Annotated in this window: 115 protein-coding genes, 3 pseudogenes and 1 riboswitch (2 of these 119 cut by a window edge); of the genes and pseudogenes, 57 read left to right on the forward strand and 61 right to left on the reverse strand. The window is 74.0% G+C overall.

The features are described from left to right. On the reverse strand, window positions 1-53 hold the beginning of the coding sequence (locus tag QK442_RS15425) for an SRPBCC family protein (RefSeq protein ID WP_349239654.1). Its footprint begins 535 nt before the window's first position; 53 of the gene's 588 nt are visible here — the first part of the coding sequence; its start codon is at window positions 51-53; its stop codon lies off the left edge, out of view. Beyond that, entirely contained in the window at window positions 50-1441 is a 1392-nt protein-coding gene (locus QK442_RS15430) for an ROK family transcriptional regulator (RefSeq protein ID WP_349239655.1), read from the reverse strand. Before QK442_RS15430 ends, QK442_RS15425 begins: the two co-directional genes overlap by 4 nt. Before the next feature lie 172 nt (window positions 1442-1613). On the opposite strand from QK442_RS15430, the gene QK442_RS15435 reads away from it, so the two are divergent. Beyond that, complete coding sequence (locus QK442_RS15435) at window positions 1614-1916, forward strand: hypothetical protein (protein WP_282694499.1); 303 nt, start codon at window positions 1614-1616, stop codon at window positions 1914-1916. 96 nt (window positions 1917-2012) lie between these two features. On the opposite strand, the gene katG (QK442_RS15440) is transcribed toward QK442_RS15435, so the two are convergent. Both katG (QK442_RS15440) and QK442_RS15445 read right to left on the reverse strand, forming a co-directional pair. Next, window positions 2013-4202, reverse strand: coding sequence for a catalase/peroxidase HPI (gene katG, locus QK442_RS15440; protein WP_282694500.1), 2190 nt, complete (start codon window positions 4200-4202; stop codon window positions 2013-2015). 244 nt (window positions 4203-4446) lie between these two features. Beyond that, on the reverse strand, window positions 4447-5547 hold the full coding sequence (locus tag QK442_RS15445; protein ID WP_282694501.1) for an amidinotransferase: 1101 nt from the start codon (window positions 5545-5547) through the stop codon (window positions 4447-4449). A gap of 234 nt (window positions 5548-5781) precedes the next feature. On the opposite strand from QK442_RS15445, the gene QK442_RS15450 reads away from it, so the two are divergent. The 3 genes from QK442_RS15450 to QK442_RS15460 all read left to right on the forward strand — a co-directional run bounded on the left by QK442_RS15450 (window position 5782) and on the right by QK442_RS15460 (window position 8987). Beyond that, on the forward strand, window positions 5782-6597 hold the full coding sequence (locus QK442_RS15450; protein WP_282694502.1) for an alpha/beta hydrolase: 816 nt from the start codon (window positions 5782-5784) through the stop codon (window positions 6595-6597). Between the two features lie 97 nt (window positions 6598-6694). Further along, window positions 6695-8527, forward strand: a complete 1833-nt coding sequence (locus tag QK442_RS15455; RefSeq protein ID WP_282694503.1) for an ABC transporter ATP-binding protein — start codon at window positions 6695-6697, stop codon at window positions 8525-8527. A gap of 187 nt (window positions 8528-8714) precedes the next feature. After that, on the forward strand, window positions 8715-8987 hold the full coding sequence (locus QK442_RS15460; RefSeq protein WP_282694504.1) for a hypothetical protein: 273 nt from the start codon (window positions 8715-8717) through the stop codon (window positions 8985-8987). Between the two features lie 72 nt (window positions 8988-9059). On the opposite strand, the gene QK442_RS15465 is transcribed toward QK442_RS15460, so the two are convergent. Beyond that, complete coding sequence (locus tag QK442_RS15465) at window positions 9060-10244, reverse strand: alcohol dehydrogenase catalytic domain-containing protein (RefSeq protein WP_282694505.1); 1185 nt, start codon at window positions 10242-10244, stop codon at window positions 9060-9062. A gap of 225 nt (window positions 10245-10469) precedes the next feature. On the opposite strand from QK442_RS15465, the gene QK442_RS15470 reads away from it, so the two are divergent. From QK442_RS15470 to QK442_RS15495, 6 genes are all read left to right on the forward strand, one after another. Continuing rightward, window positions 10470-10631 carry a hypothetical protein gene (locus QK442_RS15470; RefSeq protein WP_282694506.1) on the forward strand — a complete coding sequence of 54 codons (162 nt, stop codon included), beginning with the start codon at window positions 10470-10472 and terminating at the stop codon, window positions 10629-10631. 70 nt (window positions 10632-10701) lie between these two features. Then, on the forward strand, window positions 10702-11667 hold the full coding sequence (locus QK442_RS15475) for a TIGR03557 family F420-dependent LLM class oxidoreductase (RefSeq protein ID WP_282694507.1): 966 nt from the start codon (window positions 10702-10704) through the stop codon (window positions 11665-11667). A gap of 32 nt (window positions 11668-11699) precedes the next feature. Further along, a complete protein-coding gene (locus QK442_RS15480; RefSeq protein WP_282694508.1) occupies window positions 11700-12842 on the forward strand; it encodes a glutamate--cysteine ligase in 1143 nt (380 codons plus the stop codon). Window positions 12843-12888: 46 nt separating this feature from the next. After that, window positions 12889-13533, forward strand: a complete 645-nt coding sequence (locus QK442_RS15485; protein WP_282694509.1) for an NAD(P)H-dependent oxidoreductase — start codon at window positions 12889-12891, stop codon at window positions 13531-13533. A gap of 94 nt (window positions 13534-13627) precedes the next feature. Further along, entirely contained in the window at window positions 13628-14236 is a 609-nt protein-coding gene (locus tag QK442_RS15490; protein WP_282694625.1) for a TOPRIM nucleotidyl transferase/hydrolase domain-containing protein, read from the forward strand. Between the two features lie 208 nt (window positions 14237-14444). Continuing rightward, entirely contained in the window at window positions 14445-14909 is a 465-nt protein-coding gene (locus QK442_RS15495; protein ID WP_282694510.1) for a hypothetical protein, read from the forward strand. A gap of 34 nt (window positions 14910-14943) precedes the next feature. Here the strand turns inward: QK442_RS15495 and QK442_RS15500 are convergent, their stop codons facing one another. The 3 genes from QK442_RS15500 to QK442_RS15510 form a co-directional block, all read right to left on the reverse strand. Beyond that, the gene (locus QK442_RS15500; RefSeq protein ID WP_282694511.1) at window positions 14944-16137 is read right to left on the reverse strand and encodes a nitric oxide synthase oxygenase; all 1194 of its coding nucleotides are present in this window, start codon (window positions 16135-16137) and stop codon (window positions 14944-14946) included. Between the two features lie 138 nt (window positions 16138-16275). Further along, a complete protein-coding gene (locus tag QK442_RS15505) occupies window positions 16276-16674 on the reverse strand; it encodes a hypothetical protein (RefSeq protein WP_282694512.1) in 399 nt (132 codons plus the stop codon). Window positions 16675-16720: 46 nt separating this feature from the next. Then, window positions 16721-18523: a SpoIIE family protein phosphatase gene (locus QK442_RS15510; RefSeq protein ID WP_282694513.1), complete on the reverse strand. Its 1803-nt coding sequence runs from the start codon at window positions 18521-18523 to the stop codon at window positions 16721-16723. 243 nt (window positions 18524-18766) lie between these two features. Here QK442_RS15510 and QK442_RS15515 point away from each other — a divergent pair, with 243 nt between their 5' ends. Further along, entirely contained in the window at window positions 18767-19588 is an 822-nt protein-coding gene (locus QK442_RS15515) for a polysaccharide deacetylase family protein (RefSeq protein WP_282694514.1), read from the forward strand. Window positions 19589-19604: 16 nt separating this feature from the next. Here the strand turns inward: QK442_RS15515 and QK442_RS15520 are convergent, their stop codons facing one another. The 5 genes from QK442_RS15520 to QK442_RS15540 are packed head-to-tail and all read right to left on the reverse strand — an operon-like array spanning window position 19605 to window position 23403. After that, window positions 19605-20516 carry an adenosine kinase gene (locus QK442_RS15520; RefSeq protein ID WP_282694515.1) on the reverse strand — a complete coding sequence of 304 codons (912 nt, stop codon included), beginning with the start codon at window positions 20514-20516 and terminating at the stop codon, window positions 19605-19607. Continuing rightward, the gene (locus QK442_RS15525) at window positions 20513-21118 is read right to left on the reverse strand and encodes an ATP/GTP-binding protein (RefSeq protein ID WP_282694516.1); all 606 of its coding nucleotides are present in this window, start codon (window positions 21116-21118) and stop codon (window positions 20513-20515) included. The genes QK442_RS15520 and QK442_RS15525 overlap by 4 nt, the downstream gene beginning before the upstream one ends. Then, the gene (locus tag QK442_RS15530) at window positions 21099-21455 is read right to left on the reverse strand and encodes a DUF742 domain-containing protein (protein WP_282694517.1); all 357 of its coding nucleotides are present in this window, start codon (window positions 21453-21455) and stop codon (window positions 21099-21101) included. Before QK442_RS15530 ends, QK442_RS15525 begins: the two co-directional genes overlap by 20 nt. Next, the gene (locus QK442_RS15535; RefSeq protein WP_282694518.1) at window positions 21452-21853 is read right to left on the reverse strand and encodes a roadblock/LC7 domain-containing protein; all 402 of its coding nucleotides are present in this window, start codon (window positions 21851-21853) and stop codon (window positions 21452-21454) included. The genes QK442_RS15530 and QK442_RS15535 overlap by 4 nt, the downstream gene beginning before the upstream one ends. Then, window positions 21850-23403, reverse strand: a complete 1554-nt coding sequence (locus QK442_RS15540) for an ATP-binding protein (protein ID WP_282694519.1) — start codon at window positions 23401-23403, stop codon at window positions 21850-21852. Before QK442_RS15540 ends, QK442_RS15535 begins: the two co-directional genes overlap by 4 nt. 391 nt (window positions 23404-23794) lie before the next feature. Here QK442_RS15540 and QK442_RS15545 point away from each other — a divergent pair, with 391 nt between their 5' ends. Next, a complete protein-coding gene (locus tag QK442_RS15545) occupies window positions 23795-24538 on the forward strand; it encodes a class I SAM-dependent methyltransferase (protein WP_282694520.1) in 744 nt (247 codons plus the stop codon). 40 nt (window positions 24539-24578) lie between these two features. Here QK442_RS15545 and QK442_RS15550 read toward each other — a convergent pair whose 3' ends face one another. Next, a complete protein-coding gene (locus QK442_RS15550; protein ID WP_282694521.1) occupies window positions 24579-25082 on the reverse strand; it encodes an HD domain-containing protein in 504 nt (167 codons plus the stop codon). After that, window positions 25079-25408, reverse strand: a pseudogene (locus QK442_RS15555) (flavoprotein); the annotation flags it as partial. The pseudogene QK442_RS15555 and the gene QK442_RS15550, both read right to left, overlap by 4 nt. Window positions 25409-25586: 178 nt before the next feature. On the opposite strand from QK442_RS15555, the gene QK442_RS15560 reads away from it, so the two are divergent. The 4 genes from QK442_RS15560 (at window position 25587) to QK442_RS15575 (ending at window position 28093) form a co-directional block, all read left to right on the forward strand. Further along, the gene (locus QK442_RS15560) at window positions 25587-25949 is read left to right on the forward strand and encodes a metalloregulator ArsR/SmtB family transcription factor (RefSeq protein WP_282694522.1); all 363 of its coding nucleotides are present in this window, start codon (window positions 25587-25589) and stop codon (window positions 25947-25949) included. A gap of 66 nt (window positions 25950-26015) precedes the next feature. After that, window positions 26016-26426, forward strand: a complete 411-nt coding sequence (locus tag QK442_RS15565) for a four-helix bundle copper-binding protein (RefSeq protein WP_282694523.1) — start codon at window positions 26016-26018, stop codon at window positions 26424-26426. A 29-nt stretch (window positions 26427-26455) separates the two neighbouring features. Beyond that, on the forward strand, window positions 26456-26647 hold the full coding sequence (locus tag QK442_RS15570) for a hypothetical protein (RefSeq protein ID WP_282694524.1): 192 nt from the start codon (window positions 26456-26458) through the stop codon (window positions 26645-26647). A gap of 309 nt (window positions 26648-26956) precedes the next feature. Further along, the gene (locus QK442_RS15575; RefSeq protein ID WP_282694525.1) at window positions 26957-28093 is read left to right on the forward strand and encodes a hypothetical protein; all 1137 of its coding nucleotides are present in this window, start codon (window positions 26957-26959) and stop codon (window positions 28091-28093) included. A gap of 5 nt (window positions 28094-28098) precedes the next feature. Here QK442_RS15575 and QK442_RS15580 read toward each other — a convergent pair whose 3' ends face one another. The 7 genes from QK442_RS15580 to QK442_RS15610 form a co-directional block, all read right to left on the reverse strand. Further along, window positions 28099-29562, reverse strand: a complete 1464-nt coding sequence (locus QK442_RS15580) for a cytochrome P450 (RefSeq protein WP_282694526.1) — start codon at window positions 29560-29562, stop codon at window positions 28099-28101. Next, window positions 29559-30179 carry an ATP/GTP-binding protein gene (locus QK442_RS15585; protein WP_282694527.1) on the reverse strand — a complete coding sequence of 207 codons (621 nt, stop codon included), beginning with the start codon at window positions 30177-30179 and terminating at the stop codon, window positions 29559-29561. The genes QK442_RS15580 and QK442_RS15585 overlap by 4 nt, the downstream gene beginning before the upstream one ends. Continuing rightward, window positions 30160-30516: a DUF742 domain-containing protein gene (locus QK442_RS15590; RefSeq protein ID WP_282694528.1), complete on the reverse strand. Its 357-nt coding sequence runs from the start codon at window positions 30514-30516 to the stop codon at window positions 30160-30162. Before QK442_RS15590 ends, QK442_RS15585 begins: the two co-directional genes overlap by 20 nt. Then, a complete protein-coding gene (locus QK442_RS15595) occupies window positions 30513-30920 on the reverse strand; it encodes a roadblock/LC7 domain-containing protein (protein ID WP_282694529.1) in 408 nt (135 codons plus the stop codon). Before QK442_RS15595 ends, QK442_RS15590 begins: the two co-directional genes overlap by 4 nt. 1 nt (window position 30921) lies before the next feature. Further along, window positions 30922-32424, reverse strand: coding sequence for an ATP-binding protein (locus QK442_RS15600; protein WP_282694530.1), 1503 nt, complete (start codon window positions 32422-32424; stop codon window positions 30922-30924). 450 nt (window positions 32425-32874) lie between these two features. Then, entirely contained in the window at window positions 32875-34191 is a 1317-nt protein-coding gene (locus tag QK442_RS15605; RefSeq protein WP_282694531.1) for an SWF or SNF family helicase, read from the reverse strand. Continuing rightward, on the reverse strand, window positions 34188-37181 hold the full coding sequence (locus QK442_RS15610; RefSeq protein ID WP_282694532.1) for a DEAD/DEAH box helicase: 2994 nt from the start codon (window positions 37179-37181) through the stop codon (window positions 34188-34190). Before QK442_RS15610 ends, QK442_RS15605 begins: the two co-directional genes overlap by 4 nt. 290 nt (window positions 37182-37471) lie before the next feature. Here QK442_RS15610 and QK442_RS15615 point away from each other — a divergent pair, with 290 nt between their 5' ends. Further along, a complete protein-coding gene (locus QK442_RS15615; protein ID WP_282694533.1) occupies window positions 37472-38572 on the forward strand; it encodes an acyl-CoA desaturase in 1101 nt (366 codons plus the stop codon). A gap of 48 nt (window positions 38573-38620) precedes the next feature. Beyond that, a complete protein-coding gene (locus QK442_RS15620; protein WP_282694534.1) occupies window positions 38621-39166 on the forward strand; it encodes an MOSC domain-containing protein in 546 nt (181 codons plus the stop codon). Window positions 39167-39194: 28 nt separating this feature from the next. Here the strand turns inward: QK442_RS15620 and QK442_RS15625 are convergent, their stop codons facing one another. The 3 genes from QK442_RS15625 to QK442_RS15635 form a co-directional block, all read right to left on the reverse strand. Then, complete coding sequence (locus QK442_RS15625; protein ID WP_282694535.1) at window positions 39195-40016, reverse strand: hypothetical protein; 822 nt, start codon at window positions 40014-40016, stop codon at window positions 39195-39197. A gap of 90 nt (window positions 40017-40106) precedes the next feature. Next, window positions 40107-40400: a hypothetical protein gene (locus QK442_RS15630; protein WP_282694536.1), complete on the reverse strand. Its 294-nt coding sequence runs from the start codon at window positions 40398-40400 to the stop codon at window positions 40107-40109. A gap of 165 nt (window positions 40401-40565) precedes the next feature. Continuing rightward, window positions 40566-41174 (reverse strand): methyltransferase domain-containing protein, encoded by a 609-nt coding sequence (locus QK442_RS15635; RefSeq protein WP_282694537.1) that lies wholly within the window; start codon window positions 41172-41174, stop codon window positions 40566-40568. A 151-nt stretch (window positions 41175-41325) separates the two neighbouring features. On the opposite strand from QK442_RS15635, the gene QK442_RS15640 reads away from it, so the two are divergent. The 12 genes from QK442_RS15640 (at window position 41326) to QK442_RS15695 (ending at window position 52982) form a co-directional block, all read left to right on the forward strand. Beyond that, window positions 41326-42162, forward strand: coding sequence for an MHYT domain-containing protein (locus QK442_RS15640; protein ID WP_282694538.1), 837 nt, complete (start codon window positions 41326-41328; stop codon window positions 42160-42162). Window positions 42163-42244: 82 nt separating this feature from the next. Beyond that, window positions 42245-45172, forward strand: coding sequence for a nitrate- and nitrite sensing domain-containing protein (locus QK442_RS15645; RefSeq protein ID WP_282694539.1), 2928 nt, complete (start codon window positions 42245-42247; stop codon window positions 45170-45172). After that, window positions 45169-45603 (forward strand): roadblock/LC7 domain-containing protein, encoded by a 435-nt coding sequence (locus QK442_RS15650; protein ID WP_282694540.1) that lies wholly within the window; start codon window positions 45169-45171, stop codon window positions 45601-45603. The genes QK442_RS15645 and QK442_RS15650 overlap by 4 nt, the downstream gene beginning before the upstream one ends. Window positions 45604-45621: 18 nt before the next feature. Next, window positions 45622-46047 carry a DUF742 domain-containing protein gene (locus QK442_RS15655; RefSeq protein ID WP_282694626.1) on the forward strand — a complete coding sequence of 142 codons (426 nt, stop codon included), beginning with the start codon at window positions 45622-45624 and terminating at the stop codon, window positions 46045-46047. After that, window positions 46028-46627 carry an ATP/GTP-binding protein gene (locus tag QK442_RS15660; RefSeq protein WP_282694541.1) on the forward strand — a complete coding sequence of 200 codons (600 nt, stop codon included), beginning with the start codon at window positions 46028-46030 and terminating at the stop codon, window positions 46625-46627. The genes QK442_RS15655 and QK442_RS15660 overlap by 20 nt, the downstream gene beginning before the upstream one ends. A gap of 155 nt (window positions 46628-46782) precedes the next feature. Next, the gene (locus QK442_RS15665) at window positions 46783-47187 is read left to right on the forward strand and encodes a roadblock/LC7 domain-containing protein (RefSeq protein WP_282694542.1); all 405 of its coding nucleotides are present in this window, start codon (window positions 46783-46785) and stop codon (window positions 47185-47187) included. A gap of 147 nt (window positions 47188-47334) precedes the next feature. Beyond that, window positions 47335-48390 (forward strand): DUF6397 family protein, encoded by a 1056-nt coding sequence (locus QK442_RS15670; RefSeq protein ID WP_282694543.1) that lies wholly within the window; start codon window positions 47335-47337, stop codon window positions 48388-48390. A gap of 47 nt (window positions 48391-48437) precedes the next feature. Then, the gene (locus tag QK442_RS15675) at window positions 48438-49985 is read left to right on the forward strand and encodes an ATP-dependent DNA ligase (RefSeq protein ID WP_282694544.1); all 1548 of its coding nucleotides are present in this window, start codon (window positions 48438-48440) and stop codon (window positions 49983-49985) included. 86 nt (window positions 49986-50071) lie between these two features. Then, a complete protein-coding gene (locus QK442_RS15680) occupies window positions 50072-50446 on the forward strand; it encodes a hypothetical protein (protein WP_282694545.1) in 375 nt (124 codons plus the stop codon). Between the two features lie 237 nt (window positions 50447-50683). Then, window positions 50684-51481, forward strand: a complete 798-nt coding sequence (locus QK442_RS15685) for a polysaccharide deacetylase family protein (protein ID WP_282694546.1) — start codon at window positions 50684-50686, stop codon at window positions 51479-51481. 419 nt (window positions 51482-51900) lie between these two features. Continuing rightward, window positions 51901-52614 carry a hypothetical protein gene (locus QK442_RS15690; RefSeq protein ID WP_282694547.1) on the forward strand — a complete coding sequence of 238 codons (714 nt, stop codon included), beginning with the start codon at window positions 51901-51903 and terminating at the stop codon, window positions 52612-52614. Continuing rightward, window positions 52611-52982, forward strand: coding sequence for a peptidase inhibitor family I36 protein (locus QK442_RS15695; protein WP_282694548.1), 372 nt, complete (start codon window positions 52611-52613; stop codon window positions 52980-52982). The genes QK442_RS15690 and QK442_RS15695 overlap by 4 nt, the downstream gene beginning before the upstream one ends. A 54-nt stretch (window positions 52983-53036) precedes the next feature. Here QK442_RS15695 and QK442_RS15700 read toward each other — a convergent pair whose 3' ends face one another. The 5 genes from QK442_RS15700 to QK442_RS15720 form a co-directional block, all read right to left on the reverse strand. Then, a complete protein-coding gene (locus tag QK442_RS15700; RefSeq protein WP_282694549.1) occupies window positions 53037-54224 on the reverse strand; it encodes a globin domain-containing protein in 1188 nt (395 codons plus the stop codon). A gap of 108 nt (window positions 54225-54332) precedes the next feature. After that, on the reverse strand, window positions 54333-54776 hold the full coding sequence (locus QK442_RS15705) for an Rrf2 family transcriptional regulator (protein WP_282694550.1): 444 nt from the start codon (window positions 54774-54776) through the stop codon (window positions 54333-54335). Between the two features lie 96 nt (window positions 54777-54872). Beyond that, window positions 54873-55280 (reverse strand): SHOCT domain-containing protein, encoded by a 408-nt coding sequence (locus QK442_RS15710; RefSeq protein WP_282694551.1) that lies wholly within the window; start codon window positions 55278-55280, stop codon window positions 54873-54875. 204 nt (window positions 55281-55484) lie between these two features. Further along, window positions 55485-55943: a peroxiredoxin gene (locus QK442_RS15715; protein ID WP_282694552.1), complete on the reverse strand. Its 459-nt coding sequence runs from the start codon at window positions 55941-55943 to the stop codon at window positions 55485-55487. A 34-nt stretch (window positions 55944-55977) separates the two neighbouring features. Continuing rightward, the gene (locus tag QK442_RS15720) at window positions 55978-56577 is read right to left on the reverse strand and encodes a PadR family transcriptional regulator (protein WP_282694553.1); all 600 of its coding nucleotides are present in this window, start codon (window positions 56575-56577) and stop codon (window positions 55978-55980) included. A gap of 174 nt (window positions 56578-56751) precedes the next feature. On the opposite strand from QK442_RS15720, the gene QK442_RS15725 reads away from it, so the two are divergent. Beyond that, window positions 56752-57237, forward strand: coding sequence for an SRPBCC family protein (locus QK442_RS15725; RefSeq protein WP_282694554.1), 486 nt, complete (start codon window positions 56752-56754; stop codon window positions 57235-57237). A gap of 170 nt (window positions 57238-57407) precedes the next feature. Beyond that, window positions 57408-58805 carry an Ig-like domain-containing protein gene (locus tag QK442_RS15730; protein WP_282694555.1) on the forward strand — a complete coding sequence of 466 codons (1398 nt, stop codon included), beginning with the start codon at window positions 57408-57410 and terminating at the stop codon, window positions 58803-58805. 30 nt (window positions 58806-58835) lie between these two features. On the opposite strand, the gene QK442_RS15735 is transcribed toward QK442_RS15730, so the two are convergent. The 3 genes from QK442_RS15735 to QK442_RS15745 all read right to left on the reverse strand — a co-directional run bounded on the left by QK442_RS15735 (window position 58836) and on the right by QK442_RS15745 (window position 61227). After that, a complete protein-coding gene (locus tag QK442_RS15735; RefSeq protein ID WP_282694556.1) occupies window positions 58836-59156 on the reverse strand; it encodes a cupin in 321 nt (106 codons plus the stop codon). 65 nt (window positions 59157-59221) lie between these two features. Beyond that, on the reverse strand, window positions 59222-60517 hold the full coding sequence (locus tag QK442_RS15740) for an amidohydrolase (RefSeq protein ID WP_282694557.1): 1296 nt from the start codon (window positions 60515-60517) through the stop codon (window positions 59222-59224). Between the two features lie 125 nt (window positions 60518-60642). Beyond that, a complete protein-coding gene (locus tag QK442_RS15745) occupies window positions 60643-61227 on the reverse strand; it encodes a TMEM165/GDT1 family protein (protein WP_282694558.1) in 585 nt (194 codons plus the stop codon). A gap of 351 nt (window positions 61228-61578) precedes the next feature. On the opposite strand from QK442_RS15745, the gene QK442_RS15750 reads away from it, so the two are divergent. Then, entirely contained in the window at window positions 61579-62715 is a 1137-nt protein-coding gene (locus tag QK442_RS15750) for a PP2C family protein-serine/threonine phosphatase (RefSeq protein ID WP_282694559.1), read from the forward strand. A 197-nt stretch (window positions 62716-62912) separates the two neighbouring features. Beyond that, a complete protein-coding gene (locus QK442_RS15755; protein ID WP_282694560.1) occupies window positions 62913-64793 on the forward strand; it encodes a CocE/NonD family hydrolase in 1881 nt (626 codons plus the stop codon). A gap of 29 nt (window positions 64794-64822) precedes the next feature. Here QK442_RS15755 and QK442_RS15760 read toward each other — a convergent pair whose 3' ends face one another. Then, a complete protein-coding gene (locus QK442_RS15760; protein ID WP_282694561.1) occupies window positions 64823-65410 on the reverse strand; it encodes a nucleosidase in 588 nt (195 codons plus the stop codon). 211 nt (window positions 65411-65621) lie between these two features. On the opposite strand from QK442_RS15760, the gene QK442_RS15765 reads away from it, so the two are divergent. Further along, on the forward strand, window positions 65622-65987 hold the full coding sequence (locus QK442_RS15765) for a luciferase family protein (protein ID WP_282694562.1): 366 nt from the start codon (window positions 65622-65624) through the stop codon (window positions 65985-65987). Between the two features lie 22 nt (window positions 65988-66009). Here QK442_RS15765 and QK442_RS15770 read toward each other — a convergent pair whose 3' ends face one another. Beyond that, complete coding sequence (locus QK442_RS15770; RefSeq protein ID WP_282694563.1) at window positions 66010-66528, reverse strand: PaaI family thioesterase; 519 nt, start codon at window positions 66526-66528, stop codon at window positions 66010-66012. Between the two features lie 114 nt (window positions 66529-66642). On the opposite strand from QK442_RS15770, the gene QK442_RS15775 reads away from it, so the two are divergent. From QK442_RS15775 to QK442_RS15785, 3 genes are all read left to right on the forward strand, one after another. Next, window positions 66643-67113: a helix-turn-helix domain-containing protein gene (locus tag QK442_RS15775; RefSeq protein ID WP_282694564.1), complete on the forward strand. Its 471-nt coding sequence runs from the start codon at window positions 66643-66645 to the stop codon at window positions 67111-67113. Between the two features lie 65 nt (window positions 67114-67178). After that, complete coding sequence (locus QK442_RS15780) at window positions 67179-68042, forward strand: YhjD/YihY/BrkB family envelope integrity protein (protein ID WP_282694565.1); 864 nt, start codon at window positions 67179-67181, stop codon at window positions 68040-68042. A 126-nt stretch (window positions 68043-68168) separates the two neighbouring features. Then, on the forward strand, window positions 68169-68672 hold the full coding sequence (locus tag QK442_RS15785) for an NUDIX hydrolase (protein WP_282694566.1): 504 nt from the start codon (window positions 68169-68171) through the stop codon (window positions 68670-68672). A 43-nt stretch (window positions 68673-68715) separates the two neighbouring features. On the opposite strand, the gene QK442_RS15790 is transcribed toward QK442_RS15785, so the two are convergent. Further along, on the reverse strand, window positions 68716-69240 hold the full coding sequence (locus tag QK442_RS15790; protein ID WP_282694567.1) for a hypothetical protein: 525 nt from the start codon (window positions 69238-69240) through the stop codon (window positions 68716-68718). Between the two features lie 189 nt (window positions 69241-69429). On the opposite strand from QK442_RS15790, the gene QK442_RS15795 reads away from it, so the two are divergent. Further along, window positions 69430-69648, forward strand: a complete 219-nt coding sequence (locus QK442_RS15795) for a hypothetical protein (protein ID WP_282694568.1) — start codon at window positions 69430-69432, stop codon at window positions 69646-69648. Window positions 69649-69770: 122 nt separating this feature from the next. Next, window positions 69771-70268 (forward strand): peptidylprolyl isomerase, encoded by a 498-nt coding sequence (locus tag QK442_RS15800; RefSeq protein WP_282694569.1) that lies wholly within the window; start codon window positions 69771-69773, stop codon window positions 70266-70268. Between the two features lie 87 nt (window positions 70269-70355). Here QK442_RS15800 and QK442_RS15805 read toward each other — a convergent pair whose 3' ends face one another. Both QK442_RS15805 and QK442_RS15810 read right to left on the reverse strand, forming a co-directional pair. Further along, window positions 70356-70607, reverse strand: coding sequence for a type B 50S ribosomal protein L31 (locus tag QK442_RS15805; protein ID WP_282694570.1), 252 nt, complete (start codon window positions 70605-70607; stop codon window positions 70356-70358). A gap of 129 nt (window positions 70608-70736) precedes the next feature. After that, window positions 70737-73319 carry a SpoIIE family protein phosphatase gene (locus tag QK442_RS15810; RefSeq protein ID WP_282694571.1) on the reverse strand — a complete coding sequence of 861 codons (2583 nt, stop codon included), beginning with the start codon at window positions 73317-73319 and terminating at the stop codon, window positions 70737-70739. Between the two features lie 126 nt (window positions 73320-73445). Between QK442_RS15810 and QK442_RS15815 the strand changes: the two genes are divergently transcribed. Further along, window positions 73446-74210 (forward strand): alpha/beta hydrolase, encoded by a 765-nt coding sequence (locus QK442_RS15815; RefSeq protein WP_282694572.1) that lies wholly within the window; start codon window positions 73446-73448, stop codon window positions 74208-74210. 129 nt (window positions 74211-74339) lie between these two features. After that, complete coding sequence (locus tag QK442_RS15820; protein WP_282694573.1) at window positions 74340-75641, forward strand: phosphoribosyltransferase family protein; 1302 nt, start codon at window positions 74340-74342, stop codon at window positions 75639-75641. Here the strand turns inward: QK442_RS15820 and QK442_RS15825 are convergent. Continuing rightward, window positions 75635-76528, reverse strand: a complete 894-nt coding sequence (locus QK442_RS15825; RefSeq protein WP_282694574.1) for a LysM peptidoglycan-binding domain-containing protein — start codon at window positions 76526-76528, stop codon at window positions 75635-75637. The two genes, QK442_RS15820 and QK442_RS15825, sit on opposite strands and share 7 nt — an antisense overlap. Before the next feature lie 4 nt (window positions 76529-76532). Next, a riboswitch (cyclic di-AMP (ydaO/yuaA leader) is annotated at window positions 76533-76720 on the reverse strand. 346 nt (window positions 76721-77066) lie between these two features. On the opposite strand from QK442_RS15825, the gene QK442_RS15830 reads away from it, so the two are divergent. Continuing rightward, a complete protein-coding gene (locus tag QK442_RS15830) occupies window positions 77067-77669 on the forward strand; it encodes a hypothetical protein (protein WP_282694575.1) in 603 nt (200 codons plus the stop codon). Between the two features lie 33 nt (window positions 77670-77702). On the opposite strand, the gene QK442_RS15835 is transcribed toward QK442_RS15830, so the two are convergent. The 5 genes from QK442_RS15835 to katG (QK442_RS15855) all read right to left on the reverse strand — a co-directional run bounded on the left by QK442_RS15835 (window position 77703) and on the right by katG (QK442_RS15855) (window position 82824). Then, complete coding sequence (locus QK442_RS15835) at window positions 77703-77960, reverse strand: phospholipase domain-containing protein (RefSeq protein WP_282694627.1); 258 nt, start codon at window positions 77958-77960, stop codon at window positions 77703-77705. A 351-nt stretch (window positions 77961-78311) separates the two neighbouring features. Continuing rightward, window positions 78312-78506, reverse strand: a complete 195-nt coding sequence (locus tag QK442_RS15840) for a hypothetical protein (protein WP_282694576.1) — start codon at window positions 78504-78506, stop codon at window positions 78312-78314. A gap of 29 nt (window positions 78507-78535) precedes the next feature. After that, window positions 78536-79591: a glycosyltransferase family 2 protein gene (locus QK442_RS15845; protein WP_282694577.1), complete on the reverse strand. Its 1056-nt coding sequence runs from the start codon at window positions 79589-79591 to the stop codon at window positions 78536-78538. 124 nt (window positions 79592-79715) lie between these two features. Continuing rightward, on the reverse strand, window positions 79716-80426 hold the full coding sequence (locus QK442_RS15850) for a response regulator transcription factor (RefSeq protein WP_282694578.1): 711 nt from the start codon (window positions 80424-80426) through the stop codon (window positions 79716-79718). Window positions 80427-80598: 172 nt separating this feature from the next. Next, entirely contained in the window at window positions 80599-82824 is a 2226-nt protein-coding gene (gene katG / locus QK442_RS15855; protein WP_282694579.1) for a catalase/peroxidase HPI, read from the reverse strand. 268 nt (window positions 82825-83092) lie between these two features. Here katG (QK442_RS15855) and QK442_RS15860 point away from each other — a divergent pair, with 268 nt between their 5' ends. The 4 genes from QK442_RS15860 to QK442_RS15875 all read left to right on the forward strand — a co-directional run bounded on the left by QK442_RS15860 (window position 83093) and on the right by QK442_RS15875 (window position 86482). Further along, window positions 83093-83506, forward strand: coding sequence for a Fur family transcriptional regulator (locus tag QK442_RS15860; protein WP_282694580.1), 414 nt, complete (start codon window positions 83093-83095; stop codon window positions 83504-83506). Window positions 83507-83661: 155 nt separating this feature from the next. Further along, the gene (locus QK442_RS15865; protein ID WP_282694581.1) at window positions 83662-84618 is read left to right on the forward strand and encodes a helix-turn-helix domain-containing protein; all 957 of its coding nucleotides are present in this window, start codon (window positions 83662-83664) and stop codon (window positions 84616-84618) included. A 125-nt stretch (window positions 84619-84743) separates the two neighbouring features. Beyond that, window positions 84744-85739 carry a type I glyceraldehyde-3-phosphate dehydrogenase gene (gap, locus tag QK442_RS15870; protein ID WP_282694582.1) on the forward strand — a complete coding sequence of 332 codons (996 nt, stop codon included), beginning with the start codon at window positions 84744-84746 and terminating at the stop codon, window positions 85737-85739. Between the two features lie 86 nt (window positions 85740-85825). Continuing rightward, the gene (locus QK442_RS15875) at window positions 85826-86482 is read left to right on the forward strand and encodes a hypothetical protein (RefSeq protein WP_282694583.1); all 657 of its coding nucleotides are present in this window, start codon (window positions 85826-85828) and stop codon (window positions 86480-86482) included. Between the two features lie 86 nt (window positions 86483-86568). Here QK442_RS15875 and argG read toward each other — a convergent pair whose 3' ends face one another. Together argG and QK442_RS15885 are read right to left on the reverse strand one after the other, a co-directional pair. Further along, the gene (gene argG / locus QK442_RS15880; protein WP_282694584.1) at window positions 86569-88017 is read right to left on the reverse strand and encodes an argininosuccinate synthase; all 1449 of its coding nucleotides are present in this window, start codon (window positions 88015-88017) and stop codon (window positions 86569-86571) included. Window positions 88018-88076: 59 nt separating this feature from the next. Then, complete coding sequence (locus QK442_RS15885) at window positions 88077-89084, reverse strand: endonuclease/exonuclease/phosphatase family protein (RefSeq protein WP_282694585.1); 1008 nt, start codon at window positions 89082-89084, stop codon at window positions 88077-88079. A 170-nt stretch (window positions 89085-89254) separates the two neighbouring features. On the opposite strand from QK442_RS15885, the gene QK442_RS15890 reads away from it, so the two are divergent. Beyond that, window positions 89255-90022 carry an NPP1 family protein gene (locus QK442_RS15890; protein WP_282694586.1) on the forward strand — a complete coding sequence of 256 codons (768 nt, stop codon included), beginning with the start codon at window positions 89255-89257 and terminating at the stop codon, window positions 90020-90022. Between the two features lie 155 nt (window positions 90023-90177). Beyond that, window positions 90178-90348, forward strand: coding sequence for a hypothetical protein (locus QK442_RS15895; RefSeq protein ID WP_282694587.1), 171 nt, complete (start codon window positions 90178-90180; stop codon window positions 90346-90348). Between the two features lie 27 nt (window positions 90349-90375). On the opposite strand, the gene QK442_RS15900 is transcribed toward QK442_RS15895, so the two are convergent. Continuing rightward, on the reverse strand, window positions 90376-90945 hold the full coding sequence (locus QK442_RS15900; protein ID WP_282694588.1) for a hypothetical protein: 570 nt from the start codon (window positions 90943-90945) through the stop codon (window positions 90376-90378). Between the two features lie 155 nt (window positions 90946-91100). Next, window positions 91101-91445, reverse strand: a pseudogene (locus QK442_RS15905) (PadR family transcriptional regulator); the annotation flags it as partial. Window positions 91446-91558: 113 nt separating this feature from the next. Here QK442_RS15905 and QK442_RS15910 point away from each other — a divergent pair. Together QK442_RS15910 and thpR are read left to right on the forward strand one after the other, a co-directional pair. Next, window positions 91559-92617 (forward strand): hypothetical protein, encoded by a 1059-nt coding sequence (locus tag QK442_RS15910; RefSeq protein ID WP_282694589.1) that lies wholly within the window; start codon window positions 91559-91561, stop codon window positions 92615-92617. Between the two features lie 98 nt (window positions 92618-92715). Next, on the forward strand, window positions 92716-93297 hold the full coding sequence (gene thpR / locus QK442_RS15915; protein WP_282694590.1) for an RNA 2',3'-cyclic phosphodiesterase: 582 nt from the start codon (window positions 92716-92718) through the stop codon (window positions 93295-93297). Between the two features lie 38 nt (window positions 93298-93335). Here the strand turns inward: thpR and QK442_RS15920 are convergent, their stop codons facing one another. The 3 genes and pseudogenes from QK442_RS15920 to QK442_RS36350 form a co-directional block, all read right to left on the reverse strand. Then, the gene (locus QK442_RS15920; protein WP_282694591.1) at window positions 93336-94196 is read right to left on the reverse strand and encodes a maleylpyruvate isomerase family mycothiol-dependent enzyme; all 861 of its coding nucleotides are present in this window, start codon (window positions 94194-94196) and stop codon (window positions 93336-93338) included. 105 nt (window positions 94197-94301) lie between these two features. Further along, window positions 94302-94703: a hypothetical protein gene (locus QK442_RS15925; RefSeq protein ID WP_282694629.1), complete on the reverse strand. Its 402-nt coding sequence runs from the start codon at window positions 94701-94703 to the stop codon at window positions 94302-94304. Window positions 94704-94781: 78 nt separating this feature from the next. Beyond that, a pseudogene (locus QK442_RS36350) lies at window positions 94782-94906 on the reverse strand (hypothetical protein); the annotation flags it as partial. 39 nt (window positions 94907-94945) lie between these two features. Between QK442_RS36350 and QK442_RS15930 the strand changes: the two are divergent. Together QK442_RS15930 and QK442_RS15935 are read left to right on the forward strand one after the other, a co-directional pair. Continuing rightward, window positions 94946-95125, forward strand: a complete 180-nt coding sequence (locus QK442_RS15930) for a hypothetical protein (RefSeq protein WP_282694592.1) — start codon at window positions 94946-94948, stop codon at window positions 95123-95125. Between the two features lie 65 nt (window positions 95126-95190). Beyond that, window positions 95191-95859, forward strand: a complete 669-nt coding sequence (locus tag QK442_RS15935; protein ID WP_282694593.1) for an aspartate/glutamate racemase family protein — start codon at window positions 95191-95193, stop codon at window positions 95857-95859. 33 nt (window positions 95860-95892) lie between these two features. Here the strand turns inward: QK442_RS15935 and QK442_RS15940 are convergent, their stop codons facing one another. Beyond that, the gene (locus QK442_RS15940) at window positions 95893-96294 is read right to left on the reverse strand and encodes a nuclear transport factor 2 family protein (RefSeq protein ID WP_282694594.1); all 402 of its coding nucleotides are present in this window, start codon (window positions 96292-96294) and stop codon (window positions 95893-95895) included. A gap of 193 nt (window positions 96295-96487) precedes the next feature. Between QK442_RS15940 and QK442_RS15945 the strand changes: the two genes are divergently transcribed. Next, the gene (locus QK442_RS15945) at window positions 96488-96802 is read left to right on the forward strand and encodes an SH3 domain-containing protein (protein WP_282694595.1); all 315 of its coding nucleotides are present in this window, start codon (window positions 96488-96490) and stop codon (window positions 96800-96802) included. A 12-nt stretch (window positions 96803-96814) separates the two neighbouring features. Here QK442_RS15945 and QK442_RS15950 read toward each other — a convergent pair whose 3' ends face one another. From QK442_RS15950 to QK442_RS15985, 8 genes are all read right to left on the reverse strand, one after another. Continuing rightward, complete coding sequence (locus QK442_RS15950; protein ID WP_282694596.1) at window positions 96815-97489, reverse strand: hypothetical protein; 675 nt, start codon at window positions 97487-97489, stop codon at window positions 96815-96817. Window positions 97490-97551: 62 nt separating this feature from the next. Then, window positions 97552-98526, reverse strand: a complete 975-nt coding sequence (locus QK442_RS15955; protein ID WP_282694597.1) for a Gfo/Idh/MocA family oxidoreductase — start codon at window positions 98524-98526, stop codon at window positions 97552-97554. A gap of 1 nt (window position 98527) precedes the next feature. Further along, window positions 98528-99832, reverse strand: coding sequence for a protocatechuate 4,5-dioxygenase subunit alpha (ligA, locus tag QK442_RS15960; RefSeq protein ID WP_282694598.1), 1305 nt, complete (start codon window positions 99830-99832; stop codon window positions 98528-98530). A 36-nt stretch (window positions 99833-99868) separates the two neighbouring features. Next, window positions 99869-100786 carry an amidohydrolase family protein gene (locus QK442_RS15965; protein ID WP_282694599.1) on the reverse strand — a complete coding sequence of 306 codons (918 nt, stop codon included), beginning with the start codon at window positions 100784-100786 and terminating at the stop codon, window positions 99869-99871. Window positions 100787-100788: 2 nt separating this feature from the next. Beyond that, window positions 100789-101478, reverse strand: a complete 690-nt coding sequence (gene ligK, locus QK442_RS15970; RefSeq protein ID WP_282694600.1) for a 4-carboxy-4-hydroxy-2-oxoadipate aldolase/oxaloacetate decarboxylase — start codon at window positions 101476-101478, stop codon at window positions 100789-100791. A gap of 25 nt (window positions 101479-101503) precedes the next feature. After that, window positions 101504-102529, reverse strand: coding sequence for an amidohydrolase family protein (locus tag QK442_RS15975; RefSeq protein WP_282694601.1), 1026 nt, complete (start codon window positions 102527-102529; stop codon window positions 101504-101506). Window positions 102530-102554: 25 nt separating this feature from the next. Further along, window positions 102555-103769: a 4-hydroxybenzoate 3-monooxygenase gene (locus QK442_RS15980; protein ID WP_282694602.1), complete on the reverse strand. Its 1215-nt coding sequence runs from the start codon at window positions 103767-103769 to the stop codon at window positions 102555-102557. Window positions 103770-103882: 113 nt separating this feature from the next. Then, the gene (locus tag QK442_RS15985) at window positions 103883-104650 is read right to left on the reverse strand and encodes an IclR family transcriptional regulator (RefSeq protein WP_282694603.1); all 768 of its coding nucleotides are present in this window, start codon (window positions 104648-104650) and stop codon (window positions 103883-103885) included. Between the two features lie 85 nt (window positions 104651-104735). Here QK442_RS15985 and QK442_RS15990 point away from each other — a divergent pair, with 85 nt between their 5' ends. The 3 genes from QK442_RS15990 (at window position 104736) to QK442_RS16000 (ending at window position 108231) form a co-directional block, all read left to right on the forward strand. Further along, entirely contained in the window at window positions 104736-105443 is a 708-nt protein-coding gene (locus QK442_RS15990; protein ID WP_282694604.1) for a substrate-binding domain-containing protein, read from the forward strand. Between the two features lie 123 nt (window positions 105444-105566). Then, window positions 105567-107669, forward strand: a complete 2103-nt coding sequence (locus QK442_RS15995) for a helix-turn-helix domain-containing protein (RefSeq protein ID WP_282694605.1) — start codon at window positions 105567-105569, stop codon at window positions 107667-107669. A gap of 10 nt (window positions 107670-107679) precedes the next feature. Then, window positions 107680-108231 (forward strand): XRE family transcriptional regulator, encoded by a 552-nt coding sequence (locus QK442_RS16000; protein ID WP_282694628.1) that lies wholly within the window; start codon window positions 107680-107682, stop codon window positions 108229-108231. A 78-nt stretch (window positions 108232-108309) separates the two neighbouring features. Here QK442_RS16000 and QK442_RS16005 read toward each other — a convergent pair whose 3' ends face one another. Beyond that, a protein-coding gene (locus tag QK442_RS16005) for a beta-glucanase (RefSeq protein WP_282694606.1) crosses the window boundary here: on the reverse strand, window positions 108310-108576 show its end. 423 nt of this gene lie beyond the right edge of the window; the window shows 267 of its 690 coding nt (coding positions 424-690); its start codon lies beyond the right edge, outside the window; its stop codon occupies window positions 108310-108312.

A 108576-nucleotide genomic window follows, 5' to 3' on the forward strand; every position in this document is an offset into this window, starting at 1 on the left:
ACCTGCCGCAGCGGCGCGTTGACCCGGATCGTGTCGTGCACCACCGTCGTCACCTCCTCGGGCGGCCGGACGGGACCGGTTCCACACCTCGCGAGTGCCCCGTGCGGCCCGGACCACTCACGGGAGCGCCGATCCGCGACGGGGACGGCGGCTCACCGGCCACGGGGTCGTTCCCCCGCCGCTGAAGGCGCCTCAGAGCGGCCGGGCGACCGGCGGCGGTCCGCCGAAGAGCTCCTCGCGGGCGGCCCTCAGCGCGGGGTCGAGTCCGCCGGCCGGCACCGGGTTCCCCGTCACCGCCGACAGCCGGATCCGGGCCCGCGAGTGGGCGAGGACCCGCAGCTCGCGCTCGACCACCGCCCGCAGCGGCTCGCCGCCCGCCGCGCAGAGCCGCCCCGCAAGGACGACGAGGCCGGGGTCGACGACGGTGACGATGGACGCCGGACCGGTGGCGAGCCGTGCCGCCACCAGGGAGAGCCCCGCCCGCGCGGCCTCGGCCCGTCCCGTACCGCTTCCGGACCGGCCGTCCCGCCGGCTGCCCCGCCCCCGCCCCGCCCCCGCCCCGTACGGCCCCGGCGACCGCCTCCGCGAAGTCGGCGCCCGGCACCCCGTGCGCGCGCAGCACCTCCCGTACGGCGTCCCCGCCCGCGAGCTCCTGACAGCCGTGCCGGCCGTAGGGGTCGCCGGCCTCGCGGGCGGTCGGCGCGCCGGGCAGGGGCAGGTAGCCCACCTCGCCCGCACCGCCGAAGTACCCCCGGTGCAGGCGCCCGCCGATGACGAGGGCGGCGCCGAGGCCCTCGTCCGCCCGCAGCAGGACGAAGTCCGGGCGGTCGGGCGCCTGTGCCCGCTCGGCGACGGCCGCGAGGCTCACGTCGTTCTCGATCCGGACGGGGAGGCCGAGGGCCGCGCCGAGGGTCCGCTCCACGCCGGGGAAGAGCCAGGCCGCCATGGACTCCTCGCCGGCGTACGCGAGACGGCCGGTCGTCGGGTCCACCGCGCCCTGCACACCGATGACGACCCGCATCGGCGGCCGCGGGGTCGGGACCCGGCCGAGGGCCGTGCGCAGCGCCTCCACCAGCGCCTCCCGGCTCGGCTCCGCCGGCACCGGGGCCTCCGCTTCGCCGAGCACCGCGCCGGTGATGTCCGCGGCCCGCACCGCGATCCACTCGGGCGTCACGTCGACGGCGGCGACGAAACCCGCCGCGGGGTTGACCCGGTACGTCTCCGGGACGCGGCCGGGCAGCCCCGTCCGCAGTCCGTTCCCGACCACGAGCCCGGCCTCTTCGAGCCGGGCGAGCACCTGGGAGGCGGTGGGTTTCGAGAGCCCCGTGAGCCTGCTGATCTCGGGGCGGGTGAGCGGGCCCTGACGGAGCAGCAGATGGGGGGGCGGCACGGTCGTCGACCGCCCGCACGAGTCCCGGTGTCCGCGGACGAGCTCGGTCACATGCCCTCCGCCGGCGGGTCGGCCTCGGTTCGAACGAACGCCCGGCCTCCAGCGCGGTGCAGGGGGCGCGGAGGGGGCCGGCGGACCCGCCTCCGCCGGGGAGCCGTGGCCCGTTCGGAGGACACCGTGGGGCCGGCGCGTGTCCCCGGGCGGAACGTTCCGTTGAGAGGGCGTGACCTCATCTCGACGCATCTCCTCGGTCCTCGCCGTCGCCGCCGCGTTCTCCTGCCTCGGCGGTGCCGCCGCCACGCAGGCCGCCGCCGCCCCCACGGGCCCGCTCGGCCCGCCGATCAGCCCGATCGCCGAACTGGACGCCCTCGCCACCACCGGCATGCCGGAGAACGCCCGTGCCGCGTACCCCGGCTTCGGCGAGCAGCTCGGCGGACTGAGCAGGGTCAACGAACTCCACCAGCTCCACCAGCTCACCGACCTGGCCGCGCCGGTCGCGGGGGTCCTCCCCGAGATCTCCACCTGAGGCCCCGCCACCGCACAGACGCATGCGTACGACTCCGGCGCCCGGACGGTCGCAGCACGACCGTCCGGGCACCGGCACGTGTCCGGACCGCCGGGATCAGCGCAGGTCGAAGCGGTCCAGGTGCATCACCTTCGACCAGGCGGCCACGAAGTCACGGACGAACTTCGCGCCCGCGTCCCTCGCGCCGTACACCTCCGACAGGGCCCGCAGCTGGGAGTGGGAGCCGAAGACCAGGTCCACGGCGGTGCCCGTCCACTTCAGCTCACCGGTGGCCCGGTCCCGGCCCTCGTAGACGTTCTCGTCCTGCTCCGAGACCTTCCACTCCGTGCCCATGTCGAGCAGGTTGACGAAGAAGTCGTTGGTCAGGCTGCCCGGCCGGTCGGTGAGGACGCCGTGGCGCGCCCCGCCGTGGCCGGTGTCCAGCGCCCGCATGCCGCCGACCAGCACCGTCATCTCCGGCGCCGTCAGCGTCAGCAGGCTGGCCCGGTCGAGCAGCAGCGTCTCCGGCGACAGCTTCTCGCCCGCCCGCAGGTAGTTGCGGAAGCCGTCGGCGCGCGGTTCGAGGACCGCGAAGGACTCCACGTCCGTCTGCTCCTGCGTGGCGTCCGTCCGCCCCGGCGCGAAGGGCACCGTCACGGGGTGTCCCGCGTCCTTCGCGGCCTGCTCGACGGCCGCGCAGCCGCCCAGCACGATCAGGTCGGCCAGCGAGATCCGGATGCCGTCGCTCCGCCCCGCGGCGAACTCCTCCCGGATGCCGTCCAGGGTGCGGATCGCCTCGGCCACCTCCGGCAGGTCGTTGACCTCCCAGTCCTTCTGCGGGGCGAGCCGGATCCGCGCCCCGTTGGCGCCGCCGCGCTTGTCCGTGCCGCGGAAGCTCGCCGCCGACGCCCAGGCCGTGGTGACCAGCTGGGGCACGCTCAGGCCCGAGGCCAGGATCCGCTCCTTGAGAGCGGCGACGTCCCCGTCCGACACCAGGTCGTGGTCGACCGGCGGCACCGGGTCCTGCCACAGCTGCGGCTCCGGCACCCACGGACCGAGGTAGCGCGAGACCGGGCCCATGTCACGGTGGAGCAGCTTGTACCAGGCCTTGGCGAACGCCTCCGCCAGTGCCTCCGGGTTCTCGTGGAAGCGGCGGGAGATCGGCCCGTACACCGGGTCGAGCCGCAGCGCCAGGTCGGTCGTCAGCATCATCGGCGCGTGCCGCTTCGACGGGTCGTGCGCGTCCGGCACCGCGTCTCCGGCGGCCGGGTCGGTGGGCTTCCACTGGTGGGCGCCGGCCGGGCTGGTGGTCAGCTCCCACTCGTACCGGTAGAGGTTGTCGAGGAAGCCGTTGTCCCACGTGATCGGGTTGTTGGTCCAGGCGCCCTCCAGACCGCTGGTGAGGGCGTCGCCGCCGACCCCGGTGCCGGACGTGTTCCGCCAGCCGATGCCCTGCTGCTCGATCGGCGCCGCCTCCGGCTCCGGGCCGATGTACTGCGGGTCCACGGCGCCGTGACACTTGCCGAAGGTGTGGCCGCCGACGATGAGCGCGACCGTCTCCTCGTCGTTCATCGCCATCCGGCCGAAGGTCTCGCGGATGTCGCGGGCGGCGGCCAGCGGGTCCGGGTTCCCGTTCGGGCCCTCCGGGTTGACGTAGATCAGCCCCATCTGGACCGCGCCGAGCGGGTTCGAGAGCTCCCGGTCACCGCTGTAGCGCTCGTCGCCGAGCCAGGTGTCCTCCGGGCCCCAGAAGATCTCCTCCGGCTCCCAGATGTCCTCGCGGCCGAATCCGAAACCGAAGGTCCTGAACCCCATGGATTCCATCGCGCAATTGCCGGCGAAAACCAGAAGATCGGCCCAGGAGATCTTCTGCCCGTACTTCTGCTTCACCGGCCACAGGAGCCGGCGCGCCTTGTCCAGGCTCGCGTTGTCCGGCCAGCTGTTCAGCGGCGCGAATCGCTGCGCGCCGCTTCCGCCGCCGCCCCGGCCGTCGGCGATGCGGTACGTGCCCGCCGCGTGCCAGCTCATCCGGATGAAAAGCGGACCGTAGTGTCCGTAGTCCGCCGGCCACCATTCCTGCGAATCCGTCATCAGGGCGATGACGTCCCGCTTCAGCTCCTCGACGTCGAGGGAGGCGAACTCCTTCGCGTAGTCGAAGTCCTTGTCGAGGGGATCGGCCTGCGGATCGTTCTGATGGAGTACGGAGAGGTCCATCTGGTTCGGCCACCAGTCCCGATTGGTCCGGGGCCGGGTGTCCTTGGGGCTGGGGGAGGAAATTGCCGGGTTCTCGCTCTCGCTGCCGGTCACGTACGGCCTTCTTCCTGTGTGCTCGCTCTTTCCCGCCGCCGGCCGGGATTCTCACGGCGGCGCGTCCGTATGGTCGCGCACCGGACTCCCCGCGGCCACGCGAACACGCAGGGCACGGACGCCCGGAAGGAATCGGCCGGGAAACAGCCCTCGGGTCCGGGAACCACCCTCGCTCCGGGAATCACCCCGTGGCCTGGGAATCACCGTTCGGCCCGGAGAACGACCTCGGGCTCGGGGCCCGCCCTCAGGAAGGACCGGCCGCCGCGGAACCCCGCCGCCGGACGTCGAGCGTGGCGCAGTGGAAGGAGCCGCCGAACGGCGCGTAATGCGTGAGATCGCAGGGCACCGGCTCGAAACCCCAGCGTTCCAGGGCGCGCAGCGTCCGCGTGTGGTGGCGTTCCGCGATCACCCTTTTCTCGTCGAGCATCAGCACGTTCATGTTCAGCCATTTGCCGCACATCGAGGTGATCCGGAGAAGACGGCTCGGCAGGGGGTCCGGCTCGGGCGCCGTCAGGATCTCCCAGGAGTCGAGGACCGGCGGCAGCCGGTCGGGATCCACGTACTCCGGGTTGATCAGGGCGCGGCCCGGCGCGAGCGGCAGGAAGGTCGTGTCGATGTGCATCGGCGTCCGGCAGCGGCTCTCGATCTCGTGGATCCGGTACTCCGGTCCCAGATGGCGGCGCAGCCACTCGATGCCCATGCGGTTGGTGACGTTGCTGCGCGTCACGAACAGGTCCCGGCCCGCCCGGACGAAGTCGGCCGCGTCGAAGACCGGCTCGAACTCCGTCACCAGGTGCCGTACCGGCTCGCCGGGCGCGGGTATCCGGAACGACGGGTCGTAGAGCGCGTCCGTCAGCTGCGGCCGGGGCGCGGCCGTCCAGCGTGCCCCGCGCCGGAAGTACTCCTTGAGCAGGGTGCGGTACGCGTGCGTCTCGAAGTACCGGCAGGGCCACGCCATGGGTGCCTCGATGATCTCGTCGCCGACGACGAGCATGCCGTCCCGGGGGCAGGCGCTGCAGAAGCCGCGCGAGGACCAGGCGGGGGTGGCGAACCGCCGTCGGTGGGGCACCGGGTCCGGCCGCCGGACCGTCACCCCGAGGGACTCCAGGAGGGCGACGAAACCCTCGATCTCCTCCTCGGCCTTCCCGGCGAGCGCCCGGGGGTAGCGGAACCCGGCGGCGGCCCCCTGGAGCCGGGCCGCCCACGGGGGGATGTTGCACCGGACCGTCGGGTGACGGGAGGGGATCGTGGCGCCGTCGACGCGGCCCACCACGACCTCCTCCAGCGGATCCCACTCCGTGTGCGACCAGACCGGCGGGCCCTCCGCCCCGTCCGGGGAGACCATCGGTGGTCCGGGCTCGGGCCGGGGAAGTCCGGGCGAATGGATCCGGAACGCCGTCACAGTCGCCTCCCGGTGGTCGGAGGCACGGCACCGGGCGCCGTGCGTAGAGCGCGGCTTCCCCGGACAGGCCCCCCGTATGCCTGCCCGCCCCCGGCAGTGCCGGGGGCGGCGGCCGTCCCGTGTTGAGGGCCCCAGGAGTCCTTCCTACGCTGAGGCGAGAGAGGCAGGAGGGCTCCGATGGCCGCCGTCACCGTGCACCGCGCCGTCCTCGGCGACGGCCGCCCGACGCTCCCGTACGCGGCGGCCGGCCGGCCCGGGGACGGCCTCCCGCTCGTCCTCGTCCACGGCTACGTCGACTCCTGGTGGATCTTCGAGCCCCTGCTGCGCGCCCTGCCGGCCGCGCTGCGCGCCTACGCGCCGACCCAGCGGGGCCACGGCGACGCCGACAAGCCCGAGGAGGGCTACCTGCCCGAGGACTTCGCCGACGACCTCGTCGCCTTCCTCGACCACCTCGGCATCGAGCGGGCCGTCCTCGTCGGCGGGTCGAGCGGCGGCGTACAGGCACGGATCGTGGCCGGCCGGCGGCCCGACCGGGTCGCCGGGCTCGTCCTGCTCGGCGTCCCCGCCCTGCTTGCCGACAAGCCCGGCGTCACCGGCTTCCAGGAGACCCTCCGCACCCTGGACGACCCCGTCGACCGGGAATTCGCCGCCGAGTTCGCCCGCGGGCTCGCCACGGACCGGGTGGCCCCCGGCTTCCTGGAGACCGTCATCGACGAGAACGCCAAGGCCCCCGCCCGCGTCTGGCGCGAGACCCTGCGCGGACTCCTGGAGACCGACCTCGCGGCCACCCTCACCGGGATCCTCGTCCCCACCCTCGTCGTCTGGGGCGACCAGGACCCCCTCCTCACCCGTTCGGACCAACAGCTCATCCTCGACGCGATCCCCGACTCCCGGCTCCTCGTCCACGAGGGCGCCGGACACCTCGTGTACGGGGAGGACCCGGACCGGGTCGCGCGCGAACTCGCCGCCTTCGCCGGGGCGCTGCGCGGCTGACCGCACCCGCTCCCGGCCGGAAAACCCTTGGACCGTCCCCGTCGCGCCGCGCCACACTTCGTCACTCAACGTGTCGGCACTGCGACGGAAGGTCGTGATGGGAACCTCAGAACAACCCGACGGCGGGCCGGGCGGCAGCTCGGTCCGCCTCGCGCTCCGCCACTACGGGGCGGAGCTGGTACGGCTCCGACGGCTGGCCGCGCCCGCCCTGCTGCTGCCCGCCCTCGGCAACATCGGCCTCCACTACCTCGCCCCCCTGGTGGTCGCCAAGCTCGTCGGCCGGGTGGCCGACGGCAGGGCCCTCACCCTCTCCTCGGCCCTGCCCTACGCCCTCGGCTTCGCCGGCGTGCTGCTGCTCGGCGAGGCGCTGTGGCGGGTCGGCCTCCACTGCCTCAACCGGGTCGACGCCCGCGGCATCGAGCACCTCTACGTCCTCGGCATGGACGAACTCCTCGCCAAGGACGCGACCTTCTTCCACGACAACTTCGCCGGCTCCCTCACCAAGCGGGTCATCAGCTTCGCCTCCCGGTTCGAGGACTTCGTCGACACCCTCGCCTTCCAGATCATGGGCAGACTCGTCCCGCTGCTGTTCGCCTCGGTCGTCCTCTGGCGGTACGACCCGCTGCTCGTCGTCGGCCTCCTGGTGATGATCGCGCTCACCGCCGTGTGCGTGGTGCCGCTGATCCGCCGCCGGCAGGCCATCGTCGCCGAACGCGAGGAGGCGATCGCCCGGGTGTCGGGGCACGTCGCCGACGTGCTGATGAACATGGACACCGTCCGCTCCTTCGCCGCCGAGGAGCGGGAGGCCGCCGAACACCGCGCCCGCGTCGCCGAGTCGCGCCGGATCAGCCTGCGCTCCTGGGACTACGGGAACCTGCGCATCGACACCCTCGTCGCGCCGCTCTCCATCCTCACCAACGTGCTCGGACTCGTGCTCGCCCTGATGCTCGGCGCCGGGGAGGTGGGCGTCGAGGCCATCATCGTGGCCTTCACCTACTACGCCAACGCCACCCGGATCATGTTCGAGTTCAACCAGATCTACCGGCGGCTCGAGAGCTCCATGACGGAGGCGGCCCAGTTCACCCGGCTCCTCCTCGACCCGCCGACCGTCGTGGACCCGCTCGCCCCCGAACCCCCGAAGGACCGGTCCGGCGCGGTCCGCTTCGAAGGGGTGCACTTCGCCCACCGGGGCGCGAAGCCGCTCTTCGAGGACCTCGACCTGGACGTGCCCGCCGGTACCAAGGTGGGTTTCGTCGGCCGCTCCGGCGGCGGCAAGACCACCCTCACCCGGCTGCTGCTGCGGATGACCGACGTCGACGGCGGACGGATCCTGATCGATGGTCAGGACATCAGCCGCATGCGCCAGTCCGAGCTGCGCGGCCTCATCGCCTCCGTACCGCAGGACCCGGCCATGTTCCACCGCACCCTGCGGGAGAACATCGCCTTCGCCCGGCCCGGGGCCACCGACGCCGAGATCCGCCGGGCCGCCGAGGCCGCCCACGTCACCGAGTTCGCCGACGCCCTGCCCGAGGGCTTCGACACCCTCGTCGGGGAGCGCGGTGTGAAGCTCTCCGGCGGGCAGCGGCAGCGGGTCGCGCTCGCCCGGGCGATCCTGCGCGACGCGCCGGTCCTCCTCCTCGACGAGGCGACCAGCGCCCTCGACTCCGAGAGCGAACTCCTCGTCCAGGACGCGCTGTGGCGGCTCATGGAGGGCAGGACCGCGCTCGTCGTCGCCCACCGGCTCTCCACCGTCGCCGGCATGGACCGGCTCGTCGTCCTCGACCGCGGCCGGATCGTCGAACAGGGCAGCCACCACGAACTGCTCGCCGCGGACGGCGCGTACGCCAAGCTGTGGCGGCACCAGTCGGGCGGCTTCCTCGATGACGCCCCCGCCGCCGCGACCGGACCGGAACCCACCCTCTCCCACTGACCGGTACACCACCTCCGACCAGCGGTTTCATCTCTTCTCCAGGCCCCGGGACCGCGCACCGTGCGGGTGCGGACACGGTACGCGTCTGCCAGCCTGGTGCTTGCGTGCCCGGCACAACGCCTTGACGGAAACCGTCCGTGCCACCGCCTCCGGGCGGTGGCACGGCGTACGACGGAAGGAGGCGGTCATGCTCATCGGCCACGCCTTCGAGGAGGGCGTCCTGCACCTGTCGCTCCCCGGCGACCTCGATCTCACCACGCGGTCCGCGGCCGATCTGGAGGCCCAGGCCCTGGCCCAGACCCACCGTCCCCGGCTCGTCCGGGTCCAGCTCTCCACCGCCGACCCCTCGCCCGCGTCCCTGAGCGTCCTCTCCCGCGTCCGCCGCTTCTGCGAGAACGTCCGGATCCCCCTCACCGTCGTCGGCCCCGTGAAGGTCGCCGCGGCACCTCCACAGGAATAGGCCCACCCCGCCGCCCACCGGCACCGCCGTTCACCCGTTCGGGTGAGGGTGTTGCCCGGTGGGCGGCGGCCCTCACGGCCGGAACAGAACCTTCACCGCGTCGTCGCTCTTCGACTGGAACATCTCGTACGCGGCCGGCGCCCCGTCCAGCGGCAGCCGGTGCGTCGCGAAGCCGTCCACACCCAGCGGGTCGGCATCGGTGAGCAGCGGACGCAGCTCCTCCACCCAGCGCAGCACGTTCGCCTGCCCCATGCGCAGCGTGAGCTGCTTGTCGAACATGACGAGCAGCGGCATCGGATCGGCCCCGCCCCCGTACACGCCGGCCAGCGACACCGTGCCGCCCCGCCGCACCAGCTCGACCGCCAGGTGGAGAGCCGACAGACGGTCCACGCCGTAGCGGCGCATCAGCCGCCGGGCCAGCGCGTCCGGCAGCCGCGCCACGAGGCCGTGCAACGTCTTCGCCACCGGCGCGCCGTGCGCCTCCATCCCGACCGCGTCCACGACCGCGTCGGGGCCCCGCCCGTCCGTCAGCTCCCGCACCCGCTCCACCAGCTCCTCGCCGTCCGCCGAGGGATCCAGGACGTGGACGCCGCGGGCGGCCGCCCGGGCCCGCCGGGCCGCCACCGGATCGATGCCGACGACCGTCTCCGCCCCGCGCAGCAGGGCGATCCGGGCGGCCATGTCCCCGATGGGGCCGAGCCCGAGCACGGCGAGCGAACCGCCGCGCGGCACCTCGGCGTACGCGACCGCCTGCCACGCCGTCGGCAGCACGTCCGACAGATAGACGAAGCGGTCGTCCGGCGGCCCTTCGGGCACCGGGATCGGCAGGGTGTCGCCGAACGGCACCCGGAGGAACTCCGCCTGCGCGCCCGGCACCTGCCCGTACAGCTTGGTGTAGCCGAACAGCGCCGCCCCGCTGCCGTACGCGTGGACCTGGGTCGTCTCGCACTGCGAGTGCAGCCCCGACAGACACATCGGGCACCGCCCGCAGGAGAGGTTGAACGGCACCACGACCCGGTCGCCCGTTTTCACCCTCCGCACCTCGGAGCCGGTCTCCTCCACCACCCCCATCGGCTCGTGCCCCAGGATGTCGCCCGGCTCCATGAACGGGCCGAGGACCTCGTACAGATGCAGGTCGGATCCGCACAGGCCGCTCGTGGTGATCCGCACGATCACGTCCGTGGGCTCCTGGAGCACCGGATCGGGCACCGTCTCCACCGTGACCTTCCGCCGGCCCTGCCAGGTGACGGCCTTCATCCCGGCCACCTCCTCCTCCGGCGTCGTGCACCGGTCGCCGTCGTGGGCCCGTCCGGTGGGACGCGGGGGGCTGGCCCCGCGGCTACCCGGTACGGACGGCCCCACACCTCCCGCACCCGGCCCAGGCCGTCCGCGGGAGCCGGGGGAGTCGCCGAGGGCACGGCGGGTAGGGGCGTACGAGACACACCGGCCCCCAGCGGGCCCGACACGAACGAGGAGCTGAGCGTGATGGACACGCCGCTCGACCATCCGACCACCGACGAGCGCCCCCACCACGACGCCACGCTGCGCACCTGCCGGCCGGCCCTGACCGGTCCGGACCCCGGGCTGCCCGACGACCTCGACACCACCGACCCGGAGCGGAACATCGTCCGGGGCGACGACTGACCCCGTGCCGGCCCGCCGTCGGCCACGCCCCCGCCGTTTACGAGGGGGCGCCCCCGGCAAGGCGCCGCGCATGACACATTTCGGCTACACGATGATGACCGAGCAGGCGGGCCCCCGTGAGCTGGTCGACCACGTGGTCGAGGCCGAACGCGTCGGCTTCGACTTCTCCGTGATCTCCGACCACTCCTTCCCCTGGCTCGACTCCCAAGGACACTCCCCGTACGCGTGGAGCGTGCTCGGCGCGGCCGCCCAGGCCACCCGCAGCATCCCGCTGATGACGTACGTGACCTGCCCGAGCTTCCGGTACCACCCGGCAGTGGTGGCGCAGAAGGCGGCGACGCTCCAGCTCCTCTCCGAGGGCCGCTTCCGGCTGGGCCTCGGCTCCGGCGAGAACCTCAACGAGCACATCACCGGGGGCGGCTGGCCCACCGCCCGCGTCCGCCTGGAACGCCTGGAGGAGGCCGTCGACATCATCCGCGCCCTCTTCACCGGGGAGTACGTCGACCACCACGGGCGCCACTTCGACGTGACCGCAGCCCGTCTCTGGGACCTGCCCGACCAGCCGCCGCCCATCGGGATCGCCGCCTCCGGCCCCCGCTCCTCGGCGCTCGCCGGCCGCCGCGCCGACCTCCTCGTCGCCGTCGAACCGAGCCGGGACCTGACCGAGGGCTTCGACCGGCACGGCGGTACCGGCAAGCCCAGGATCGGACAGCTCGCCCTCTGCTACGACCCCGACAGCGACGCCGCCGTGGCCCGCGCGCACGAGCAGTTCCGCTGGGCGCTCGGCGGCTGGCGGGTCAACCCGGAACTGCCGCTGCCGAAGAGCTTCGCCCAGGCCGCCGCGCACCTGGAGCCCGAGGACGTCGCCGAGGCGATCCCCTGCGGCGACGACCCCGGCGCGGTGGTGAAGGCCGCCGACGCCTACCGGAAGGCCGGGTTCACGGACCTCGCGCTCGTCCAGATCGGCGGCGCCCACCAGGGACCCTTCCTCGAATGGGCCCGGACCACCCTGCTGCCCGCCCTGCGGGCCGCCTGACCGCCGACCGCCGAGCCCGGACGGAGCCGACCGTGGACACCGCGAGCAGGGCCGGGGCCGGGGGCCGTGCGCCGCGCACGGTCGGAGTCGAGGAGGAACTGCTGCTGGTGAGCGAGCGGACGGGCGAGCCGCTCGCGCTCTCCTCGGCCGTCCTCGCCGCCGCCGCGGCCGAACCCGACCGCGGCGGGGAGAAGGTCTTCGAGAAGGAACTCCACCAGGAGATGCTGGAGTTCGCCACCAGCCCGCAGCACGCCATGGACGCCGTGCGCGCGGAGCTCGTCCGGTGGCGGAGCGAGGCCGCCCGGCACGCGCGCGGGGCCGGCGCGCTCGTCGCGGCGCTCGCCACCTCCCCGGTGCCCGTGCGGCCCTCGCGCAACCTCGGGGTCCGGTACCGCTGGATGGCCGAGCAGTTCGCCCTCACCACCGAGGAACAGCTCACCTGCGGCTGCCACGTCCACGTCGCGGTCGACTCCGACGAGGAGGGCGTCGGCGTCCTCGACCGCATCCGCCCCTGGCTCGCCCCGCTGAACGCCGTCAGCGGCAACTCGCCGTTCTGGCAGGGCCGGGACAGCGGCTACAGCAGCTACCGCAGCCGGGTGTGGAACCGCTGGCCGTCCGCCGGCCCTTACGAGCCCTTCGGCAGCGCGGCCGCCTACCACGCGCGCGTGCGCGACATGATCGCCACGGGCGTCCTGCGCGACCCCGGCATGGTCTACTTCGACGCCCGGATCTCCCACTCCAACCCCACCGTGGAGATCCGCGTCGCCGACGTCTGCCTGGAGGCGGACACCACCGTCCTCGTCGCCGCCCTCGCCCGCGGCCTGGTGGAGACCGCCGCCCGGGCCTGGCGGGACGGCGCACCCGTCCCCGGCGCCCCCTCCGCCCTGCTGCGGCTCGCCTCCTGGCGCGCCGCCAGGTCCGGGCTCGGGGGACCCCTCCTCGACCCCCGCACCCTGCGGGAGGTCCCCGCCGACGTGGCCCTCGGGGCGCTGGTCGACCACACGGAGGCGGCGCTGCGGGACGCCGGCGACCTCGACCTGGTCCACCGCGGCCTGGCGGAGCTGCTCGCCTCCGGCGGCGGCGCCGCCCGCCAGCGCGCCCTGTACGAGGCGGAGGGGGGCGACCTGGGCGGGGTCGTCCGCGCCTGCGTCCGGATCACGGCCGGAGCGGGCTGACCCCGGGAGACCGGAACCGCGAGACCCGAACGGAGAGGCGTACGAGATGAACGACACCGACCGCCGGACGGACCCGGACGGCGACGCGCCGCTGCGCGCCCTGGCCCTCGTCTGCACCCTCAGCCCCTCGCCCGCGCGCTCCAGCTCCCAGCTGCTCGCCGAGCGGACCATGGCCGCGCTCGCCGAGCACGGCGTCACCGGCCGGACCCTCCGCGTCGTCGACCACGACGTGCGCCCCGGCGTGGAGACCGACATGGGCGAAGGCGACGCCTGGCCCGGGATCCGGGAGGCGATGCTCGACGCCGACGTCCTCGTCCTCGCCACCCCCATCTGGCTCGGCCACCCGTCGAGCATCGCCCAGCGGGTCCTGGAACGCCTGGACGCCGAACTTGCCGAGTCGGACGACGAGGGCCGCATGCTCACCTACGGCAAGGTGGCCGTCGTCTGCGTCGTCGGCAACGAGGACGGCGCCCACAAGGTGAGCGCCGACCTCTTCCAGGGCCTGGACGACGTCGGCTTCACCCTGCCCGCGAACGCCGTCACCTACTGGGTCGGCGAGGCCATGCAGCGCACCGACTACCAGGACCTGGACGAGCCGCCCGAGGCCACCGAGAGCACCACGAGGACCCTCGCCCGCAACGCGGCCCACCTCGCCCGCCTCCTGAAGGGCGCCCCGTACCCGCCGGGATAGCGGCCCGCCCCGAAAACCGCTACCGCCGGTGCTGGAGAACGCCCAGACTCCTGCCATGACCGACAGGGACACCGACGACAGGGGCGTCACCGGCATGGACGCCTTCCGGACCGAGGCCGCCGAGTGGGCGGCCGGCGGCACCGGCGACCGCGCGCGCGAGCTCGCCGCCCGCCTGCCCGTCCGGACCGTGGTGCTCCTCGAAGGACGCAGCGACGTGGCCGCGGTCGAGGCGCTGGCCGCCCGCCGGGGCCGCGACCTGGCCGCCGAAGGCGTCTGCGTCCTGTCCATGAACGGCGCCACCAACGCCGCCCGCCACGCCCGCCTCCTCGGCCCGCCCGGTCTCGGCCTGCGCCTCACCGGCCTCTGCGACGACGCCGAACGCGCCCACTACGCCCGGGGCCTGGCAGCGGCGGGGGCCGACCCGGACGCGTTCTTCGTCTGCGTCGCCGACCTGGAGGACGAGCTGATCCGCGCCCTCGGCGTGGACCGGGTCGGCGCACTGGTCGACGCCGAGGGCGAGGGGCGCGCCCTGCGCACCTTCCTGAACCAGCCCGCCCAGCGGGGCCGGGACCCCCGGCTGCGGCTGCGCCGCTTCCTCGGCACCACCTCGGGACGGAAGATCCGGTACGGACGTGTCCTCGTGGAGGGCCTGGACCTCGCCCGCGTCCCCGCCCCGCTCGACGGCCTGCTCGCCTCCCTTTGAGCGAGGGCCCGGCGGACGCGCCGGGGGCGGACGCGTCGAGGCCCCGACTTCGGGGTAAACAGAGACCGAACGCCTCCTCTCCCGAACGGACTTGTGCGCGTTGAGCATGCCACCCGGATCCCGTGTACCAGGCAGGACCTGGACGATTCGTCTCACCGGCCACCACGACCACTCGGCGCGGGTCAGCTGCACCACCGCGGGCTGCCGCATGCCCGAGCGTTCCAAGGACGTGCGCGCGCTGCGCGCCTTCGCCGCCGAGCACGTGCGGGCACACGCCCGCCTCGCGACCCCCCGTCCGAACGCCGCGTGCGCCTGCGGAGGAGCGGGCTGCCGCCACCACCGGGCCCGGGCCCTCTGCTCCGGCCGCACCCTGCTCGTCCTCATCCACAACCCGGCCGTCGGCGAGGTCTGGACGCTCGCCGAGATCTGCGAGGCGTGCGCCCCACTGATCACCCACGCCCGGGTCGTGGCGCGCGCGGCGAGCCCCGCCAGGACCCCGAGACCGGAGCGGGTGCCCGAACCGCGCACCGCGGCCCCGGCCGAGGGATCGGCGGTGCCGGTGCTGTTCTCCTCGCCGGAGGCCGCCGGCGGCGCCACCGACGCCGGTGGTCCCCGCCAGGGCCGCCGCTCCCGCCGGGGCGGGCGGGGGAACCGTACGGGCGGCCGGTACTGACCTCCACGGCCCGGCCCGGTCCGCAGGACGCGCCCTACCCCTGCCGGGGGACGAACGCCGGGCGCAGGGCCGGGTCGATCGGGTCGTAGTAGCGGTGGAAGACCGGCGTCGCCGCGCCCGACATCGGCGGCACGATCCAGCTCCAGTCGGCCGGTGTCGGCCGCCCGTGCCGCCGCTCGCGCGCGATGTGCTTCAGGAACCGCTCGGACTCGGTGTGGTGGTCCGCCATCGTCACCCCCACCTCCTGGAAGGAGTGCAGGACCGCCACGTTCAGCTCCACCAGGGCCCGGTCCCGCCACAGCGTCCGCTCCGACGAGCGGTCCAGGCCCAGCCTCTCCGCCACCAGCGGCAGCAGGTCGTACCGGTCGGCGTCGGCGAGGTTCCGGGCGCCTATCTCCGTGCCCATGTACCAGCCGTTGAACGGCGCCGCCGGATACCGCACCCCGCCGATCTCCAGGACCATGTCGCTGATCGCCGGCACCGCGTACCAGCGCAGCCCCAGCTCCGCGAACCAGGCGTGCTCGGGATGGCGCAGCGGCACCTCCCGCACGGCGCCGTCGGGCAGCTCGTACCACTCCGGGCGGGCGTCGGGCCGCTCCCGCACCATCAGCGGCAGCACCTGGAAGGGCTCCTCCTCCCGCTTCCAGCCCAGCTCGCGGGCGAGGGCCGTGACCGCCGCCGCGCGCGGATCGCCCACCCAGCGGCCGGAGGGGGAGCGGTGCCCCGCGTACCGGACCAGCTGGTCGTTGACGATCCGGGGCGCCGGACGGCCCGGCCGGTCCGGGGCGAAGACGGTGAGGACCGGCCGGATCCGCCCGCCGTTCTCCGCCGCCCGCAGGTGCTCGGCACAGGCCGCGGCGATCCCGTCGGCGGACGACACCCCGCGCAGGTCCCGCACGACGAGACTGCTCCAGTAGAGGCGCCCGATGCAGCGGGCCGCGTTGCGCCAGGCGACCCGGGCGCCGAAGGCCAGCTCCTCGGGCGTGTGCTCGTAGGTGCCGGTACGGGCGATCTCGGCCCGCACCCGGCGGACCCGGCCCTCCACGTCCCCGGCACCCGGGCACTCGTCGTGGAACTGCCGGACGAACTCCTCCGCCTCCCGCCGGTCCACCCGGTCGGGCGCACGGACGGCGGACGGCACCGGGGCGGGTACGGCGGCTGGGGCCGAGTAGGGGCAAGCGCCGCCGACGGGTGCGGACGCGCGGCGACGGATCAGACTGAAGACCAAGGTGTTTCCTCCCTGGCCCATGACTACCGTACGGAATCGTCCGGCTGTGGAGAGTGTTCGAACTTCGCCAAGGCGGGCGGTCCGTCCTGATAGGGTGCCCGGCCGCCACCGCCTCTCGCCGGACGGCGGCCTCCCGTCTCAGAGAGCGGTCAGGACGTCCTCGCGCACCCGCTCCAGGACGAGCCCGCCGTCGAGGCGGACGCGGGCGGTGACCACGGGCCGCCGGTCCCGGTACGCCCGCCACGCCGGCTCCAGCTCGCGCACCTGCTCCTCCAGGCGCTCCCGGCTCGCGGGCGGCATCTGGGCGCCGAACGACTCCAGGAGCGAGGCGAGGCGCTCGTACTCCGCCGCCTCCGGGTCCGGCCGGGGCTCCTCCGGCGCGTCGACCCGCTCCACGACCCCCTCCGTGCCCTCGGCAAGCAGCAGCGCCCCGGCCACCGCCTCCGGCTCATCGGCCGGGTCGCCGGCCACCGTGACCGTCCCGGCCACCCTCAGATCGGCCGCGAGACGTACCCGCAGACCCCGTGTGAGCGTCATCCGGCCTTCTTAGCACGGGGTGGGAAGGCGCCCGGCGGCCGGTGGCTCAGGAGGGCAGGTTCTGCTCGGCCCAGACGACCTTGCCGCCGGAGGTGCGGCAGGAGCCCCAGCGGCGGCAGAGCATGTTGACGAGCTGGAGACCGCGGCCCCCCTCGTCGCTGAGGTCGGCGTGCTGGATCTGCGGGAGGTCGGGGCCGGTGTCCGAGACCTCGACGACCAGCCGCTCGCCGCGCAGCAGCCGCAGCTCGCCCGGTCCGTTGCCGTACCGCAGGGCGTTGCCGACCAGCTCGGAGACGACCAGTTCGCACATGTCGGCGAGGTCCTCCAGGCCCCAGTCGGCGAGCTGACGGGTGACCAGCCGCCGCGCCTCGGACGCGGCCCGGCCGCCGCCGGACAGCGGCCACACCCGCAGATCGGTCCCCGGCCCCGGCGGGACGGCCCGCGCGGTCAGCACCACCGCCTCGTCGAAGCGGCCCGGCCCGGCCGGGGCCGCCGCGATCAGCCCGCCGTCCTCCAGGGCTTCCGGCGGCAGGGCGAGCGCCGCGGACCGCAGCCGCCCCAGCTGCTCCTCCAGGTCGGCGCCGCGCGCCTTCACCAGGCCGTCGGTGTACAGCACGAGCCCGCCGCCCTCGGGGACGGTCACCGTCACCGGGTCGTACGGGATCACCCCGGCGCCCAGCGGCGCCCCCGCCGGCAGCGCGACGAACTCGGCCCCGCCCCGCCCGTCGAGCAGGAGCGGCGGCAGATGACCGGCACCCGCCAGGGTGACGCGGGAGTCCGCGGGGTCGTGGACCGCGCAGAGGAAGGTGGCGACCTGGTCGTCCTCCAGGTCGCGGGTGGCCAGGTCGAGCCGGGCGAGCACCCGCTCGGGCGCCATGTCGAGGGTCATCAGGGTGCGGGCGACGGCCCGGAGCCGCCCCATGGTGGCGGCGGCGGGCAGCCCGTGGCCCATGACGTCGCCCGCCATCAGGGCCGTACGACCCCCGGGCAGGGACATGACGTCGTACCAGTCGCCGCCCACCGCGTGGCGGGCCGCCGAGGGCGTGTACTCGGCGTGCACCCGAAGGCCGGGGGTGACCGGGGTGGCGCGGGGCAGCAGACTGCGCTGGAGGGAGACGACGTGCTCGCGCTCCCGCCCGTACAGCCGGGCGTTGTCGATGAAGACGGCGGCGCGGGAGGCCAGCTGCTCGGCCAGGGCCAGGTCGGTGGGGGAGAAGGACGGGCTGCCGGGGCCGCGGACGAAGTCGGCGCTGCCGAGCAGCAGCCCGCGGGCGATCAGCGGCACCGCGAGGTAGCTGTGCACCCCCAGGGCGCGCATCTTCGCCGCGCCGCTCGCGGTGGGGGCGACGCGCTCGAAGTCGCCCTCGCGCATCCGGGCGACCATGACCGGCTTGCCCTGCCGCAGGCAGTACCGGTGGAGCAGGGTCTCGCGCCGCTTCTGGTCGCGCACGTAGGTCTCGCCGACCGGTACCGCTTCCAGGTCGGTCATGGTCTCGACGGCGGAGAGCGCGACCGCCCGCATCGGCGGGACGCCCCGGCCGGTCCAGCGGGAGCCCTCCTCGCCGCGCAGGACGCTCTCCAGGATGTCGACGGCGGCCCCGTCGGCGAAGTCCGGCACGGTGAACTCGGCCAGCTCCCGGGCGGTGCGCTCCAGGTCCAGAGTGGTGCCGATACGGGTGCTCGCGGCGTTGAGCCAGGCGAGCCGCTCCTCGGTGCCGGGCCCGTCGAACGGAACCCCGTCGTCCTCGCGGCGGCGCCGTGCGCGGACCGCTGCGGACCGGTACACCGTCGAGGCCCGCACAGGGGAGACCCTGCCGGTCAGGCGCCTCCCGACGCTGCCGCCGCTCACTCTTCCGGCCTCCAGGGGGAAACTCGACCAGGTGTGGTGCACAGTCTGCACCGGAAGCCCGTCCGGCGCACCATCCGAACGGCAGCGGAATCGCAGCCGAACGGTAGCTCTGTCACATCCGCCGAACGGGTGAAACCTGTTCGGCGGATGTTTCGTCCTCTCCCCCGGGAATTTTCTGGGAATCCCCCGGGAACGCGCCGGAAGGCGCGGGGTCGCATCGGGAACGCGAGGATCGGAGGGCGCATGCGCCGGATGGGCAAGTACACCGCGCACGTGGCCGTGTTGGCGTCGGCGGTCGGCATCAGCCTGGCCGCATGGGGAGCGACGGCGCTGGTGGGCGGGGAGGAAGAGCCCACCCCGTCGGGGGCCGGAGGCGCGGGCGCACCGCGGATACCCGCCCAGCGGCCCGCCGAACCGAACCGGCCCGCGAAGCCGACGGTACGGATCCCGGAAGGGATCGCGCACGCTGCCGAGGAGGGCGGACGGGCCGTCAACATCACCATCGACGACGGTCCGGACCCGCGCTGGACACCGCAGGTCCTTGACATCCTGAAGGAGAACGACGCCAAGGCCGTCTTCTGCATGATCGGCCCTCAGGCGAAGCAGCACGCCGACCTGGTGAAGCGGGTGGTGGCCGAGGGCCACCGGCTGTGCGACCACACCATGACCCACGACACGACGATGGACCGCAAGCCCGTCGCGTACCAGAAGCAGCAGATCCTTGACGGGAAGAAGCTCATCGAGGAGGCCGCGGGCGGGGCGGAGGTGCAGTACTACCGCGCCCCCGGCGGGGCGTTCACCCCGGACAGCCGGAGGATGGCGGCGGCCGCCGGGATGCGGCCGCTGGGCTGGAACGTGGACACCAAGGACTTCGAGCGACCCGGCACCGCGGCCATCGTGGCGACCGTGAAGAACGAGCTGCCCAACGGTCCGACGATCCTCTTCCACGACGGCGGCGGCGACCGCTCGCAGACCGTGACGGCCCTCAAGGAGGTGCTGCCGTGGCTGAAGGGACAGGGCCGCACCTTCGGCTTCCCGGTCCGCACCGCCCCGGACACTCCCTGAGGCCCCGCCGCCCGGCTCACCCACCGTGCGCGGCGGCCTCGGCCAGCAGAGCGGCCCGGTCGACGGCGGCGCTGCCGGTGGCGGGCACCGTACAGGCGTGGGCGCCGGCGATCGCGCCGTACAGGGCGCACCGCTCGAAGGGCTCGCCCGTGAGCCGGCCGAAGAGGAAGCCCGCGGCATAGGCGTCGCCCGCGCCGTTGGAGTCGACGACCGGACCGGGCGGAGCGACGGCCGGGACGTGGACCGGCGCGGCGGCGTCGCGGGTGAGGAGGTACGAACCCCCGGCCCCGGCGGTGGCGACGACCGCCCCGGCCCGGCCGCGCTCCAGGATCCGCCGCATGGCGGCCTCCGGGTCCGGCAGGGCGGCGGCGGAGACGAAGACGAGGTCGGCGCCGTACGCGAACTCCTCGTGGTAGGGGTTCTCGCCGTCCCAGTCGTGCAGATCGGTGGAGACGGTGACCCCGGCCTCGTGGAGCAGCGGGAGCGCGTGGGCGCACGGATGGGTGATCGCGACGTGCGCGTGCCGGCAGGCCGCGGCCAGCTCGCGGACGGTGTCCTCGGGCAGCCGGTCGGCCTCGTGGGAGCGGGTGGCGTCGTAGAGGGAGAGGCGCCGGCCGTCCGGGGCGACGAGGTTCACCGCGCGCTTGGTGCCGGCGGGCAGCGGCACCTCGGTGAAGCCGATGGCGTGGTCGCGGTGGAAGGCGCGGACGAGCTCCCCGGACGGGTCGTCGCCGATCATGTCGATGTGGTGGGTGCGCAGCCCCAGGGAGCTGAGTCCGAGGGCGACGAAGTCACCGGTCTGACCGGCGCGGGTCTCGATGCCGGGCCGGATCATGCGGCTGTCGGCGTACGGGAGCGGGAGCTCGGGGACGTACACGATCGTGTCCACCCCCGACCCTCCCAGGACGAGGACGTCGTACGGCTTCACCGGGCGGGTTCCGGGACGGCCGCGACGACGCGCTGGAGGTGCTCGACGAGCGCGATGAGGACCTGCTTGCTGGACTCCCGCGACCGGGCGTCGCAGAAGACCAGCGGCACCTCGTCCGCGAGGTCGAGGGCCTCGCGGACCTCGGCCGCCGTGTGCGCGGGCCCGCCGAAGTCGTTGCAGGCGACGACGAACGGGGTGCCGTGCTGCTCCAGCCGGTCGACGGCGTACCAGGAGTCCGCGATCCGGCGGGTGTCGACGAGGACGACCGCCCCGAGCGTCCCGGAGAAGAGCCGGTCCCACAGGAACCAGAACCGCTCCTGGCCGGGCGCGCCGAACAGGTACAGCACGTTGTGCGCGTCGAGCGAGATCCGGCCGAAGTCGAAGGCGACGGTGGTGGCCGTCTTGGCGGCGACGCCGACGGTGTCGTCGATGCCCTCGCCGGCCTGCGACATGGTCTCCTCGGTGTTCAGCGGCCGGATCTCGCTGACCGAGCGGACCAGGGTGGTCTTGCCGACCCCGAAGCCGCCGACGACGACGATCTTCAGCCCGTTGTCGGCGGTGCTGCGCAGTGTCCGGCGCTGCTCAGAGATTGCGGAGTCCAACGAGCACCTGCTCCAGGATGTCGTGATCGGGAAGGCGGTACGGGGCGGGGCGCGGGTGCCGTGCGCTGATCCGGCCGGTGTCGTGCAGGTCGGCCAGGAGGATCTTGGTGATCGACACGGGCAGCCCGAGCCCGGCGGCCACCTCCACCACGGCGGTGGGGAAGCGGCACATGCGCAGGATGGCGGCGTGCTCGGACTGCATGCCGGGCACCGGTTCGCTCTCCGCCACCACGAGGGTGACCACGTCGAAGGCGGTGGACCCGGTGCGGCTGCGGCCGCCGGTCAGGGTGTAGAGCCGGTCGGGGGAGTCGTCGCGACCCGGCCTGAGGCGGCTCATCCCCGCGGCCTCGCGACGAGGTGCTCGCCCAACTGCTCGACCAGCTCGGTCATGTTGTGGCCGACGAGCCCGGCGTCGGCGTCCTCCTCGGCGACGAGCGCGAGGTGGGCGCCCTCCCCGGCCTCGACGATGAAGAGGATCCCGCCGTAGAACTCGGCCATCGCGGAGCGGACCCCGCCGGTGCCGTCGCCGAACTCCACGGACGCGCCGTGCGACAGGCTCTGGATGCCCGCGGCGATGGCGGCGAGCTGGTCGGCCTGGTCGACGGAGAGCCCCGAGGTGCGGCAGAGCTTGAGGCCGTCCCGGGAGAGCACCAGGGCGTGCCGGGTGCCCGGGGTGCGTTCCAGGAGGCCCTCCAGGAGCCAGCTGAGCTTGTCGTCGGTGGTCGTGCCGGTCATCGCGGATTGCCTTCCGAAGGGGGGTGGTTCGAGGACGGCGTGGTCGGTTCCGTCGGGGCGGGGGCGTCGGTGCCGGAGGTCTCGTCGGGCTTGGCCCCGGTGCCGCGGACGGCGCGGTGGAAGCCGCCGAAGCGGGCCGAGGCCCGGGCCGCCTCGTCGGCGCGGGGCGCCGTCCGGCGGGCCGGGTCGGCCGGGGCCCTGCCGCTCTCCTGGTGCGCGGCCAGGGTCCGGCCGCGGCGACGGCGCGGCAGCGCCCCGGGCGCGGTGCCTTCGGCCGGCGTCTCGCCCGCCGTCTCGTGGGTGGCCTCCGGCTCGGGCCTCGCGCCGGACGCCGGCACGGAGTCGGGGGCGGTACGGGGGCCGGGCACGGCGCGCGGTACGGAGGCCGGCGGTGTGGCGGGCGGCGTGGCCGCCTCGGCGCCCCGGGCGATGATCTCCTGCGGGAGCATCAGCACGACGCCTGTGCCGCCGCGCGCGGAGGGCCGGAAGGAGACGGACAGGTTGTGCTTGCGGGCCAGCCGTCCGACCACGTGCAGACCGAGGCGGGTGCCGGAGAGGCCGGCCAGGTCCTGGGTGGCGGCGTCCACGGCGGCCTCGGCGCGCCGCAGCTGGACGTCGCTCATGGTCAGGCCGCTGTCCTCGACGGTGATGACGACACCCGCCGGGACCTCCTCCACGTAGACGTGGACCTCCGCGGTGGGCGGGGAGAAGTTGGCGGCGTTGTCGAGGAGTTCGGCGAGTGCGTGCATGACGCCCTCGGCGGCGTGACCGGCGACGGCCGCCTCGCACGTGGAGTGCAGCCGGACCCGCTGGTAGCCGGCGATGCGGCCCATGGCGCCGCGCAGGATCGACTCCATGACGATGGGCCGGGCCCAGCGGCGGCCGGAGCGGGCGCCGGTGAGGACGGCGACGGAGTCGGCGAGCCTGCCCGCCTGGGCGGTGCGGTGGTCGAGGTGGAGGAGGTCGGCGAGGACGTCCTCGTCGGCGTGCCGGTGCTCCATCTCGCGCAGGTCGGCCATCATGCTCGTGGCCAGCGCCTGCATGCGGCCGGCCGCGTTGGCGGCGGCGGCGAGGGCGGCGGAGCGGGCGGACTCGGCGCGGCGCACGCGCTGTTCCAGACCGGCGACCGCGGCCGCGTGCGTGGCGGCGAGCCGTTCGGCCTCGGCCCGCTGGGCGCGGACCAGTTCGTCGACGCGGGCCGTGTGGGCGGCCTCCGCGGCGGCGACGTCGGCCTCGTGACGCCTCTTCAGCTCCGCCGCCTCGCGCTCGGCGGCAGCCTGGCGCTGGACGGCGTAGGTGTCCTGGGAGGCTACCTGGGCGGCCAGCCGCTCGGCCCGCTTGGCCAGTTGGCGGGCGACGCGCGCGTACCAGGTGACGGCGAAGGCGGCGGCCGAGAGCAGCAGGACGCCGCAGACCGCGAACCAGGCCAGGGAGGGGCGGACTTCGGCCGGCGCCGCGTTCGTCGCGGCGGCGGTGAGCGTACCGCCCGCGGCGAGGGTCAGCACGGAGGCGATCAGGGCGGGGCGGAACGGGGTGGGCGACGCCGACATCAACCGGACTCTCGAGAGGCAGGCACAGGGAGGTTCGGAACGACCGCACTATAGAGGCGTTCTTGATCGGTCCGAAACTCTTCCTGACCGGATCGACACCTGGATCGGCATCCGGAGCGCTACAAAACCTTCCAAAACGGCGGCACTGCTTCCGCCGGACCCGGACGACGGGACAACCCCCTGATCGGCGGCCTCCCTTGGCCGATGCGAGGGGAGGCCGCACGGTTTCTCGTGCCATCCGACAGTACGGCGGCCGGGCGTGAGCGGCGCAGACTCTCTGCCACGGCCGCGTCCGGCGAGCCCTGCGGACACCCGGTCCGCGGCTCCGGCGCGCCCGCGCACCACCCGACGCACACGGACGCACACGGACGCACACGAGGGGCGGCGACACATGACGGCGCAGCAGTACGACGGGATCGGCGAGGTGTTCGAGGGGTTCAAGGCCCTGCCGCTCATCCGCTACGGAGAGGTGCCCAGTTTCCTGGAGCTGGTCGGCGACGTCACCGGCAGGACGGTGCTCGACCTCGCCTGCGGCACCGGCTTCTACAGCCGCGAGCTCAAGCGGCGCGGCGCCTCGGACGTCCTCGGCGTCGACATCTCCTCCGAGATGATCGCCGCCGCGCGGGACATCGAGACCCGCGACCCGCTGGGCGTACGGTACGAGGTCGGTGACGTCGCCGAACTGAAGCCGGTGGACCGGCCGTTCGACATCGCGCTCGGCGTGCAGTGCCTCAACTACGCCCGGTCCTTCGCGGAGATGGAGCGCATGTGCGCCAACATCCACCGCGGCCTGAGCGCCGGCGGCGCCTTCTACGTGCTCGCCCAGAAGCCCGACTACGCCTTCGACTGCGCCTCCCTGGAGACGTACGGCTTCCGCTGCGAGCCGACCGGCGAGGAGATCGAGACGGGCCCGAAGGTCCGGGTCACCGCCCTCCTCGATCCGCACCCCATCAGCATCGTCGGCAGCGCCCCGCGTCGCGAGGTCTACGAGGACGCCCTGACCGCGGCGGGGTTCCGTGACGTGGAATGGCTCCCGCTCCGGATCTCCGAGGCGGGCCTCCGGGCGTACGGCGAGGAGTTCTGGGCCGACCTCCTCGCCCACCCCCCGCTCGAACTCCTCCGCTGCCGCGCCTGACCGCCCCTCGGGGCCCGGCGCCACAGCGCCTCCGGCGGTCCTACGAGGCCGTCGCCTCGGCCAGCAGCTCCGGGTTGACGACCCGCAGGATCGTCGCGACGTGCGCCGGGTCGGCGGCCGGCCACAACACCCGCCGCGCCGCCCGGTACTTGGCGGCGAGCCGCTCCCGCTGCTCCGGCGGCAGCCCCGCCGCCCGGTCCGCCCGGCTGTTGTGCGCGTTGTCGGCGATCTTCACGAGCGTGGCGTCGGGATCCCGGGTGATGCGGCGGATCTTCTCCTCGTAGGAGCCGCCGGGGTCGTTGGTGACGGCCTCGACGATACGGACGACCCGCTCGGGGACCCCGGCGGCCCGCAGCTCCTCGGCCGTCCACACGGTGTCCTCGACGACGTCGTGGAGCAGCCCCGCCATGGCCAGCTCGGCCCCCAGCGGGGCCAGCCCCGCCGCCACGGCCCGGACGTGCTCCACGTACGGCACACCGACCTTGTCGACCTGCCCGGCGTGCGCACGGTCGGCCAGGGCGTCCACTTCGGCGAGGGTCTTCATGCCCCCATGATGGCGGATGTGCCGGGGGCCGGGGCACAGCAGCCACCGCCTTCTGCCGGCTCCTCCGGGTCCGGCTGCTCGAAGAGGCCGGCGCCGCCGCAGACCCCGGTCTCCGGGAGGACGAGTTCGACGCGCTCGGCGGACTCGTGGTCGCCGGCGAGGGCGGCGACCACGGAACGGACCTGTTCGTAGCCGGTGGGGGCGAGGAAGGTCGGGGCACGCCCGTAGGACTTCATGCCGACCAGGTGGACGCCCTGCTCCGGGTGCGAGAGCTCCTTCACACCGTGCGGGTGGACGGTGTCGCAGGAGTGCTGGTTGGGCTCGATGCCGCGGCCGACGAGGTGGGCGGCCGCGGCGAGACCGGTGGGGCCGGCTCCGATGACCACGACGGGCAGCTGCTCGGTGGCGGAGGCGTTCATGACGGATCCCCTTCTGTTTCGGCATCTGTCGATCTCTGGCGCCCTCGGCGCGGCAGGCTGTATCGATAGGTGTCAACATAGAAGTATGCTGAACGCGAACGCCCTGCCGCTGCTTCAGCCCGAGGTCCAGCCGTGCTGCCCGCCGCTCGACGAGCGTCCGCTGACCGCCGAAGAGGCCGAGCGGACCGCGAAGATGTTCAAGGCCCTCGGCGATCCGGTCCGGCTGTGCCTGTTCTCGGCGGTCACCTCCCACGAGGGCGGCGAGGCGTGCGTCTGCGACATCTCCGACGTCGGCGTCTCGCAGCCCACCGTCTCCCACCACCTGAAGAAGCTGAAGGAAGCCGGCCTGCTCTCCTCCGAGCGGCGCGGCACCTGGGTCTACTACCGCGTCGAGCCCGCCGTCCTCGCCGCCATGGGCGCGCTCCTCACCAAGGCGGCGACCGCGTAGCGGGCCGGGTGAACGGTCCGGGGCGGGGTACGCGCCGTACACACCCCACCGGAAGGAGTCGCCGTCATGGAGACAGCCGTACGAGGCATGATCAACACCTTCCCGGCGCCCCTCGACGAGCTCGACACGGACGCGACGGCCCGCTGCGTCGAGGCATGCATCGCCTGCGCGCAGGCATGTACCGCCTGTGCGGACGCCTGCCTCTCCGAAGGAGTGGTCGGCGAACTCGTCACCTGCATCCGTACCGACCTCGACTGCGCGGACCTCTGCACCGCCACGGCGGCCGTGCTGTCCCGGCACACCGGTCACGACACCGAGGTCACCATGGCCGTCCTGGCCGCCTGCCGCACGGCCTGCCGGGTCTGCGCCGCCGAGTGCGAGCGGCACGCCTCCAGTCACGAGCACTGCCGCATCTGCGCCGAGGCCTGCCGTACCTGTGAGGAGGCCTGCCGGACCCTCCTCGACCGCCTCGGCTGACCGTCGGAAGACTGCCGGAGGAGGCCACAGTGAACGGGGAACAGCACCCCGACCGGGCGGACGCGGCCGCCGACGAGCGCCGCGCCCGTTCGGCACGGCGCGAGGCCGAGGAGACGGCCCAGCACCGCTCGAAACGCTCCGTGGACGACGCGCACGGCAGCACCGCCAAGCGGCAGACCCCGGGCTCCGGCCGGGAGGAGCAGCGCGAGCCCCACCCGTGAGCACCGTCCGAGTTCGACCCTTGTCCGGCCACCGGAAGCGCAGGGGTCCGCGAGGCAGGCCGGAACTGGCCATGGTCGTCAGGCACTCGCGGCCCCTGTGACGGCGCGTCATGCGCGCGCCCACGGTCTCAGGAGAGCACAACAGCCCAGCAAGACACCTGTGTTCCCGGAATTCCGGTTCGCCTCGACCGGGGGTTGTGGGCATGATCAGGCGGGCAGGTTTGCAGCGTCGCGTGGCGGGAATTGTCGGCCGTCAGTGACAGCGGCAACAGACAAAGGATTTTGAGGACTGAAGGAGGTGGACCGACCATGCCCCTGCATGCCGTCGAAATCCCCGAGTTGTGGATGCCACATCCCCTACGGGTCAACCCGCATCTGCCGGGCCTGCGGGCGGAGAGCGAGACCTGGGCGCGCGAGATGGGCATGCTGGACACCGGGGACGGACGGCCCGACCGTCGCCCGATCTGGACCCTGTCCCAGTTCCGGGCCATGACGGTGGATCTGCTCACCGCCTGGACCCTGCCCGACGCCTCACCCGAGGCCCTCCGGCTCAACCACCGGTTCAACATCTGGGCCCTCGCCTGGGACGACTACTTCGCCCACTCCTTCAAACGGACGAGCGACCTCCAGGGCGCACACGACTTCACCGCGCGCCTCCACGCCTTCCTGCGCCCCGATGCGCCCGCCCGCCTCCCCGAACCGGTCAACGCCGTCGAGCGGGGCATCGCCGACCTCCAGCAGCACCTCTTCCCGCCCCGACTGGCGCACTGGCGCCAGGAGTTCAACCGCGCGCTGGCCCGTTACATCGACGCGGGCGTCGAGGAGCTGGCCAACAGCCGCACCGGCCGCGTCCCCCATCTGATCGACTACGCGCCGTTCCGCCGCGAGAGCTTCGCCGCCCACACCGCCCCCTACTCCGTCGAACTCGCCACGGGCGCCCGAATACCCGACCGGATCCGGCACACCCGCCCCGTCCGCGGACTGACCGCCGCCTTCATGGACGTCATGGGCCTGGCGAACGACATCGCCTCCTACGAACGGGAGGTCCACGAGGAACACGACGTCAACAACCTCGTCGTGGTCCTCGGCACCTCCCTCGGCATCCCCCTCCGCGAGGCCGTCCCGGCCTCCGTCCACCTCGTCAACTCCCGTATGCGCGACTTCGAGCAGCACCGCGAGGAGGACATCCCGCTGCTGGTCCGCCGCGCCGGCCTCGACCCCGAGGAGCGGGCCGGGCTGGAGACCTGGATCGGCGGGGCGTGCAGCTTCCTGTCCGGGCTCCACGCCTGGTACACCGGCGCCCCCCGGTACGTCCCCGCCGACCCGCCCATCCCCGAACAGCGCCTGCCCGCCGCCCCCGCCGAGGAGCCGTACCGGAGGGGTGCCGGCCGGCACGCAGCGACACCCCCCTCGGCCGTGGGGCTCGGCCTCGACACCGAGCCGTGACGGGACTACGACAGCCGCAGCAGCCGCCGTAGCCGCGCCCACCACGACGTGTCCGCCGTCCCGGGCCGTTCGCCCGGTCCGGGAGCGGGCTCCGGTACGTCCTCCGGCGCCGCGGCCTGCGCCGGGACCTCGACGAGCTGCGGGGGAGGGGCCGACGGCAGCGGCGTCTCGTCCTGGTGGCCCCTCGGGGCGCGCGGGGCGAAGGTGACGGGCAGTGCCGTCAGGTGCCGCGCCCAGGTCGAGGACCGCCAGCTGAGCTCCTCCTCCGGGACGGCCAGCACGATGTCGGGCAGCCGGGTGAGCAGGATGTCGATGCCGGTGTCGGCGATGATGCGGCCGATGTCCTGACCGGGGCACTCGTGGCTGCCGGCGCTGAACGACAGGTGGGCGCGGTTGTGGTGGACGGGCGCCGCGGGATCGGGCCGGACCGCCTGGTCCATGTTCCCGGCCGCCAGGCCGAGCAGCAGCATGTCGCCCGCCCTGATCTGCTGCCCGCCGAGGGTGGTGTCGCCGTTGGCGTACCGGGACGGACACACCATCAGCGGCGGCTCGTCCCACAGGACCTGCTCCACCGCCTCGGGCAGCGTCATCTGACCACCGGCCAGCGAACCGCGGAACCGCGGGTCGGTGACCACCATCCGCAGCACGTTGGACATCAGGTTGGCCGTGGTCTCGTACCCGGCGAGCAGGACCAGGCGCAGGTGCTGCACGACCTCCTCGTCGGTGAGGCCCGCCGGGTGCGACATCAGCGCGGAGGCGATGTCCTGCCCGGGCTTGACCCGCTTGTCCCGGACGAGCTGCTCCAGACTCTCCACCACGAACGCGTTGCTGGCGAGCGAGGTCTCGGTGGCCTTGAAGAGGTCCCGGGCGGCCTGGACGAGCTTCGGCGCCGCCTCGTCCGACATGCCGAGCAGATGGATGAGGGTGAGCATCGGCAGGTGCTCGGTGAACCGGTCGACGAGCTCGGCCTCGCCGTCCTGGCAGAAGGTGTCGATCAGCTCGTGGGCGAAGCGGTTGATACGGCGCCGGATCCCCCGGTGGTCGAACTGGTCGAGGGAGGCGGTGACCGCGCTGCGCAGCCGCTGGTGCTCCTCGCCGTCCGCGCACACGCAGTCGGGGCGCCAGCCGATCATCGGCATCAGCGGGGAGGTGGCGGGGTCGATCTCCCCGGTGCTCCAGCCGTGCCAGACCCGCGGGTCGCGGGAGAACTGGGTGGCTCGGGTGGCCACGTCACGGTTCTCGTTGTACCCGAGGACGAGCCAGGCGCGGACGTCGCCGTCGAGGAGCACGGGCGCCACCGGGCCGTGGGCGGCGCGCAGCTCCTCGTACAGGCCCATGGGGTCGGTCTCGGCGGCGGGCCCGTAGAGCCGGGCCGCTCCGCCGGGGCCGGTGGCCGCGTGGGCCGGGCAGCCGGGCGGCGGCACGAGCCCGGGTTCCTGGACGGTGTGCTCGGGGACGGGGCGGGTCATGCGGTCTCCTGGGCGGCGAGGGTGCACAGGTAGACCATCAGCGAGAGCAGGGCGTCCCGGCAGGACGCCCGGTCACGTGCGTCGCAGGTGACGAGAGGGACGGAATCGCTGAGGGCCAGGGCCGTGCGCAGTTCTGGTAGCGGGTACTGGGGTGCCTCGGGGAAGGTGTTGACGGCCACGACGAACGGGACGCGGCGGTCCTCCAGACGGGTGATGATCTCGAAGCAGACCTCGATCCTGCGGGTGTCGACGAGGACCACGGCACCGAGCGCGCCCTCGAAGATCCCGTTCCACAGGAACCAGAAGCGCTCCTGCCCCGGGGTCCCGAACAGGTACAGGATCAGCTCCTCGTTGATGCTGATCCGGCCGAAGTCCAGCGCGACGGTCGTGGTGTTCTTGCCCGCCACGCCGGGGTTGTGGTCGATGCCGACGCCGGCCTGCGTCATGCGTTCCTCGGTGGTCAGCGGGGGGATCTCGCTCACCGCTCCGACCATCGTCGTCTTGCCGACGCCGAAGCCGCCGACGACGACCACCTTGACGCCCCTGGCGCCGTGGGGCAGCAGCAGGGCGGTGTCGCGCGGGCCTGCCCTGAGCGTGTCAGAGTCTCCGTAGTCCATGGATCACCGCCTCCAAGAGGTCGCGGTCGGGGAAGGCCGCGACGGGCACGGGCGCAATCGCCTCGACGCGTTCGTCGTCGACGAGCTGGGACAACAGCACGGTGACGACGCTGAACGGAAGGCTGAGGTAGGCCGAGATCTCGGCCACCGACAGCGGGTACTCGCACATGGAGAGGATGGCGGCCTGTTCGGGCTGCATCGAGGGCTCCGGCGCGGATCTCGTCGCGATCAGCGTGACGAGGTCGAAGGTCTTGGCCGAGGAACCCTCGCCGCCGGTGATGACGTACAGCGGTACGGGGGTTCCCTCGTCCCAGGGCTTCTGGTTCTCCGAGGTCACATCGCCTGCCGGACGTCTTCACGAGGCGGACTGGTCATGTGCCGGCCGATCCTGACCACCAGTGTCCGCATGCGGTCGCCGAGCAGTCCCGCGTCCACCTCCGCGTCGGCCAGGACGGCGAGGTACGCGCCGGGACCGGCCGCCATCAGGGAGAAGTAGCCGCCGTCGGCCTCGATGCCGACCATGTGGGTCGTGCCGTTGCCGTGCGGGAACATCTGCGCGATGGCCCGGGCCAGGCTCTGGATGCCGGAGCAGGCGGCGGCGATCGCGTCGGCGGTGTCGGGCGCCGTGTTGGCCTGGCCGATGCACAGACCGTCCGAGGAGAGGACGACCACGTGCCGTACGTGCGGAACGCCGCCCACGAGTTCGGTGAGCATCCAGTCGATGTTGGGCAGTGGCTGCATGTTATTCGACCTCATCAGACGGCTGGCTGTGCGGAGTGGGGGAATCGGTGCCCGAGCGCTTGTCGCCGTTGAACGCCTCCCACATCAGCCCGGGTTGGCGGGCGGGATTCCGGGGGGCGGGGGCGGGCTCGGGGCCGGTGCGGACCACCGGTGTCGGGACGGGCGAGTCGCGGCGGCGGCGGGGCAGACCGTTGAGGGTCTTCCCGTCGATGAACGGTGCCGCGCTGTCGTCCAGGGGCCCGAGGACGGGCGGGGGTGCGGGGGCGGGCGGGGGTACGGGCAGCGGCGCGGGCGGGGGCGCCGGCGGGTCGGTGCGCCTCGGCAGGGGACGGACCGGTCCGCCCGCGCGCTTCCGGGCGGGCTCAGGGGTTCTCACGACGGGCCTCTCCACCGTGGTGATCAGGCGCCGGGGGACGAGGACCACGGCCCGTACGCCTCCGTAGGCGGAGGGCCGCAGGTCGACGTCGCAGCCGTGCTCGCGGGCGAGCCGGCTCACGACCGGCAGGCCCAGCTGCGTGACCTCGCCCAGACCGGCCAGGAACAGACCCGACGCCGAATCCGTCATCACACGGTTGATGCGCTGCCGGACCTCCTCGGTCAGGCCGACGCCGCGGTCCTCGATCTCGATCGCGATGCCGGAGGGCACCTCGACGGCGCTCACCTCCACGGGGGTGTGCGGGGGCGAGAACGTCGTGGCGTTGTCGAGGAGTTCGGCGAGCAGGTGGATCAGCGGCTCGGCGCCGGGACCGGTCACCGCCGCCTCCGTGACCGACTGGAGCTTCACCCGCGGGTAGTCCACGATGCGCGACATGGCGCCGCGCAGCACGTCGTAGAGCGGGATCGGCTTGGACCACTGACGGCCGGGCCGGGCGTCGCCCAGGACCGCGATGCTGGCCGCGAGCCGGCCGATCAGCGCGTTGCGGTGGTCGACGTCCTGAAGGCCGCGGGCGAGCACGAGGTCCGTGCCGTGGACGATCTGCATCTCCCGGAGGTCCTTGGCGAGCTGGTGCACGATCGCCTGGACGCGGCGCGCGACGGCGACGAGGGCCCGCTGGGAGGAGTCCCGGGTGTTCTCCTCGGCCTCCACGGCCTCCAGGAGCGTCCGCAGCGCTCCCCTGAGGGCCTCGGTGAAGCCGTCGTCGAGATGGTCCCCGAAACGGATGGAGTTCACGATCTCGGAGGTCGAGTCGCCCTTCTGGAGCCGGGCGACGGCCGCCGGGAGGAGCTCCTCGGCCATCCACACGGTGGTGGTGCGCTGGTCTGCGAGGCGCGAGAGCAGCGCGGTCTCACGCTCCGCGTGCGCCTGCCGCGCCGCCTGCATCGCCCGGGCGTGACGGGACGCCTCGGCCTTCCCCGCCAGACGCACGGTCAGGGCCGCGCTGCCGACCGTGAGGGAGACCGCCGCGAAGCCGTACCAGGCCACCGGTGTCCGTATCTCCGCGGGCGCGAAGAGCAGCCCTATGGCGAAGAGGGCGGCCAGGACGCCCGGCGGGACGAGCCACACCGGAGCCGGCGCACCCGGCCTGGCTCTGGAAGTTGAACCTGCGCGAACCATCAACGGCTTCCCTCAACGGTCTGGAATGGGAGCGGACTGAAGTGGCGCGACGCACCGACGACCGCCATGGGGAAACGGGCCCGCGTCCGGTCGCGCGCACCTGCTCGTCGGCGCCCGCTCCCAGCGGTCATGACTCGCTGTGAGCGGAGCAACACATCTGCGGAGCATAGTCAGTTCGGCATGGGCGTGTGACCGCGATGGAAGGAAGCGTTCTATCAATCAAATGGGTCGCATAAGGGGTCGGAAATGTGTATCGAAATTGACATCGAATGATCAGAGTGTGTGCTGTTCGCCGGTCGTTTCGAAGCGCGACGGGGGCGCACACACGAACCCCGGCGCCGCGCAGCCGCGACGCCGGGGAAGCAGGGAGAAGAGGGAGGACAAAGAGGCGGGGCGGGGTCAGTCCTCCCGCTCGGCGTCCGCCGTCGCCATCGTGAGCGCCGTCGCCGGATCCCGGTCCGCCGGACCCGCCGGGACCCAGACGCCCCCGGCCCGCCGGTACGGCCACCACCGGCCGTCCTCGCCGAGCCGCAGCTGCGCCTCGCCGCCCGCCATCGTCCAGCACGCCCCCGACCGGCTCGACCCGGGGCGCTCACCGTCCTCCCAAGCGGCGGTGAACCGCGCCGTCGCCCGGGCCAGGGCCTCCTCGTCCGGCGTCCACGACCCGTCCAGTACGGCGAGGGCGGCGGCCCCGCCCCACCGCCACGCGCGCGTGGCCAGGTCGAGCTCCGCCCGCGACCGCGCGGTACCGGAGGCGAGGCGCCCCGCGACCCACGACGGCGGCCGCCCGGCCGCGAGCCGCACCGCGTCCTCGGCGACCGACAGCCCCGCCGCCGTCTCCGACGGAGCGGGCCGGCCGGTGAGGAGCTCGGTGAGCAGCCGGTGGGCGCGGGCCGCCGTGTCCGCCGCGAGGAACTCCAGGGCGGCCGGCTCCACGCCCGGCTCCGGATCCGTCTCCGTGTCCAGCGACGGCGGCTCCCCGGGGACCGCCGCCGGCACCGGCACGGCGGGCAGCGGCGGCAGGATGTCCCGCAGCGCGTACGCCTCCGCCGCCGACACCCCCGCCGGCGCGCCCCCGGCCGCCCCCGCGCCCCGCGGAGCACCGGTCCCGGCACCCGCCCGGGCCGCGCTGCGGGCCTGGAGCGCGTCCACGACCGCCCGCCGGCCCCGCCCCCGCATCAGGAGCAGCACGAACGGGTCCTCGTCCAGGATCCGCGCCACCTGATGGCAGAGCGCCGCCGTGTGCGGACAGTGGTCCCACGCCCCGCAGTCGCACTCCGGGTCCAGGTCGCCGATGCCCGGCAGCAGGTCGACGCCGACCGCCGCCGCGTCCTCCACCAGGTGCGGCGGCATCTCGTGGTCAAGCAGCGCGGCGATGTGCCCCGCGCTGTCGACGGCCAGGTCGAGCAGCCGGTCCCACTCCTCGTCGGTGAGGGTGCGCACCAGCACGTCGCCGCGGTACGCGGTGCCGTCGCGGTCCTGCACGACGGCGGTGATCCGCCCGGGCCGCACCGACACCGCGCCGACGGCACCGGCACGCGCGTGCTTCCGGCCGGCCTTCACCTGCTGCCCGTCGAGCGCCGTGTCCTCCAGCGCCTTCAGCCACGCCCGGCCCCACCAGGTCCGGGTGAAGGCGCCGCCCCGCGCGGGCGGCGGCGCCGCGAAGGTCAGCTCCTCGGCCTCCTGGCCGGTCCCGTGCTCGCCGTACTCGCTCATCGCCCGCCCCTGTTCCTGTCCTCGTCCCTGTCCCCGGCTCCGTCCGTGCGCAGCCGGACCAGCTCCGCCAGTTCCGCGTCGGTCAGTTCGGTCAGTTCCGCCGACCCGTCGCCGGAGGTGCCGAGCACCGCGTCGGCCAGCTCGCGCTTGCGCGCGAGCATCGCGGCGATCCGGTCCTCGACCGTCCCCTCGGCGACGATCCGGTGCACCTGCACCGGCCGCGTCTGCCCGATCCGGTACGCCCGGTCGGTGGCCTGCGCCTCCACGGCCGGGTTCCACCAGCGGTCGTAATGCACCACGTGCTCGGCCCGGGTGAGGTTGAGCCCCGTCCCGGCCGCCTTCAGCGACAGCAGGAAGACCGGCACCTCGCCGTCCTGGAAGCGGGCGACCATCGCCTCCCGCTCCGCGACCGGGGTGCCGCCGTGCAGGAACTGCGTCCGCACCCCGCGCTCCGTCAGATGCGTCTCCAGGAGCCGGGCCATCTCCACGTACTGGGTGAAGACCAGGGTGCTCGCCCCCTCGGCGAGGATCGTGTCGAGCAGCTCGTCGAGGAGCTCCAGCTTCCCCGAGCGGCCCGCGATCCGCGGCAGCTCCTCCTTCAGGTACTGCGCGGGGTGGTTGCAGATCTGCTTGAGCGAGGTCAGCAGCTTCACCACCAGACCGCGCCGCGCCATGCCCTCGGCCTCCGCGATCGCCACCAGGTTCTCGCGCACCACCGCCTCGTACAGACCGGCCTGTTCCGGCGTCAGGGAGACGGCCCGGTCGGTCTCGGTCTTCGGCGGCAGCTCCGGCGCGATCCCCGGATCGGACTTGCGGCGGCGCAGCAGGAACGGCCGGACCAGCGCGCCGAGCCGCTGCGCGGCGGCCGGATCGGCGCCGCCCTCGACGGCGGCCGCGTACCGGCGCCGGAACGCCCCGAGCCCGCCGAGCAGCCCCGGCGTCGTCCAGTCGAGGATCGCCCACAGCTCCGAGAGGTCGTTCTCCACCGGGGTCCCGGACAGCGCCACACGCGCGCGTGCCCCGATCGTCCGCAGCCGGCGGGCCGTCGCCGAGTACGGGTTCTTCACGTGTTGGGCCTCGTCCGCCACGAGCAGCCCCCAGGACCGGACGGCGAGCCGCTCGGCGTCGAGTCGCATCGTGCCGTACGTGGTGAGGACGACGTCCCCGTCCGCGAGCCCGTCGAGGTCGCGCGCGGTGCCGTGGAAGCGCCGCACGCGCGTGCCAGGGGCGAACCGCTCGAACTCCCGCTGCCAGTTGCCCATCAGCGAGGTCGGGCAGACGACCAGGGTGGGGCCCGCGGTGGCCGGCTCGCCCTGCCGGTGCAGGTGGAGCGCGATGACGGTGATGGTCTTGCCCAGGCCCATGTCGTCGGCGAGGCAGCCGCCGAGGCCGAGCGAGGTCATCCGGTGCAGCCAGTTCAGACCGCGCAGCTGGTAGTCGCGCAGGGTGGCGGCGAGCCCTGCGGGCTGCGGGATCTCCCGGACGCCGCCCTCGGGGTCGGCCAGCCGCTCGCGCAGCCGTTCCAGGGCTCCGGTCGCGACCACCTCGACCGGACGCCCGTCGACCTCCGTGGTGCCGGTGAGGACGGCCGCGAGCGCGTCGACCGGCGTCACCTTGCGGTCCTGCCGCTCCCGGGCGCGCAGCACCTCCGCCGGATCGACCAGGACCCACCGGTCGCGCAGCCGGACGAGCGGCCGCCCGGCCTCGGCGAGCCGGTCGAGCTCGGCCCGCGTCAGCTCCTGATCGCCCACGGAGAACCGCCAGCTGAAGGCGAGCAGGGCGTCGGCGGACAGGAACGACGGCAGCCTGCTCCCGGCGCCGTCGGAGCCCTCCGCGGACGCCGTCCCGCCGACGGGCCCGGTCCCGCCGGTCCGCGAGGACCCGGTCTCCACCGGCCCGATCACCGCCCGGGCGGTCAGCCGGTCCGTCAGCTCGCGCGGCCAGTGCACCCGCATGCCCGTCGCGGCGAGCGCGCGTGACGCCGGGCCCAGCAGCTCGACGATCTCCTCGTCGGCCAGCTCCACCCTGTCCGGCACGGCCGCCGTCAGGAGCGGGGCGAGCGGCGGCCAGGCGCGCGCGGCCCGGCGCAGCGCGAGCAGGGCGTCCATCCGGGCGCGCGGCCCGAGGGAGGCCGCCACCGGCCCGGCGCCCGACCAGGCGTCCGCCGCGTCCACGACCACCGCCGGGTCGGCGGCGGAGTGCAGCTGCAGCACCGCGCGGAAGGCCGGCGCCTCGGCGGCGTCGGCGGTGAGGCCGGGCAGCTCCAGACGGAGCGAGAGCCGTACGCCGGCGTCGTGACCGGCCGCCAGGTCGGCGGCCCACGGCCGCTGTTCGGGAACGGAGTGCGGCTCCTCGGCGGCGAAGGCGGGGCCGCCGGCGGCGAGCACGGCGGCCGGGGTACGGGGGAGGGCGTCGGCGACGGCGTCCAGGAAGGCCCGCAGCAGCGCCTCGGGCTCCGGCAGCAGCCAGTCCTCCTCCCCGGCGGGGTCACCGGCCGGGCCCAGCGGCACGGCGTGCGCGGTGGGCGGCATCGACGCGGCGAGGGTCCGCAGCCGGTCCAGCTCCTCGGGCCCCAACGGCCCCGCCCGCCAGGCGTCGTGGCCCTCCGCCGTCACCCCGGGCAGCAGCAGGCCGCGGGCCGTGAAGTCCAGGGCGAGGAGCGCCGCACCGCCCCAGAACGCCGCCGCGGGATCGGCGCCGCCGGAGAGCCGGGCCCCGGCGAGGAACGGCAGGGCGTCCCGTACCGACAGCAGGAGCGCGGGGACGGGAACGGCCCGGAGCTCGGAACCGTCCACCACCGTGACCTCGCCCTCCACCGCCCCCGGCGGGCCGGCGAGCGGCTCCCCGGCGGGCGACCAGAGCGCGATGCGGCCGAGCCGGGGCGGATCGGCGGGAAGGAAGACGGCGGCCGGGGCGGCGGCCCCGGAGAACGGAGCGGGCGGGAGGGAGGGTTCGGGATCGGGGCCGGAGGATCGGAACGACGACGTCAACACATTCCCCACATATGACTATCCGCGAGATATGACTGCCTGTGAGAGCGAGCGGCCGACCTTACCCCACCCCGGCCCCCGACCACGCACCTTTGTGCGTGACGCCCGACACATGTGCACCGTGCCGATCTGAGGGTGGGGAACACCCCACCCCCCGGCCCCGGTCTGCCCCCGCCCACGGACGGGTGGTGACGCCATGGTTCCCCGTGGTCACGGATTCGTACGGTGAGGACCGCCGCCGCGCCCGGTGCGGGCGGCAGCCGCCTCCTCACAGAAGCCGGAGCCCTTCCATGCCCCAGGCCACCGCCACCGCCCCCGCCCCGGCCGAGGCGGCACCCGCCCCCCGGACGCGGGGCGGCGGCAGCGAGTTCACGCCGCTCCTGCGCACGGTGAGGGGCCAGGGGCTCCTCGAACACCGACCCGGCTGGTACGCCCGGGACATCGCCCTCACCCTCCTCGGCATCGCCGGTGTCGCCGGCGCCCTCCTCCTCACCGGCCCGTCCTGGTGGGCGGTCCTCCTCGCCGTCCCCCTCGCCGTCCTCTCCGCCCGCGCCGCCTTCATCGGCCACGACGCGGGCCACGCCCAGATCACCGCCGACCGTCGGGTCGGCCGCGCGATCCAGCTCGTCCACGCCAACCTGCTCCTCGGCATGAGCCGCGAATGGTGGAACGACAAGCACAACCGCCACCACGCCCACCCCAACCACCTCGACAAGGACCCGGACGTCGCCGCCGACGTCCTCGTCTTCGCCGAGCACCAGACCTCCGGCCGCACCGGCCTGCGCGGCCTCCTCACCCGCCACCAGGCCCTGCTGTTCTTCCCGCTGACCACCCTGGAGGGCCTCGCGCTCAAGCTGTACGGCATCCAGGCCCTGCTCGCGAAGGACGGCCCGTACCGCACCCCGCGCGAGCGCCGCACCGAAGGCGCCCTGCTCCTCCTCCACTTCGCCGGGTACGCGGCGCTGCTCCTCACCGCCCTCACCCCCGCCCAGGCCCTGGTCTTCGCGCTCGTCCACCAGATGCTGCTCGGCGTCCACCTCGGCATGGCCTTCGCCCCCAACCACAAGGGCATGGACCGGCCCGACCAGCACGAGGACGGCGACAGCTGGGGCCATCTGCGCCGCCAGGTGCTGACCTCCCGCAACATCCGGGGCGGCGCCCTCACCGACTGGTTCCTCGGCGGCCTCAACTACCAGGTCGAGCACCACCTCTTCCCGTCCATGCCCCGCCCCCACCTGCGGCTCGCACAGCCTGCCGTCCGCGCCCACTGCCGGGCGCTGGGCATCCCGTACACCGAGACCGGCTTCGTCGACTCCTACCGGCAGGCCCTCGGCCACCTCCACGAGGTGGGCGCCGCCCTCCGAGAGGAGCACGCCGGACGACCGGAGTAGGGTCGAACGCGCATCCGGCCACGCCGACACCCAGGGGGGACCTCTCAGATGAGCGACGGCACCGTCACCACCGTCAGCAGCAACGGCACCTACTCCTTCACCAAGCCCAACCGCGAGGCCATCACGCTCCTCGCCGGCCTCGGCGTGGAGGGCGACGTCCACGCCGGCGTCACGGTCAAGCACCGCTCCCGCGTCGCCCAGGACCCGACCCAGCCGAACCTTCGGCAGGTCCACCTCATCCACGCCGAACTCTTCGACGAGGTCGCGGAGGCCGGCTTCGAGGTGGCCCCCGGCGACCTCGGCGAGAACATCACCACCCGCGGCGTCGACCTGCTCGCCCTGCCCACCGGCACCCTCCTCCACCTCGGCGCCGAGGCCGTCGTCGAGGTCACGGGACTGCGTAACCCCTGCGCCCAGATCGACAACTTCAGCCACGGACTGCTCAAGCAGGTCGTGGGCCGCGACGAGAACGGCGAACTCGTCCGCAAGGCCGGGATCATGGGCATCGTGCTCACCGGCGGCGAGGTGCGGCCCGGCGACCCGGTCCGGGTCGAGCTGCCCGCAGGACCGCACCGCCCGCTGGAGCGCGTCTGAGCCTCGGGGCCTGGCGGGGCGGTGCTCCTCAGGAGGGGCGTACGGCCAGGGCGTCGAGTCCTTCGAGGAGCGCCGGCAGCCGGGGGCCCCGGGCCACCGGGAGCACCTCGCGCGGAAGGTCGTCGAGGAGGACGAAGGCCATGTCGTCGGTCCGGGCCACCAGCGACCAGCCGGGGCCGTCCGCGCGGAGCGTCCGCGCGCCCTCCCCGGCGAAGCCGGACCGCACCCGGCCCACCGGCGGAGGCTCCTCCAGATAGCCGCGCAGCTCGTCCAGGGCGCGGCGCACCCCGTCGTACGGATCGGGCCCGCCGCCCGACCCGTCGGCGGGCGTGCCGTCGGCGGCGCCCTCCGGTCCGACCTGGGCCCGCCACTCGTCCCACCGCAGGGCCACCTCGTCGGCGCCGAGCCGGCGCTGGGCGGGGCCCCACGCGTCCTCGGCGGGCGGGGCGAGCGGGGCGGGGTCGCCCTCCTCGGGCTCGGGGTCGTGCGGATCGGGGACGCCGGGGGCCTTGGTGGCGACGGCGAGCGGCCAGCCGGGCAGCCCGGCGACGACGGATCCCTCGTCGGGGGAGAGGTCGTAGGCCATCCCGCAGTCCCAGGAGGCGATGGCGACCGCCACCAGCGACACGTCGTCGATGACGACCGTCCAGCGCGCGCCGAGCCCGTCCTGGCCGAAGACCAGCCCGTACCCCTCCTCGTACGGTTCGAGGCCGAGCGCGGCGCAGGCCGCCGGGTAGTCGTCGCCGAGCACGCTGGGGAAGCGCGCGGGCGTCAGCAGGCACGCGGTCAGCACGAACAACGAGTCGTCGTCGGCCTCCGGCGCACCGGCCGCCGGTTCCGTAGCCGCCACGGCACCCTCCCCATCTCGCTCCCCATCGGATCGTCGGCGCACCTTAACCAGTGAGTAACCCGTGCGTCGAGGGTCCTCGGCATGTGAGACTCAGCCGCTTCTCACCCCGAGGAGGGAGCGGGCGACGGTCTCGGGGGTCTGGTTCCGTTCCCGCGCGAGGGCGAGGAGGGCCCGGGAGGCCAGCTCGTCGACGCCGAAGCCGAGCTGGCCGGGGGAGACCCAGGTGGCGGCCTCGTCCATCCGTTCCTGGTCGTCCTCGGCGCGGGCGGCCACGTAGACCGCGGCCGCCTCGAAGAGGTTGCGGCCCTGCCGTCCGGCGCGGGCCGGGGGCGGGGCGGCCTCGCTCCCGGAGGCGCGTCGGGCGGAGGGGAGGAACCTGCGCATGCGTTCCGCTATCCGTGTCACGGCCGGCCGCCTTTCCCCGGGCACGGCTGCCCGGCACTTCCACGGTAGACAGTGAAGTGCCGGGGCAGAAGGGGGCGTTGGGGGGCGTCGAGGGGCGCTGGAGGGCGGGCCCGGCGGTCGGGCCCGCCGGGGGCGGTCGCCGCCTCAGTCCTCGCGTACCGCCAGGGCCAGGTAGCGGGCGTCCTCGTCCACGTACGAGACGAGCCGCCAGCCGGCCTCGGCGAGGACGGGGCGCAGCCGGGGCTCGGCCCTCAGGTCGTCCGGGGTGAGCCGCCGGCCGTGCCGGGCCGCGAGGGCGGCGCGCCCGATCGGGTGGAAGAGCGCGAGCCGGCCGCCGGGCCGTACCACGCGGGCGAGTTCGCGCAGGCCGGCGACCGGATCGGCCAGGTGGGAGACGAGGCCCGCGCCGAAGACCGCGTCGAGGGCGCCGTCCCGGAGCGGCAGCCGGGCGACGTCGGCGAGGAGCAGTGCCCCGGCGCCCCGCGGGTCGCGTCGCCCGGCCCGTACCGCCTCGGCCAGCATCTCCGGGGTGAGGTCGGCGCCGATCACGGTCCCCGACGGGCCGACGGCGGTACGCAGCGGAGGCAGCGCGCGGCCGGTGCCGCAGCCCGCGTCGAGCACGGCGTCGCCGGGCCGCAGGCCGAGGTCGGCGACGGCGGCGGCGTAGGCGGGAGCGTCGTCGGGGAACCGGCTGTCCCAGTCGGCCGCCCGGGCGGCGAAGAACGCTCGGACATCTGTGGGGTCATCGCTCATGCGCTCATGATCGCCCACCCGTGGGGGTGAACGTTCTGCGGACACGTTCGAGCATGGTGCGATCGGCTGGGAACTTCTCTCCGTCATATTCCAGAAGCTTTCGAAATGCGCCCCCGATGCGCCCCCCTGTGCGCACTAGCGTCCCCGGGTCATGGGACACCTGGACCACGCCACCTTCGGCTGGCTGACACCCGTGCTGTCGTACGCGATGGCCTGCATCGGCGCCGCCCTCGGCCTGCGCTGCACCGTGCGCGCGCTCGACGCGACCGGCCGCTCGCGACGGAACTGGCTGCTCACCGCGGCCTCCGCGATCGGCACCGGCATCTGGACGATGCACTTCGTGGCGATGCTCGGCTTCGGCGTCACCGGCACCGACATCCGCTACGACGTGCCGCTCACCCTCCTCAGCCTCGTCATCGCCATGGGCGTCGTGGGCGTCGGCGTGTTCGCCGTCGGCTACGGACGCGACCGCGTGCGATCGCTTCTGATCGGCGGACTGACCACGGGGATCGGCGTCGCGAGCATGCACTACATGGGCATGGCCGCCCTCCGCCTCCACGGCACCGTCCACTACGACCCCCTGTTCGTCGCCCTCTCGGTGGTCATCGCGGTCGTCGCCGCCACCGCGGCCCTGTGGGCGGCCCTCCACATCCACGCCCCGGTCGCGGTCGCGATCGCCTCGCTCGTCATGGGAGCGGCCGTCAGCAGCATGCACTACACGGGCATGCTCGCGGTGAGCGTCGAGGTCGCCCCCTCCTCCGGGGGACTGCCCGGGGCCACGGTCATGCAGTTCATCTTCCCGCTCGCGGTCGGCCTCGGTTCGTACCTCTTCATCACCTCCGCCTTCGTCTCCCTCTCCCCGACGGCCGGGGAACGGGCCGCGTACGCCTCCGCCGAACGCCTCACCGCACCGGACGAGCCCGCCGAGGACGTGACCTCGCCCGGCTTCCGCGCCGGCCGCGACCCGCTCCGCGCGCCGACGCCCTGACGCACCGCCGCCGTCACCGCCGTTGCCGGATCCGGGCGCGGCCCCGGTCCCCTGACCCCCACCCCAGCCGGAACGAGGAGCCATGCGAACTCCCCGCAAGAACCAGGACGCCACGGCGCCCGCGCCGTCGGCGACCGCACGCGGGCGCCGCGCACACGCCGGGCCCCCGGCCGACGAACCACCGGACCCCGCCGGAGCGGACGCTTCGGCGGGCGGCCAGGAGAACGGCGGGGAGAACGACGGAGCGCCCGCCTCGGACCCCGCCGCGGAGGACCGGCGGCGCGGCCTGCGACCCCGTACCGTACGCGCCAAGATCGTCTCGCTGCTCATGGTCCCGGTCGTCTCGCTCCTCGCCCTCTGGGGCTTCGCCACCGTCACCACCGCCCAGGACATGGCCAGGCTCCGCCAGCTCCAGCGCGTCGACGCCGACATCCGGCAGCCGGTGTCCGCCGCCCTCGCCGCCCTCCAGGACGAGCGCCGGGCCGCGGTCCGGCAGATCGCCGCCCCCGGTGCCGACCGGGCCGCCGAGCTCAAGGACCGGATCCGCCGCACCGACGAGGCCGTCGCCCGGCTCCGGCTCGGCGGCGGGCACACCGTCGCCGACTCCGGCGACCTGCCCGCCGACGTCGCCGAGCGCGTCGGCGCCTTCGTCGGCGAGGTCCAGGGCCTCGCCCGCCTCCGCACCACCGCCGCCGACGGACACGCCGACTGGGGCCGGGCGTACGACGCGTACACGACCGCCGTCTCGGCGGGCCTCGCCGTCGGCGGGGCCCTCAGCGGCCTCCAGGACACCGGACAGGGGGCCCACGCGCGCGTGCTCCTCGAACTCGCCCGCGCCGACGAGATGCTCTCCCGCGAGGACGCCCTCCTCGGCTCCGCCCACCTCACCGGCCGGCTGACCGCCGCCCACCAGCGTGCCTTCACCGGCGCGGCCGAGACCCGGCGGACCCTCCTCGCCTCCGCCGGCGCCGACCTGCCCCCGGCCGGCCGGGCCGCCTGGTCCCGGCTCGCCGCCGGCGCCGACCACGCCCGGCTCGCCGCCGCCGAGGACCGCGTCTCCCGCGCCGCCGACGGCCGCCCCGCCGCCCAGGCCGCGCCCTCCGCCGACTGGGACACCGCCCTCGCCGCCGTACGCGCCGGGCACGCGGCCGTCGAGAACGAGGCGCGCACCGCCACGGCCGACGACACCACCCCCTTCGCCGGCGGCCTCCTCAGCCCCGCGGGCGCCGCCGTCGTCCTCGGCCTCGCCGCCGTCGCCGCCTCCCTCGTCATCTCCGTCCGCATCGGCCGCGGCCTCGTCGTCGAACTCGTCAGCCTCCGCAACACCGCCCTCGGCATCGCCCGCCGCGAACTCCCCGCCGCCATGAGCCGGCTGCGCGCCGGAGAGGAGATCGACGTCCACGCCGAGGCCCCGCCCGGCCCCCCGCCCCAGGACGAGATCGGCCAGGTCGGCGAGGCCCTCACCACCGTCCACCGGGCCGCCCTCTCCGCCGCCGTCGAACGCGCCGAACTGGCTAGTGGCATCTCCGGGGTCTTCGTCAACCTCGCCCGCCGCAGCCAGGTCCTCGTCCACCGCCAGCTCAACCTCCTGGACAGCATGGAGCGGCGTGCCGACGACCCCGGCGAACTCGGCGACCTCTTCCGCCTCGACCACCTCACCACCCGCATGCGGCGGCACGCCGAGAGCCTGATCATCCTCTCCGGCGCCGTCCCCGGCCGCGCCTGGCGGATGCCGGTGCCGCTCACCGACGTCGTCCGCGCCGCCGTCTCCGAGATCGAGGACTACGCGCGCGTGGAGGTACGCCGACTCCCCGAGACCGCCGTCGCGGGCGGCGCCGTCGCCGACCTCACCCACCTCCTCGCCGAACTCATCGAGAACGCCGCCCAGTTCTCCCCGCCCCACACCAAGGTGAGGGTCAGCGGCGAACCCGTCGGCAACGGCTACGCCCTGGAGATCGAGGACCGGGGCCTCGGCATGGGCAAGGAGACCCTCGCCGAGGCCAACGCCCGGATCGCCCGGTCCGAGGCACTCGACCTCTTCGACAGCGACCGCCTCGGCCTCTTCGTCGTCAGCCGCCTCTCCTCCCGGCACGCCATCCGGGTCCACCTGCGGCCGTCCCCCTACGGCGGCACCACCGCCGTCGTCCTGCTCCCCACCGACCTGCTCCAGGGCGCCCCGACGTCCGACCACGGCTCCGACACCGGCCCCGCAGACCCTGCCGCCGCGGTCCCGGAAACCGGCATGCCGGGCGGCGGAAGGTCCGCCGACGAGCGCGCCGCCCACGAACGCGCGGAGGCCCACCGCGCGGAGGCCCGCCGCTTCGCCCGGCCCCCGGCCGCTCCCCGTACCCCCGTGACCGTCGCCGGCGCTCCGAAGACCTTCGCGGGCGCCCCCACCACCGTCCCCGGCGGACCGGCCGGGACCGAGGTCCCGCGCGCCCCCCTCACGCCTCCGCGGCAGAGCCCCGAACGGCCCCAGGGCCCCGGCCCCGCCCCCGTGCCGGCCGGAGTCACCCCCCTGCGCCCGCGTGGCAGCGCCGTACCACCGGAGCCGTCGTCGCCGCAGCCGACGGCCGGCGGTGCGGACGGCGACGCCGGGCTGCCGCGCCGCGTCCGGCAGGCGAGCCTCGTCCCGCAGCTGCGCGAGGCCCCCGCCCCCGCGCCGGTGCCCGTCCCGGCGGCCCCCGGCGCCCCGGAGCGGACGCCCGAGCAGGTGCGCGACCGGATGGCCGCCTACCGCGACGGCTGGCAGCGCGGCGGCGGCCCCGCCCCGGGCGCCCGGCGCCCCCTCGGTGACGGCACCCCCTCGGTGGGCGCCCCGCCGGCCCCGTACCCCGCCCGCCCCTACGGCGACGTCCCCGGCGCCCCGCGGGAGCCCCGCGTGCCGCACGAGCCGCGCACCCCCTCCGACCCGCGCAGCGACGCACGCGCGCGTACCGACCTCGGTCCCTACTTCGGCGCCCGCGCCACCCCGCCCCAGGACCCCCGATCCGAAGGAGACGACGCATGATCGACCACGAGAGGATCTCCCACCCCCGCTCCGGCGAACTCGACTGGCTCCTCGACGATCTGGTCACCCGGGTCCGCGAGGTCCGGCACACGGTGGTGCTCTCCGGCGACGGCCTCGCGGTCGGCGCCTCCAGCGGACTGAGCCGCGAGGACGCCGAACACCTCGCCGCCATCGCCTCCGGCTTCCACAGCCTCGCCAAGGGCGCCGGACGCCAGTTCCACACCGGCGGGGTCCGCCAGACCATGGTCGAGATGGACGACGGCTTCCTCTTCGTCGCCGCCGCGGGCGACGGCTCCTGCCTGGCCGTCCTCAGCTCCGCCAGCGCCGACATCGGCCTCATCGCCTACGAGATGGCCCGGCTGGTCAAGCGAGTCGGCGAGCACCTGCACACCCCGCCCCGGCTCACGGTGACCCCACCGGCCGCAGGCTGACCGGAGACCCCCATGACCATGGACAGCACCGGCGGGGACACCACCGGCGGAGGCGGCCCGCCCGCCCCGGACAGCCGGTGGTACGACGCCGACGCCGGGCCGCTCGTCCGGCCGTACGCGATGACCGGCGGCCGCACCCGACCCGGTCCCAGCAACGTACGGTTCGACCTCATCGCCCTCGTCGTCGACGACGACCCGCCGGGCCCGGCCGAGGAGGCCGTGCTCGGCCCCGAACACCGCGCACTGCTCTCCCTCTGCCGGGCCGAGACCCAGTCGGTGGCCGAACTCGCCGCCGACGCCGACCTCCCCGTGGGCGTCGTCCGGGTCCTCCTCGGCGACCTCCTCGAATCGGGCTTCGTCCGCGTCAGCAGACCCGTACCGCCCGCGCAGCTCCCCGACGAACGCATCCTGAGAGAAGTGATCGATGGCCTCCGAGCGCTCTGACAGCACCGGCGACACCGCTCTTGCCCTGAAGATCCTCGTCGCGGGGGGCTTCGGCGTCGGCAAGACCACCCTGGTCGGCGCGGTCAGCGAGATCCGCCCCCTGCGCACCGAGGAACAGCTCAGCCGAGCCGGCGAACTCGTCGACGACACCGGGGGAGTGGACCGGAAGACCACCACCACCGTGGCCATGGACTTCGGCCGGATCACCATCCGCGCGGGACTGTCGCTGTACCTCTTCGGCACGCCGGGGCAGGACCGCTTCTGGTTCCTGTGGGACGAGCTCTCGCAGGGTGCCCTGGGCGCGGTCGTCCTCGCCGACACCCGCCGCCTGGAGGACTGCTTCCCGGCGGTCGACTACTTCGAGCACCGGAAGATCCCGTTCGTGGTGGCCGTCAACTGCTTCGAGGGCGCCCGCTCCTACGGGGCCCAGGACGTGTCCCGCGCCCTCGACCTCGACCTGGGCACGCCCGTGGTGCTCTGCGACGCGCGCGACCGGGACTCGGGCAAGGAGGTCCTCATCCGGGTCGTCGAGTACGCCGGACGGATGCACACCGCCAGGCTCCTCGACACCGTCGGCTGACCCCGGCCTCCCCGGCGGCGGCACACCGGGCCCGGTGGGGTGCTTGCCCTGTCCACGACAGTGCGTAAGGCTTGCCGGGACAAGCGGTCCGTACGGCGCACGCGGGCACGGGGTCCGGCCGGCACGACCGCACCGAAGAGGGGGAGGACCATCACGTGGCGCTGGACAAGGGACTCGACTGGCTCCTGGACGATCTCACCCGACGGGTCGGCCCGATACGGCACGCCCTGGTGCTGTCGAACGACGGGCTGGTGACCGGCGCGAGCGGTGAACTCGCGCGGGAGGACGCGGAGCACCTCGCCGCCGTCTCCTCCGGACTGCACAGCCTCGCGCGGGGCTCCGGGCGGCACTTCCGGGCCGGCAGGGCCCGGCAGACGATGATCGAGTTCGACGAGGCCCTGCTGTTCGTGACGGCGGCGGGCGAGGGCAGCTGCCTCTGCGTGCTCAGCGACGCCGAGGCGGACGTCGGCCAGGTCGCGTACGAGATGACGCTCCTGGTCAACAGGGTCGGCGAGCACCTCGGGGTCTCCGCACGGCAGCCGGACGGGCCCGTCTCCTGACGACCGCCCCGGTTTCGGTTGTCCACAGGTCGTTTTCCACAGGCCGTGCGGAGATCGTCACTCTCCGTTACATTCCTCGTGTCGGGTTCGCCGGGACCCGCACCGGCCGGGAGGCCGGGACGAGCGAGTGGGGAGGCGGCGGACGCCATGACGGTGAATCAGACGACACGGACGGTGACCCCGGCCCGAGCCGCGGAAGAGCTGGAACTGAAGCGCGAGGAGTTCCGGCTCGCGGTCCGGATGGGACTGATCAGGACGGTTCCGGAGTCGGAGGGAGCAGCCTCGGACCGGGGCGGGGGACGGGACCGGCCGCCCGAGCGGCGCCCGGTCGAGCGCGCCGAGCTCGACCGGCTCAAGGCGGTGCCGGACTTCCCCGCCGGCCTCCGGGACCGGGTCCGGTCCGTCGGGGCGGGGGAGGCCGCCGCACTGCTCTCCGTCACCCACGACCGCTTCACCCGCCTCGCCCGCACGGGCCACCTGAGGCCGGTGCGCTTCTACCTCAACCGCTACCGCACGGTGATCTGGCTGTACGTGGCCGCCGAGGTCACCGCGTTCGGCGAGGAGCGTCCCGGACTGCTCACCGGCCGGATGCCGGCCGAGCTGCGCGAGCGGATCGCCGCGGGGGAGGACCTGCGGGCCAGGAACTGGCGCTCCCGCCACCTGGAACTGCTCCTGCGAGGGACCGACGACCCGTGGGCCCGCGCGGGCGCGATCGCCTCGCTCCTCGATCCGGTCCATGTCGCGGAGGTCGTCGCCGACGCTTATGAGCGGACCTGCCTCGACCGGCTGCGCCCGCCCCCGCCGCCGGGCCTGCCGGTCGGCGGGACGGCCCGCGAGGCCGCCGAGCGCCTGATCCGTGCCGACGACCCGGACGAGATCCTGTGGTACCGGACGAACCTCACCCTCGCCCTGGACGAGGCCCGCGCCACCCGCCCGGCACCCGGCCCAGGAGGGCCGGCGGCGGAGAAGGCGGGGGCGGAGAAGGCCAGGGCGGAGGCGGCGGCAGTGGGGACGGCGGCAGCGGAGACGGGACCGGTGGCCGGCCCGGTGCCGCGTCCGCCGGCTCGCCCGCGGGGCGGGGTGACCCGCCCGCCGGGCCGGGTGCCGCGCACCCGGGGGCCGGGGCTGCTGGCACGGCTCCGGCGCTCCCTGCCGGGCCGGGCGGCCGCCGGAGACCGGGGCGAGCGGCACGACGGGGGCTGAGCGGGGCCGCGGGTGCGCGGGCGGGGGCGGCCGGTGACGATGGGGGCATGTTGCTGGCCCGTGTCGCGGAGGTCTCCCGGCAGGTCGCCGCCGTCTCGGCGCGATCGCGGAAGACCGCCCTGCTCGCCGAACTCTTCACGGAGGCCACGCCCGAGGAGAGCCCGCTCGTCATCGCCTATCTGGCGGGCCGGCTGCCCCAGGGGCGTATCGGCGTCGGATGGAGCACGCTCAAGCAGGTCGTGCCCCCTGCGGTGGCTCCCGCGCCCGCCCCCGTGCTCACGCTCGCCGGCGTGGACGCCGCGATGGACGCCCTCGCGGCCGTGGCGGGGCCCGGATCCCAGGGCGAACGGACGCGTCTGGTACGGGAGTTGTTCGCCTCGGCGACCGTCGAGGAGCAGGAGCTGCTGGTGCGGCTGCTCTCCGGGGAGGTGCGGCAGGGGGCGCTCGACGCCATCGCGCTGGAAGGAGTCGCCAAGGCCGCCGCCGTGCCCGCGGGGGAACTCCGCCGTGCGGTGATGCTGGAGGGCTCGCTGCCGCGGGTGGCGCGGGCGGTCCTGGAGGACGGGCCCGCCGCTCTCGACCGGTTCGTGCTGCGGGTCGGCCGGCCCGTGCTGCCGATGCTGGCGCACACGGTCGGGTCCGTCACCGAGGCGGTGGAGGCCCTGGGGTCCTGCGCCGTGGAGGAGAAGCTCGACGGCATCAGGATCCAGGTCCACCGCCTGGGAGAGGAGGTACGGATCCATACCCGCTCGCTCGACGACATCACCGCCCGGCTGCCCGAGGTCGTGGCCGTGGCCCGCGAGGTGACCTCGGAGTCGTTCGTCCTGGACGGCGAGGTGATCGCCCTGGACCCCGGCACCGGCCGTCCTGCCGCGTTCCAGTCGATCGCCGCGCGCGTCGGCTCCCGCACCGACGTCACCGGCGCCCGGGCCGTACTCCCGCTCACCCCGGTCTTCTTCGACGTCCTCGCCGCGGACGGCGAAGCCCTCGTCGACCACCCCGGCCGTGAACGGAACGCGGTCCTGGCCCGCCTGCTGCCCGAAGGCCACCGGGTGCGCCGTCTGGAGGTCACCGCCCCCGGCGACCCCGCGCAGCGGGAGGCGGCCGAGCGGTTCTTCGCCGACACCCTGGCCCGGGGGCACGAGGGAGTCCTCGTCAAGGCCCTCGACGCGCCCTATGTGGCCGGCCGGCGCGGCCGCACCTGGCTCAAGGTGAAGCCCGTCCGCACGGTCGACCTCGTCGTCCTCGCCGCCGAGCGGGGCCACGGCCGCCGCACCGGCTACCTCTCCAACCTCCACCTCGGCGCCCGGACGGAGGACGGCGGCTTCGCCATGCTCGGCAAGACCTTCAAGGGCCTCACCGACGCCATGCTCCGCTGGCAGACCGACCGCCTCACGGAACTCGCCGTCGAGGACGACGGCTTCACCGTGACGGTCCGCCCCGAGCTGGTCGTCGAGATCGCCTATGATGGCCTCCAGCGCTCCCCCCGCTACCCCGCCGGCATCGCCCTCCGGTTCGCCCGGGTCCTCCGCCACCGCCCCGACAAGCCCGCCGACCAGGCCGACACCGTCGCGTCCGTCCTCGCCGCCGGCTGACGGCGGCCGAACGGCGGCGGGCCCGGTGCCGTCGACGTTCCGGGGACCGAGGGGGATGCTGGAAGAGTGGCACCGGCCGCGAGGAGATGAGCGACGTGTACGACTTGCACATCGACACCGACGTCACCGTCCAGCTGAGCGACTGCCGCCAGGAGGACGCACGGGCCGTGTTCGAGGTCCTCGACCACTACTACCGCCTTGAGGACGTCGAGCCCCCGCCAACGGAGGGCGCGGGGCCGGCCGCCACCGTGTGGATGGCCACCTTCGACACCGCCGCCGGGCAGCGCGAGGAGGTCCGGCCCCCTCGGCTCACCGGCAAGGTCGGCGCCCTGCTGACCGGCGGGTACCACGCCGTCGCCGAGGTCGAGAAGGTGCTGGCCACCGGCTTCGACATCGAGTCCCTGCAGGCGGTCTCGGGCGACCAGGAGACAGAGGCGCGGCTGCTCCTCGCCTCCCGCTGAGCCGGAGCGGCCCCCACCGGACCCCCGGGTGGAGCGGACGGGCTCCGCCCGGGGCCGCGTCGTGTCCGAGAGCGGCGAGAACGGCGGGAGCGGGCGGATCCCGAAGGGAAGGGGGACCCCCTCGCCGACCCCGGTATACACCGTGTGTAGAGTGCGCGGTGGCCACCCGGTCCACAGCCCTGACCAGGCATGGACGTGGCCCCAGCACCTACGAAACCGGGGAAAGCGGGTACCACCATGTTCCGATCCAGGCCGGGCCGCCGCGGTGGGAGGACCGCCGTCCTGCTCGCCGCCACGCTGATGCTCACCCTCGCCGGCTGCGGGACGCAGACCGTCACCCCGCAGGCCGCGCGGGCCGAGGCGGGCAGCGGCGACAAGTCCGGCGACGGCGAGCCCGGCCCGGTGTCCCGGCGGGTCGACTGCGCGCAGGTGAAGTGCATCGCGCTCACCTTCGACGCGGGACCGGGCAAGGACACCCCGCACCTCCTCGACGTCCTCAAGGAGAAGCGGGTCCCCGCCACCTTCTTCCTCCTCGGCCGCAAGCACGTCGACCGCTACCCGCAGGTCGTCCGGCGCATCGCGGACGAGGGCCACGAGGTCGCCAACCACACCTGGTCCCACCGGATCCTCACCGACCTCGACGAGGACGGTGTCCGCGAGGAGCTGTCCCGCACCCAGGACGCCATCGCGAAGATCACCGGCCGTCGGCCCGTCCTCATGCGCCCGCCCCAGGGTCGCACCGACTCCACCGTCAGCGACGTCAGCCGCGAGCTCGGCCTCGCTCAGGTCCTGTGGAGCATCACCGCCAAGGACTACTCCACCACCGACACCGCCCTCATACAGGAGCGCGTCCTCACCCAGGCCCACCGTGACGGCATCATCCTGCTCCACGACATATACGACGGCACCGTCCCCGCCGTCCCCGGCATCATCGACGAGCTCCAGAAGCGCGGCTACACCTTCGTCACCGTCCCCGAACTCCTCGCCCCCGGCACCGCCCGCCCCGGAACCGTCTACCGCCCGGAGAAGGGCTGACCCACCCGCCCAGACCTCATGGGTGGCAGAGGCGGACGACGGGCGGGTGACGTGAATCACGCCGTTCGTCCCGGACCGTCCGGAACATTCGGAAAAGGCCCTCCGTTCTCCCTCATGTGACGGCGAAGGGGCCTGGTCCCCAGGTCCCCCCCCAGAGGTGACCGCCCTTCGCCCGTCACGGCGAGCGGCCCCGGTTGGAATCCCCCGTCCAACCGGGGCTTCGCCATGTCCGGGCGCCTCGTCCGGAGCGCTCGCGCCCGGCGCACAGCGCCCGAGGGGCGCGCACGACGGCGCGTTCGACCCGTTCGGGTGAGGTCCCGCATGGCCGGCCCCGTCACGGGCAGCGATCGTTCGGGCCGGTCGACGATCATCCTCCGGCCCGCCGACCGGACACCGCGCCACCGTGCGAAGGGGGACCCATGCCGCTCGCCACCACGTCGCTCACCCGCCGCGTCCTGCTGGCCGCCTCGCTGGCCCTGCTCGCCGGCTGCACCTCCGTACGGTCCGACGCGCCAGGACCGTCCGCCGTCCCGGCCGCGCGCGCGGAGCAGGACGCGCTCCTCAAGGCGGCGGAGCGCCGGTTCGTCGACGACTGCCTCGCCGAGCGCGGTCTACGGGCCACCGCCGCACCGCGCGCCCCCGCCGAGGACCGGGCCCTCCAGGCGGCACTCTTCGGGACGGGGCCCCGCGAACTCTCCGTGACGCTCGCCACCGGCGCCACCGTCACCGCCCACAGCGACGGCTGCCTCGCCGCCGCCCGCGACCGGCTCTACGGCGACCAGCACCGCTGGTTCCGGGTGCAGGTCGTCGTCGACAACCTCCGCGCGGAGGCCCAGGCGCGCTACCGGGACGACCCCGCCCACCGAGCGGCGCTGGCGCGCTGGACCGCCTGTGTCGCACCGCCCGGCCGCCCCCGCCCCGAGCGCCCCGACCCCGAGGAGGCCGCCCGCTGCTCCCGGGAGACCGGCCTCGACGAGACCCGCGCCCGACTGGAGCGCGCCGAGCTGGCCGAGGTGCGCGCCCTGCACCGCGACGAGCTCGCCACCTACCGGCAGTTGCGCGACCGCGCGCTGCTGCGGGCGGTCCGGCTGCCCGCACCCACCCCACCAGAGAAAGGCAACACCCCCTCGTGAAGCGCTTCCTGGCCACCACGGCCGCCGCCGTGTTCGCCCTCACCGCCGGCCTCGCCGTCGCCGGTTCCGCCACCGCCGCCGAATGTCCCTCCGGTCACTTCTGTGCCTGGCAGGAGGCGAACTTCGGCGGACAGCGGGCCAACTGGAGCGGGGACGACGGTTGGTGGGAGAGCTGGATCGCCGACACCGACTCCTCGTGGGCCAACCACGGCATCTCCGGCCCGGGCATCAAGGACCACGTCCGGGTCTACGAGAGCGCCTGGCAGGGCGGCAGCATGACCATCTGCCTCGCCCCGGGACAGGAGGTGGGGTACAACGGCGCGGCCAACGACCGCGGCGACTCCCACATCTGGGCCACCGGCTGCTGACCCCGGGCCCGGCGCACCCCGTGACCGGGGTGCGCCGGCCGGATCCCGCGCGGGTCAGGCCGAGCCGCCCAGCCAGAGGTCGGGGCCGAAGACCTCGTAGTGGACGTCGGCCGCGGCGACACCGGAGGCGACGAGATCGCCCCGGACCGCCCGCATGAAGGGGAGCGGCCCGCAGAGGTAGGCGCTGACACCGGCCGGCAGCTCCAGGCCGGTCACGTCGGCGAGGCCCTCACGGGCGCCGGACGCGCCCGGCTCCTCGTACCAGAGGTGCAGGCTGCCCTCGGGCAGCCTGCCGACCAGCTCGCGCAGCTCCTCGGCGTGGGCGTGCGCCCCGGGGGAGCGGTCGGCGTGCACGACGACGACCGGTCGCCGCGACCCGGTGGCCGCCAGGTGGTCGAGCATGGCGAGCATCGGGGTGCTGCCGATGCCGGCGGAGGCGAGCAGCAGGGGGCCGTCGCCCTCGGGCAGTACCAGGTCGCCGAAGGGAACCGAGACCTCCAGGACGTCACCGGCCGCCGCGTGCGCGTGCAGGTGGTTCGAGACCTCGCCCACCGGGTCGCCGTCGAGCCGCTTCACGGTGATCCGCCAGGTGGGGCGGCCCGGCGCGGAGGAGAGGCTGTACTGGCGGATCTGGTGGGCCCCGTCCGGCAGTGCCACGCGCACGCTCACGTACTGGCCGGGCCGGAAGGGCGGCAGCGGGGAGCCGTCCGCGTCGGTGAGCACGAAGGAGACGGTGTCCGGGGTCTCCTCGCGCCGCTCCGAGATCCGCACCCGGCGCCAGACCTCGCCGTCCGCGACACCAGCCTCCTGGTAGAGGCGGCTCTCCAGGGCGATGAGCGCGTTCGCCATCAGCCAGTAGACCTCGTCCCACGCCTGGGCGACCTCGGGGGTGACGGCCTCGCCGAGCACCTCGACGATCGCGGCGAAGAGGTGCTCGTGCACGATCTTGTACTGGTCCGCCGTGACGCCCAGCGAGGCGTGCTTGTGCGCGATGCGGGAGAGCAGCGTGTCGGGGCGGGTGTCCGGGTGCTCCAGGAGGGCGACGGCGAAGGCGGCTATGGAACCGGCGAGCGCCTTGTGCTGGTCGCCGCTGGCCTGGTTGCCCCGGTTGAACAGGTCGCGCAGCAGCTCGGGGTGGGCGGCGAAGAGCCGCCCGTAGAAGCGCTCGGTGATCTGGTCGAGCGCACCGCCGACGGCGGGCAGCGTGGCACGGACGACGGGGACGGCCTGCTCGGAGAGCATCGGAACCTCAATCTGGTAGATGATCTACGTATTTAAAGCCCTACGGATCCCCCGTGCGGCCCGGGTGGCCCCGGATGCGCGGACGGGGGGAGGGGAGTCAGGGTGGGATCAGGACGGTGGACGGGGGGTGAGGGAGAGCAGCACCGGACCGGTCGGCGACCGCACGAGGTCGGCCACCGTCAGCGGGTCGAGCGTGCGGTAGAAGGCGTCCTGGGCCTCCCGCAGCGCACCGCGCAGGCGACAGGCCGCCCGCAGTGGACACGGCGGATCGGCCTCGCAGCCGACGACCTCCTCCTCGCCCTCCAGCGTCCTGGTCAGCCAGCCCACCGAAGAGCGTCGGCCGAAGTCCGTCAGGGCGAGCCCGCCCCCGCGCCCGCGCCGGGCCTCCACCACGCCGAGGTGCTGGAGCCGGGTGACCACCTTCGCCATGTGGGCGTGCGGCACCGCCATCTCCTCCGCCACCACGCGCGTGGTGACGGGTTCCTCGTCGGCGGCGACCGCCAGGCGCATCACGGCACGCAGGGCCAGGTCGGTGAACTTGGTCAACCTCACGGCATGACCGTATCAAACAGGTATCCCGGACTCGCATTAAGGGTGCGTGGTCCGGGATGCCGGGGCCCGCCGGTCGGGCGGGGCGGGTCGGAGGGGCTAGGCGAGGATCTTGGACTTCGCCCGCTGGAACTCCTCGTCGGAGATCGCGCCCCGCTCCTTCAGGTCCGCGAGCCGTGCCAGCTCGTCCGTGGCGCTCGGGGTGCCGCTTCCGGCGGCCGGCGTGCCGGCCGTCTGGCGGATGTAGTCCTGGAAGCGGTCCTCCGCCTCCTTCGCCTGCTTGATGTCACGCTGGCTCATGCCCTTCCCGCGGGCGATCACGTAGATCAGCACGCCGAGATAGGGGACCAGGATGCAGAGGATCAGCCAGCCCGCCTTGCCCCAGCCGCTCAGTTCATGGTCACGGAAGATGTCCGTGATCACCTTGAAGAGCAGGAAGAGCCACATGATCCAGAGGAAGAACCACAGCATCGTCCAGAAGACGTTCAGGAGGGGGTAGTCGTCCATTCCTGTGCACTCCGTTCCCTCGCGGCCGGGAAGCCGCGCGTTGGAGTGAGTCTCACCCGTCCGGCCCGCGCCCGCATGTCGTGGCCGAGCCGACCAGGCCCGCGCCCGCACCTCGTGGGCCGGCCGACCCGGTCCGCGTCAGGAACGGCCCCCGCCGGCATCCGGTGTCGGCGGGCGGCGCCCAGCGCCGTGCGGCGTGGGCCGTCAGGCGGTCCGCAGGGCCGCGAGGGCCGCCAGTGCGCGGTCCGCGTGGGCGCTCATCCGCAGCTCGCTGCGGACGACCTCCTTCACCCGCCGGTCCTGCCCGATCACGAAGGTCACCCGCTTGGTCGGCGCCAGCGAGAAGCCGCGCCGCACGCCGAAGAGTTCCCGCACCCTGCCCTCGGGGTCGGAGAGCAGCGGATAGCCGAGGGAGTGCCGCTCGGTGAACTCCCGCTGCCGTTCCACCGCGTCACCGCTCACCCCCACGGGCAGCGCGCCCGCCGCGCGGAACTCCGCGGCCAGGTCGCGGAAGTGGCAGGCCTCGGCGGTGCAGCCGGGCGTCATCGCCGCCGGGTAGAAGAAGAGGACGACCGGCCCCTCGGCGAGCAGCCCGGAGAGGGAGCGCGACGCGCCGGTCTCGTCCGGAAGGGTGAAGTCCTCGACGAGGTCACCGATGTCCATGGGTCCCACCCTTCGCTGCGGCTACCCGAGAGTTCTACCGCAGAGTAGGAGCGGGCGTCACCCCCGGGCCGCCCTTCCCCGCGGCGATCCGCGCGTCCAGGACCGCCAGCACCCGCTCGCCCCAGCGGAGGTTCTCCTCCTCGAGGGACAGCCCGCGCAGCAGCGTCAGATAGGGCCCGACACGCTCCGCCTCGCGCAGGTACGTCTCCTCGTCCCGGCCGCCGAGCAGCCACTCCCGCAGCCGCTCGTAGCGCGCGAGCTTGTCCCGCGAGACGTCCATGCGCCGCGCCACGAAGCCCCGTACGGCCCCGGTGTCCCCGCCGTCGCACGCCTGCACCTGCACCATCAGCTCGTCGCGCACCGCGGTCGGCCGGGGCGCCACGGAGGTGAAGGAGTCGAGGTCCCGGCGTCCCTCCGGGGTGAGGCTGAACATCCGCTTGTTCGGACGCCGTTCCTGCTCGACGACCCGCGCGGTGATGAGACCGGCCTCCGAGAGGCGGTCGAGCTCGCGGTAGAGCTGCTGCGGGGTGGCGGCCCAGAAGTTGGCGACGGACACGTCGAAGATCTTGGCGAGGTCGTATCCGGATGCCTCGCCCTCCAGGAGAGCTGCGAGGACGGCGTGCTTGAGGGACATCCCGACACGCTAGCAGTCCGTTGAATAGTTTCCTCCGCACCTATTCAACAGCCGGAGGGGCGACGGCCCGCGCGGCACCGCCGGCATGGCGGCCGCCCCCGCGCCTGCCTACGCTGGATGACCACGACAGCGCGGGGGGAGACGGCCGGGGGCCCGGGAGGAACGAGCAGCACCATGGACACCGACGCGTACGTCTACACCAGCTACATCAGAACCACCCCCGACGACCTCTGGAAGGCGCTCACCGAGCCGGAACTCACCCGGCGGTACTGGGGTGTGGCCTTCGAGACGGAGTGGACGCCGGGTGCGCCGATGGTCTGGGACGAGGGCGACCGCCGGACCGCCGACCCCGAGCAGGTCGTCGTCGAGGCGGTGCCGGGCCGCCGGCTCGCGTACACCTGGCACACCTTCACCCCCGAATGGGCGAAGGCGGTGCGCCTGGACGACGAGGTGTACGAGCTCCTCTCCCGGGAGCGCAGGTCCACCGTCACCTTCTCGATCGAGCCCTCCGGCGACATGGTCAGGCTGACCGTCACCCACGACGGCCTGGAACCGGACGGCATCGTGCGCGGGCTCATCGGGGAGGGCTGGCCCGCGATCGTCTCCAGTCTGAAGTCGCTCCTGGAGACCGGCGAGGAGCTGCCGGAACCGCCCCGCTGACCCATTCGAGTCGTCTCCCGGGCCTCTCGCCCGCCACGCCCGCCCCATTGATCATCTTTTTCTCCTCTCGTCGGTTCTGATACTCCGGTCGGCGATCCCTCGCCGGCCTTCCGACCGGTCAGTGACTGAGTGACTGAGCGACTCAGCGACGAAAGGGGAGGGTGTCCGACGTGCCGTCACGCCGATACGTACAGGGCTGGGGAGCGCTCTCCCTCGCCGTCGGGGCCGTACTCGTCACCACCGCCGCCGCGCAGCCGTCCGACGACGGCCGCACGCCGGGCGCGGCCGGCCCGGAGCCCGCCGTCGTCATGGTCGGCGCCTGCCCCGGGGACGGCGGGCTCTGCCGCGTGCCCCGCACCACCGTGTTCCTGGACGCCCCCGCCGCCGTCACCCTGCCCGCCGGGGCCACCCACCCCCTCGACCTCGCCCTGCGCAGCCCCGGGCGGCTCACCGACGTGACCGTCACCGACCGCCGGGGACGGCGGATCGCCGGCCGGACCGGCGCCGACGGCACCCGCTGGACCAGCGACGCCGGGCTGCCCGCCGGAGGCGCGTACACCGCCCGGCTCGTCCTGGAGGAGACCGGCCCGGGCGGCCCCCGCCGCCGGGTCGTCCGGATCGCCGTCCGGACCCCGAAGGCCCCCGCCGGAGAACGACTCACCGTCGTCTTCAGCCCGCATGAAGGCCCGGCTGAAGGCCCGCATGCAGGCCCCCGTGGAGGCTCCCACGGCGGCCCCCGTGGCGGCCCCGAGCCCCGTACGTACGGCGTGGGCCAGCCGGTCACGGCGGAGCTCAGCCACCCCGTCCCGGCCCACGACCTCGCCGCCCGCCGGGCCGTCGAACGTGCCCTGGACGTACGCAGCGAGCCCCGCGCCGAAGGCGCCTGGCACTGGGTGGACGCCGACACCCTGCACTACCGGCCGCGCACCTACTGGCCCGCCCGCGCCACCGTCCGGGTCCGCTCCGGGCTCGACGGAGTCCGCGTCACCGACCGTCTCCACGGTGGCCCCTCACGGCCCCTCACCTTCTTCACCGGCGCCCGGGTCGAGGCCGTCACCGACGTCGCCGCCCACGAGATGCGGGTCTACCGCGACGGCCGGCTGCTGCGGGTCATCCCCGTCACCACCGGCAAGCGCGGCTTCCGCACCCGGGTCGGCACCAAGGTCGTCCTCGGCAAGGAGTCCCTGGTCCGGATGCGCGGCGACTCCATCGGCATCGCCCGCGGCAGCCGCGAGTTCTACGACCTCAAGGTCCGCTGGGCCACCCGGGTGACCTGGAGCGGCGAGTACCTCCACGCAGCCCCCTGGTCCCTCGACGCGCAGGGCAGCACCGACGTGAGCCACGGCTGCACGGGCATGTCCACCGAGGCGGCCCGCTGGTTCTTCCGCACGGTCCGCGAGGGCGACCTCGTCCGGGTCGTCAACGGCTACGGGAAGACGATGACCCCGTTCGACAACGGCTACGGCGACTGGAACCTCGGCTGGCCCGAGTGGCTGCGTGGCAGCGCCCTCGGCGCCGCCACGGCCCGTACCGGCGCCGCCGGGAGCCCGCTGCGCCCCGCCCTCTGAGCCCGGCCCCCACGGCCGCGAACCCCGCCGTCAGTCGTTGACGGCGGTCAGGAGCACCACGGAGTCGTTCACCGCGGTCAGACCGTGACGCTCCTTGGGGAGCATCCGCAGCACGCCCGGTCCCAGTTCGTCCGCCCAGCCGGGGGTGGTCAGCCGGACCCGTCCGCTCAGCACCTGGAGGCTCGCCGCCGGGGGAGCGTTGTGCTCGTCCAGGGACGTGCCGGCCGTCAGCGCGATCACGGTCTGCCGCAGCACGCCGTCGTGCAGCACCAGATGGGCGCTGCGCCCGTGCGGGGCGGTGCGGGCGGCGGCCAGGTGCTCGTCGGCGAGGGCGGTGAGGTCCAGGTTCATACCCCCAGCCTCCCGTCTGCGCACCGGGACGCAACTCGGGCGCGACTCGGAACCACGCGCCCGTCCTACGGCTCCGGCAGCAGCGCGCCCGTCAGATGGTCGTACGCCACGTGCGCGTGGAGCCGGACACCGGTCACGAGGGTGTCGTCGTCGGCGTAGAAGCGCGGATTGTGGTTGGTGACGAGACCGCGCCCGCCCTCCTCCGGCACCGGCCGCCCGGCGGCGTCCAGCGTCGCGTCCTGGACGCCGAGCATCACGTACAGGCCGCCGAAGCGCGAGACGAACTCGGAGACGTCGTCGTAGCCGAGGGTCGCCCCGGTCTCCGTGACCCGCTCCTCGCCCGCCACCCGCCGGAGGGTCGGCAGCGCCGCCTCCACCCAGGGGCCGGTGTTGTGCACCGGCGGCACCGGCTGGAGGTACTCCACCTCGGCCGTCGCCCCGTACGCCGCCGCCGAGTGCTCGGCCAGCCGCCGGAGCCGTTCCCGCACCTCCGCCATGTCGGACTCCACCGCGCAGCGGACCGTGCCCCAGAGCGTCACCGTCTGGCCGATGATGTTGAACCGGCCGACGTCCTCGACATGGCCGATGGTGACCGTGACCGGGTCGAAGGCCGAGACCTGCCGGTACAGCTGCCCGATGCCGGTGAGCACCGCCCCGGCCGCCGGCATCGGGTCGACGCCCTGCCACGGCGTGGAGCCGTGCACCTGGTGGCCCGTGAGGGTGATCCGGACCAGGACCGAGGCCCCGTACTGGTTGCCCACCCGGTAGCCCACGTACCCCTTCGGGTACGGCGTCACGTGCATCCCGAACGCCATCGTCGGCACCGGGTCGGCGAAGGCGCCCGCCTCGACCATCGCGAGCGCCCCGCCGGTCTCGGTCACCGGCGGGCCCTCCTCGGCCGGCTGGAAGACGAGGACGACCGTGCCCGGCAGCCGGTCGCGCACCCCCGCGAGGACCGTCGCCGCCCCCATCAGCATCGCCGTGTGGCAGTCGTGGCCGCAGGCGTGCGAGACCGGGAACGGTCCGCCCGGATAGTCCGCGTCCACCACGTCCGAGGCGAAGTCCGCCCCGCACAGGTCCTGCACCGGCAGCGCGTCCGTGTCCGCGCGCAGGGCCGCCACCCGCCCGCCGCCCCCGCCGGCCGTTCCCCGCAGCACGCCCACCACCCCGTGTCCGGCGATGCCCGTGCGCACCTCGTCGAGCCCCAGGCTCCGCAGGTGGCCGGCGACGAGCCGGGCCGTCGCCTCCTCCCGGTTGGACAGCTCGGGGTGCCGGTGGAGATGGCGGCGCCAGGCGATCACCTGGGCGGCGGTCTCCCCGGCCAGCCGGTCGAGCGCGGTGTGCACGGGATCGTCGGTCATGGTCCGCATGATCGCACCGACAGGGACGGCGGGACACGGGGACACGACTGCACGGTTCCGGGGCCGTACCCACGGTCGCGGGTACGGCCCCGGAGACGGTCTTGGGGGCGCGGGGCGGACGGGCGTCAGCCGGTGAAGACCTCGACGAGGGACCAGATCGCGAGGCCCGCCATGCAGACACCGCCGACGCGCTGCACGGTCTTGAGCGGGACGCGCTTGGCGATGAAGCGGCCGGCGACCAGGGCCAGGGCGGAGACGGAGGTGAGGGCGAGGAAGGAGCCGATCGCGGTCGACGCGGTGCCGTTGGTGGCGGCGAGGTTGGCGGTGGTGATCTGCGTCAGGTCGCCCCACTCGCTGATGAAGACGGCCGTGAACGCGGCGGAGAACACCGGCCAGAAGCCGGTGACGGTCGCGCCGCCCGTGTCCTCCCCGGCGTCGTCGCCCCCGCCCCGCAGCAGGACGAAGGCGCCGAAGCCGAACAGCAGCGCGGAGACGAGCCTGACGGTCCAGCCGGGGAGCAGCCCGAGGAGGCTGCCCGCCCCCACGGCGATGGCGACGTGCGCCGCGAAGGCGGCGGAGGTGCCGAACCACACGTACAGGGGCCGCATGCGCGTGCCCATGGCGAGCGACGCGAACATCGTCTTGTCGGGAAGCTCGGCGAGGAAGATGAGCCCGAAGGCGGTGACGATCGCCAAGGGGTCGAGGTGCATACCGGCGCTCTCTGCTCGGTCCGGGCCCGGTGGCTCCGCACGGCACCTCGGTGGGCGACGGGAGGACCACTCGGCCCGGCATGACGGACCACGCCCGCGGAGGTGCGGACGTGGTGATGCCTGGCCGAAGGTCTCGCCCGTCCGCGTCGTGCGCGGACCCGGTCACCGGGAACCCGGGGGCTCCAGTGTGTCGACGACCGGTTCGCAGGGCTACTCCCCTTCGCTGCCCACCAGTGTAAGGGACGGCCCCGGACCCCGGCCGACGGCGGGGGAGGGGGACGGGAAGGCACGGGACACGCCAGCGGCCCGCGGCACACCGGGACCGCTGCCCGTTCTGCGTACGATCATGTAATGCACGCAGCCGGCCCCCGGCCCCAGCGCCGGCTCGCCACCGCGACGCGGACCCAGGTCACCCTCGGCCGCGCCCTGCCCGTTCTGGTCCTGTTCCTGCTCGTCGGCATGGACCTCGTCACCCCCGCCTCCGAGCGCGTCGACCGGCTCCTCATCGTCGTCCCCGCCCTCGCCGCCGCCACCTGGAGCGTGTCCGGCACCCTCGGCATGGGCGTGCTCGCCATGGCACTGCAGGCCGTGCTCGTCGCCGTCCGGGAGCGGCCCGGCGAGATCAGCCTGCTCGCCGGCGAGAGCCTGATCCTGGGCGTCACCGTCGCCTCCGCCTGGGTCAGCGCCGTCCGCACCCGCTACGAACGGGACCTCGCCGAGGTGACCGCCGTCGCCGACGTCGTCCAGCGGGTCGTGCTCCGTCCGCCGCCGCCCCGTCTCGGCCCCGTCGAACTGCACCTGCTGTACGTCGCCGCCGCGGCCAAGGCCCGCATCGGCGGCGACTTCTACGAGGTCGTCCAGATCCCCGGAGCCGTACGGATCATGCTCGGCGACGTCCAGGGCAAGGGTCTCGGCGCCGTCGAGACCGCCTCCGTCCTCCTCGGCGTCTTCCGCTCCACCGCCTACGACGCCCCCGACCTCCCCGCGCTCGCCGACCGCCTCGACGAGGGGCTGGCCCGGTACGCGGCCTGGGACCCCGACTCCGACGCCGCCGAACGCTTCGCCACCGCCGTCCTCGTCGAACTCCCCGACGGCCGGGACACCGCCCGCCTCCTCAACTGCGGCCACCCCGCCCCGCTGCTCCAGCACGGCACCGACGTCACCCCCGTGGACGCCGCCGAACCCTCGCTGCCGCTCAACCTCGCCGGCCTCGCCGACTCCCACCACCACGTGGAGGAGTTCCCCTTCGGGCCCGGAGACCGGCTGCTGCTCTACACCGACGGCGTCAGCGAGACCCGCGACCGCGACGGCGCCTTCTACCCGCTGGAGGAGCGCGCCCGCCGCTGGGCCGCCGCCCCCTCCGAGCAGGTCCCGGAGCTGCTCCACCGGGACCTCGCGGCCTACGGCGCCGGCGGTCTCGACGACGACGTCGCCGCCCTGCTCGTCGTCCGCACCGGAGCGACCCCGGTAGAGATCCATCCCCGGTGACGCCCGGCGGAACGGCTCCGTCCGCCCTCAAACGTCGACTTCGAGGCAGCCTGGGTCGTTCCCGCCCGCTTCCGCGATCCATGCGCCCTTCATGCGCTCTGGCCACCGCATTCCCGATACATGAGGCTTGCACGCGTTCGGAACGACGGTCCGGAACGCCGGACGGTCGTATCTCCAGCCGAGAGGAACGGGTGCACGTGCCCCAGGAGACCCCCATCACCGACGGCTCGTCCGAGGAGTTCCCGGGATTCCCCGGGGTCAGGACGGCCCTCACCGAGGCCGACACGGACCGCATCGCAGCCGACGGCCTGTGGGCCTCCGGCGGCACCGTCCACCCCGAGGCCGTCCGCTTCGGCCAGACCGTCGTCACCGCCCTCCTGGCGGAGGACGCGGCCCCCGAGGAACTGCTCCCCGCCGGACTCGCCGAGCGGGTGGCCCGGGTGCGCGGCCTGACCCTGCCCGGATACCACCGCGTCGAGACCGACGACGGCCACCGCCTCTCCGCCTTCAGCCTGCGGCAGCTCGCCCCCGGCCCGCACCCCCTCGTCGTCCTCCCGTCCGGCTGGACCCCCTTCGGCTGGGGCCTCTTCCCCGGCGCGTACCTCGCCCTCGCCCTGCGCGGCTACCACGTCCTCGCCTACACCCCGCGCGGCCTCGGCATCCCCGGCCTCCCCACCACCTCCGAGGGGTACGTCGACGTCGCGGGCCCGCTCGACGTGGCCGACGGCTCGACCGTCGTCGACTTCGGCATCGAGCGGTTCGCCCCCTCCGCCGTCGGCTTCATGGGGGAGTCGTACGGCTCCGGCATCAGCCAGCTCGTCGCCGCCCACGACGAACGCGTCGACGCCGTCGTCGCCCTCAGCACCTGGGGCGACCTCGCGACCAGCCTCTACGACCACCGGACCCGCCACCTCGCCGCCGTGAAGGCCCTCATCGGCTTCACCGGCGGACCCGTCGAGGAGAAGTTCGACGAGGAGAACCGGGCGATCCTCGACGACTTCCTGAACGACCGGAACCTCGACGCCGTTGTCCGCTGGGGCGAACGCCGCTCCCCGGCGACGTACCTCGACCTCACCGAGGAGCACGGCACGCCCACCTTCTGCTCGAACACCTGGCACGAGAGCCTCTTCGCGGTCAACCAGACCGTCGACTCCTTCGACCGGCTCCGCGTTCCCAAGCGGCTCAACCTCTGGATCGGCGACCACGCCGCCCCCGAGGGCGCCGGCCTCCTCGGCATCGCGCCCGTCACCCCCGATCCGGTCCTGGACGAGGCGTACGCCTGGCTCGACCACCACCTCAAGGGCGAGCCGAACGGCGTGGAGGAGTGGGACGAGGTCTGTGCCCAGGTGATGTTCACGTACGTCACCGAGCCCGTGCCCGACCCGGTCACCGGACAGCCGGCCGGCGCCCGGCGGATCGTCGAACCCGCCGTCCGCGAGTCCCGCCCCACCTGGAGGGACGTCACCCTCCGCCACGAGGTCCTCGGGCTCACCGGCGACGGCGCCGGCGGCAGCGACGGCCGGCTCGTCCCCGCGGGGGAGGCGGAGGAGACCACCGGCTGGCGCCGCACCTTCCTCGCCGGCGTCGACACCGAGGCCACCGCGATGGGCGAACTGCTCAGGACCGGCCAGGCCGAGTGGAGGGGCGAGCCCAAGATCTACGACATCCGCAAGATCGACCGGCGGCACGCCCTCGTCTGGGCCACCGGACCCCTCGTCCCGGCCGACGGCGGCACGGTCGGCCGCCGGGTCCGCGGCGTCCCCCGGCTCCGCCTCACCGTCCGCTCCACCGCCACCGCGGCCGGCCTCATCGCCCACCTCTTCGACGTGGCCGAGGACGAGACGGCCCGGATCATCACCCACGAGCCGCTGAACGTCCACGGCCTGACGGCCGACCAGGACACCACCGTCACCTGGCGCCTCCAGGCCGCCGCCTACGACATCCCCGCCGGCCACCGCCTGATGCTCGTCGTCGACAGCAAGGACCCGCTGTACGGGGACGCCTCCGTCACCTGGACGCAGACCGGGATCGGCTCGCCGCCCGGCGCCGAGTCCTTCCTGGAACTGCCGCTCGGCTGAGCCCCCTCCGGCGGGAGGCGGCGCCAGGATCAGGCGTGGTACGCCGGGATGTGCGCCGCCGCCCAGCCGGCCAGCTCGCGGGAGCAGGCGGCGACCGACTCGCGCCAGGTGCGGTCCGCGCCGTCGCCGGCCTCGTCGCTCACGTGCTTCACGATGCGCAGCGGCACCCCGGCGAGCTCCGCCGCGGCCGCGAGGGCGTAGCCCTCCATGTCGACCAGCGGGGCCCGCTCGGCGAGCCGGGCACGGGCGGCCTCGTCGGAGATGAACGCGTCCCCGGTGGCGAGGACCACGTCACCGCCGTCGGGGAGCGCGATCGGCGCCCCGTACGTCTCGCCGGTCAGCGTGGCGAGCAGCTCGCCGTCCAGATCGTGCTGGACGACCGTGCCGACGACGTGCGTGCCCGTCCAGCCCGCGCGCAGGGCGCCCGCGGTGCCGAGGTTGACGATCCCCGACGGGCGGGGCCCCCGGCCCAGGACCGTGGCGAGCGCGGTCGCCGCGTTCACCTTGCCCATGCCGGTGAGGAGCACGGGCAGGCCGGTGTCGAAGAACTGCGCCTCCTCCTTGACGGCGAGGACGAGCAGCGGCCGGTCGGGGGTGATGTCTCCCAGGAGTTCCATGGACCCCACGCTAATTCGCCCACCCCGGGACCGTACAGCCGGGACGGTGGGAGCCGGGCGGTCCGGCGGCGGTGACACAGCGCTTCCCCGACTCCACCCATAGTGGTGACAAACCGTCACCGTGCCCTTCCCGGTGGCCGGTTTCCGGCCCCGAGGTGATTCTTTCGCCAGGACGCTTGTGCACCGCCCCGTCGCCCGGCACGCTCCTCGTATGAACACGGCCAGGCATGCCAGTGAACGTCTGATGAGCTGGCCCTCGCTGATCCGTGGCCGTGCGCACTGCGGTGCGGAGCTCGGCCTCGGGACGGCGACGGAGGAGATCGTCCACTTCCACGGCGAGCACGAGGCCGACGTCCACCTCACCCGCGCGATGGTCGCCCGACTGCGACCCGCCCTCCAGGCCTCGACCGCGGTACGGCTCCGCGCCGGCTCCGGCTGGGTGACGGTCCGGCTCGACGCGAGCTCCGACATCGACCTGCTCGCCACCCTCGTCAGCGCGGCGCTCCAGGCCACCGCCGCCCCCGACGCGGCTCCGGACCGCTGTACCCGCGCCCGCCCGGCCCTCGTCGTGCGCTGACCGGGCGGGCGCGCGCCGGGCGTCAGGCGCGCGCGCCGTCGCCCGTCTCCCGGCCGGGAACCGGGAAGAGCATGCAGGTGCTGGTGGCGTGCGCGAGGAGCCGGTCCTCCGCGTCGTACAGCCCGGCCTCGGCGAGCGCGGTGCGCCGCCCCTGCGAGATCACCGTGCCGACCGCCCGGATCTTGCCCGTGTCCCTCGTGACCGGCCGCAGGAAACGGGTCTGCAGGTCGAGCGAGGTGTACGCGGTCCCCAGCGGCAGTGTGGTGTGCACCGCGCAGCCCGCCGCCGAGTCGAGGAGCGTGGCGTAGACCCCGCCGTGCACGCTGCCGATCGGGTTGTAGTGCTCCTCGCCGGGCTCCAGGGCGAAGACCGCCCGGCCGTGCTCGACCTCCTCCAGCGAGAACCCGAGCAGCGCCGCGATCGGCGGGCCGGGCAGCCGGCCCGCGATCATCTCGCGCAGGAAGTCGAGGCCCGCCATCGACGCCGCCGCCCGCGCCGTGGCCCCGGCGTCCTCCCACTCGACCGTCCGCGACCGCCCCATGTCCACTCCGCTCCGTCGTGCCGTCCGCCGCTCCGACGGCTGGCTCTGTGCAGCGAAGCTAGCCTTCGGGTCGGCTGACTGTCAACGGCGCAGTCAGGTGGCTAGAGTGGGACGATGAAGTGGCTGGAGACGGACACCGAGAACTGCTCGGTCCGCCGCACCCTGGACCTGGTGGGCGAGAAGTGGAGCCTGCTCATCCTGCGCGACGCCTTCAACGGCGTCCGCCGGTACGACGACTTCCGCCGCCACATCGGCCTCTCCGAGGCCGTCCTCGCCGACCGGCTGCGCAAACTCGTCGCCGCCGGCGTGCTCCGCAGCGTCCCCTACCGGGAACCGGGCGCCCGCACCCGCAACGAGTACCGCCTCACCCCCAAGGGCATCGACCTCTGGCCCGTCCTGCTCGCCCTGAAGCAGTGGGGCGACACCCACACCGGCGACCCCGAGGGCCCCTCCCTCGACATCCGCCACACCGCCTGCGGCTCGCCCGTCCGGGTCGTCGTCCAGTGCGCCGGCGAGGACGCCGAAGTCCTCACCGCCCGCGAGGTCACCGTCACCCCCGGCCCCGGCGCCCGCCCCCTCCCCTGACCCCCGCCCACCCGTTCGGCCGTACCGCTGCGGGACCCGGCCCTCCGGCGGGTACCGGACCAGACATGCCCCCCACCTCCGGTACGTCACGCGAGCAGCCGCCGCACGAACACGCCCCCTGGTTCCAGCGGTTGCACCTCCGTCTGCTCGACTCGTCCGTGGGGCTCGCCTGGAACCGCGGCCGCGCCATGGAACTCATGCACCGCGCCATGGGGTTCGCCGCCCTCAGCCTCCTCACCCTCGTTCCCCTCCTCATCGTCGTGGCCGCCGCCGACCTCTCCCGCGGCCAGGGCTTCGCCCGCTGGCTCATCCAGGGACTCGGCGTCACAGAGGTCTCCCAGGAAGAGGTCGAACTGCTCTTCGGGCAGCCCGGCCAGGCCCTCCAGCGCACCACCGCCTTCGGCCTCGCCGCCCTCGCCGCCTTCGGCGTCACCTTCGGTTCCGCCGTCCAGACCGGCTACGAACGCGCCTGGGACCTCCCCACCGCCCGCTGGCACACCATGTGGCGCCACATCGTCTGGCTCGCCGTCCTCATCGCCGCCCTCCTCCTCTTCGTCGCCTTCCCCGCCCCCGAGCGCGCCCCCGCCGGCGTCACCGCCCTCGTCGCCCTGGGCGACCTCCTCGGCACCTTCCTCTTCTTCTGGTGGTCCCAGCGCTTCCTCCTGTGCGGCCGCATCCGCTGGCGCGCCCTCCTGCCCGGCGCCGTCCTCACCGCCCTCGGCCTCCTCGGCCTGCGGATCTTCTCCCAGCTCGTCTTCTCCCCCCTGATCGCCTCCAACGCCGTCACCTACGGCCAGTTCGGCACCGTCCTCGTCCTCCAGTCCTGGCTCGTCGGCGTCGGCTTCGTCGTCTACGGCAGCGCCCTCGTCGGACGCCTCGTCCACGAGAACCTCGTCCGCCGCCGCCTCACCCGCACCGGCCTCCCCTGACCGGCCCGGCCGCCGCCGCTCCCGCGCGCTCACACGATCCGGTGATCCACTCGCGAGCGGCCGGGCGGGCCCGTCCCGGCCGCTTGGATGGAGGCATTCCATCGGTCCGTCGAGAGAGAGCCGCCCATGGCGAACACCTGGCTGCCGCCCGCCCAGTACGTCGACACGCTGCCGAGAGCGACGGCGTACGCCTGCCTCTACTTCACCGACACCGCGGGCCGTCCCTTCCAGCTCCGCGCCGCCTACCGCACCGAGCCGTGGCAGTGGCCCGGCGGCAACATGGACCCGGGGGAGACGCCGTGGGAGACGGCGGTGCGCGAGTGCCGCGAGGAGACCGGGATCGTCTTCACCGGCGAGCCGCGCCTCCTCGGCACCCACTTCGTCACGGACCGGGGCGAGGACTGGCCCGCCAACCACATCGGCTTCATCTTCGACGGCGGCGTGCTGACGGACGAGCAGATCGCCGCCGTCGTCCTCGATCCGCGGGAGCACAGCGAGTACCGATTGCGGACCCTGGAGGAGTGGGAGGGGGAGATGGAGCCGCGCGAGTTCGTCCGGCTCGCCGAGATCGACCGGGCCCGCAGGACCGGGACGACCGTGTACGTGGAGACCGGCCCCGCCGGGGCATGAGAGCGGGGCCCGTCCGCCGGGGACGGGCCCCGCCCGGGCGCGCTCAGGCCCGGCAGCCCACCATCGGGTGGGCTATGTCGATGACGAACCGCTCCGGCGAGTGCAGCCGGAAGGTCTTGTACGCGGGCTTGGTGTCGAAGGCGGCTCCGATGGTGATCACGCCCTCGAAGTCGCCGGTCAGCGCGACCCCCTTGAGCGTGGGCAGATAGATCTTCAGCAGTCGGGGGCCCTGGTAGACGGACCGGCCGGCGTCGTCGTGGGCCGCGGCGGGGGAGAGTGAGATCTGGAGGAAGTACTTCCCCGCGAGCGGGACCTTGTTGCCCGAGCCGTCGTACCGCAGCTCCCTGACCTCCTGGACGGAGACCGGCGGCAGGCTGCCCCTGACGTCGATCACGAGCCGGTCGAAGGTGGAGTGCCCGCCCCAGCGGGCGTTGACGGCGAGGGCCGTGGCCGGGACGGTCGCGCTCCGGGAGGGGGCGCTCGACGCGCCGGCCGGGATGGTGGCGCCGATTCCGGCGGCCAGCAGGATGCCCGCGGCGACGGCCGCGAGACTCCGATGGTGAAGCATGGCGTCCCCCACATTTCTCCTGCTCCGGGGACAGTGGTGGGTCACTGGCGGAGACACCTGTCACCACCATACGGTTCCGCGTTTCATCAGGAAATAGGGGAAAATTCCGATATCTGCGGCCGCGTGGTCGGTGGGACATCCGGGCCGGCCGGACCGTAACCACTCGGGCTCCCAGCAGTTGACCAGGGCATGAAGAAGCGCAGCATGCTCGCCATCGCCTCCCTCGCCGCAGGCGTCGTCACCGCCCTCGTCACCCCGCCGCCGCAGGCCAGCGCCGCGGAGAACCCCCTCGGTCTGGGCGGGGCCACCGGACTCCTCCAGGACGACGGCGCCGCGGAGGTCCTCCACGAGACCGTCACGACCGTGGAGAACACCGTCGCCGACAGCTCCGCCCAGGGACTCCGCTGACCCCCGGCCCCCTTTCACTCCCGGTGCCCCGCGTCCCGACCGGCGCGGGGCACCGGCGCGCCGTGACCCGCCAGGAGGCGGCCCGTGCGCGCGTCGTGCGCGGGTAATGACAGGATGTCCCCATGAGCAACAACGTTTTCTTCGACATCACCATCAACGACGAGCCGGCCGGCCGGATCGTCTTCAACCTCTTCGACGAGGTCGTCCCGAAGACGGCGCGCAACTTCCGCGAGCTCGCCACCGGCCAGAACGGCTTCGGCTACGAGGGCTCCTCGTTCCACCGCGTCATCCCCGCCTTCATGCTCCAGGGCGGTGACTTCACCCGCGGCAACGGCACCGGCGGCAAGAGCATCTACGGCGAGAAGTTCGAGGACGAGAACTTCCAGCTCAAGCACGACCGCCCGTTCCTGCTCTCGATGGCGAACGCGGGCCCGAACACCAACGGTTCGCAGTTCTTCATCACCACCATCGTCACCGACTGGCTGGACGGCAAGCACGTCGTCTTCGGCGAGGTCGTCGAGGGCCAGGACCTCGTCAAGAAGATCGAGGCCCTGGGCTCCCGCTCCGGCGCCACCAGCGCCAAGGTCACGATCAGCAAGTCCGGCGTCGTCGAGGGCTGATCCGGCCCCGCCCGACACCCCACGGAACGGGGCGGGCGGAGCGGCGTCCACCGGACACCCCTCCCACCGCCCCGGCCTCCGGAAGCCTCAGCTCCCCTCGCCGCCGTACCGGCGCTCGAACTTGGCGACGCGCCCCTCCGTGTCCACGGTCCGCGCCTTGCCCGTGTAGAAGGGGTGACTCTCCGAGGAGATCTCGACGTCGATCACCGGATAGGTGTTGCCGTCGTCCCACTCGATGGTCTGCTCGCTCGTCGCGGTCGACCGGGTCAGGAACGCGTACCCCGCCGAGCGGTCACGGAAGACCACGGGCCGGTAGTCGGGCTGCTTGTCCTGCTGCACGGGACCTCCTCGCCTCGGGCGGCCGCCGCGCGACCGCCCCGCCTCGTCCGGCCCGAACGGCACGGACCCTCCCCAGCCTCTCCGCCCCCACCTCCGCCGACCAGCGCCGCTGGCCCGACCGGGTGAGACCTATCCGCCGTGCCGCGGCCAGCGGGCCGCGAGGAGCAGCGCGATGTCGTCGGGGCGGTCCGACGACCGCACCGCCTCGTGTATCAAGCGGTCCGCCGCCTCCGCCAGCGCCAGCGAACCCGTCGCCGCCAGCGTCCGCCGCAGCCGCTCCACCCCCTCGTCGATGTCCGCGCCAGGACGCTCCACCAGGCCGTCCGTGAACAGCGCCAGGACCGCGCCCTCGGCCAGTCGCAGCCGCGTCACCGGATACGCGGCACGGCTGTCCACCCCGAGCACCACGCCGCCCGCGATGTCCAGCAGCTCCGCCGTCCCGTCCGGATGCCGCAGCAGCGGCTGCGGATGCCCGGCCCGCACCGCCCGGACCTCCCCCGACCGCGCGTCCAGGACCATGTAGCAGCAGCTCGCGAACTGACCCGGATCCAGATCGATGAGGAGCCGGTTGGTGCCCTGCACGACCTCCTGCGGCGGCAGCCCGCTCAGCGCGAACGCCCGTACGGCGCTCCGCAGCTGACCCATCGTCGCCGCCGCCGCGACCCCGTGCCCCTGTACGTCCCCGATCACCAGCGCCAGCTCTCCCCCGGCCGTCTCCACCACGTCGTACCAGTCGCCGCCCACGTCCATGCCCTGCGTACCGGGCAGATAGCGCGCCACCGTCTCCAGGCCCTCCCGCACCGGCAGCCGATGCGGCAGCAGCGCGTCCTGGAGCCCCCGCGCCACCGCGGCCTCGGAGTCGTACCGCTGCGCCCGCTCCAGCGCCTGCGCGATCAGCCCCGCCAGCGCCGTGAGCACCGCCCGCTCCTCCGGGCCGAAGTCCCGCGGCCGGTCGAAGCCGAGGATGCACGAACCCACCGGCCGGCCCGAGGCGATGAGCGGCAGGAAGGCCCGCGCCCCCGTCTCCGCGTCCAGCGGCAGCCCCGGATAGGCCCGCCGCAGGCTCTCCATCGACTCGAAGAACAGCGCCCGGCCGGACGTCAGCGTGTCCACCCCCGGCAACCGGGCGTCGAGCGCCACCCCGTCGAACGGGTCCAGGAAACCCGGTGGGAACCCCGTCTCCCACGCCAGGTACAGCCGCCGGTCGCTCAGCAGGTAGATCGCCAGCTGCCGGCCGCCGAAGGCCGGCAGCAGCTCCTCGGTGACCACCGCCGACACCTGCCGCGCCGTCATGGCCTCCGTCAGCGCGATCGCCAGCGCCACCGGCCGGTAGAGCGACGCCGACCGCGCGTCCTCCGGCCCGAGCCCGTCCCCCGCCCGGGCGGACGGCTTCGGGGACGGTACGGCGGGAAGGACGGGCCCGGTCCGCGCCTCGGCCTCCTCCGCCGCCGGGACGTCCTCCGGGACGAGGACCATGGTCACCCCGTCCCGCCCCGGGTGCAGCGACACCGACAGCCAGTGGCCGTCCTCCGGACGCGCCAGGAACCGCACCGGCTCGCTCGACAGCAGAGCGGCCCGCAGCTGCTCCTCGTGGAACGGGTGGGCGAACCACGGCAGCGCCTCCCACAGCGGCCGCCCCGCCAGGGCGCGGCGCGGCCGTCCGAGGAGCCGCTCGGTGCGCTCGTTCACATAGGTGACCCGGCCGAGCCGGTCGATGGCCAGGATGGCCCGCGGCAGCCGGTCCGTGGCGTCCGAACCGATCAGCCCCGTTCCCAGGTCCACCAGGGCGCCCGCCAGGTGCCGGTGACCGTCCGCCCCCACGAACCGCGAGCGCGTCGACACCTCAAGGAGGTGCAGCCCGCCGTCCGGCCCCCTCAGCCGCAGCCGCCGCACCGACTTCCTGCCGTCCGCCTCGCCCGTCCGGCGGGCCGCCACCCACAGCGCGTAACCGTCCTCCGGCTCAAGCCGCGAGGTCAGCGCCTCGATCGGCAGCGGGGAGGCGTCGGGCACGCCGAGGATCGCCCGCAGCCCGTCGTCCATGGTCACGGTCCCCGCCGCCAGATCCCAGTCGAAGGACCCGAACCGGACCGGCGGCACCGCGCCCGACGGCAGCTGCACACAGACCGGGTCACCCGGCCACACCACGTCCGTCCCCTCGGCCGAGAGCCCCCCGAGGGACTCCCCGAGCCGCAGCCCCGACCTGGTCATCAGGGACCGGTCCCGTGCGCCGACCGGCAGCCCCGGCGACGGGGGCCGCAGCACCACGAGGACCCCGAACCGCTCCCGGCCGGCGACCACGGGCGCGTACAGCGACGCGAACGGGAACGGGAGGCTCGCCACCAGCTGCGGGAACCGCCGCATCGACTCCTCGACGTCCGCCAGGTACACCGCCTGCCCGGACCGGTGCACCTCGGCGACCGGGAACGGGCGGTTGGTGTGCATCCGCGACCACGGACGGAACAGCTCCCCCGGCAGCCCCGCGAGCACCGAGAGGCGCAGCAGCCCCTCCGTACCGGAGGACAGGTACACCCCGCCCGCGTACCCGCCGACCGCCTCGACGGCGTCCGTCGCCGCCTCCGCCAGCACCTGCGTCAGGGCCTGCGGTGGAGCGCCGGGGAGCACCCGGCCGGGGGCGCCGTCGAAGGACGGGCCGGGAGACGGGCCGTGCGGGGTCACACAGTCAGGATGCGCCCGCGACGAAACCCGTCGCATCCCGGACGCCCGGCCCCCGAGCGCCGACCCTGTTGACCCGGAGCTCCCGTACCGTCACACTCGGTGGTCGTCCGCCGCCGTCACCGGCGGCGGAGGGCACACCACCACCTCGCGCAAGGGGAACCGATGAGCGGCCGGGTACTTCCGTACGACGTCCACGGCGACGGACCGGGGAGGGCCCTCGTCCTCCACAACTGGTTCGGGGACCGCAGCAGCTTCGACCCGCTCCGCGCGCACCTCGACGCGTCGGCGGGCAGCTACGCCTTCCTCGACTGCCGCGGCTACGGCGAGGCCCGCGACGCCGACGGTGCCTACACCATGGAGGAGGTCGCCGCGGACGCCCTGGCCGTCGCCGACGACCTCGGCTGGGACTCCTTCTCCGTCATCGGCCACTCCATGGGCGGCAAGGCGGCTCAGCTGATGCTGCTCGACGCGCCCGACCGGGTCCGCTCGATCATCGGGATCTCGCCCGTCTCCGCCGCCGGCTTCCCCCTCGACGAGGAGAGCCGGCAGCTGTTCGCCGGCGCCGCCGACGACCCCGCGCTGCGCCGCGTCATCATCGACCACACCACCGGCGGCCGACACGGAGGACCGTGGCTCGACGCCGTCGTCGACCGCTCGGTGACCCGCTCCTCGGCCGCCGCCTTCCGCGCCTACCTGGACTCCTGGTCCGGCACCGACTTCCACGAGCGGGTCCGCGACAACCCGACGCCCGTGCTGCTGGTCGTCGGCGCGCACGACCCGGCGCTGGGCGCCGAGGCGATGGAGGCGACCTGGCTGCGCTGGTACCCGAACGCCCGCCTCGAAGTCCTGGCGGACGCCGGGCACTACCCGCCGGAGGAGACCCCGAAGGACCTCGCCCGGGCCATCGAGGCCTTCCTCGCCGCCTGAGGGACGGGGGAAGGGCGCGCGGCCCTGTGCCGGATGAGGCGACCGGCCGTCGGGTGGGACCCTGGAAGTACGGGCAGGGCCGTACGGGCCCTCCCGCGCGGGAATCGCCCACCGGGAAGGCGGCGCACCATGTACTTCGCCGACCGCACCGACGCGGGGCGGCAGCTCGCCGCCCGCCTCGTCCATCTCGAGGGCCATGACGTCGTCGTCCTCGGCCTGCCGCGCGGCGGGGTCCCGGTGGCGGCCGAGGTCGCCGATGCCCTGGGCGCGCCCCTGGACATCTGTCTCGTCCGGAAGCTGGGCGTGCCGAGCCGGCCCGAGCTGGCCATGGGGGCGATCGGCGAGGGCGGGGTCCGGGTCGTCAACGAGCAGATCGTGCGGGACGCGGGCGTGGCCGCGCGGGACCTGGAGGCGGTGGAGGAGCGCGAACGGACGGTCCTGGCCGAGCGGGCCCGCGCGTACCGGGGCAGCCGCAGGCCGGTGCCGCTGGAGGGGCGGACGGCGGTCGTCGTCGACGACGGGCTCGCCACCGGCGCGACCGCGCTGGCCGCCTGCCGGGCGGTACGGGCCGGGGGAGCCGCCCGGATCGTCCTCGCCGTACCGGTCGCGCCGCACGACTGGACGACCCGCGTCGGCGGCGAGGCCGACGAGACGGTCGCCGTCCACACCCCGGCGGGGTTCGCCGCGGTCGGGCAGTTCTACCAGCGGTTCGACCAGACGCCGGACGCCGAGGTGGTGGCCCTGCTCGACCGGAGCCGGGAGGAGCACGGCCCGGCCGTCCGGCACACCGCCGTACGGATCCCGGCCGACGGTCCGGTGCTGCCGGGCGATCTGGCCGTGCCGGACGGGGCGGCCGGGCTCGTCCTCTTCGCCCACGGCAGCGGCAGCAGCCGGCACAGTCCCCGGAACCGGTCGGTGGCCGCAGCCCTCAACCGGGCGGGGCTCGGCACGCTCCTCTTCGACCTGCTCACCGAGGCCGAGGCGGGCGACCGCTCCCGGGTCTTCGACACCCCGCTCCTCGCCGAACGGCTGGGCCGCGCCGCCGCGTGGACGTCCGGCAGGGCCGAGACCGAAGGCCTGCCGCGGGGCTACTTCGGCGCGAGTACGGGTGCGGCCGCCGCGCTGTGGGCGGCGGCCGCACCGGACGACGACGTGGCCGCCGTGGTGTCGCGGGGCGGCCGGCCCGACCTGGCGGGGGAGCGTCTCGCCGGGGTCAGGGCCCCGACCCTGCTGATCGTCGGCGGCCGCGACGACCTCGTCCTCGACCTCAACCGGCGGGCCGAGGCGCTGCTGCGCTGCGAGAGCCGGCTGGAGATCGTGCCAGGCGCCGGCCACCTCTTCGAGGAACCGGGGACCCTGGAAGAGGTGGCGGAGCTGGCCACGGCCTGGTTCACCCGCCACTTCGGGGCGGCGGCCGGGAAGGATCAGTAGGCGCCGTTGACGTTGTCGATGGAGCCGTACCGGTCGGCCGCGTAGTTGCAGGCGGCGGTGATGTTCGCGACGGGGTCGTACGGGTCGAGCGAGGTGCCCGGCACGTGGTAGGCGGTGAACGTCGGGTCGATGACCTGGAGGAGCCCCTTGGAGGGGGTGCCCTTCGCGGCGTTGGAGTCCCAGAGGTTGATGGCACGGGGGTTGCCGGAGGACTCGCGCATGACGTTGCGGAGGATGCCGTCGTACGAACCGGGGATGCCGTAGCGGGCCATGATGTCGAGCGACTCCCGGATCCAGCCGTCGAGGTTGTCGGCGTACCGGGTGGCGGCGACGGGAGCGGCCGGGACGGCGGCGGGCCGCGCGGCGGGGGCGGCGGCGCGGCTCGCGGACCGGCTCGCCCGTTCGGCGGAACCGGTGGAGGTCGGCTTCGCCGCGCTCTTCCGGGCCGCCGTCTTCGCCTTCTCCGTCTTCTTCGGGGCGGGGGCGGCCTTCGCGGAATCCCGACGAAGTGTCAGTTCGAGACCCGGGTGAATGAGTGACGGGTTGTCACCGACGGCCGCCTTGTTCGCCCGGTAAAGGGCCTTCCAGCCGCCCTGAATTCCCTTCCGCTGGGCGATCAGGGAAAGCGAGTCGCCCTTCACCACGGTGTACGCGTGGGCGGCGGGTGCTTTCGTGGCGGCAGCCGGGACGGCGCTCTGGGCGGCGGACACCGCGGCGGCGGGAGTCACGGCCGCGGGTGCGGCGGTGGCCTTGGCGGCGGGCGCGGCGCCGGCCGTGGCGGGCACGACCAGGGGCAGGGCCAGGGCGACTCCGCCGGTGCCCGCGAAGGCGAGACCACGGGAGACGGGACGGCGTCGGGGACGGCGGTGCTTGCCGTGAGCGGCCATGACGGTTTCCTCTCCGGCGCCTGCGAGGTGAGCTGTCGGGTTCGGACGGGAGGTGTCCGGCCGCGCGCACGCGGCTTCACCCCGAGCCGTTCCGGAGGGCCGGACCGGCGGTGTGGTGGGTCCCCCGCTCCTGCCGGTCGGGTGAAAAGGGAAGGTCTTTCGAGCGGTGGCAGGATTCGGCGATCCGCTCGAATGGGGGTGACCGTAGGCGAGGAATGCGGCGGGGAACAAGACGCGAATGCGCGAGAAAAGGAACGGCAAAGATCGCCTGTCCGGAATTCAAGATCGGCCGTTCCGGTGGTCCGCCCCGAATCCCTTGTGCCGTACGGCTCGTGGTGAAAACGGGTACGCCGGGGGAGCGGGGAGAGTGAGTCGCGTCACTGGATGCGGAATGTCCGAATGAGGTGTCTCATTCCCTTCGGGTGATGGTGTGGCGTAATGCCCTCGATCGGGCGTACTGATGGGGAGGTCGAGAGTGGTGAACGACACGCGGTTCACGTAAGGCGTAAATCGGGCATTCATCATTAATGATGTGGGAATGTCGCTCCCCACCCCGCTGCTCGACCCCGACGCCTTCGATCCCGACGTCCTCGACCGCGAGGCGGCCCGGCTCTACGAGAGCGCCGCCTGGAAGAAGACCCCCGCCTCCGCCTCCGCCCCCGCTCCGGAGTCCTGGCGGCGGCTGCTCTCCGTCCCCGTGGACCGGCTCGTCGCCGACGCGCTCGGCGCACTGCCGCCGGCCCCGCCGGCCGAGCGCCCGCTGCCCGGCCGGATCGGGGCCGCCCTCCCCGACCGGCTGCACGTCTGGCGCCGGATCGGCCGCCCCGATGTGCGGCCCTCCGTCCACCTGGCCTACGCGCGCCGGGTGCTGACGGAATGGGGCTGGCAGAACACCCCGTACAAGCTGCGGGACGCCCGCGGAGCCCGCTGCGTCTGCGGCGCTCTCCTCGCCGCCCACCGGCTCGGCCACGGAAGTGCCTCGACCATGAACGAGGCCGGCGCCTGGATCATGACCGAGCTGCGGTCCCGGGGCTGGCACGGCCTCATCGGCCCCTGGAACCGCGCCCCGGGCCGCACCGCGGAGGACGCCCTGGCCCTCCTCGACGCCACGATCCGGCGCGCGGCCCTGGCGGGCCGCTGAGCGCGGGGCGCCGAGGAGGTCTCGGGGGGGGGCTCAGCCGGTGGCGCTCGGCTCCCCGGTCTCGGTGTGGCCGGTGTACCGGCGCGACCAGGTGCCGTCGATGTCGGCCAGGATCGTGAAGCCGTACCCGCCGTCCGTGTAAGCCACCGCGTTGAACCGGTCCTCCCGCGAGGAGCCCGCCGCGACCGTGTACGTCCACGGGCCGTCCGACCGGGAGGCGTGGGGACGCACGCCGCGGAGGGTGCCGAAGTGGTGGTCGAAGCCGCGGTTCTCCTGCATGAGGATCACCATGTGACGCACGTCGGTCAGGGTGCCGGTGGCGGCCCGCGCGGCGGCCGAGGCCGAGGCCGTCGCCGACGGCAGCGCCGCCCCCCCCCCGCGACGAGCCCCGCGCCGATCCCGACGAACCCCCTGCGGCTGATGGGAAGCATGCCCCGCCCCTCCTGTCACGGCGTGCCCTCGCGGCACGCCGGCAGACGTGATGGGGGAGCGGCGGCCAAAGGTATACGCCCGTGCGGTAAGGAGTCGGTGAGCAGCCAGGTCCCGTCCGACCGGCCGGGCCCGACCTGTCACCTGATGGGTGCCAGGTGTGACCAATAAGCGCGTTGAGGAGCCGTCAGGTCACCCGGGGACCCGCTCCGCTCACGGGCGGCGTCGGTCGGGGCCCGTGCCGCGGACGACGGGGACGAGGCCGCGCAGTGCGAGGCCGGCGGCTATCAGGGTGGTCGCGGCCACGACGAGGCCGAGGACGACGAGCGGGGAGAGGCCGCCACCGGTGGCGGCGAGCCCCGCGCCACCGCCGCCGACCGCGCCGGCGCCGAGGGGTTTTCCGTACATGGGGATTCCTTTCTGCGGACCCGGGAGGGTCAGGTGGCGACCCAGCGCTCCTGCCGGCGCAGGGCCAGGTCGATCAGGGACTTCACGAACACCAGCTGCCGGAACGCGTCGTACAGCAGCTCGGGCACGAGCGGTGCCGCGAGGAGCACGGCCCGGCGGCCCGCCCGGCGGACCGTCAGGGTCCGCTCCAGGACGAAGAGGAGGGTGATCGCCGTCCAGAAGGGGGAGAAGCCCTGCCAGCCGACGGTCACGAGCACCAGCACGGTGAACGTCAGGAAGAGGGCGAGGGCGAGCGCGCCGACGCCCAGCATCAGCTGCTGGCCGAAGTACGGCAGCGTCACCCGGGTCAGCCCGTAGTCGCGCAGGTTCTCCAGCGCCCCGCGCTGCCAGCGCATGCGCTGGTGCCAGAGCTTGGGCAGCGTCGGCATCACCTCGGTGACGAGCCAGCAGCCGTCGGGGGAGACCGTCCGGTACCCGAGGGTCTTGACCGCCTTGGTGATCTCGTCGTCCTCGGTGAGCGAGGCCAGGCTGTAGTGGCCGTCCCCGCCGCCGATCACGCCCTCGCGGCGGGCCGCGCGGACCTCGCGCAGCACGCGGGAGCGGAAGACGGTGCCCGTGCCGGTCAGCACGACGGCCTTGTTCCCCTTGCGGTGCACCTCCAGGGCGTAGCGCTCGTACTCCATCCGCTGGAGCAGGCCGAGCAGTCCGCCGCCCTCCTCGCCGTAGAAGATGCCGCCGACCGCGCCGACGCCCTCGTCCCCCTCCAGGGTCTCCACGGCGCAGGCCACGAAGCCGGGGTTGAGGACGGTGTCCGCGTCCTGGACGAGCACCAGGTCGTCCTCGGAGAGCTCGTCGAGCAGCCCCGGCAGCACCTGGTTGAGCGCGCCCGCCTTCTTGTCGCGGTTGTCCACCGGTACGAACACCTCGGCGCCGCAGCGCTCCGCGAGGGCGGCCGTCAGGTCGGTGCAGTTGTCGGCCACCACCACGATCCGGTCCGGTACCCGGGTCTGCCGGTACAGGCCGGTCAGCGTGGCGACGACACGGTCCTGCTCGTTGTGCGCGGGCACCACGGCCACCACGCGCATCGGGTCCTCCTCCCGCGCTTTTCGTCCCTTTCGTTCCGTTAGGGTGGCGCGGCCGGGTTGCGGGAGGGGTGCGCGAGCGGTGCGGCCCGGTTGCGGACCGGCGGAGGTCCTCGGCCGCGCCGGGTCAGTCGGCGGGGCGGTAGCGGTAGCCGACGCCCCGGACGGTGGAGATGCCGGTACGGCCTCCGGTGGCGGCGGCGAGCTTGCGGCGCAGCCGGAGCACGGTGTACTTCACCCGGCTCGGGTCGCCGTCCTCGCGTTCGCCCCACACCTCGCGGAGCAGCCGGCCGTGGCCGAGGACCTGCTCCGGGTGGGCGGCCAGGGCGGCGAGGAGGTCGAACTCGAGCGGGCTGAGCTCCAGGGCCGTGCCCGCCACGGTGGCGGTGTGGGCGGCCCGGTCGATCACGACGCGCTCCGCCGCCGGCGCGGCGGACGACGGAGTCCCGGGGTGCGGCAGCAGGCGGCGGAACCGGGCCGCGAGGCGGGGCAGGCCCTGCTCGCGGGAGAGGGCGTACGTGACGTAGTCGTCGGCGCCGAGGCGGTAGGCGCGCGCCGCGTCGACCTCCACGTGGACCGGGGCCGTGACGACGATGGGCATCCCGTGGTCGTGCGCGCGCAGCTCGGTGAGCAGCCGCCACGGATCGGCGCGGGGCAGGTCGAGGCTGAGCAGCACGCCCTGGGGGCGGCGCTCGCGCAGCGCGCGCCGGGTGGCGGGGCCGTCGGTGGTGTGGAGGACGTCGTGGCCCTGCTCCCGCAGCATCCCGCCGACGAGGTCCACCACGCGCGCGTCCCGCAGCGCGAAGAGGAGCAGGGGGCGGGCGGCGGTGGGCTGCATGCCTGGACGATAGCCCCGGTCCGCGGTCGCGGCAGCTCGGAGCGGTGGCGGGGGGCTTCCCGGACGGGGAACGCCCCCAGGCCCGGGAAGGGCCAGGGGGCGCGGGAGGCGGCGGCACGGGGCCGGGGCCGGCCGCGCGCGGCGGCCGGCCCCGGTGGGGTGGTGGTGCGGATCAGCGGAGGTCGAAGCGGTCCAGCTCCATGACCTTGGTCCAGGCCGCGACGAAGTCCGTCACGAACTTCTCCTCGGCGTCGTCGCTCGCGTACACCTCGGCGAGGGCGCGCAGCTCCGAGTTCGAGCCGAAGACCAGGTCGGCACGGGTGCCGGTCCACTTGACCTCGCCGGTCGCGTCGTCGCGGCCCTCGAAGGTGTTGGCGTCGCCGGAGGTCGCCGACCAGGTGGTGCCCAGGTCCAGCAGGTTGACGAAGAAGTCGTTCGTCAGGGTGCCGGGCCGGTCGGTGAGGACACCGAGGGAGGTCTGCGGCTGGGTGATGCCCAGGGCGCGCAGGCCGCCGACGAGGACCGTGAGCTCGGGGGCGCTGACCGTGAGCAGGTTGGCGCGGTCGATCAGCAGGTACTCGGCGGGGAGGCGGACGCCCTTGCCGAGGTGGTTGCGGAAGCCGTCCGCCTGCGGCTCCAGGGCGGCGAAGGACTCGACGTCCGTCTGCTCCTGGGAGGCGTCCACGCGGCCCGGCGTGAACGGCACCTCGACGTCCTGGCCGGCGTCCTTGGCCGCCTTCTCGACGGCCGCGGAGCCCGCGAGGACGACGAGGTCGGCGAGGGAGACCTGCTTGCCGTCGGTCCGGTCGGCGTTGAAGGACTCCTGGACGCCCTCCAGGACGCGCAGCACCTGGGCGAGGTCGTCCGGGTTGTTGACCTGCCAGCTGCGCTGCGGCTCCAGGCGGATGCGGCCGCCGTTGGCGCCGCCGCGCTTGTCGCTGCCGCGGAAGGAGGATGCGGCGGCCCAGGCCGCGCCGACCAGCTGGGCGACCGTCAGGTCGGAGGCGAGGATCCGCTCCTTGAGGGAGGCGATGTCCGCCGCGTCGATCAGCTCGTACGTACGGGCCGGCAGCGGGTCCTGCCAGACCAGCTCCTCCGACGGGACCTCGGGGCCGAGGTAGCGCACGACCGGACCCATGTCACGGTGGGTCAGCTTGTACCAGGCGCGGGCGAAGGCGTCGGCGAACTGGTCGGGGTTCTCGTAGAAGCGGCGGGAGATCTGCTCGTAGACCGGGTCGAAGCGGAGCGACAGGTCCGTGGTGAGCATGGTCGGGAGGTGCTTCTTCTCCGGGTCGTACGCGTCCGGGATGATCGCCTCCGCGTTCTTGGCGACCCACTGGTGGGCGCCCGCGGGGCTCTTCGTCAGCTCGTACTCGTACTCGAAGAGGTGCTTGAAGAAGTCGTGGCCCCACTGGGCGGGCGTGGTGGTCCAGGTGACCTCCAGGCCGCTGGTGATGGCGTCGGCGCCCTTGCCGGAGCGGTAGCTGTTCGCCCAGCCGAGGCCCTGCGCCTCGATCGGGGCGGCCTCCGGGTCCGCGCCGACGTTCTCGGCCGGGCCGGCGCCGTGCGCCTTGCCGAAGGTGTGGCCACCGGCGATGAGGGCGACGGTCTCCTCGTCGTTCATCGCCATCCGGCGGAAGGTCTCGCGGATGTCGCGGGCCGCGGCGACCGGGTCCGGGTTGCTGTTGGGGCCCTCGGGGTTGACGTAGATGAGGCCCATCTGGACCGCGCCGAGGGGCTCCTCGAGCTCGCGGTCGCCGCTGTAGCGCTCGTCGCCGAGCCAGGTGGTCTCCGGGCCCCAGTAGATGTCCTCGTCGGCCTCCCACACGTCCTCGCGGCCGCCGGCGAAGCCGAAGGTCCTGAAGCCCATCGACTCCAGGGCCACGTTGCCGGTGAGGATCATGAGGTCGGCCCAGGAGATGGCCTGGCCGTACTTCTTCTTCACCGGCCACAGCAGGCGGCGGGCCTTGTCCAGGTTGCCGTTGTCCGGCCAGCTGTTGAGCGGGGCGAAGCGCTGCTGGCCGGCGCCGGCGCCGCCGCGGCCGTCGCTGATGCGGTAGGTGCCCGCGCTGTGCCAGGCCATGCGGATCATGAAGGGGCCGTAGTGGCCGAAGTCGGCCGGCCACCAGTCCTGCGAGGTGGTGAGGACCTCGGCGATGTCCCGCTTCACGGCGGCGAGGTCGAGCGCCTTGAACGCCTCGGCGTAGTCGAAGTCCTCGCCGAGCGGATTGCCCACGGCGGGGTTCTTGGCCAGGATCCGCAGGTTGAGCCGGTTCGGCCACCACTGGCGGTTGCCGCCGCCCTGCGTGGGGTGCGCGGCGCGCCCGTGGGCGACGGGGCAGCCGCCCGCGCCCTCGGCCTTCACGTCGCCGCCGGGTGCATCGAGGTTCTCAGACATGGGTATTCCTTCCGGACACGCGCGGGAAGGTCGCGGACACGGAGGCCCGAGGAAGCGGTGCGGGCCGGTCGTCTTCCGGGCCCCTCACGTCCTCGTCTCCCCCCGCGTGCGGACTCTTCCTGTCCCTTGGCCATCAACAAAACTGATCCTACAATGGACTAAGTCCAAGTCAAGAAGAATGCCAAAGTGGTGGGACCGGGCCCGGGACACGACGCTCCCGCGCTCCCCCGTGCCCCCGCCCCCGGCGAGAAGGAACAGGTGGGCCCCTATGAGTGACCTGCTGGAGCGGCTGCGCGCCCGAGGCTGGCGGATGACGTCGCAGCGGCGCGTCGTCGCGGAGGTCCTCGCCGGCGAGCACGTGCACCTCACCGCCGACGAGGTCCACGCTCGCGCCGTGGAGCGACTTCCCGAGATCGCCCGGGCGACCGTCTACAACACGCTGGGTGAACTGGTCTCCCTCGGCGAGGTGGTGGAGCTCTCCACCGACGGCCGGGCGAAGCGGTACGACCCCAACGCCCACCGGCCGCACCAGCACCTGGTCTGCACGGAGTGCGGCACCATCCGCGACGTCCGCCCCACCGGCGACCCGCTGGCCGTCCTGCCCGACTCCGAGCGGTACGGCTTCACCGTCTCCAAGGCCGACGTCACCTACCGCGGCCGCTGCCCGTCCTGCTCGGCCTGACCTCCTGGGTGGGGTGGCAGGGTGCTGTCCGGCCCGCGCGAGGGGGCGGCTCGTCCTGGAAGCCGTACGGTCTCCTCGTGAGGCCCGCCCCGGCGGCCGCGCGGTCGTCCTCCCCGAGGCACCGCCGCCGGCCGGCCGCCACGTAGGCTCGTGACGTGCCACCCACCCGTCTGTACCGCGTCGCCGTCCTCGTCCTCGAAGGCGCCAAGCCCCTCGACGTCGGCATCCCCGCCCAGGTGTTCACGACCCGCGCGAGCATGCCCTACGAAGTACGAGTCTGCGGCGCCGTCCCCGGCCTGGTGACCGGTGGCGACGGCCTGTCGTACAACGTCGCCCACGGCCTGGACGCGCTCGGCTGGGCCGACATCGTCTTCGTCCCCGGCTACCGCTTCCCCGACCGCGAGGACCCGCCCGCGGCCGTCGTCGAGGCGCTGATCGCCGCCCACGCGCGCGGGGCGCGGCTCGCCGCCATCTCCACCGGTGCCTTCGCCCTCGCCGCCACCGGCCTCCTCGACGGCCGGCGGGCCACCACCCACTGGCACTACGCGCGCGCCCTCGCCGAGAAGTGGCCCCTGGTCCAGGTCGACGAGAACGTGCTCTTCGTCGACGAGGGCAGCGTCCTCACCTCCGCCGGCGCCGCCTCCGGCCTCGACCTGTGCCTCCACATCCTCCGCGGCGACCTCGGCGTCGCCGCCGCCAACCACGCCGCCCGGCGGCTCGTCGCCGCCCCCTACCGCAGCGGCGGCCAGGCCCAGTACGTCCCGCGCAGCGTCCCCGAACCCCACGGCGAGCGCTTCGCCGCCACCCGCGAATGGGTCCTCCACCACCTCGACGAACCCCTCACCCTGGACATCCTCGCCCGCCACGCGGCCGTCTCGCCGCGCACCTTCTCCCGCCGCTTCGTCGAGGAGACCGGCTACACCCCCATGCAGTGGCTCCTCCGTGCCCGCGTCGACCGCGCCCGCGAACTCCTCGAACGCTCCGAGCGCGGCGTCGAGCAGATCGCCGCCGACACCGGCCTCGGCACCGGCGCCAACCTGCGGATGCACTTCCAGCGCATCCTCGGCACCACCCCGAGCGACTACCGGCGCACCTTCACCGAGGGCGGCTGACCCCTCCTGCCGCCCTCCGCCCGGGATGTTGGCACGATCCTTGCGGACCATGGCGATCTCGCCCCTGCCGCGGGGCGGCGCGGCGAGCGAGGCTGGGTCACGAGAAAACGGAAGGGACACCGCTCATGACTCGCATCGCCATCAACGGTTTCGGTCGCATCGGCCGCAACGTGCTCCGCGCCCTCCTGGAGCGCGACACCACGCTGGAGGTCGTCGCCGTCAACGACCTCACCGAGCCGAAGGCGCTCGCCCGTCTCCTCGCCTTCGACTCCACGTCGGGCCGGCTCGGCCGCCCGGTCTCGGTCGACGGCGACACCCTCGTCGTGGACGGCCACCGCATCAAGGTCCTCGCCGAGCGCGAGCCGGCGAACCTGCCCTGGGGCGAGCTCGGTGTCGACATCGTCCTGGAGGCCACCGGCCGCTTCACCAGCGCCAAGGACGCCCGCCTCCACCTCGACGCCGGTGCGAAGAAGGTCCTGGTCAGCGCCCCCTCCGACGGCGCCGACGTCACCCTCGCCTACGGTGTGAACAGCGACACGTACGACGCCGAGCTGCACACGATCGTCTCCAACGCCTCCTGCACCACCAACGCGCTCGCCCCGCTGGCCGCCGTCCTCGACGAGCTGGCCGGCATCGAGCACGGCTTCATGACGACCGTGCACGCCTACACCCAGGAGCAGAACCTCCAGGACGGCCCGCACCGCGACGCCCGCCGCGCCCGCAACGCCGCCGTCAACATCGTGCCCACCAGCACCGGCGCCGCGAAGGCCATCGGTCTGGTCCTGCCGCAGCTGGACGGCAAGCTCTCCGGCGACTCGATCCGCGTCCCCGTGCCGGTCGGCTCGATCGTCGAGCTGAACACCACGGTCTCCCGCGAGGTCACCCGCGACGAGATCCTCGACGCCTACCGCAAGGCGGCCGAGGGCAAGCTCGCCGGCGTCCTGGAGTACTCGGAGGACGAGCTGGTCTCCTCCGACATCACCGGCAACCCGCACTCCTCCATCTTCGACGCCGCCCTCACCCGCGTCGACGGCCGCCACGTCAAGGTCGTCGCCTGGTACGACAACGAGTGGGGCTTCTCCAACCGCGTCATCGACACGCTGCAGCTGCTCGCCGGCTGACCCCGCGTCACCACGTCACTTCCGACAACGCCCCCTCGGCTCCGGCCGAGGGGGCGTTGTCGGTGCCGCCTGCCATGATGGCGATCATGAGCCGAATCATCTCGTACACCACCGGCGACCGTGCCGAGGCCGTCGGCTACCTCGGAGCGGCGGAGCGCCTCACCGAAGAACAGCGGCGCGTGCTCGACATGATCCGGGAGCGGGCCGAGGCTAGCCGGCGCGACCTGGAGCGGCAGGGCCTCGACTGGGGGCTGACCATCCCCGAAGCCCTGGAGCACCTGATCGAGGGCCGTGCCGACGCGCCCGGGACCTATGCGGGGAAGGCATACGTGCGAGCGCTCCAGCACATCATCGACCACTGCGGCTCCGACTCCGCAGACCTGGGCGTCTACTCGAAGCCCAGCACCTTCTTCGGCCTCCTCGACGAGCAGCTGAAGCAACACGGCGTGGCCGCCGAGCTGCTGCCGCACGGCTACCTCTTCTCCGGCCCGCCGGACGAGATCCCCTTCTACCTGCCGTACGCCGTCGACGGCCCGGACATAGGGATGCTGCCGCTCGCCCTGGCGAAGCCGGCCGTCGACGCCTACCGGGCGGCCCGCGACAAGATCGACCCGGACTTCCTCTACGACCTGGACCTCCTCATCGAGAGGCTGGAGTTCGAGCACGAGGAGTGGGAGTCCACCAAGGCGCGCGGCTACGACTGGTACACCCACGACACCGTCTTCTTCTCGATCAACGGCTGAGGCGGCCCGCGCCGGACGGCCGGACGGCCGTGGGCCGGCCCGGAGCTCCGGGCCGGCCCACGATCGGGGGACAGGGGGGGCGGGGACTAGTCGGTGCCGGTCTCCATGGCGGCGCGGTCCAGCGCCGTCTCCTCGCTGTCGGGGGTCTCGCCGCGCGAGGCGATCGCCTCGGCGCCGCCCTCGGTGAGCGAGCCGATGAGGCCGGTGGCGGCGGCCTGCGCGGCGCCGATGGCGGGGCTGCCACCGCCGATGAGGCCGATGCCGGCGTACTGCTCCAGCTTGGCGCGGGAGTCGGCGATGTCCAGGTTCCGCATGGTCAGCTGGCCGATCCGGTCCAGCGGGCCGAAGGCGGAGTCCTCGGTGCGCTCCATGGACAGCTTGTCCGGGTGGTAACTGAAGGCCGGGCCGGTGGTGTCGAGGATCGAGTAGTCCTCGCCACGCCGCAGCCGCAGGGTGACCTCGCCGGTGACGGCGGCGCCGACCCAGCGCTGGAGCGACTCGCGGATCATCAGCGCCTGCGGGTCCAGCCAGCGGCCCTCGTACATGAGGCGGCCGAGCCGGCGGCCCTCGTTGTGGTACTGGGCGAGGGTGTCCTCGTTGTGGATCGCGTTGACGAGGCGCTCGTACGCGGCGTGCAGCAGCGCCATGCCGGGGGCCTCGTAGATGCCGCGGCTCTTCGCCTCGATGATCCGGTTCTCGATCTGGTCGGACATGCCCAGGCCGTGCCGGCCGCCGATGGCGTTGGCCTCCATGACCAGGTCGACGGCGGAGGCGAACTCCTTGCCGTTGATGGTGACCGGGCGGCCCTGCTCGAAGCCGATGGTCACGTCCTCGGCGGCGATCTCGACCGCCGGGTCCCAGAACCGCACGCCCATGATCGGCTCGACGGTCTCGATGCCGGTGTCCAGGTGCTCCAGGGTCTTCGCCTCGTGGGTGGCGCCCCAGATGTTGGCGTCGGTGGAGTACGCCTTCTCGGTGGAGTCCCGGTAGGGGAGGCCGTGGGCGACGAGCCACTCCGACATCTCCTTGCGGCCGCCGAGCTCGGTGACGAAGTCGGCGTCCAGCCACGGCTTGTAGATCCGCAGGTGCGGGTTGGCCAGCAGGCCGTAGCGGTAGAACCGCTCGATGTCGTTGCCCTTGAAGGTCGAGCCGTCGCCCCAGATCTGGACGTCGTCCTCCAGCATGGCCCGCACCAGGAGGGTGCCGGTGACGGCACGGCCCAGCGGGGTGGTGTTGAAGTAGGCCCGGCCGCCCGAGCGGATGTGGAAGGCGCCGCAGGTGAGCGCGGCCAGCCCCTCCTCGACCAGCGCGGCGCGGCAGTCGACCAGACGGGCCACCTCGGCGCCGTAGGTCTGGGCGCGCCCGGGCACCGAGGCGATGTCGGGCTCGTCGTACTGGCCGATGTCGGCGGTGTACGTGCAGGGGACCGCGCCCTTGTCACGCATCCACGCGACCGCGACGGAGGTGTCGAGGCCACCGGAGAAGGCGATGCCGACGCGCTCGCCGACGGGAAGGGAGGTGAGAACCTTGGACATGGAAAGAGTATGCATCAATCCGCATGGCTATGCAACGCCCTGCTTCGAAGGCGTCCGGTTCAGGGAGCGGCGTCGAAGGCCACCCGGGCCAGCACCGGCAGATGGTCGCTCCCTGTGGCCGGAAGGGTACGGATCGAGGGCACCCGCGCGCCGCGCGCGAGGACCTGGTCGATGCGGGCCAGGGGGAGGCCCGCGGGATAGCTCAGGGCGATGCCCCGCTCGGGGGCGCCGAGGCGTGAGGTCAGCGGCGCCAGGCCGCGGTCGTCGACCGTGCCGTTGAGGTCGCCGGCCAGGACGATCCGCGCGGACGACTCCGCCGCCAGGATCCGCCCGAGCCGCGCGGCGCTCTCGTCGCGTCGCGCCGACGCGAGTCCGCTCGGGCCGAGTCGGACGGACGGCAGGTGGACGACGTACGCCGCCACCTCCCCGTACGGCGTGCGCACCTCGGCCCGCAGCGCCCGCCGCCACGGCTCCGCGATGTCGCGCGGCTTGACGTCGAGCGCCCGGGCGCCGGTGAGCGGGTGGCGGGACCAGAGGCCGACCGTGCCCTGCACGGAGTGGTACGGATAGCGGGGCGCCAGGACCTCGCGGTAGACCGCGAGCGCCGGATCGACCAGCTCCTGGAGGGCGACGAGATCGGCGCCGCTGTCCGCCAGCGCCCGGGCCGTACCGGCCGGATCGGCGTTGTCGTCGGCCACGTTGTGCTGCGCCACGGTGAGTTCGCGTTCCCCGGGTGCCGGGGCGGGCAGGAGCAACGGCCCGAAGGCGACGGCCCAGGCCGCGGCCGGGACGAGCAGTACGGCCAGGGCCGTACGGGCGCGCCGTACCGCCGCGCAGAGGAACAGCGCGGCGGTGAGGGGGCCGAGCCAGAACAGGAAGGACTCCAGCAGACTGCCCAGCCGCCCCGGGGTGTTGGGCACGAAGCGGTGCAGCGCCAGCAGTCCGCCGGTCACCGCGCCGAGTGCGGTGAGCAGCCGGCCGCGTCGGCGCCCGCCGCCCGCCTTCCGCCGGAACGCCCGCCGCCATCCCCTGTCGCCCGGTTTCCCTTCGCGCCCCGCCACGGCCATCCGTCCTTTCCTCGATCGTCCCCCGGCATCTCTGATCAGGACGTTCCCGAGGGAGTGACGGTTGCCGGCCGTTTGACTGCGAGATGGAGTGGGCATGTCAACGCGCGGTCGGCCGGTCGTCCCTGTCCGGTGACCCCCACCCTCACCTCGACCCGCCCAGGGAGCCGGAGTTGAAGACCACGCACCGCGTCACCAAGGGGGCCGCTGCCCTCGGCAGCGCCCTCGCGCTCCTCCTCGCCTTCCCGAGCAGCGCCTTCGCCGCCCCGCCCCCCGCGCTCCCCGCCCAGGCGGACGCCCTGGAACGGACCTTCCAGCCCGCGTACGACTACGACACCGACGGCTGCTACCCCACGCCCGCGATCGGCCCCGACGGCACCCTCAACGGCGGCCTGAACCCGACCGGCGCGCTCAACGGCCAGTGCCGGGACTCCTGGGACCTCGACAACACCAACGGCTACGCCCGCTCGCTCTGCAACAACGGCTGGTGCGTGGTGCTCTACGGCCTCTACTTCGAGAAGGACCAGGCCCTCTCGGGCATCAGCCTCGGCGGCCACCGCCACGACTGGGAGCACGTCGCCGTCTGGATCCGGGACGGGCAGGCCCAGTACGTCTCCACCTCGAACCACGGCTCCTTCACGATCCACACCCGGGACCGGATCCGCTGGGACGGCACCCACCCGAAGATCGTCTACCACAAGGACGGCATCGGCACCCACTGCTTCCGGGCCGCCAACAACAACGACGAGCCGCCCGAGAACCACAAGGGCGCCTGGCAGTTCCCCGCCCTCGTCGGCTGGAACGGCTACCCGCCCGGCATCCGCGAGAAGCTCTCCCAGGCCGACTTCGGCAGCGCCGTCTTCGGGCTCAAGGACGGCAACTTCGCCGCCCACCTGGCCAAGGCGAAGCCGGCCGGCATCCCCTTCGACCCGTACGCCTAGCCGCCACGGTTCACGACGCCGCCGACGTGCGCGGGCGGAATTGCGGGCGGCGGTGGCGGGGCAGACGATGAGGGGGGCGGTCCTCACCGCCACCGGCGGCACCCGGCCCGCCCTTCTTCCCTACGCCCCGAGCCGCGACGACCGAAGGAGACGTCATGGCCGAAGAGCAGGGCGACCCGCTCGCCGCCTGGACCGAACGGCTGCTCCGCCTCGGTGACGGGATATCGCAGGAGGACGCCCGCGCGTTCGTTCACGAGCTCTACACCCACGCCCAGTCCGACCTCGACGCCGAACGCGCCGAGGCCGACTTCGAACGCGAGGAGTAGGGGGCGGAGGAGCGGCGGGCGGCGGTCTCAGGCGCGCAGGGCGCGCAACAGGACCATCGCGCCCGCGACGGGCAGGCCGATGGAGAAGGCCCCGATGAGCAGCACCTCCACGGGGCCGATCCTCCCCGCCGTCAGCACCAGCCCGCCGATCAGCAGCAGCACCGGCACGGTGACGGCGGTGGCGGTGCCGATCCGCTTGTGCCGGGTGTCCCACAGCGGGGACTTCCACAGCAGCGCGAGGCCGATCGCGAGCGTCAGCGCGCCCGCGAACGGGGAACCCAGGATCAGTAGCCCGCCGAGCGCGGGCAGTGTCGCGACGAGCCGCGCCGCCGACCGACCGGACAGCGGGCCGGCCGGCAGGGGCGCCGCGGTGCCGGCCGGCCCCTCCTCGGCGAGCGCGGAGGCGGCCACCGTACGGGGCTCGCCCAGTTCGGCGAGGACCGCTCGGATCCCGGCGTCGTCCCGGGCGTCGCTCACCTCGATGTGCTCGCGGAGGTCCGCGAGGAGTTCCGCCCGGCGCTCGGCCGGGAGCCCGGCGGTCTCGCGGGCCACGGTGTCGAGGTAGGCCGCGACGAGCGGGTGGTCGATGGCGTTCATGCGGTGTCCCCCTGAGGGTCGGTCCTCGGGTGGTTCCGAGGGGCGGTCTGTACGTCGGCCTGCGGGTCGGTCTGCCCGGCGGTCCGCGGGCCGCTCTTCGGGTCGGTCTTCGAGTCGGTCTCGGGGCTGGTCCTCGGGTCGGGCCTCGGGTCGTCGAGGAAGTGGTCGACGGCGTCCCGGAAACGCGGCCACGCCCCGGCGAACTCGGCGAGCGCGGTCCGGCCGAGGGCCGTCAGCGCGTAGTAGCGGCGCGGCGGCCCGCTGGGGGACTCGCGCAGCTCGGTGTCGACGAACCCCTCCCGCCGCAGCCGCGACAACAGGGGGTAGATCGTGCCCTGGCTGGTGGTCATCACGCTGACCGCGGAGAGCTCGGCGAGGAGTTCGACGCCGTACTTCGGCTCGTCCCTGAGCAGTGCGAGGACGCAGTACTCCAGTACTCCCTTGCGGAGCTGGCTGGGGACCCTGCCCCCGGCCTCGTTCATTGCGTTACCAGGAACCATGCAATGCAAGATACTGCCGAGGGGGCCGGGCGACAAGCCGCGACCCCGTCGGGAACCGGCCGTCGCGGCCGGACGTGTAAGGGGGACGAGCGCGCCGAGACGAGGGAGACGGAATGGCCGACGGGACGAGGATCGAGGGGAACAGCCTGCTGCTGGGGGACGGGGTCCGGATCCGCTTCATGCGGACGCTCCGGCTGCCCGAGAGCGGTACGCACCGACTGCCGCCGGGACTGGGGGAGTTCCCGCTCCGCCGGGTCGAGGACCATCCCGACACCGTGCCCGAACAGTGGCGGGCCAAGGGCGGCGTGATCCTCCCCGTCCACCTCCGTGAGGCGATGTGGCTGAGCTTCGCGGGCAGCCCCGAGCCCACGGCGCTCCAGGTCGGCGTCGGCAAGGTCTGCGCGATCTCCGGCAAGAAGTGGACCGGCCGCCTCTCCCGCCGCCCGCAGAACTACGTGGTGCTGCCCCGCCAGCCGTGGCTCGACGGCATCAACTCCGGGAAGGGCACGGTGCGCCAGTTCGTCGCCGTCCCGCTCGGCATGGGCGCCACCGTCGAGGGCCAGGTCACCGGCGAGGAGACCGTCGGAGGCATCCAGCTCCAGGCGTTCCCGCTCGCTCCGAAGCCCCGCGCCGCCTGGCGCGAGGAGCAGCGGCGCCTCGCCGAGGAGCGGGCCCGGCGTCTCGCCGAGATCCCGCCGGTCTGCGGCACCGCCGCCGCCTACGGCGGCGCGCCCCCGGTGCCGATGGCCGCCCCGGCGGGCCCGCCGCCCGTCGCCGCCGCGGCGATGGGCATCGGCGCCGGCGGCACCATGCGGCAGGAGGTGTACCGCGACGACCGCCCGGCCCGCGACTGGTCAGGCACCCCCGAGGCGCGCGTCTTCGTCCACCTGGTGACCCCGCCGGAGTGGCGCCGCATCACCGGCGAGGAGCCCCCGCCGTCCCCCGCCGACCGCGCGGCCTACACGCGTGCGGGCCTGCCCTGGTACGACTACTACGACGCCGACGGCACCGACCTCGCCCCCTCCGGCGCCCTGGCCGGCGTCAAGCCCGTCGGCGAATGGCTCGGCGACGACCTCGACCCGTGGGTCCCGCCGGCCCCTCATCAGATCACGCCCCTCGGCCCCCCGCCGCAGCCGCCGGGCGGAGCCCCGGTCGCCGACGGCGACTGGTGACCCCGCCGGGCGACCATCCCCTGTACGGAGGCCGCGCCGGTCTCCGTACAGGCCCCCCGCCCGCACGGCTCCGTCGCGGGCACGGTACGAATCCCTCTGTGAACGACACGACCCGGCCCGCGACCATCCGCGTCTTCATCGCCCTGGCGCCGCCCGACGAGGCCAAGGACGAACTCGCCCGCGCCCTCGCCCCCGCCTACGCGGCGTACCCCGGCATGCGCTGGAACCGCATCGAGGACTGGCACATCACCCTCGCCTTCCTCGGCGAGCTGCCCGTCGCCACCGTGCCGCTCCTCCACGCGCCCCTCGCGGAGCTCGCCGCGGCCCGCCGCCCCCTCACACTCTCCCTCCGGGGCGGCGGACACTTCGACTCCCGTGTCCTGTGGAGCGGCATCGCCGGCGACGTCCCCGGCCTCCACCGCCTCGCCGACGAGGTGCGCACCCTGGTGAAGGAGACCGGCATCCCGTACGAGGGGCGTCCGCTGCGCCCCCACCTCACCCTCGCCCGCGCCCGGCGCGGCGACCTCGCCGGCGTCCCGGGCGCGGCCGGTGTCCTCGACGGCTTCGCCGGGCGCTCCTGGCCCGCCGCCCGCCTCCACCTCGTCGGCAGCGACGACGCGCGCGGCCCGGCCCCGGTCCGCTACCGGGACATCGACTCCTGGCCGTTCACCGGGGCCTGACGCCGACAGGCCCGACCGCCCAGGGGAGCCCGGCGGCCTCAGGGGGCCGAGATCAGCTTGTTCAGCCGCATACCGAGCCAGGGTTTCCGGCCGCCGGCCCACATCCGGCCCAGCGCGACCGCCTTCCAGAGCGGCATGCGGCCGAAGGCGACGAGCAGGAAGGCCGACGGCGCCGCCGTGATCCGGCAGTCGTACGGGCGCGGGCCCGCGTCCCGGGTGACGGTGGCGGCCCCGTCCTCCACCACGACGGCGAGCCGCGGACCGCCCTCGACGACCAGGTCGAAGGCGATCCGCACGCCCTTCGCCTTCTCGGTGTCGAGGGCGAGCGGCATCACCGTCACCAGGGCCTGCCCGATCACCAGCGAGGCGTCCTCGGGGGAGATGGTCCACGGGCGGCGCGTGCCCCGCGCGATGTCGAGGCCGTGCACGAGGGTCTCGCTGAGCATCAGGCCGGTCGCCGCCGCCAGCGGAACGCTCCGCCCGGGGCCGTACCACGGCATGGGGACGGGCGTCCCGGGCGCGAGCCCCGCCGAGACCCGCAGGAAGGACTCGCCCCGCTCGGCGAGGAGCGCGCCCAGCCGCTTCCGCTCCTGCCCGGCGACGAGGCCGAGGGACAGCGCGTTCACGGCGGTGACCCGCTCGCCGAAGGTCGCCTCCCGCCCCACCGGTACGGCGTCCCAGTCGATGACCTCGTCACCGGTCACGGCCGCCCCGTAGGCGAGGTACACGGCCGCGAGGTGCGCGCCGACGTCCCCCACGGACCACCCGGGCAGCCCCGACGGCGCCTCCAAGTCGCCCGTCCCGTCCATCAGTTCCACAAGGCGTCCGATCGCGTCCGCCACCGCGGCCCGCGTCCGCCCGTGCTCGGCCACCGGATCGAAAGTCGTGACGACACCCATGCGATTTCCCCCAAGGCAGTGGACGGGCCCGCACCTTACCGCTCAGTAGGTTCGGGTGACAGGGGTCCCGCATCGCGAACAGGGCACCACCCGGGGGGCTCGGTCTCAGCCCGCCGCCGGGCGCGGCGTACGGAGCCGGTCCAGGAGCGCCGCCTCGGCCGCCTCCGCCCGCGCGTCGCTCCACCGCCCGCAGGCGCCGCCCCCGGGGGCGCGGAGATGGTCGCCCAGCTTCATCGGCCACGTGGTCAACGCCCGGCCCGTGCCCTCCAGTTGGGGAAAGCGCTCGGCGAGCCGCGACCTGAACGGCGCGATGTCGTCCACCGAGCGCAGCCAGGCCGCGAGCAGCAGGTCGTACGGCACCGAAAGCGAGGCACACAGCCGGATCTCCCGCAGCGCGCTGATCCGCTCCGCAAGCCGCGGCGCCCGGCTCTGCGGCACCGCCGCCCACAGCGACACCGAGACGACCGGCCACCCCGACAGCGCCCGCGCCACCTCGCGCCGGTACACCGACGCCTGCTCGGCCTCCAGCCGGCCCAGGCGCGCCGGACCGTCGTGGGGCTGAGCCCGATCCGCTCCGCAAGCCGCGCCGCGGACTGCCGGGGATCCTCGCTCGGCACCCGTACCAGCTCCAGGTCCCGCTCCTCCAGGAGGCGCCCGCCCGCCGGCCGGGACGCGGCCACCCCGCCGAGCGCGCCCAGCCGGAAGCCCACGTACCGGTCCGGCTCGGCCTGGGCGTCGCCCTCGGGGCCGTGCCCACCGTGATCGCGGAGGCCGGCGACCCGTCCAGGACCGGGGTGACCACCGCCCTCTACGACAACGTCAAGACGCTCGGCGGAGCGGTGGCCGGCGGCGTCATGGCCGCCGTCCTCGCCGCCTCGGCGGCCGCCGCTCCGACCCGCGCCGCCCGCCGCCGCGCGCCACTCGGTTAGCTTGGGGGCGTGGCCGCGAGAGGACGCCGTCACCGGGAAGTCGTCACAGGGAAGGAGACCGGCGTATGACCCTCGTGGCGCTCATCAACCCCAACATCGACGAGGCCACCACCGGCATGATGGCCGCCATCGCCCACCGGACCCTGCGCCCGGAGGACGGGTACGAGGTCCGCGGCGTCACCGTCGCCGCCGGGCCGCCGATGCTCGTCGACGAGGAGGCCCTGCGCGCCTCCGTCGCCCACGTCCTCACCGCGGCGGACCGGCTCCTCGCCGGGCCCGACGGCGAGCGGGTGGCCGCCCTGGTGGTCGGCGCCTTCGGGGATCCGGGCGTCGAGGAGCTGCGTACCCGCACCGCCGTCCCCGTGGTCGGCATCGCCGAGGCCGCCCTGCGCGAGGCCGGTGCCGGCGGCCGCCGCTTCGGCATCGCCACCACCACCCCCGGCCTGGCCGCCGCGATCGACGCCCGCGCCGCCCGCCTCGGGTGGGCCGCGCAGTACACCGGTGTCCGTCTCACCTCCGGCGACCCCCGCCGGCTGGCCGCCGCTCCCGACGAGATGACGGACCGTCTGGCCGAAGCGGTGGACCGGTGTGTGAAGGAGGACGGCGCCGAGGCGGTCGTCATCGGCGGCGGCCCCCTGGGCGAAGCCGCCGAAGCCCTCCGCCACCGCTTCCCCGTCCCGGTCGTCGGCCCGATCCCGGCGGCGGCCGGGGAGGTCCGGCGCCTGCTGGCGTGAGCCGCACCGGCCACGCCCGGCCGGAGACGGCGGTCAGGCTCCGGCGGCCTCCGCGGCCTCCGCGGCGATCCGGTCGAACTGGGCGCCCATCGCGGCGGCGAGCGCCTGCGCGGCGGACAGGGGCCGGACCATGACGGTGAAGTCGTCGATCTTTCCCTCCTCGTCGAAGTGGAGGAAGTCGCAGCCCTGGATCTGCTTGCCGTCGACGGTGGCGGTGAAGACGAAGGCGTGGTCGCGGCCGTCGGGGTTCGCGATCTCCCGGACGTAGGTGAAGTCCTCGAAGACGCGGATCACCCCGCGCAGGATCGCGGCGGTGATGGCCTTGCCCGGGTACGGCTTGAAGGCGACGGGGCTGGTGAAGACGACGTTCTCGGCGAGCAGGGCCTCGATGGCGGCCTCGTCGCGGTTCTCGACGGCCTGGCGGAACGGATGCATGACCGACAGCTCCATAGTCAATTATGTGAATAGGTGACTCGGAGGGTATGGGGGGAGGGAGTCCTTGTCCACCCCTTCCCGCGGGCCGCCCCACCCTTCACGGCTGTCCGCCCCGCCCTTCACGGCTGTCCGCCGAACGGGTGACAGCTCCGCCGTGCCCGTGACACCCGTTCGGGCGCGCCGTTGCCCCGGCATGCGAACGACGATCCTCGCGGCGGCCCTGACCGCCGTCCTCCTGGCGGCGATCGCCCCCGGTGCCTCCCGGGAGTCCGATCCGTGCGGCCACGAGGCCACCGAAACGGTTCACCTCCGTACCGGCCCGAGCGACACCCGGAGCTCCCGCGGCCTCCTCCGCCGCGGTGACGACGTCACGGTCCTCCGGGAGTCGGGCGACTGGTACCGCGTCAGCCTCGACGAGCGCTCCCGCTCCGGTCTCCGGGCCGACACGAAGGGCTGGGCCCCGAAGCACCACCTCCGCCCCCGGGCCTGCGCCCGCCCGAACGGTTAGCGGCGGGGCCGGTCAGGGCGCCTTCACGGCCGGTGCGCCGGGGTCGCAGGACAGCCGGGCCGCCGCCAGGCCCGGGGCGCTGTCCTGGAGGCCCTTCGACGGCTCGGCGCAGTCCAGGACGCCCGAGCCGTCGACGGTCCAGCTCGTGGCGCGGCCGGTCGAGGCCGTGCCGTCGGCGCAGGTGTGGCGGAAGTCGGCGGTGACCTGGCGTACGTAGGAGAACTCGACGAAGGTGCCCGCGCCGGTGACGCTGGTCCTGCCCCCGTCGAGCTTCGGTGCGGGACGGCTGGGCTCGGAGAACGCGGAGTCCTCGCCGTCGCCCCCGATGTGGGCCCCCAGCGAACGCAGCGTCGCGCGCGCGTCGGCCTCGGGCCCCGTCTCCGTCGTCACGCCGGTACGCGGGGTGTGCAGCCGCGCCGGGCGGTGCGTGAGCGCTCCGCCGCCCTTGCCGAGGGTCTGCTTCTCCGTGACGCCGGTGAGGACGTCCCGCTGCTCGACGTTGAACCACAGGAACGCCCCGCCCGCGCACGCCGACGCCGTGTCCTTCGCCGTGCTCTTCGCCGCGCCGGCCGGGCGCTGGGGCGGGGCGGTCCTCGCCTCACCGCCGGACGAGCAGGCGGCCGTGCCCGCGAGCAGCACGGCCACGGCGCAGGCCGCCGTCCAGGTCTTCGTGATCTTCGTGCTCATGAGTTCCCCCGTATCGCCACTGGTCGATGGCGATCCTCACCCTATCCACCCCGGCCGCGCCGTCAGGAGCCCGTGGCCGCGTTCAGCTGTTCCTCCAGGGCCGCCAGCGTCCGGTAGCAGGGCAGGACCTGGGCGAGGGAGGCGTTCGGTTCGCGGCTCTCGCGGATCGCCGCCACGAACTCGCGGTCCTGGAGCTCGATGCCGTCCATCGACACGTCGACGCCGCTCACGTCGATCGGCTCGTCCTTGCCGGTGACCAGGTCGTCGTAGCGGGCGATGTAGGTGCCGGTGTCGCCGATGTAGCGGAAGAACGTGCCCAGCGGGCCGTCGTTGTTGAACGACAGCGACAGGGTGCAGATGGCACCGTTCGCCGCCCGCAGCTGGATCGACATGTCCATCGCGATGCCGAGCTCGGGATGGATCGGGCCCTGCACGGCGTTGGCCTGCACGATCGGCGAACCCGTCTGGTAGGCGAACAGGTCGACGGTGTGCGCGGCGTGGTGCCACAGCAGGTGGTCGGTCCAGGAACGCGGCTGGCCGAGCGCGTTGAGGTTCTTCCGGCGGAAGAAGTACGTCTGCACGTCCATCTGCTGGATGCGGAACGCGTCGGCCTCGATCCGCCGCCGCACCCACTGGTGGCTGGGGTTGAAGCGGCGGGTGTGGCCCGCCATCGCCACGAGTCCGGTGCGCTCCTGCGCCGCCACGCACGCCTCGGCGTCGGCGAGCGAGTCGGCGAGCGGGATCTCGACCTGGACGTGCTTGCCCGCTTCCAGGCAGGCCAGGGTCTGCTCGGCGTGCAGCTGTGTGGGGGTGGCGAGGACGACGGCGTCGACGTCGTCCATCGCGAGCACCTCGTCCAGGGAGGCGACGGCGCGGCCCACGCCCTGTTCGGCGGCGAACTTCCGGGCGCGTTCGAGGCTGCTGCTCACCACGGCGGCCACCTCGACGCCGTCGATCCGCTTCAGGGCGGCCGCGTGCTTGGCGCCGAAGGCGCCGCCGCCGGCCAGGGCGATCCGCAGGGTCCGGTTCTCGGTCATGTCACTCCTTCACGGCGGGCTCGTCGACCCGCGGGCGGTTTTCCAGGATCAGGTGTCCGACGGCCGTGTTGGACGCCGGCACGTGGTAGAAGCGGTGCTTGACCTCGACCTCGCCGGAGTCGTCGACGTCGCTCATCGCACCGCGGGCGATCAGCCACATGACCAGCTCGATGCCCTCCGAGCCGGCCTCCTCCACGTACTCCAGGTGCGGCACCGCGGCGAGCCCGGCCGGGTCCTCGACCAGCCGGTCCAGGAAGGCGTTGTCCCACTCCCGGTTGATCAGCCCGGCGCGCGGGCCCTGGAGCTGGTGGCTCATGCCGCCGGTGCCCCACACCTGCACCTTGAGCGGCCGGTCGTACGACTCGATCGCCCGGCGCAGAGCCCGGCCGAGGTCGAAGCAGCGGGCGCCCGAGGGCACCGGGTACTGCACCACGTTGACGTGGAACGGGATGACCTTGCACGGCCACTTCTCGACGTCGCCGAACATCAGCGACAGGGGGACGGTCAGCCCGTGGTCGACGGTCATCTCGTTGGCGAGGGTGAGGTCGAAGTCGTCCCGGATGAGGGAGTGCGCGATGTGCGCGGCCAGGTCCGGGTCGCCCTCGACGGCGGGGACGGGGCGGGGCCCGTACCCTTCGTCGGCGACCGGGAAGACGGCCCCGGTGCCGAGCACGAAGGTCGGGACCAGCGACTGGTCGAAGGCGCTGGCGTGGTCGTTGTAGACCAGGACGATCACGTCGGGCACGTTCTCCCGCTCCCACGCCCGGGAGTACGCGTACCCCTCGAACACCGGCCGCCAGTACGGCTCCTCGGTCTTGCCGTGGTCCATGGCCGCGCCGATCGCCGGCACGTGCGAGGTGAAGACGGCGCCGGTGATCCCGGCGTGCTCGGCCGGGGCCTCGGGCGCGTGGGCGGCTTCGAGGACGGCGTGGTCGATGCGGTTCCCCTCCACGGAGCGGCCGCCGCCGGCCATCATGTCGCGGTACTCCTGCTCGGTCATGCCGGTCATCGAGCCCGCCATCTGCTGGAACGAAAGGCCCAGCGTGGCACCCCACTTGGCGAGGAAGTAGATGTTGCCGCCCTCGCGCATCGCCGCGTTGAGGTCGCGGTCGAGCAGCGCCCGCCTCTGCTCCTCCCGCAGAGGCCACGCGTCCAGGTAGGCGCGCTCGTCGGCGAGGTAGGCCGCCCGGTTCTCCGCCGTCATCAGCGACATGCAGAACTGGTTGAGGTGGTAGCCCTTGGCCGACTGCTCGGCGTCGAAGATCGTCGTCCCCGGAACCAGTTTGTAGGTCTTGTCCAGCGACATGCCGGTACTCCAATCGAGGAGGGTTCAGAGGGATGGTCAGTCGGCGTCGGGCCAGTACAGGCGCATCGGGTTGTCGACGAGCAGCCTGCGCCGGAGCTCCGGCGTCGGCGCGATGTGCGGGACGAAGTCGACGAGGAGCCCGTCGTCGGGCATGTGGTCGGTGAGGTTCGGGTGCGGCCAGTCGGTGCCCCACAGCACCCGGTCGGGGAACTCCTCGACCACGCGGCGGGCGAAGGGGACGACGTCCCGGTAGGCCGCCCGCTCCCCGTCGAGGGCCGGCGGGCCGCTCACCGAGAGGCGCTCCGGGCACGTCACCTTGCACCAGACGTCCGGCCGGGCCCGCAGGAAGTCCAGGAACGCCTCGAAGTCGGGCCCGTCCGGGTCCTTGGAGGTGTCCGGCCGGCCCATGTGGTCGACGACCAGCGGCACCGGGATGGAGAGAAGGAAGTCCCGCAGGTCGGGCAGGTCGGCCGCCTCGAAGTAGACGACGACGTGCCAGCCGTACGGCGCGATCCTCTCGACGACGTCCCACAGGTCCTGCCGCGGCGCCGTGTCCACCAGCCGCTTCACGAAGTTGAACCGCACCCCGCGGACGCCCGCCTCGTGCAGCTCCCGCACCTCGGCATCGGTGACGTCGGGCCGCAGCGTCGCCACGCCCCGGGCGAGCCCGCCGGAGGCCCGCAGCGCGTCGACCACGGCGGTGTTGTCGGCGCCGTGACAGGTCGCCTGCACCACGACGTTACGGGCGAAGCCGAGGTGGTCGCGGAGCGCGAAGAGCTGCTCCTTGGACGCGTCGCACGGCGTGTACTTGCGCTCCGGTGCGTACGGGAACTCCTCGCCGGGCCCGAAGACATGGCAGTGCGCGTCGACGGCGCCCTCGGGGAGCCGGAACTCCGGCCGGCTCGGACCGGCGTACCAGTCCAGCCAGCCCGGGGTCTTCTCGAAGGTCGTCATCGTCAGTCCTCGTACCGCAGTCCGAGCTCGGCCAGCGGGCCGCGCATCCCGTACAGGTCCAGACCGAGCCTCCCGGCCCGGAACTGCGCCCGCTTGCCCTCCTCGTTCGCCTCGCGGGCGGCCGCCGCGGCGGCCACCTCGGCGGCCCGCTCGCGCGGCACCACGACGACGCCGTCGGCGTCCGCGACGACCACGTCACCGGGGCGGACCAGGGCGTTGCCACAGACCACGGGCACGTTGACCGAGCCGAGGGTGGCCTTGACCGTGCCCTTGGCGTTGACCGCCCGGGAGAAGACGGGGAAGTCCATCCCCTCCAGGTCGGCGACGTCACGGACCCCGCCGTCGATGACCAGGCCCCGGCAGCCCCGGGCGCGGAAGGAGGTGGCGAGCAGCTCGCCGAAGAAACCGTCCTCGCTCTCGGTCGTACAGGCCGCCACCACGACGTCCCCGTCCCGGATCTGCTCGGCGGCGACGTGCAGCATCCAGTTGTCGCCGGGCTGGAGCAGCACGGTCACGGCCGTACCGCACATCCGGGCCTTCGGGTAGACCGGGCGCAGGTAGGGGCGCATCAGGCCGACCCGGCCCATCGCCTCGTGGACCGTCGCGACGCCGAACTCCGACAGCGCGGCGACGGCCTCCGGGTCGGCCCGGTCGATCCTGGTGCGGACGACGCCGATCTCGGTGTGTTCCATGGGTGCTTCTCCTGGAAGGCGGGGGTCAGCGGCCGGCCGCGGCGAGCCGGGCGGCCAGTCGGGGGTAGACGCGCAGGGCGTTGCCGGAGTACACGGCGGCACGCTCCTCGTCCGACAGGTGCTCGGTGGCGTCCACGTACCGCCGCGTGTCGTCGAAGTGGTGACCGGTGCTCGGATCGACGTCGCGGACCGCGCCGATCATCTCGCTGGCGAAGAGGACGGACCGGCTGGGGATCACCCGGGTCAGCAGGTCGATGCCCGGCTGGTGGTAGACGCAGGTGTCGAAGAAGACGTTGTCGAGCAGCGCCTCCGGGGCCGGCCCGCCCAGCGCCATCGCCAGGCCGCGGAACCGGCCCCAGTGGTACGGGACGGCCCCGCCGCCGTGCGGGATCACGAACCGCAGCGTCGGGAAGTCGGCGAACAGATCGCCCTGGAGCAGCTGCATGAACGCCGTGGTGTCGGCGTTCAGATAGTGCGCGCCCGTGGTGTGGAAGGCCGGGTTGCAGGAGGTGCTGACGTGGATCATCGCCGGGACGTCGTACGCGACCATCGCCTCGTACAGCGGGTACCAGCTGCGGTCGGTCAGCGGCGGCGCCGTCCAACGCCCGCCCGACGGGTCGGGGTTGAGGTTGACCGCGACCGCGCCCAGCTCCTCGACCGCGCGGCGCAGCTCGGGCAGGCAGGTCGCCGGGTCGACGCCCGGCGACTGCGGCAGCATCGCGCCCGTCGCGAACCGGCCGGGGTAGAGCGTGCTGACCCGGTGGACCAGGTCGTTGCAGATCCGCGCCCACACCGAGGAGACGGCGAAGTCGCCGATGTGGTGGGCCATGAAGCTGGCGCGCGGCGAGAAGACCGTGAGGTCGCTGCCCCGCTCGTCCATCAGCCGCAGCTGGTTGCCCTCGATCGCGGCGCGCAGCTCGTCGTCGGTGACGACCAGCTCGCCGGGGTCCGGGGCGGGGCCGCGGCCCTCGGCCGCGGCGATCTGCCGCTCGCGCCACGCGGCGAGCTGCGGCGGGGCGGTGGTGAAGTGACCGTGACAGTCGATGATCATGGAATCGTCCTCGGGGGCGTCCGGGTCAGTGGTCGTGGGTGCGGGTGGGCCAGCCCGTGTACTGCTCGGCCAGATAGGTGCGCCCGGCGCGCGTGCCCACCACGTTCTCCAGCTCGCCGAGCTGACGACGCAGGTCGAAGGGGGAGCCGCCGGGCGCGGTGTGCAGCAACCGGGTCATCCAGTACGAGAAGTTCTGCGCCCGCCAGACCCGCCGGAGGGCCCGCGGCTGGTACTCGTCGAGCGCCGCCCCGCCCTCACCGCCGAAGGCCCGCACCAGCGTGCCGGCGAGGACCTTCACGTCGTGCAGCGCCAGGTTGAGCCCGCGGGCACCGGTCGGCGGCACCGTGTGCGCGGCGTCCCCGGCCAGCAGCAGCGAACCCCAGCGCATCGGCTCCTGCACGAAGGACCGGAACCGCAGCACCGTCTTCTCGGTGATCGGCCCCTCCTTCAGCCGGAAGCCGTCCTCACCGGCCACCCGCGCCTGGAGGGTCTCCCAGATCCGGTCGTCGGACCAGGCGTCGGCGGACTCGTCGGGCGCGCACTGGAAGTACATGCGCTGCACGGCCTCGGTGCGCTGGCTGATCAGCGCGAAACCGTGCCCGGAGTGGGCGTAGACCAGCTCGGGCGCGCTCGCCGGCGCCTCGGCGAGGATCCCGAACCACGCGAAGGGGTACTCCTTGCCGTACCGCACCCGCCGCTCCTCCGGCACCAGGTCGCGGCACATGCTCCGCGAGCCGTCCGCGCCGACGACGTACCGCGCCCGGATCTCGTGGCGGCTCCCGTCCGGCGCGGTGTACCGGACCCGGGGGGCGTCGGTGGTGACGTCGAGCACCTCGGTGTCGCGGACACCGAAGTGGACCGTGCCGCCGTCGCGTTCACGGGCGTCGGCCAGGTCGACGAAGACGTCGGTCTGCGGGTAGAGCCACACGGACGCGCCGACGAGCTCCTTGAAGTCGATGCGGTACGGCCGCCCGGCCGACCGCAGCTCGATGCCCTCGTGCTCGTACCCGTCGCGCAGGATCCGGTCCGAGACGCCCGTCTCCACCAGGTCCCGGGCCGCGTCGGCCTCCAGGATCCCGGCCCGCTGGGTCGTCTCGATCTCGTGACGCGTACGGGTGTCGACGGCGATCGTCTCGATTCCGGCGCGGCCGAGCAGGTGCGCCAGCATGAGGCCGGCCGGCCCCGCGCCGACGACCGCGACCGGAACCGAGGCGATGGAGTCGACGGGGGCGTCGGCCATGGCATCTCCCAAGCGGCAGTGGACGTCCGAACAGTTCGGAACGGCCCGAACGCTGCCAGCCTGCCCAGCCCCTGGTCTGCGGCGTTTCCGTCAGACGGAAACCGGCCCGGAACTCATCCCGTCGTCCGGGTACGCCTGCCGAGCTCGTCGGAGATCCCGTACGCGGCCCGCAGCAGCGGCTCGCGCAGCCCGCGCGCCCTGCCCGCGTCCTGCGCGGCGATCACGATCCCCAGCGCGGCGCTCACCGGCCCCGTCCGGCCGATCCGCACCGGCGCGGCCACCGCCACCGTGCTCTCCGACAACTGCCGGTCGCTGACGAAGACCTGCTCGCGCCGGATCCGGTCCAACTGCGTCCGCAGGGTCCTGGGATCGGTGACGGTGTGGGGGGTCCAGGCCCGCTGCGGCGCGTCGAGGACCTCCTCCTGGATGTCCCGCGGCGCGTGCGCGAGCAGCACCCGGCCCATCCCGGTGGACCCCACGGGGAACCGGGTGCCGACATTGGTCAGCAGCTCCACCGACCGGTGCCCGGCGATCCTCTCCACGAACACGAGCTCGGTGCCCTCCCGCACCGCCAGCTGGACGTTCTCGTGGGTCACCTCGTAGAGGTCCTGCATGAACGGCAGCGCCACATCGCGCAGGATCTGCGTCCTGGGACAGCCCGAGGCGATCTCCCACAGCCGCAGCCCCACGTGCCACGACCCGTCCTCCCCCCGCTCCAGCGCCCCCCACGCCGCCAGCTCCGTGACCACCCGGTGCGTGGTGCTCAGGGCCAGGCCGGTGCGCTGGGCGATCTCCGATAGTGTCTGCGCGGGGTGCTCGCGGTCGAAGGCCGAGAGGACCTCCAGTACTTTTCCCGCCGCCGTGGTCCGGGTCGTGCTCACGCCGCCAGTCTCGCAGACCCGCGCCGAGCCACCGGACCGAGCGCCCCCCGCTTCCCAGGAACCTCCGCAGACTTGAGGAGTCGACGTGCACCGTGAACTCGTGGGCCTGTCCTCGATGGCGACCCGCCCGATACTCACCGAACTGTGCGGGCACCTCCGGCTCGCCCACGGCATCCCGGTGCGCTTCGAGTCCGCCGGCGGGGTCGAGGTCGCCCGCCGGGTCCGCGAGGGCGCCGAGGCCGACCTCCTCGTCCTCGCCGACGGCGCCATGACCGCCCTCGACCGCGAAGGACACCTCCGGCCGGGCACGCTCCGCCCCCTCTGGATCTCCCAGGTCGTCGCCGCGGTACCGGAAGGAACCCCCGCCCCCGCCCTCGGCTCCACGGACGACCTCCGCACCGCGCTCACCTCGGCGACCGGCATCGCCTACTCCACCGGTCCCAGCGGTACGGCCCTGCTCGACCTGCTCCACCGCCTCGGCCTCGCCGACGTCCTCGCCGACCGGCTCGTCCAGGCCCCGCCCGGCGTACCGGCCGGCAGCCTGCTGTCCTCCGGCCGCGCCGACCTGGCCTTCCAGCAGCACAGCGAGCTGATGGACCTCCCCGGCGTCACCGTCGTCGGCCCCCTGCCCGGCGACACGGCCCTCACCTCGCTCTTCGGCGGCGCCGTCCTCGCCACCGCCCCCGACCCGGACCGCGCCCTCGCCGCCCTCGGCCTCCTCGCCTCCGACGAGGCGTCGAGGCTCGCCGCCGGCCGGGGGATGGAGCCGGCGAAGCCGGACCGGGAGGGCTGACGCGAGGAACCGGGTGACCGGTGCCTTCGCTCGTCTTCACCCGGACGTCTTCACCCGGATGAGGGCGAAGTCAGGGCTATATCCAGGGCTAAATTCGATAGGGTCCATGGTGGAGGTGGCCCGGTGCCCAAGGAAGAAGACCTGTTCAAGGCCGTGGAAGCGCTGCTGGCGGGCGGACCGGAGTTCCCCGCCCCCGCGGAGCGGGCCCGGCTGCGCGAGGCGGCCGGCGTCACCCAGGCCGCGCTCGCCGGCGTACTCGACACCACGACGCAGACGGTGAAGAACTGGGAGTCGGGACGCAGCGAGCCCCGCCCGCCGCGCCGCGCCCCGTACCTGGCCCTCCTTGAGGGCTGGGCGGAGAAGTACCCCGACCCCAGCCGCGAGGCCCGGCCCGCCGACGTACCCCCGGCCCGGACGACGCCGACGCCCAGGCGTCCGGCCGCACCGGCGCGGAAGACCACGGCCCGCCCGGCGGCCGCCGCGGCCGTCGACGCGCGGTTCGCGAACGGGCCGCTCGCCGTCGTCGACACCGGCGCCGACGGGCGGGTGTCCGCGTACTGCGTCGGCGGCCTGGTCCTCGACGTCCCCGCCCGTACCCTGCCCGGACTCGTGGAGTGGACCCTGGCCGAGGCCCGTCTCGGCGCTCCCCGGCTGGACAGCTGGGGCCGGGACGCCGACCCGCTGCTCGTCCTGACCCCGACGGCGCTGGAGCGCCTCGGTCTGCCGGTCGAGCTGAGCGACGAGGAGCGGAACGCGGGCCGCCTCCCTGTCGGCCACCCGGCTCTGGAAGAACTGGCGGCGGCCGACTGGCAGTTGACCCGCCGTGGCTTCGGCCCGTGGGCCAGGATCTACCGGCCCGCCCAGGGCGGCCGCCGCCTCTGCGTCCAGTTGTGCATCCCGTCGTGGCGGGCGCTCGACAGCCGCTCGTGGGGGCACGCCGGCGAACTGCCGCCCGCCGAACTCGCCCGCGTCCTGGGTCTGTACGCCTCGCGGGTGATGACCCCGCGCGGTTCGACGGCCGTGACGGGCCTGGAACTGATGACCGCGCTGCATCCGCCGACCCGCGCCTCCGAGCCGGACGCCGACGGCCGTCGGCACAGCGTCCACAACCCCGGCTCGCTGGGCGAGGACCCCCTGGACCCGCCGCCGTGCGAGGCGACCGACGGCCACCCCGTCCTCGCCGACCTGCCCCGCTTCCACGTCCGCGGCCCCGAGGAGCGGATCTTCGAGGAGGCGTACGACTGGGCGCGGGAGCTGACCGACGAGGAGTGCCTCAAGTCCCATCTGGTCGGCATCGACGTCAACATGGCCTTCGGCGCCGCCGCGAACGGCGCCGTCATCGGCCTCGCCCGGCCTCCCGTCCACGCCACCGCGCCCGCCTTCGACCCGGCGGTGCCGGGCTCGTGGCTGGTCGACCTGTCCCATGTCGACCTCTCCCGCGTCCTCGTCGGCAAACGGTGGACGCGGCTGCGGGGCGACCTGCTGCCCAGCCCCTTCACCCCCACCGGCGAGACCCCCACGGGCCCGGCCTGGTACGCCACCCCGACCGTCGCCTACGCCGTCGAACTCGGCTACCGGGTCGACCCGGTGGAGGCCTGGCTGCGCCCGGAGGCGGGCCGCTACCTCGACGGCTGGTACAAGCGCCTGCGCGACGCCTACGTCGTCACCATGGCCGACCTCGGCATCGGAGAGAAGACGACACCCGAGCGGTTCCTGGCCGCGATGGAGGGGTACAAGGGCCGCGACCCCGAGGCGGCGATCGTCCTCGACGCCATCAAGAACACCGTCAAGGGCGGCATCGGCAAGCTCCAGGAGAAGGCGCGCGGCGGCGGCTGGCGACCGGGCCAGACGTGGCCGGCGCTGGCCCGCCCGACCTGGCGCCCCGACATTCGCGCGGTCGTGATCTCGCGGGCCCGGATCAACATGCACCGCAAGATGGTCGCGCTCGCCGCCGCCACCGGCAGCTACCCGGTCGCGGTCCTCTCCGACTGCGCCGTGTACGCCGCCGACGGCCCCTCCCCGCTCGACCTCCTGCCCTACACGCCGGAAGGCAGGACGGTCCCCGGATCCTTCCGCATCGGGGTCTCCCCGGGCATGGTCAAGCACGAGGGCACCAGGACGCCGCTGTGGGCCGAGGCACTCCGCGAGGAGACCCGGGACCCGCTGCTGAACCTGGCCCGCTACATCAGGACCGGCGTCGGCACCGGCCCGGACACGGGGGAGTAGAACCATGGTGGTGAAGTCGGTCGGCGAGGGCCTGGACCGGGTCCTCGACAAGGCGGTCACCCGCAAGCCGCCGCAGTCCGCCGGCGCCCAGGTACGGTTCCTGGTGAAACAGCTCAAGGGCACCAAGGCGGTCGCCCGGCTCCTCGGCGTCTCCCAGCGCACCGTCGAACGGTACGTGAAGGGCGAGATCAGAAAGCCCCGCCCGGAACTGGCGGCCCGCCTGCGGGAGGAGACCCGCAGACGCTGGCAGCCGAGGGTGAAGGCGAAGGCGCGGAAGGCCGCCACCACCACCGACGGCCTGATGATCGACGTCCGCGCCGCCCTCGGTTACGACGCCCCGGCTGGTACCACCGACGAGGCCCGCGAACGCCACCTCACCCTCGCCCTCCCCCCGCACCACGCCGAGCGGATCTTCGCCGCCCAGGCGGGCGGCGAACACGACATGCGCCGGGCTGTCGCCGAAGCGCTGAAGGACGTGTACTTCCAGCAGCGCGGCACCCGCGCCGCGAGCCTGGAGGAGGTCCGCATGCTGAACGTCGAGCACATCGAGTTCGACCTGTGACCGCGCCGGCCGCCCCCCTGCGGGAACACCGGGTCACCGGCTCCCTCCCCGACATCGCACCCGGCTCCGCCAGGGCCGTCAGCCGCCGCGGAACACCCGCAGGTCGGACACCTCGAACGACATCTCGCTCGTCTCCGGATCGGGTGCGGGATGGTAACGGCCGGCGCACACGGAGAGGTTGACGATCAGGTGGGCGTGCCAGGACCGGCCGACGCCGCGGCCGTCCGCGAACACCTGGGCGCCGTCCACCCACCACACCACCGACCGGGCGCCGAACCGGGTCCGCAGCTCCACCCATCCGCCTGGGCGCACGGCGGGGGAGCGGTGGTAGTGGTGGGTGCCACG

Origin of the sequence: Streptomyces sp. CC208A, assembly GCF_030010625.1 — a bacterium.
In the GTDB taxonomy this organism is placed as follows: domain Bacteria; phylum Actinomycetota; class Actinomycetes; order Streptomycetales; family Streptomycetaceae; genus Streptomyces.

What these genes read in the sequence shown, in the direction of transcription:
- QK442_RS15445 (WP_282694501.1), bottom strand. Translation starts at nt 5,547, where the DNA reads ATGGTCTCCCCGGACGGGGCGGAGGGCCCGCCGGTCTGGTCGCACACG.
- QK442_RS15450 (WP_282694502.1), top strand. Translation starts at nt 5,782, where the DNA reads ATGGCCGCCGTCACCGTGCACCGCGCCGTCCTCGGCGACGGCCGCCCG.
- QK442_RS15455 (WP_282694503.1), top strand. Translation starts at nt 6,695, where the DNA reads ATGGGAACCTCAGAACAACCCGACGGCGGGCCGGGCGGCAGCTCGGTC.
- QK442_RS15460 (WP_282694504.1), top strand. Translation starts at nt 8,715, where the DNA reads ATGCTCATCGGCCACGCCTTCGAGGAGGGCGTCCTGCACCTGTCGCTC.
- QK442_RS15465 (WP_282694505.1), bottom strand. Translation starts at nt 10,244, where the DNA reads ATGAAGGCCGTCACCTGGCAGGGCCGGCGGAAGGTCACGGTGGAGACG.
- QK442_RS15475 (WP_282694507.1), top strand. Translation starts at nt 10,702, where the DNA reads ATGACACATTTCGGCTACACGATGATGACCGAGCAGGCGGGCCCCCGT.
- QK442_RS15485 (WP_282694509.1), top strand. Translation starts at nt 12,889, where the DNA reads ATGAACGACACCGACCGCCGGACGGACCCGGACGGCGACGCGCCGCTG.
- QK442_RS15490 (WP_282694625.1), top strand. Translation starts at nt 13,628, where the DNA reads ATGGACGCCTTCCGGACCGAGGCCGCCGAGTGGGCGGCCGGCGGCACC.
- QK442_RS15495 (WP_282694510.1), top strand. Translation starts at nt 14,445, where the DNA reads ATGCCCGAGCGTTCCAAGGACGTGCGCGCGCTGCGCGCCTTCGCCGCC.
- QK442_RS15505 (WP_282694512.1), bottom strand. Translation starts at nt 16,674, where the DNA reads ATGACGCTCACACGGGGTCTGCGGGTACGTCTCGCGGCCGATCTGAGG.
- QK442_RS15515 (WP_282694514.1), top strand. Translation starts at nt 18,767, where the DNA reads ATGCGCCGGATGGGCAAGTACACCGCGCACGTGGCCGTGTTGGCGTCG.
- QK442_RS15530 (WP_282694517.1), bottom strand. Translation starts at nt 21,455, where the DNA reads ATGAGCCGCCTCAGGCCGGGTCGCGACGACTCCCCCGACCGGCTCTAC.
- QK442_RS15535 (WP_282694518.1), bottom strand. Translation starts at nt 21,853, where the DNA reads ATGACCGGCACGACCACCGACGACAAGCTCAGCTGGCTCCTGGAGGGC.
- QK442_RS15540 (WP_282694519.1), bottom strand. Translation starts at nt 23,403, where the DNA reads ATGTCGGCGTCGCCCACCCCGTTCCGCCCCGCCCTGATCGCCTCCGTG.
- QK442_RS15545 (WP_282694520.1), top strand. Translation starts at nt 23,795, where the DNA reads ATGACGGCGCAGCAGTACGACGGGATCGGCGAGGTGTTCGAGGGGTTC.
- QK442_RS15550 (WP_282694521.1), bottom strand. Translation starts at nt 25,082, where the DNA reads ATGAAGACCCTCGCCGAAGTGGACGCCCTGGCCGACCGTGCGCACGCC.
- QK442_RS15560 (WP_282694522.1), top strand. Translation starts at nt 25,587, where the DNA reads ATGCTGAACGCGAACGCCCTGCCGCTGCTTCAGCCCGAGGTCCAGCCG.
- QK442_RS15565 (WP_282694523.1), top strand. Translation starts at nt 26,016, where the DNA reads ATGGAGACAGCCGTACGAGGCATGATCAACACCTTCCCGGCGCCCCTC.
- QK442_RS15575 (WP_282694525.1), top strand. Translation starts at nt 26,957, where the DNA reads ATGCCCCTGCATGCCGTCGAAATCCCCGAGTTGTGGATGCCACATCCC.
- QK442_RS15580 (WP_282694526.1), bottom strand. Translation starts at nt 29,562, where the DNA reads ATGACCCGCCCCGTCCCCGAGCACACCGTCCAGGAACCCGGGCTCGTG.
- QK442_RS15585 (WP_282694527.1), bottom strand. Translation starts at nt 30,179, where the DNA reads ATGGACTACGGAGACTCTGACACGCTCAGGGCAGGCCCGCGCGACACC.
- QK442_RS15595 (WP_282694529.1), bottom strand. Translation starts at nt 30,920, where the DNA reads ATGCAGCCACTGCCCAACATCGACTGGATGCTCACCGAACTCGTGGGC.
- QK442_RS15605 (WP_282694531.1), bottom strand. Translation starts at nt 34,191, where the DNA reads ATGAGCGAGTACGGCGAGCACGGGACCGGCCAGGAGGCCGAGGAGCTG.
- QK442_RS15615 (WP_282694533.1), top strand. Translation starts at nt 37,472, where the DNA reads ATGCCCCAGGCCACCGCCACCGCCCCCGCCCCGGCCGAGGCGGCACCC.
- QK442_RS15620 (WP_282694534.1), top strand. Translation starts at nt 38,621, where the DNA reads ATGAGCGACGGCACCGTCACCACCGTCAGCAGCAACGGCACCTACTCC.
- QK442_RS15630 (WP_282694536.1), bottom strand. Translation starts at nt 40,400, where the DNA reads ATGCGCAGGTTCCTCCCCTCCGCCCGACGCGCCTCCGGGAGCGAGGCC.
- QK442_RS15635 (WP_282694537.1), bottom strand. Translation starts at nt 41,174, where the DNA reads ATGAGCGATGACCCCACAGATGTCCGAGCGTTCTTCGCCGCCCGGGCG.
- QK442_RS15640 (WP_282694538.1), top strand. Translation starts at nt 41,326, where the DNA reads ATGGGACACCTGGACCACGCCACCTTCGGCTGGCTGACACCCGTGCTG.
- QK442_RS15645 (WP_282694539.1), top strand. Translation starts at nt 42,245, where the DNA reads ATGCGAACTCCCCGCAAGAACCAGGACGCCACGGCGCCCGCGCCGTCG.
- QK442_RS15650 (WP_282694540.1), top strand. Translation starts at nt 45,169, where the DNA reads ATGATCGACCACGAGAGGATCTCCCACCCCCGCTCCGGCGAACTCGAC.
- QK442_RS15655 (WP_282694626.1), top strand. Translation starts at nt 45,622, where the DNA reads ATGGACAGCACCGGCGGGGACACCACCGGCGGAGGCGGCCCGCCCGCC.
- QK442_RS15660 (WP_282694541.1), top strand. Translation starts at nt 46,028, where the DNA reads ATGGCCTCCGAGCGCTCTGACAGCACCGGCGACACCGCTCTTGCCCTG.
- QK442_RS15670 (WP_282694543.1), top strand. Translation starts at nt 47,335, where the DNA reads ATGACGGTGAATCAGACGACACGGACGGTGACCCCGGCCCGAGCCGCG.
- QK442_RS15675 (WP_282694544.1), top strand. Translation starts at nt 48,438, where the DNA reads ATGTTGCTGGCCCGTGTCGCGGAGGTCTCCCGGCAGGTCGCCGCCGTC.
- QK442_RS15680 (WP_282694545.1), top strand. Translation starts at nt 50,072, where the DNA reads ATGAGCGACGTGTACGACTTGCACATCGACACCGACGTCACCGTCCAG.
- QK442_RS15685 (WP_282694546.1), top strand. Translation starts at nt 50,684, where the DNA reads ATGTTCCGATCCAGGCCGGGCCGCCGCGGTGGGAGGACCGCCGTCCTG.
- QK442_RS15690 (WP_282694547.1), top strand. Translation starts at nt 51,901, where the DNA reads ATGCCGCTCGCCACCACGTCGCTCACCCGCCGCGTCCTGCTGGCCGCC.
- QK442_RS15700 (WP_282694549.1), bottom strand. Translation starts at nt 54,224, where the DNA reads ATGCTCTCCGAGCAGGCCGTCCCCGTCGTCCGTGCCACGCTGCCCGCC.
- QK442_RS15710 (WP_282694551.1), bottom strand. Translation starts at nt 55,280, where the DNA reads ATGGACGACTACCCCCTCCTGAACGTCTTCTGGACGATGCTGTGGTTC.
- QK442_RS15715 (WP_282694552.1), bottom strand. Translation starts at nt 55,943, where the DNA reads ATGGACATCGGTGACCTCGTCGAGGACTTCACCCTTCCGGACGAGACC.
- QK442_RS15720 (WP_282694553.1), bottom strand. Translation starts at nt 56,577, where the DNA reads ATGTCCCTCAAGCACGCCGTCCTCGCAGCTCTCCTGGAGGGCGAGGCA.
- QK442_RS15725 (WP_282694554.1), top strand. Translation starts at nt 56,752, where the DNA reads ATGGACACCGACGCGTACGTCTACACCAGCTACATCAGAACCACCCCC.
- QK442_RS15735 (WP_282694556.1), bottom strand. Translation starts at nt 59,156, where the DNA reads ATGAACCTGGACCTCACCGCCCTCGCCGACGAGCACCTGGCCGCCGCC.
- QK442_RS15740 (WP_282694557.1), bottom strand. Translation starts at nt 60,517, where the DNA reads ATGACCGACGATCCCGTGCACACCGCGCTCGACCGGCTGGCCGGGGAG.
- QK442_RS15745 (WP_282694558.1), bottom strand. Translation starts at nt 61,227, where the DNA reads ATGCACCTCGACCCCTTGGCGATCGTCACCGCCTTCGGGCTCATCTTC.
- QK442_RS15750 (WP_282694559.1), top strand. Translation starts at nt 61,579, where the DNA reads ATGCACGCAGCCGGCCCCCGGCCCCAGCGCCGGCTCGCCACCGCGACG.
- QK442_RS15760 (WP_282694561.1), bottom strand. Translation starts at nt 65,410, where the DNA reads ATGGAACTCCTGGGAGACATCACCCCCGACCGGCCGCTGCTCGTCCTC.
- QK442_RS15765 (WP_282694562.1), top strand. Translation starts at nt 65,622, where the DNA reads ATGAACACGGCCAGGCATGCCAGTGAACGTCTGATGAGCTGGCCCTCG.
- QK442_RS15770 (WP_282694563.1), bottom strand. Translation starts at nt 66,528, where the DNA reads ATGGGGCGGTCGCGGACGGTCGAGTGGGAGGACGCCGGGGCCACGGCG.
- QK442_RS15775 (WP_282694564.1), top strand. Translation starts at nt 66,643, where the DNA reads ATGAAGTGGCTGGAGACGGACACCGAGAACTGCTCGGTCCGCCGCACC.
- QK442_RS15780 (WP_282694565.1), top strand. Translation starts at nt 67,179, where the DNA reads ATGCCCCCCACCTCCGGTACGTCACGCGAGCAGCCGCCGCACGAACAC.
- QK442_RS15785 (WP_282694566.1), top strand. Translation starts at nt 68,169, where the DNA reads ATGGCGAACACCTGGCTGCCGCCCGCCCAGTACGTCGACACGCTGCCG.
- QK442_RS15790 (WP_282694567.1), bottom strand. Translation starts at nt 69,240, where the DNA reads ATGCTTCACCATCGGAGTCTCGCGGCCGTCGCCGCGGGCATCCTGCTG.
- QK442_RS15795 (WP_282694568.1), top strand. Translation starts at nt 69,430, where the DNA reads ATGAAGAAGCGCAGCATGCTCGCCATCGCCTCCCTCGCCGCAGGCGTC.
- QK442_RS15800 (WP_282694569.1), top strand. Translation starts at nt 69,771, where the DNA reads ATGAGCAACAACGTTTTCTTCGACATCACCATCAACGACGAGCCGGCC.
- QK442_RS15810 (WP_282694571.1), bottom strand. Translation starts at nt 73,319, where the DNA reads ATGCGACGGGTTTCGTCGCGGGCGCATCCTGACTGTGTGACCCCGCAC.
- QK442_RS15815 (WP_282694572.1), top strand. Translation starts at nt 73,446, where the DNA reads ATGAGCGGCCGGGTACTTCCGTACGACGTCCACGGCGACGGACCGGGG.
- QK442_RS15820 (WP_282694573.1), top strand. Translation starts at nt 74,340, where the DNA reads ATGTACTTCGCCGACCGCACCGACGCGGGGCGGCAGCTCGCCGCCCGC.
- QK442_RS15825 (WP_282694574.1), bottom strand. Translation starts at nt 76,528, where the DNA reads ATGGCCGCTCACGGCAAGCACCGCCGTCCCCGACGCCGTCCCGTCTCC.
- QK442_RS15830 (WP_282694575.1), top strand. Translation starts at nt 77,067, where the DNA reads ATGTCGCTCCCCACCCCGCTGCTCGACCCCGACGCCTTCGATCCCGAC.
- QK442_RS15835 (WP_282694627.1), bottom strand. Translation starts at nt 77,960, where the DNA reads ATGGTGATCCTCATGCAGGAGAACCGCGGCTTCGACCACCACTTCGGC.
- QK442_RS15840 (WP_282694576.1), bottom strand. Translation starts at nt 78,506, where the DNA reads ATGTACGGAAAACCCCTCGGCGCCGGCGCGGTCGGCGGCGGTGGCGCG.
- QK442_RS15845 (WP_282694577.1), bottom strand. Translation starts at nt 79,591, where the DNA reads ATGCGCGTGGTGGCCGTGGTGCCCGCGCACAACGAGCAGGACCGTGTC.
- QK442_RS15850 (WP_282694578.1), bottom strand. Translation starts at nt 80,426, where the DNA reads ATGCAGCCCACCGCCGCCCGCCCCCTGCTCCTCTTCGCGCTGCGGGAC.
- katG (WP_282694579.1), bottom strand. Translation starts at nt 82,824, where the DNA reads ATGTCTGAGAACCTCGATGCACCCGGCGGCGACGTGAAGGCCGAGGGC.
- QK442_RS15860 (WP_282694580.1), top strand. Translation starts at nt 83,093, where the DNA reads ATGAGTGACCTGCTGGAGCGGCTGCGCGCCCGAGGCTGGCGGATGACG.
- gap (WP_282694582.1), top strand. Translation starts at nt 84,744, where the DNA reads ATGACTCGCATCGCCATCAACGGTTTCGGTCGCATCGGCCGCAACGTG.
- QK442_RS15875 (WP_282694583.1), top strand. Translation starts at nt 85,826, where the DNA reads ATGAGCCGAATCATCTCGTACACCACCGGCGACCGTGCCGAGGCCGTC.
- argG (WP_282694584.1), bottom strand. Translation starts at nt 88,017, where the DNA reads ATGTCCAAGGTTCTCACCTCCCTTCCCGTCGGCGAGCGCGTCGGCATC.
- QK442_RS15885 (WP_282694585.1), bottom strand. Translation starts at nt 89,084, where the DNA reads ATGGCCGTGGCGGGGCGCGAAGGGAAACCGGGCGACAGGGGATGGCGG.
- QK442_RS15895 (WP_282694587.1), top strand. Translation starts at nt 90,178, where the DNA reads ATGGCCGAAGAGCAGGGCGACCCGCTCGCCGCCTGGACCGAACGGCTG.
- QK442_RS15900 (WP_282694588.1), bottom strand. Translation starts at nt 90,945, where the DNA reads ATGAACGCCATCGACCACCCGCTCGTCGCGGCCTACCTCGACACCGTG.
- QK442_RS15910 (WP_282694589.1), top strand. Translation starts at nt 91,559, where the DNA reads ATGGCCGACGGGACGAGGATCGAGGGGAACAGCCTGCTGCTGGGGGAC.
- QK442_RS15920 (WP_282694591.1), bottom strand. Translation starts at nt 94,196, where the DNA reads ATGGGTGTCGTCACGACTTTCGATCCGGTGGCCGAGCACGGGCGGACG.
- QK442_RS15935 (WP_282694593.1), top strand. Translation starts at nt 95,191, where the DNA reads ATGACCCTCGTGGCGCTCATCAACCCCAACATCGACGAGGCCACCACC.
- QK442_RS15940 (WP_282694594.1), bottom strand. Translation starts at nt 96,294, where the DNA reads ATGCATCCGTTCCGCCAGGCCGTCGAGAACCGCGACGAGGCCGCCATC.
- QK442_RS15945 (WP_282694595.1), top strand. Translation starts at nt 96,488, where the DNA reads ATGCGAACGACGATCCTCGCGGCGGCCCTGACCGCCGTCCTCCTGGCG.
- QK442_RS15950 (WP_282694596.1), bottom strand. Translation starts at nt 97,489, where the DNA reads ATGAGCACGAAGATCACGAAGACCTGGACGGCGGCCTGCGCCGTGGCC.
- QK442_RS15955 (WP_282694597.1), bottom strand. Translation starts at nt 98,526, where the DNA reads ATGACCGAGAACCGGACCCTGCGGATCGCCCTGGCCGGCGGCGGCGCC.
- ligA (WP_282694598.1), bottom strand. Translation starts at nt 99,832, where the DNA reads ATGTCGCTGGACAAGACCTACAAACTGGTTCCGGGGACGACGATCTTC.
- QK442_RS15965 (WP_282694599.1), bottom strand. Translation starts at nt 100,786, where the DNA reads ATGACGACCTTCGAGAAGACCCCGGGCTGGCTGGACTGGTACGCCGGT.
- ligK (WP_282694600.1), bottom strand. Translation starts at nt 101,478, where the DNA reads ATGGAACACACCGAGATCGGCGTCGTCCGCACCAGGATCGACCGGGCC.
- QK442_RS15975 (WP_282694601.1), bottom strand. Translation starts at nt 102,529, where the DNA reads ATGATCATCGACTGTCACGGTCACTTCACCACCGCCCCGCCGCAGCTC.
- QK442_RS15980 (WP_282694602.1), bottom strand. Translation starts at nt 103,769, where the DNA reads ATGGCCGACGCCCCCGTCGACTCCATCGCCTCGGTTCCGGTCGCGGTC.